At 60.5% G+C, this 113,758-nt stretch carries 107 protein-coding genes and 9 pseudogenes (1 of these 116 cut by a window edge); 62 read left to right on the forward strand and 54 right to left on the reverse strand.

Annotated features, from left to right (window positions below):
- From AC3FKH_RS20975 to AC3FKH_RS20990, 4 genes and pseudogenes are all read right to left on the reverse strand, one after another.
- The coding region (locus tag AC3FKH_RS20975; RefSeq protein WP_488677745.1) for a TniB family NTP-binding protein at positions 1-519 on the reverse strand (519 nt) is incomplete at its 3' end.
- A 7-nt stretch (positions 520-526) separates the two neighbouring features.
- On the reverse strand, positions 527-1,756 hold the full coding sequence (locus AC3FKH_RS20980; RefSeq protein ID WP_488677934.1) for a transposase: 1,230 nt from the start codon (positions 1,754-1,756) through the stop codon (positions 527-529).
- 156 nt (positions 1,757-1,912) lie between these two features.
- Positions 1,913-2,137: pseudogene (locus AC3FKH_RS20985) on the reverse strand (helix-turn-helix domain-containing protein); the annotation flags it as partial.
- A 190-nt stretch (positions 2,138-2,327) separates the two neighbouring features.
- Entirely contained in the window at positions 2,328-2,639 is a 312-nt protein-coding gene (locus AC3FKH_RS20990; protein ID WP_488677746.1) for a hypothetical protein, read from the reverse strand.
- A 204-nt stretch (positions 2,640-2,843) separates the two neighbouring features.
- On the opposite strand from AC3FKH_RS20990, the gene AC3FKH_RS20995 reads away from it, so the two are divergent.
- Positions 2,844-3,521: a TetR family transcriptional regulator gene (locus AC3FKH_RS20995; protein ID WP_488677747.1), complete on the forward strand. Its 678-nt coding sequence runs from the start codon at positions 2,844-2,846 to the stop codon at positions 3,519-3,521.
- Positions 3,522-3,525: 4 nt separating this feature from the next.
- On the opposite strand, the gene AC3FKH_RS21000 is transcribed toward AC3FKH_RS20995, so the two are convergent.
- From AC3FKH_RS21000 to AC3FKH_RS21010, 3 genes and pseudogenes are all read right to left on the reverse strand, one after another.
- The gene (locus AC3FKH_RS21000) at positions 3,526-4,161 is read right to left on the reverse strand and encodes a TetR family transcriptional regulator C-terminal domain-containing protein (protein ID WP_488677748.1); all 636 of its coding nucleotides are present in this window, start codon (positions 4,159-4,161) and stop codon (positions 3,526-3,528) included.
- A gap of 177 nt (positions 4,162-4,338) precedes the next feature.
- Positions 4,339-4,941 (reverse strand): annotated as a pseudogene (locus AC3FKH_RS21005) (ISL3 family transposase); the annotation flags it as partial.
- 370 nt (positions 4,942-5,311) lie between these two features.
- A complete protein-coding gene (locus AC3FKH_RS21010) occupies positions 5,312-6,445 on the reverse strand; it encodes an IS701 family transposase (protein ID WP_488677749.1) in 1,134 nt (377 codons plus the stop codon).
- A 122-nt stretch (positions 6,446-6,567) separates the two neighbouring features.
- On the opposite strand from AC3FKH_RS21010, the pseudogene AC3FKH_RS21015 reads away from it, so the two are divergent.
- Positions 6,568-7,325, forward strand: a pseudogene (locus AC3FKH_RS21015) (IS5 family transposase).
- A 69-nt stretch (positions 7,326-7,394) separates the two neighbouring features.
- On the opposite strand, the gene AC3FKH_RS21020 reads toward AC3FKH_RS21015, so the two are convergent.
- The 9 genes from AC3FKH_RS21020 to AC3FKH_RS21060 form a co-directional block, all read right to left on the reverse strand.
- On the reverse strand, positions 7,395-9,056 hold the full coding sequence (locus tag AC3FKH_RS21020) for a cation acetate symporter (RefSeq protein ID WP_488677750.1): 1,662 nt from the start codon (positions 9,054-9,056) through the stop codon (positions 7,395-7,397).
- On the reverse strand, positions 9,053-9,358 hold the full coding sequence (locus tag AC3FKH_RS21025) for a DUF485 domain-containing protein (RefSeq protein ID WP_488677751.1): 306 nt from the start codon (positions 9,356-9,358) through the stop codon (positions 9,053-9,055). The genes AC3FKH_RS21020 and AC3FKH_RS21025 overlap by 4 nt, the downstream gene beginning before the upstream one ends.
- A 68-nt stretch (positions 9,359-9,426) precedes the next feature.
- The gene (locus AC3FKH_RS21030; protein ID WP_488677752.1) at positions 9,427-10,953 is read right to left on the reverse strand and encodes a class I adenylate-forming enzyme family protein; all 1,527 of its coding nucleotides are present in this window, start codon (positions 10,951-10,953) and stop codon (positions 9,427-9,429) included.
- Positions 10,954-11,051: 98 nt separating this feature from the next.
- Positions 11,052-12,182, reverse strand: a complete 1,131-nt coding sequence (locus AC3FKH_RS21035) for an LLM class flavin-dependent oxidoreductase (RefSeq protein WP_488677753.1) — start codon at positions 12,180-12,182, stop codon at positions 11,052-11,054.
- Positions 12,183-12,257: 75 nt separating this feature from the next.
- Positions 12,258-13,406: an acetyl-CoA acetyltransferase gene (locus tag AC3FKH_RS21040; protein ID WP_488677754.1), complete on the reverse strand. Its 1,149-nt coding sequence runs from the start codon at positions 13,404-13,406 to the stop codon at positions 12,258-12,260.
- The gene (locus tag AC3FKH_RS21045) at positions 13,403-13,813 is read right to left on the reverse strand and encodes a Zn-ribbon domain-containing OB-fold protein (RefSeq protein WP_488677756.1); all 411 of its coding nucleotides are present in this window, start codon (positions 13,811-13,813) and stop codon (positions 13,403-13,405) included. The genes AC3FKH_RS21040 and AC3FKH_RS21045 overlap by 4 nt, the downstream gene beginning before the upstream one ends.
- Before the next feature lie 42 nt (positions 13,814-13,855).
- Positions 13,856-14,407: a flavin reductase family protein gene (locus AC3FKH_RS21050; protein ID WP_488677757.1), complete on the reverse strand. Its 552-nt coding sequence runs from the start codon at positions 14,405-14,407 to the stop codon at positions 13,856-13,858.
- Positions 14,408-14,451: 44 nt separating this feature from the next.
- Complete coding sequence (locus AC3FKH_RS21055) at positions 14,452-15,843, reverse strand: amidase (RefSeq protein WP_488677758.1); 1,392 nt, start codon at positions 15,841-15,843, stop codon at positions 14,452-14,454.
- Positions 15,844-15,858: 15 nt separating this feature from the next.
- On the reverse strand, positions 15,859-16,245 hold the full coding sequence (locus tag AC3FKH_RS21060; RefSeq protein ID WP_488677760.1) for a nuclear transport factor 2 family protein: 387 nt from the start codon (positions 16,243-16,245) through the stop codon (positions 15,859-15,861).
- A gap of 212 nt (positions 16,246-16,457) precedes the next feature.
- Between AC3FKH_RS21060 and AC3FKH_RS21065 the strand changes: the two genes are divergently transcribed.
- Complete coding sequence (locus tag AC3FKH_RS21065; RefSeq protein WP_488677762.1) at positions 16,458-16,958, forward strand: 6,7-dimethyl-8-ribityllumazine synthase; 501 nt, start codon at positions 16,458-16,460, stop codon at positions 16,956-16,958.
- Positions 16,959-17,224: 266 nt separating this feature from the next.
- Positions 17,225-18,598 carry an NAD-dependent succinate-semialdehyde dehydrogenase gene (locus tag AC3FKH_RS21070; RefSeq protein WP_488677935.1) on the forward strand — a complete coding sequence of 458 codons (1,374 nt, stop codon included), beginning with the start codon at positions 17,225-17,227 and terminating at the stop codon, positions 18,596-18,598.
- 777 nt (positions 18,599-19,375) lie between these two features.
- Here AC3FKH_RS21070 and AC3FKH_RS21075 read toward each other — a convergent pair.
- From AC3FKH_RS21075 to AC3FKH_RS21085, 3 genes and pseudogenes are all read right to left on the reverse strand, one after another.
- Positions 19,376-19,573 (reverse strand): annotated as a pseudogene (locus tag AC3FKH_RS21075) (transposase); the annotation flags it as partial.
- A gap of 47 nt (positions 19,574-19,620) precedes the next feature.
- A pseudogene (locus tag AC3FKH_RS21080) lies at positions 19,621-21,931 on the reverse strand (molybdopterin guanine dinucleotide-containing S/N-oxide reductase).
- Between the two features lie 184 nt (positions 21,932-22,115).
- Entirely contained in the window at positions 22,116-23,096 is a 981-nt protein-coding gene (locus AC3FKH_RS21085; protein WP_488677763.1) for a Bug family tripartite tricarboxylate transporter substrate binding protein, read from the reverse strand.
- Positions 23,097-23,842: 746 nt separating this feature from the next.
- On the opposite strand from AC3FKH_RS21085, the pseudogene AC3FKH_RS21090 reads away from it, so the two are divergent.
- From AC3FKH_RS21090 to AC3FKH_RS21100, 3 genes and pseudogenes are all read left to right on the forward strand, one after another.
- Positions 23,843-24,427 (forward strand): annotated as a pseudogene (locus AC3FKH_RS21090) (thiolase family protein); the annotation flags it as partial.
- A gap of 79 nt (positions 24,428-24,506) precedes the next feature.
- Positions 24,507-25,148: pseudogene (locus AC3FKH_RS21095) on the forward strand (tyrosine-type recombinase/integrase); the annotation flags it as partial.
- Between the two features lie 166 nt (positions 25,149-25,314).
- On the forward strand, positions 25,315-25,674 hold the full coding sequence (locus AC3FKH_RS21100) for an SDR family NAD(P)-dependent oxidoreductase (protein WP_488677765.1): 360 nt from the start codon (positions 25,315-25,317) through the stop codon (positions 25,672-25,674).
- Positions 25,675-25,678: 4 nt separating this feature from the next.
- Here AC3FKH_RS21100 and AC3FKH_RS21105 read toward each other — a convergent pair whose 3' ends face one another.
- Genes AC3FKH_RS21105 through AC3FKH_RS21115 form a run of 3 tightly spaced genes read right to left on the reverse strand, consistent with a single transcriptional unit; the run spans position 25,679 to position 28,656 of the window.
- Positions 25,679-26,215 (reverse strand): TniQ family protein, encoded by a 537-nt coding sequence (locus AC3FKH_RS21105; RefSeq protein WP_488677767.1) that lies wholly within the window; start codon positions 26,213-26,215, stop codon positions 25,679-25,681.
- Positions 26,175-27,041, reverse strand: a complete 867-nt coding sequence (locus tag AC3FKH_RS21110) for a TniB family NTP-binding protein (protein ID WP_488677769.1) — start codon at positions 27,039-27,041, stop codon at positions 26,175-26,177. The genes AC3FKH_RS21105 and AC3FKH_RS21110 overlap by 41 nt, the downstream gene beginning before the upstream one ends.
- 7 nt (positions 27,042-27,048) lie before the next feature.
- Positions 27,049-28,656, reverse strand: coding sequence for a transposase (locus AC3FKH_RS21115; protein WP_488677770.1), 1,608 nt, complete (start codon positions 28,654-28,656; stop codon positions 27,049-27,051).
- A 223-nt stretch (positions 28,657-28,879) separates the two neighbouring features.
- Here AC3FKH_RS21115 and AC3FKH_RS21120 point away from each other — a divergent pair.
- Positions 28,880-29,725: pseudogene (locus AC3FKH_RS21120) on the forward strand (ISKra4-like element ISBusp5 family transposase); the annotation flags it as partial.
- Between the two features lie 719 nt (positions 29,726-30,444).
- Here the strand turns inward: AC3FKH_RS21120 and AC3FKH_RS21125 are convergent.
- The 19 genes from AC3FKH_RS21125 to AC3FKH_RS21215 form a co-directional block, all read right to left on the reverse strand.
- Positions 30,445-31,527 carry a ParB/RepB/Spo0J family partition protein gene (locus AC3FKH_RS21125; RefSeq protein WP_488677771.1) on the reverse strand — a complete coding sequence of 361 codons (1,083 nt, stop codon included), beginning with the start codon at positions 31,525-31,527 and terminating at the stop codon, positions 30,445-30,447.
- A complete protein-coding gene (locus tag AC3FKH_RS21130) occupies positions 31,527-32,237 on the reverse strand; it encodes an AAA family ATPase (protein ID WP_224000019.1) in 711 nt (236 codons plus the stop codon). The genes AC3FKH_RS21125 and AC3FKH_RS21130 overlap by 1 nt, the downstream gene beginning before the upstream one ends.
- A 985-nt stretch (positions 32,238-33,222) precedes the next feature.
- On the reverse strand, positions 33,223-33,615 hold the full coding sequence (locus tag AC3FKH_RS21135) for a hypothetical protein (protein ID WP_488677772.1): 393 nt from the start codon (positions 33,613-33,615) through the stop codon (positions 33,223-33,225).
- A gap of 368 nt (positions 33,616-33,983) precedes the next feature.
- Positions 33,984-34,868 carry a plasmid replication initiator TrfA gene (trfA, locus tag AC3FKH_RS21140; protein WP_224000017.1) on the reverse strand — a complete coding sequence of 295 codons (885 nt, stop codon included), beginning with the start codon at positions 34,866-34,868 and terminating at the stop codon, positions 33,984-33,986.
- A gap of 1,982 nt (positions 34,869-36,850) precedes the next feature.
- A complete protein-coding gene (locus AC3FKH_RS21145) occupies positions 36,851-37,861 on the reverse strand; it encodes a helix-turn-helix domain-containing protein (RefSeq protein ID WP_224000015.1) in 1,011 nt (336 codons plus the stop codon).
- A gap of 756 nt (positions 37,862-38,617) precedes the next feature.
- On the reverse strand, positions 38,618-40,324 hold the full coding sequence (locus AC3FKH_RS21150; RefSeq protein WP_224000013.1) for an ATP-dependent helicase: 1,707 nt from the start codon (positions 40,322-40,324) through the stop codon (positions 38,618-38,620).
- The gene (locus AC3FKH_RS21155; RefSeq protein ID WP_488677774.1) at positions 40,314-40,484 is read right to left on the reverse strand and encodes a hypothetical protein; all 171 of its coding nucleotides are present in this window, start codon (positions 40,482-40,484) and stop codon (positions 40,314-40,316) included. The genes AC3FKH_RS21150 and AC3FKH_RS21155 overlap by 11 nt, the downstream gene beginning before the upstream one ends.
- An 84-nt stretch (positions 40,485-40,568) precedes the next feature.
- Complete coding sequence (locus tag AC3FKH_RS21160; RefSeq protein ID WP_488677775.1) at positions 40,569-41,435, reverse strand: ATPase; 867 nt, start codon at positions 41,433-41,435, stop codon at positions 40,569-40,571.
- A gap of 79 nt (positions 41,436-41,514) precedes the next feature.
- The gene (locus tag AC3FKH_RS21165; protein WP_488677776.1) at positions 41,515-42,105 is read right to left on the reverse strand and encodes an IncC plasmid conjugative DNA transfer DtrJ family protein; all 591 of its coding nucleotides are present in this window, start codon (positions 42,103-42,105) and stop codon (positions 41,515-41,517) included.
- Between the two features lie 28 nt (positions 42,106-42,133).
- A complete protein-coding gene (locus AC3FKH_RS21170; RefSeq protein ID WP_488677777.1) occupies positions 42,134-42,373 on the reverse strand; it encodes a hypothetical protein in 240 nt (79 codons plus the stop codon).
- Positions 42,351-42,857, reverse strand: coding sequence for a hypothetical protein (locus AC3FKH_RS21175; protein ID WP_488677779.1), 507 nt, complete (start codon positions 42,855-42,857; stop codon positions 42,351-42,353). Before AC3FKH_RS21175 ends, AC3FKH_RS21170 begins: the two co-directional genes overlap by 23 nt.
- 6 nt (positions 42,858-42,863) lie before the next feature.
- Positions 42,864-44,720 (reverse strand): conjugative transfer system coupling protein TraD, encoded by a 1,857-nt coding sequence (traD, locus tag AC3FKH_RS21180; RefSeq protein WP_488677781.1) that lies wholly within the window; start codon positions 44,718-44,720, stop codon positions 42,864-42,866.
- A gap of 4 nt (positions 44,721-44,724) precedes the next feature.
- Positions 44,725-46,002: a TraI domain-containing protein gene (locus AC3FKH_RS21185; protein WP_488677936.1), complete on the reverse strand. Its 1,278-nt coding sequence runs from the start codon at positions 46,000-46,002 to the stop codon at positions 44,725-44,727.
- Positions 46,002-46,985, reverse strand: a complete 984-nt coding sequence (locus AC3FKH_RS21190; protein WP_488677782.1) for a type IV secretion system protein — start codon at positions 46,983-46,985, stop codon at positions 46,002-46,004. The genes AC3FKH_RS21185 and AC3FKH_RS21190 overlap by 1 nt, the downstream gene beginning before the upstream one ends.
- Before the next feature lie 16 nt (positions 46,986-47,001).
- Positions 47,002-47,748 (reverse strand): conjugal transfer protein TrbJ, encoded by a 747-nt coding sequence (locus AC3FKH_RS21195; protein ID WP_488677784.1) that lies wholly within the window; start codon positions 47,746-47,748, stop codon positions 47,002-47,004.
- 31 nt (positions 47,749-47,779) lie between these two features.
- Positions 47,780-50,224 (reverse strand): VirB4 family type IV secretion system protein, encoded by a 2,445-nt coding sequence (locus tag AC3FKH_RS21200; RefSeq protein WP_488677786.1) that lies wholly within the window; start codon positions 50,222-50,224, stop codon positions 47,780-47,782.
- The gene (locus AC3FKH_RS21205) at positions 50,218-50,547 is read right to left on the reverse strand and encodes a conjugal transfer protein (RefSeq protein WP_488677787.1); all 330 of its coding nucleotides are present in this window, start codon (positions 50,545-50,547) and stop codon (positions 50,218-50,220) included. The genes AC3FKH_RS21200 and AC3FKH_RS21205 overlap by 7 nt, the downstream gene beginning before the upstream one ends.
- A gap of 2 nt (positions 50,548-50,549) precedes the next feature.
- Complete coding sequence (locus AC3FKH_RS21210; RefSeq protein ID WP_223999989.1) at positions 50,550-50,900, reverse strand: TrbC/VirB2 family protein; 351 nt, start codon at positions 50,898-50,900, stop codon at positions 50,550-50,552.
- Positions 50,901-50,918: 18 nt separating this feature from the next.
- Complete coding sequence (locus AC3FKH_RS21215; RefSeq protein WP_488677788.1) at positions 50,919-51,968, reverse strand: TadA family conjugal transfer-associated ATPase; 1,050 nt, start codon at positions 51,966-51,968, stop codon at positions 50,919-50,921.
- A 426-nt stretch (positions 51,969-52,394) separates the two neighbouring features.
- On the opposite strand from AC3FKH_RS21215, the gene AC3FKH_RS21220 reads away from it, so the two are divergent.
- The 15 genes from AC3FKH_RS21220 (at position 52,395) to pilV (ending at position 67,127) form a co-directional block, all read left to right on the forward strand.
- A complete protein-coding gene (locus AC3FKH_RS21220; protein ID WP_488677790.1) occupies positions 52,395-53,102 on the forward strand; it encodes a VirB8 family type IV secretion system protein in 708 nt (235 codons plus the stop codon).
- 2 nt (positions 53,103-53,104) lie between these two features.
- On the forward strand, positions 53,105-53,995 hold the full coding sequence (locus tag AC3FKH_RS21225; protein WP_488677791.1) for a TrbG/VirB9 family P-type conjugative transfer protein: 891 nt from the start codon (positions 53,105-53,107) through the stop codon (positions 53,993-53,995).
- 12 nt (positions 53,996-54,007) lie between these two features.
- The gene (locus AC3FKH_RS21230) at positions 54,008-55,279 is read left to right on the forward strand and encodes a TraB/TrbI/VirB10 family type IV secretion system protein (protein ID WP_488677793.1); all 1,272 of its coding nucleotides are present in this window, start codon (positions 54,008-54,010) and stop codon (positions 55,277-55,279) included.
- Positions 55,272-56,069, forward strand: coding sequence for a lysozyme family protein (locus AC3FKH_RS21235; RefSeq protein WP_488677794.1), 798 nt, complete (start codon positions 55,272-55,274; stop codon positions 56,067-56,069). The genes AC3FKH_RS21230 and AC3FKH_RS21235 overlap by 8 nt, the downstream gene beginning before the upstream one ends.
- Positions 56,066-57,382: a TrbG/VirB9 family P-type conjugative transfer protein gene (locus AC3FKH_RS21240; protein ID WP_488677795.1), complete on the forward strand. Its 1,317-nt coding sequence runs from the start codon at positions 56,066-56,068 to the stop codon at positions 57,380-57,382. Before AC3FKH_RS21235 ends, AC3FKH_RS21240 begins: the two co-directional genes overlap by 4 nt.
- The gene (locus AC3FKH_RS21245; RefSeq protein ID WP_488677796.1) at positions 57,379-57,816 is read left to right on the forward strand and encodes a lytic transglycosylase domain-containing protein; all 438 of its coding nucleotides are present in this window, start codon (positions 57,379-57,381) and stop codon (positions 57,814-57,816) included. The genes AC3FKH_RS21240 and AC3FKH_RS21245 overlap by 4 nt, the downstream gene beginning before the upstream one ends.
- Before the next feature lie 28 nt (positions 57,817-57,844).
- Entirely contained in the window at positions 57,845-58,378 is a 534-nt protein-coding gene (locus tag AC3FKH_RS21250; protein ID WP_488677797.1) for a toxin co-regulated pilus biosynthesis Q family protein, read from the forward strand.
- The gene (locus tag AC3FKH_RS21255; protein ID WP_488677798.1) at positions 58,375-60,054 is read left to right on the forward strand and encodes a type II secretion system protein GspD; all 1,680 of its coding nucleotides are present in this window, start codon (positions 58,375-58,377) and stop codon (positions 60,052-60,054) included. Before AC3FKH_RS21250 ends, AC3FKH_RS21255 begins: the two co-directional genes overlap by 4 nt.
- 15 nt (positions 60,055-60,069) lie before the next feature.
- On the forward strand, positions 60,070-60,744 hold the full coding sequence (gene pilP, locus AC3FKH_RS21260; RefSeq protein WP_488677799.1) for a type IV pilus biogenesis protein PilP: 675 nt from the start codon (positions 60,070-60,072) through the stop codon (positions 60,742-60,744).
- Positions 60,745-60,747: 3 nt separating this feature from the next.
- Entirely contained in the window at positions 60,748-61,986 is a 1,239-nt protein-coding gene (gene pilO2, locus AC3FKH_RS21265) for a type 4b pilus protein PilO2 (RefSeq protein WP_488677800.1), read from the forward strand.
- A complete protein-coding gene (locus tag AC3FKH_RS21270) occupies positions 61,983-63,785 on the forward strand; it encodes a GspE/PulE family protein (RefSeq protein ID WP_488677801.1) in 1,803 nt (600 codons plus the stop codon). The genes pilO2 and AC3FKH_RS21270 overlap by 4 nt, the downstream gene beginning before the upstream one ends.
- Positions 63,782-64,822: a type II secretion system F family protein gene (locus AC3FKH_RS21275; RefSeq protein WP_488677802.1), complete on the forward strand. Its 1,041-nt coding sequence runs from the start codon at positions 63,782-63,784 to the stop codon at positions 64,820-64,822. The genes AC3FKH_RS21270 and AC3FKH_RS21275 overlap by 4 nt, the downstream gene beginning before the upstream one ends.
- A gap of 33 nt (positions 64,823-64,855) precedes the next feature.
- Positions 64,856-65,356 carry a prepilin type IV pili gene (locus tag AC3FKH_RS21280; RefSeq protein WP_224081680.1) on the forward strand — a complete coding sequence of 167 codons (501 nt, stop codon included), beginning with the start codon at positions 64,856-64,858 and terminating at the stop codon, positions 65,354-65,356.
- Positions 65,357-65,500: 144 nt separating this feature from the next.
- Positions 65,501-65,872: a hypothetical protein gene (locus AC3FKH_RS21285; RefSeq protein WP_488677803.1), complete on the forward strand. Its 372-nt coding sequence runs from the start codon at positions 65,501-65,503 to the stop codon at positions 65,870-65,872.
- Between the two features lie 7 nt (positions 65,873-65,879).
- Positions 65,880-67,127 carry a shufflon system plasmid conjugative transfer pilus tip adhesin PilV gene (pilV, locus tag AC3FKH_RS21290; RefSeq protein WP_488677805.1) on the forward strand — a complete coding sequence of 416 codons (1,248 nt, stop codon included), beginning with the start codon at positions 65,880-65,882 and terminating at the stop codon, positions 67,125-67,127.
- Positions 67,128-67,684: 557 nt separating this feature from the next.
- Here pilV and AC3FKH_RS21295 read toward each other — a convergent pair.
- The 3 genes from AC3FKH_RS21295 to AC3FKH_RS21305 form a co-directional block, all read right to left on the reverse strand.
- Positions 67,685-68,710, reverse strand: a complete 1,026-nt coding sequence (locus AC3FKH_RS21295) for a CAP domain-containing protein (protein WP_488677806.1) — start codon at positions 68,708-68,710, stop codon at positions 67,685-67,687.
- Between the two features lie 620 nt (positions 68,711-69,330).
- Positions 69,331-70,518 carry a FlhC family transcriptional regulator gene (locus AC3FKH_RS21300; RefSeq protein ID WP_488677807.1) on the reverse strand — a complete coding sequence of 396 codons (1,188 nt, stop codon included), beginning with the start codon at positions 70,516-70,518 and terminating at the stop codon, positions 69,331-69,333.
- Between the two features lie 71 nt (positions 70,519-70,589).
- Positions 70,590-71,756, reverse strand: coding sequence for a hypothetical protein (locus AC3FKH_RS21305; protein WP_488677808.1), 1,167 nt, complete (start codon positions 71,754-71,756; stop codon positions 70,590-70,592).
- 766 nt (positions 71,757-72,522) lie between these two features.
- Here AC3FKH_RS21305 and AC3FKH_RS21310 point away from each other — a divergent pair.
- The 6 genes from AC3FKH_RS21310 (at position 72,523) to AC3FKH_RS21335 (ending at position 76,271) form a co-directional block, all read left to right on the forward strand.
- Positions 72,523-72,828 (forward strand): hypothetical protein, encoded by a 306-nt coding sequence (locus AC3FKH_RS21310; protein WP_488677809.1) that lies wholly within the window; start codon positions 72,523-72,525, stop codon positions 72,826-72,828.
- Between the two features lie 100 nt (positions 72,829-72,928).
- The gene (locus AC3FKH_RS21315; protein ID WP_488677810.1) at positions 72,929-73,357 is read left to right on the forward strand and encodes a hypothetical protein; all 429 of its coding nucleotides are present in this window, start codon (positions 72,929-72,931) and stop codon (positions 73,355-73,357) included.
- Between the two features lie 8 nt (positions 73,358-73,365).
- Complete coding sequence (locus AC3FKH_RS21320; protein ID WP_488677811.1) at positions 73,366-74,127, forward strand: hypothetical protein; 762 nt, start codon at positions 73,366-73,368, stop codon at positions 74,125-74,127.
- Between the two features lie 19 nt (positions 74,128-74,146).
- Positions 74,147-74,635, forward strand: coding sequence for a single-stranded DNA-binding protein (locus AC3FKH_RS21325; protein WP_488677812.1), 489 nt, complete (start codon positions 74,147-74,149; stop codon positions 74,633-74,635).
- Positions 74,636-74,898: 263 nt separating this feature from the next.
- Positions 74,899-75,942, forward strand: a complete 1,044-nt coding sequence (locus AC3FKH_RS21330) for a primase-helicase zinc-binding domain-containing protein (protein WP_488677813.1) — start codon at positions 74,899-74,901, stop codon at positions 75,940-75,942.
- 110 nt (positions 75,943-76,052) lie between these two features.
- Positions 76,053-76,271 (forward strand): hypothetical protein, encoded by a 219-nt coding sequence (locus AC3FKH_RS21335; protein ID WP_483714568.1) that lies wholly within the window; start codon positions 76,053-76,055, stop codon positions 76,269-76,271.
- 691 nt (positions 76,272-76,962) lie between these two features.
- On the opposite strand, the gene AC3FKH_RS21340 is transcribed toward AC3FKH_RS21335, so the two are convergent.
- Entirely contained in the window at positions 76,963-77,985 is a 1,023-nt protein-coding gene (locus tag AC3FKH_RS21340; protein WP_488677816.1) for a PRTRC system protein D, read from the reverse strand.
- A gap of 1,133 nt (positions 77,986-79,118) precedes the next feature.
- On the opposite strand from AC3FKH_RS21340, the gene AC3FKH_RS21345 reads away from it, so the two are divergent.
- Positions 79,119-80,300: an integrase domain-containing protein gene (locus AC3FKH_RS21345; protein ID WP_488677818.1), complete on the forward strand. Its 1,182-nt coding sequence runs from the start codon at positions 79,119-79,121 to the stop codon at positions 80,298-80,300.
- Positions 80,287-81,150, forward strand: coding sequence for a hypothetical protein (locus AC3FKH_RS21350; RefSeq protein WP_488677820.1), 864 nt, complete (start codon positions 80,287-80,289; stop codon positions 81,148-81,150). The genes AC3FKH_RS21345 and AC3FKH_RS21350 overlap by 14 nt, the downstream gene beginning before the upstream one ends.
- Positions 81,151-81,203: 53 nt before the next feature.
- Here the strand turns inward: AC3FKH_RS21350 and AC3FKH_RS21355 are convergent, their stop codons facing one another.
- The 6 genes and pseudogenes from AC3FKH_RS21355 to AC3FKH_RS21380 all read right to left on the reverse strand — a co-directional run bounded on the left by AC3FKH_RS21355 (position 81,204) and on the right by AC3FKH_RS21380 (position 85,643).
- Positions 81,204-81,359, reverse strand: a complete 156-nt coding sequence (locus tag AC3FKH_RS21355; protein WP_488677822.1) for a hypothetical protein — start codon at positions 81,357-81,359, stop codon at positions 81,204-81,206.
- A 13-nt stretch (positions 81,360-81,372) separates the two neighbouring features.
- Complete coding sequence (locus AC3FKH_RS21360) at positions 81,373-82,323, reverse strand: DNA/RNA non-specific endonuclease (RefSeq protein ID WP_488677823.1); 951 nt, start codon at positions 82,321-82,323, stop codon at positions 81,373-81,375.
- A gap of 51 nt (positions 82,324-82,374) precedes the next feature.
- Complete coding sequence (locus AC3FKH_RS21365) at positions 82,375-82,983, reverse strand: hypothetical protein (protein ID WP_488677824.1); 609 nt, start codon at positions 82,981-82,983, stop codon at positions 82,375-82,377.
- 550 nt (positions 82,984-83,533) lie between these two features.
- Positions 83,534-84,553: pseudogene (locus AC3FKH_RS21370) on the reverse strand (phage Gp37/Gp68 family protein).
- A complete protein-coding gene (locus AC3FKH_RS21375; RefSeq protein WP_488677826.1) occupies positions 84,550-84,711 on the reverse strand; it encodes a hypothetical protein in 162 nt (53 codons plus the stop codon). The pseudogene AC3FKH_RS21370 and the gene AC3FKH_RS21375 overlap by 4 nt, the downstream one beginning before the upstream one ends.
- Positions 84,712-85,013: 302 nt before the next feature.
- Positions 85,014-85,643: a hypothetical protein gene (locus AC3FKH_RS21380; RefSeq protein ID WP_488677827.1), complete on the reverse strand. Its 630-nt coding sequence runs from the start codon at positions 85,641-85,643 to the stop codon at positions 85,014-85,016.
- Between the two features lie 149 nt (positions 85,644-85,792).
- Here AC3FKH_RS21380 and AC3FKH_RS21385 point away from each other — a divergent pair, with 149 nt between their 5' ends.
- The 28 genes from AC3FKH_RS21385 (at position 85,793) to AC3FKH_RS21520 (ending at position 109,405) form a co-directional block, all read left to right on the forward strand.
- Complete coding sequence (locus tag AC3FKH_RS21385; RefSeq protein WP_488677828.1) at positions 85,793-86,272, forward strand: hypothetical protein; 480 nt, start codon at positions 85,793-85,795, stop codon at positions 86,270-86,272.
- Between the two features lie 156 nt (positions 86,273-86,428).
- Positions 86,429-86,629 carry a hypothetical protein gene (locus AC3FKH_RS21390; RefSeq protein ID WP_488677830.1) on the forward strand — a complete coding sequence of 67 codons (201 nt, stop codon included), beginning with the start codon at positions 86,429-86,431 and terminating at the stop codon, positions 86,627-86,629.
- An 84-nt stretch (positions 86,630-86,713) separates the two neighbouring features.
- Complete coding sequence (locus AC3FKH_RS21395) at positions 86,714-87,133, forward strand: hypothetical protein (RefSeq protein WP_488677831.1); 420 nt, start codon at positions 86,714-86,716, stop codon at positions 87,131-87,133.
- Positions 87,134-87,268: 135 nt separating this feature from the next.
- Positions 87,269-87,754, forward strand: a complete 486-nt coding sequence (locus AC3FKH_RS21400) for a hypothetical protein (RefSeq protein ID WP_488677833.1) — start codon at positions 87,269-87,271, stop codon at positions 87,752-87,754.
- 74 nt (positions 87,755-87,828) lie between these two features.
- Positions 87,829-88,614 carry a hypothetical protein gene (locus AC3FKH_RS21405; protein WP_488677835.1) on the forward strand — a complete coding sequence of 262 codons (786 nt, stop codon included), beginning with the start codon at positions 87,829-87,831 and terminating at the stop codon, positions 88,612-88,614.
- Entirely contained in the window at positions 88,614-89,264 is a 651-nt protein-coding gene (locus AC3FKH_RS21410; protein ID WP_488677837.1) for a hypothetical protein, read from the forward strand. Before AC3FKH_RS21405 ends, AC3FKH_RS21410 begins: the two co-directional genes overlap by 1 nt.
- 106 nt (positions 89,265-89,370) lie before the next feature.
- Positions 89,371-92,481 (forward strand): SNF2-related protein, encoded by a 3,111-nt coding sequence (locus tag AC3FKH_RS21415; RefSeq protein ID WP_488677839.1) that lies wholly within the window; start codon positions 89,371-89,373, stop codon positions 92,479-92,481.
- A complete protein-coding gene (locus AC3FKH_RS21420; protein ID WP_488677840.1) occupies positions 92,478-92,720 on the forward strand; it encodes a hypothetical protein in 243 nt (80 codons plus the stop codon). The genes AC3FKH_RS21415 and AC3FKH_RS21420 overlap by 4 nt, the downstream gene beginning before the upstream one ends.
- Positions 92,721-93,165: 445 nt before the next feature.
- Complete coding sequence (locus tag AC3FKH_RS21425; RefSeq protein WP_488677842.1) at positions 93,166-94,830, forward strand: PRTRC system ParB family protein; 1,665 nt, start codon at positions 93,166-93,168, stop codon at positions 94,828-94,830.
- 58 nt (positions 94,831-94,888) lie between these two features.
- Entirely contained in the window at positions 94,889-95,344 is a 456-nt protein-coding gene (locus AC3FKH_RS21430) for a PRTRC system protein E (RefSeq protein WP_488677844.1), read from the forward strand.
- Between the two features lie 11 nt (positions 95,345-95,355).
- A complete protein-coding gene (locus AC3FKH_RS21435) occupies positions 95,356-95,580 on the forward strand; it encodes a PRTRC system protein C (protein ID WP_223999906.1) in 225 nt (74 codons plus the stop codon).
- 93 nt (positions 95,581-95,673) lie between these two features.
- The gene (locus tag AC3FKH_RS21440) at positions 95,674-96,813 is read left to right on the forward strand and encodes a PRTRC system protein F (protein ID WP_488677845.1); all 1,140 of its coding nucleotides are present in this window, start codon (positions 95,674-95,676) and stop codon (positions 96,811-96,813) included.
- An 8-nt stretch (positions 96,814-96,821) separates the two neighbouring features.
- Entirely contained in the window at positions 96,822-97,541 is a 720-nt protein-coding gene (locus AC3FKH_RS21445; RefSeq protein ID WP_488677846.1) for a PRTRC system protein B, read from the forward strand.
- A 2-nt stretch (positions 97,542-97,543) separates the two neighbouring features.
- A complete protein-coding gene (locus AC3FKH_RS21450; RefSeq protein ID WP_488677937.1) occupies positions 97,544-98,188 on the forward strand; it encodes a PRTRC system protein A in 645 nt (214 codons plus the stop codon).
- Entirely contained in the window at positions 98,185-98,979 is a 795-nt protein-coding gene (locus AC3FKH_RS21455) for a PRTRC system ThiF family protein (RefSeq protein WP_488677847.1), read from the forward strand. Before AC3FKH_RS21450 ends, AC3FKH_RS21455 begins: the two co-directional genes overlap by 4 nt.
- Before the next feature lie 110 nt (positions 98,980-99,089).
- Positions 99,090-99,587, forward strand: a complete 498-nt coding sequence (locus AC3FKH_RS21460) for a restriction endonuclease PLD domain-containing protein (RefSeq protein ID WP_488677849.1) — start codon at positions 99,090-99,092, stop codon at positions 99,585-99,587.
- A 147-nt stretch (positions 99,588-99,734) separates the two neighbouring features.
- On the forward strand, positions 99,735-100,373 hold the full coding sequence (locus tag AC3FKH_RS21465) for a hypothetical protein (RefSeq protein WP_488677850.1): 639 nt from the start codon (positions 99,735-99,737) through the stop codon (positions 100,371-100,373).
- Positions 100,351-100,878: a hypothetical protein gene (locus tag AC3FKH_RS21470; RefSeq protein ID WP_488677851.1), complete on the forward strand. Its 528-nt coding sequence runs from the start codon at positions 100,351-100,353 to the stop codon at positions 100,876-100,878. The genes AC3FKH_RS21465 and AC3FKH_RS21470 overlap by 23 nt, the downstream gene beginning before the upstream one ends.
- Positions 100,879-100,980: 102 nt before the next feature.
- Entirely contained in the window at positions 100,981-101,319 is a 339-nt protein-coding gene (locus AC3FKH_RS21475; RefSeq protein WP_488677852.1) for a DUF3085 domain-containing protein, read from the forward strand.
- Positions 101,320-101,475: 156 nt separating this feature from the next.
- A complete protein-coding gene (locus AC3FKH_RS21480) occupies positions 101,476-101,943 on the forward strand; it encodes an outer membrane lipoprotein (RefSeq protein ID WP_488677853.1) in 468 nt (155 codons plus the stop codon).
- A 189-nt stretch (positions 101,944-102,132) separates the two neighbouring features.
- A complete protein-coding gene (locus AC3FKH_RS21485; protein ID WP_488677854.1) occupies positions 102,133-102,513 on the forward strand; it encodes a hypothetical protein in 381 nt (126 codons plus the stop codon).
- Between the two features lie 197 nt (positions 102,514-102,710).
- The gene (locus tag AC3FKH_RS21490; protein ID WP_488677855.1) at positions 102,711-103,091 is read left to right on the forward strand and encodes a hypothetical protein; all 381 of its coding nucleotides are present in this window, start codon (positions 102,711-102,713) and stop codon (positions 103,089-103,091) included.
- A gap of 10 nt (positions 103,092-103,101) precedes the next feature.
- Positions 103,102-103,575, forward strand: a complete 474-nt coding sequence (locus AC3FKH_RS21495) for a hypothetical protein (protein WP_488677856.1) — start codon at positions 103,102-103,104, stop codon at positions 103,573-103,575.
- Between the two features lie 226 nt (positions 103,576-103,801).
- Positions 103,802-104,191, forward strand: a complete 390-nt coding sequence (locus tag AC3FKH_RS21500) for a hypothetical protein (RefSeq protein WP_488677857.1) — start codon at positions 103,802-103,804, stop codon at positions 104,189-104,191.
- Positions 104,192-104,269: 78 nt separating this feature from the next.
- Positions 104,270-105,835, forward strand: a complete 1,566-nt coding sequence (locus tag AC3FKH_RS21505; RefSeq protein ID WP_488677858.1) for a hypothetical protein — start codon at positions 104,270-104,272, stop codon at positions 105,833-105,835.
- Positions 105,836-106,117: 282 nt separating this feature from the next.
- Positions 106,118-107,143: an ATP-binding protein gene (locus tag AC3FKH_RS21510; protein ID WP_488677859.1), complete on the forward strand. Its 1,026-nt coding sequence runs from the start codon at positions 106,118-106,120 to the stop codon at positions 107,141-107,143.
- 101 nt (positions 107,144-107,244) lie between these two features.
- Positions 107,245-108,168, forward strand: a complete 924-nt coding sequence (locus tag AC3FKH_RS21515) for a hypothetical protein (RefSeq protein WP_488677860.1) — start codon at positions 107,245-107,247, stop codon at positions 108,166-108,168.
- Positions 108,169-108,175: 7 nt separating this feature from the next.
- On the forward strand, positions 108,176-109,405 hold the full coding sequence (locus AC3FKH_RS21520; RefSeq protein WP_488677861.1) for a vWA domain-containing protein: 1,230 nt from the start codon (positions 108,176-108,178) through the stop codon (positions 109,403-109,405).
- Between the two features lie 297 nt (positions 109,406-109,702).
- Here the strand turns inward: AC3FKH_RS21520 and AC3FKH_RS21525 are convergent, their stop codons facing one another.
- Genes AC3FKH_RS21525 through AC3FKH_RS21535 form a run of 3 tightly spaced genes read right to left on the reverse strand, consistent with a single transcriptional unit; the run spans position 109,703 to position 111,380 of the window.
- Complete coding sequence (locus tag AC3FKH_RS21525) at positions 109,703-110,113, reverse strand: bactofilin family protein (RefSeq protein ID WP_488677862.1); 411 nt, start codon at positions 110,111-110,113, stop codon at positions 109,703-109,705.
- A gap of 11 nt (positions 110,114-110,124) precedes the next feature.
- On the reverse strand, positions 110,125-110,748 hold the full coding sequence (locus tag AC3FKH_RS21530) for a hypothetical protein (protein ID WP_488677863.1): 624 nt from the start codon (positions 110,746-110,748) through the stop codon (positions 110,125-110,127).
- 35 nt (positions 110,749-110,783) lie between these two features.
- The gene (locus tag AC3FKH_RS21535) at positions 110,784-111,380 is read right to left on the reverse strand and encodes a hypothetical protein (protein WP_488677864.1); all 597 of its coding nucleotides are present in this window, start codon (positions 111,378-111,380) and stop codon (positions 110,784-110,786) included.
- A gap of 720 nt (positions 111,381-112,100) precedes the next feature.
- Between AC3FKH_RS21535 and AC3FKH_RS21540 the strand changes: the two genes are divergently transcribed.
- From AC3FKH_RS21540 to AC3FKH_RS21550, 3 genes are all read left to right on the forward strand, one after another.
- A complete protein-coding gene (locus tag AC3FKH_RS21540) occupies positions 112,101-112,340 on the forward strand; it encodes a DUF7696 family protein (RefSeq protein ID WP_488677938.1) in 240 nt (79 codons plus the stop codon).
- Positions 112,289-113,605: a recombination directionality factor gene (locus AC3FKH_RS21545; protein ID WP_488677865.1), complete on the forward strand. Its 1,317-nt coding sequence runs from the start codon at positions 112,289-112,291 to the stop codon at positions 113,603-113,605. The genes AC3FKH_RS21540 and AC3FKH_RS21545 overlap by 52 nt, the downstream gene beginning before the upstream one ends.
- Positions 113,606-113,742: 137 nt before the next feature.
- Positions 113,743-113,758, forward strand: the 5' end (the start) of a protein-coding gene (locus tag AC3FKH_RS21550) for a metallophosphoesterase family protein (protein WP_488677867.1). Its footprint extends 1,424 nt past the window's final position; only the first 16 of its 1,440 coding nucleotides appear in the window; it begins with the start codon at positions 113,743-113,745; its stop codon lies off the right edge, out of view.

Genomic DNA, 113,758 nt, shown 5'->3' on the forward strand with positions numbered 1-113,758 from the left:
CAAAAACTTGAGCAGGTTTAGTGAGGCGCGCTGCTCGCGATAGTTTCCGGACAAGAGGTGATGAACTTCATCGACCACCAGCATGCGCGCCGAAACTTTCCGCAGCAACTCGCGACTCAGATGCTCGAGTACGTTTAGCCTCGCTGATGCGTTGAACGGCGCTCCGAGCTCAAACAGCAGCGAAGTGTAGAAACGGATCTGGTCAGGCGTGGGTGGCATCTGCATAGACACCACCTTCCGGCGCTCCACGCCCGCCATTTCGTCGTATTCCAGAGGATGGCGCCGTTCAAATTTCGCGATGACCTGGGTCTTCCCAATGTTCGATTCGCCGTACAAGAGAACGCACGGCATACGCTGCCGTGGAGGAAGCTTCACCAACCGGTCCAAAAGCTCGAATGCCTGGGTTGCGCGGGGATAGTCGATCCATCGATCGCGAGCCAAGGCGAGAATGCGAACTTTGTCGTCGCTCTTGGCTAAAGAACGAACCTCCGGCAGAAGGTGTGTCAAGGAAGCACCCATTGCCTGTTCACAGTTGCTCTACGTGATAAATTGGCGCCGGCTTGCTGTAGTCGACGTCCGGCGTGGGCGATGACGCATCGGGGGATTTCGTCTGCTGACTGGACCGCCCGCTCGCCGGGAAAGGTGAAGTCTCCCCTGCCCTTCCGCGTCTGTCTGCAGATCTCCGCTTCGTTGTCGCCCCCTCTATGATGCTGCGTTGCGCGGCTATCGCGTTGAATATCGCAGATTCCGTGACGTGGGATTCCCCCTGCGACCGGAGATACTTCAGTGCTGCCTTTTGCTCCCACAGGGAGATGCGGCTACGCCGCAAGTCGGCAAAGTTTGCCTCAACGTATTCCTTGCCGTCGGCACTGACGAAGATTCTCGACAGGTCCTCTGGATGGTATCGCACCACGACGCGACGTTTAGCTGCCCGCCAGGCGGTGAAGATTGGATGCCAATAGTGCAGATAGAACAGCGTCAAGCCGTCAGCCTGGATGGTGCGACCGCTCATCGGCAGGAACTGAATGAGGAAGCGAAGTTCTTCGGCAGCCGAGTCAGGGAGAAGCCGGGGCTTGGATGCTTCAGACAACGCCAACCATGCGGAGTATGGTGTCGCGCCACCGAGGCCTCGATGGGCGCTGTGGTGGTAGGTCTGTCCGATTTCATACATCAACCATCGCTCGAACTCTGGGAGGGTTAATGCGGCCTCCGCTTCTGGCTTGCGAGCTTTTCGTCCTTTCGTCGACGATCCAGTCGAGCCTGGCAGACTGTGCACCTTCTCCATCATGGTACGGTTCAGTCTTTCTATATGTCCCCCGAAGTAGGGTCGGCCTGGTGGGCGATACATTAGCTCGATTCCGTACTGAACGCAGCCCGCTCGCAGTGCCTTACTTTTGAACTCGGCAGCGTTGTCCAGATGCAAGACCTTCGGCACGCCATGCATCGGCCAATCTACCGTGACGTCCCGGCTCGCCAGCCACGGCGCCTTGGGCAGGACCATCCGCGTGAGAAGCAGAGCCACAGTTGCCGCGTTGGGGCGGTCGAAGCCGACATAGATTGCCACGACCGACCGTGTGGCGACGTCGATTGCCAAAGTCAGCCATGGTCTGCCGATCGTGCGGCGAAAGACCTCATCGACCAGCATGACGTCGGCAAGTGTGTGGTCGATCTGCACAATATCCAAAGGGTGCCGTGCCACAAAGTGGCCCGGCGCTGGGCCCGAAAGCTTCATGCTTTCTTTGTCACGGTATTCCACCCACCGACGGGATATCGTTGCGCGCGATGGTGGCGTGGCCCTTGCCGCGTTGCACCGCATGCGGATCTCTCGGCAAATGGCATGGAGGGGATGCGCTAGATGCTTCTGCCGCGGAAGCCAATCGGATAGGACGTCCTGGACGATTGCCTCTAGTTGATCCGATAACAGGTGTCGACCTCGGGGTGGTCCGGGTCGGCACCGGACCAGTGACGCAGTCACCGGATCTTCCAGATAGCGTCGGCGCAGCCGGTAAACTGAAGAACGGTGTACGCCTAATAGCTGCGCTGCACGCAGTGCCTGCTTGCGCGTGAGCGGCGCCTCGCCAAGCGGGCGGAAGATTTTCGCCGCTTTCTGTTCGCGTGTGTCGGGCTCCTCTTTCATCGAAGGCCCCGGAGGATTTTTCCTCGTCTTACATTAGGCGATTTTGGCCGCTTCGACGTAGTCTTATAACCCTGAGACAGGACGTCGCTTTGAAGCAACTGTCGAAAAGTGCACTTGCGCGCGGAATAGCTATACGAATCAGAGGATAGCGCCCGTGTAGCCTGTCGCGCATACGTGAGCACTGGTCCCACTATCCTCGATCCTCAACACCGGCGGAGGTCACCAAAATGTCGATGCCGCCGAGTCCTGCCACCGGTTCATCCACCGCGCGTGCAGCCTCGGCGACCTTGGTCAGATCGGCTGGTACCGCGACCACGTCCTTGGCAAATTCGCCCTGTGGCCTTCGGCCTGCTTGGCGCAGGCCTTCGTCAAGGTTTCGGCGCTGCGCGAAACGATGGCCACGCGCGCGCCCTCGCTGATGCCGCAACTGCCGCCGGTGATGAATACCCGTTGATTGCGGAGTTCGATATCCGAACTGCTCTTGAAGGGTGCCTCCTTTCAAAGACAGGGCTGATCCGGCGCAAGACAATCCGCCCCGATCAGCAGAAACTCCCGCCCTCGTCTCAGCCACATTGAATTCGTTGTGACGGGAAGGATTGGTTATGCACGACATCCCTCGCCAGGAAACGCATCGCACGCTTATGATTTTGGGAATACATACGGATCCTTGGCTTACAATATGCCTGATTCATTGTGGAGACCATGGATGCCGACCCAACCTTCTCAAACGCGACGCAAGCCAGGCCCATCCCGCGTAGCAACTGAGCGACGACGCGATCTCATCGAAGCGGCAATCCGAGACATCGCACGTAATGGCTACGCAGCTGTGACAGTCGAGTCGATTTGCGCTGAGGCCGGTTTTTCGCGGGGTCTTATTGGCCACTATTTTTCGAGTAAGGAGGACCTCCTACTTGAAGCCGTAAAGGAAGTCGCTGTGGAGTTGGGGAGTGCGATCCGCAATGCAGCAAATGCCGCAAAGCCTGATCCCGCGCAAATGCTGCACGCGCTGATTCACGCTAGCTTCACACCACCCGGCCTCACAGATGAAAAGATTGCCGTTTGGGTAGCACTCGCAACGTCGGCGCGCTGGTCTGAGCGACTGGCGGCCATTTACCGCCAGATTTGGATCGACTATCGCAGCGGCGTAAGTCGATTATTCTCCCGCGCGGCCCAAGCGCGGGGAATTGCGATCAATGCACCGGATGTCGCCTTAGCCTTCTCTCAACTAGTAGAAGGCCTGTGGGTCGGCATAGCAGCAGATTGCACCAGCATTAACTCGCGCCAAGCAGAGTTATGCTGTCACAACTACGTCGATCTAATTTTGCACGAAAGCAAAAAGAGGAGCAGCGTCGCAGCTCAAGCTCATCCCAGAGCCACAGTGTAGGCCACTACAAAACATCCTTCTCATTTTCCTTTCCGAAGATGGCGTCAAGATAAGTCGCACAGGCTGCTTCTGCGCGCTGCCGGCTGATCTCCGCGGAATCGGCGGCCCATCCGACCCATAGTCCCTCCAGTAGATTTGTGAAAGTTATTGCCGCAAGTGTTGAATCGAGGTCGATGGCGCGCTCTTTCGCCGCTCGCTCAAAAAGTCGCGCTAGCGCTTGACGGTAGCCTCCCCATAACTCTCGATAGAGGGTAGAGAGTTCTGGCGACCACCGTGCGTTGCCAGCGAGTGCGACCCACACGCATGCGTTTCTTTCAGTCAGTGCCGGGGTACTAAAACTCGCGTGAACCGTTGCATACAAACGCTTCACAGCATCGTCGCCAGCAGCTGAAGATGCCGCGCGAGTGGCCGCAGCAATTTCAGCGGCGACGTACTTGACCGCCTCAAGCAATAGTGCGTCCTTACCCTTGAAGTAGTGCCGGATCATGCCACGTGACATACCAGCTACCTCGCAGATCGTGCCGACAGTTACTTCGTTATAGCCGATTTCAGAGATCGACTGAATGGCAGCGTTGATCAGTTCGCGCTTGCGCAATTCCGAATTTCTCTGCCGTATGTTTTCGCCGGATTTGACTGCCATGACTAAAGATCCGCGACCTCGCGGCCTATTCATCGAATAATCAATACTATCACATGGGTCGACGGCTTCACGACCACTCGAGTCAGCGCCGCTCGCATTTCCGCTCGTAACGCGCGGTTCGCTGCCCGCCGCCGAGAATCCCGACGGCACCCAGTCGCGCTACCCCAAAAAATGGACTCAACGAGGAATTCCGGGGCCGCCCGCCCGGATTTTGAGGAAGAAGTATTCCTCATCGCGTAGCCGTAAAGCATGGCGCTTGATGACCTTGATTGCCTTGTTGATTCCCTCGACCACGCTCGTATTCAACGGGTGCCGGCAGCGGGCAACGATGCCGTGCCAGTAGGCGTTCAGGCGCTGGGCGATCAGTTCGGCTGGAATGCGGCTTTGCCGTGCCTGTGTGCACCGCTGCTTCCAGGCTTTCTGCGCCCATCCCGGTCGGCGGTAGATCCACAACCGCTTGGGTTCGTCTCGCAGGATGTAGACGGTCATCAACGGCTGATTGGTGTGCAGCACCTCATCCTGTTGCACCGCCTGAGGCGTGCTCAAATTCAGCCGGTTCCGCAGCAGTAGCCAGCGCTTGGACTTGAGCACCCGGCTGGCTGTGAGGTCGTGCCACAGGCAGTTGGCTTGATCGACGCGAACCCGGTCGATGACCTCGCGCCCGCGCCTAGCCACGTCGTGGAACAGCTAGTAGACCACCTCGGCTTGCGGGCAATGTTCCCGAATCCCCAGCTCGTATGCGGTCGTCATGTCGATGGTGACTGCCTGGATGCGTTTGGCCGCGTCTGGTTTTGCCAGGCAACGGATTGCGGACCAGTCCGGCTCGAGCACCGTCTCGCCCTTGTCGATGGGGAGAAAACCCATCGACGTAAAATTCGAATGCGAATCTGTCCGATGAAACGGGGTAACCCCAATCTGACAAAACGCGGCGCGTTCATATAAGAACCAAAAAACGCCCTAGTACTACAGCCGTAGATTGCAAAGGGACTGGAGACACCCGCGCCTTCTATAGTGGCAGAGCTGAGCACGAAGCTGATGCCTACGCCGCCATGCTGACCAGTCCAAGATATGCTGAATCGAATGGACACCATGCCATAGCAGTCTTGACAGCAGACGGCGCAACTCGGGCACGCTCAGCGGGATCATGTCCTCAGGAGTTTTTTTTGACCTTGGTCCGAAGCACCACAAGAACCGCGTGAGCCAGCAGCGATAGGGTGATGTGTCTATACCATCCGTGCCATTTACGCACTTCATAGTGGTCCAGGCCGCATTCCCCCTTGGCGGCCTCGAATCCGATTTCTATTTCCCATCGTCGGCCCGCAACCTGAACCAAAGTCTGCCGCGTTGCCTTTCGGCGCGGGGCATACACGACGTAATAGGCGTGCTCAGGCGTTTCGTCAAGCGAACGCCGAACCAATAGGTAATGGCCCCAGCGCTTTTCCTCGGCGGTCATCTGCAAGCGCCACAAGGGTACAAGTGCCCAGTCATACAAGCGCTCACCTTTGGCCCCTTGACCTGCAGACAATCGCTTCCAGGCTCGGGGCGGCTGCGCCTGAGCAATGGCGTCGGCACGTACGTACGTGGGCCCTTGCCACCAAAGCGGTTCATCTTTTGCCACCGCAAGTACAAACGCCTGATCACGGGATTCCAGCCATACCCGCAGGCGACGATCTCCCCCGTAGACAGCGTCCCCGGTCACCCAACTACACGGCAGGCCAGCATCCAAGGCACGTTCGATCATGCGCCGTGCAATTTGCGGCTTGGTTGCAAACTCAACCGATGCCGGAATTCCTGCGGCCCGCCTGCGTGCTGAATCCTCTGCCCATTCCTGAGGAAGATACAACTCCCGGTCGATAAACGCCGAGCCTCCATGACCCGCGTAATTCAGGAATACCCCAATCTGACTGTTCTCAATTCGGCCGGCAGTGCCGCTGTACTGTCGCTTCACCCCGGCCGAATGCTGCCCCTTCTTGATAAAGCCGGTTTCATCAACGATCAACACGGCGTCTCGATCGCCAATATGCTCAATTACATATTCACGTAGAACCTCTCTGGCTTCATCGGCATCCCATTGAGCCCGCTCAAGCAGATGCTGCACGCCATCTGGCGTCGCTTCTCCAATGAACTCCGCCAACTGCCACCCATTCTTTCGTTCCACGCTGCTCAGCAACCCCTTCAGATACGCCAACGATCGCGCTCTTGGTTCTGGCCGCTTGAATAGGGTTTCGAGTCGACTGTGGGCACTCTCCAATTCTCGCTGCCACTGCCTTGCCTTCGAAGCCATCTCGTCTATGAATTATTTTTGGTGACGAAATTCTACCTTAAGGAACTACGGCTGTAGTACTAGGGCTTGTTTACATTTGAGCAGATGTGTTTACATCTTGCCTTTTGTGCGAGCGAGGCAAGATGGTCCGGACGCTGTTGAGCGACGATGTATGGAACAAGATCAAGGACATCCTGCCTGGCAAGGAAGGCGATCGCGGAAGAACGGCTGCCGACAATCGCTGGTTTTTCGAAGCGGTGCTATGGATCGGCCGCACGGGCAGTCCATGGCGCGATCTTCCCGCGGAGTTCGGCCGCTGGCACACCGTGTACATGCGCTTCGCGCGATGGCGGCGCAATGGCGTCTGGCAGCGAGTCGCACACGCGGTGGCCGGCGAGGGGGAGATCGAACACATCTTGATCGATTCGACCATCGTGAGAGCGCACCAACATTCGGCGGGCGCGTTAAAAAAAGTGGCCCGCAAGCGATCGGACGTTCGCGCGGCGGACTGAGTACCAAGCTGCATCTGGCGATCGACGCCATTGGCCGGCCGCTGCGGCTGATTCTCACCGAAGGTCAGGCTGCTGACATCACGTGTGCAACTGAGTTGATCGAGGGCCTGCGCGCACAAGTAGTCATCGCGGACAAGGGCTACGACGCCAACGCCTTCGTGCAGGCGATTCGAGCCGCAGGGGCCAAGGCAGTCATTCCGCCACGCTCGAACCGGATCAGCAAGCGACGCTACAGCCGGGCCCTGTATCGCACTCGCAATCTGGTCGAACGCTTTTTCAACCGCATCAAGCATTTTCGCCGTGTCTCCACTCGGTATGACAAGCGAGCTGACAGCTATCTCGTCTTCGCATCGCTTGCCTGTGCCTTCGGACCATTAGTTCAATTGTGAACAGACCCTAGGCAAAACCGCCGCACGACCCTTCAGTCGTGCGGCCAGCATCCGAAACCCTCCCAAAACTCAATGCTTGGTAGTAGCTCCTGCTGATCCAATGCCGGTCATCGACCGGATGAATTGCCCTGTGAAGAGTAGCTGCTCGCGCTTCGCCTGCGCTGAAGAATCCAGAACTGAGCACAACCAGGCGCTCGCGAAAGCTAGTGTCATGGAGAACAGAGCTGGATTCGAGTAGGGAAAGATAGGGCTTCCATGCTTAAGAATCCCCACCCAGACCGTAGGTCCGAGTACTAGAAGGACAACCGCCGACATTAAGCCGCAGAGGGATCCCGCAACGGCACCACGTGTCGTGAGCCCCTTCCAAAACATAGAAAGGAACAATACCGGGAAGTTAGCCGAGGCCGCGATTGCTAGGACGAGACCGGACAGGAACGCGATATTTTGGTTCTCGAAGATTAGGCCAAGCAGAATGGCTAGCACACCAATCACGAGAGTGGCGATACGCGACACGCGAATTTCCTGTGTTCCTGTTGCCTTACCTTGGCGCAGTACGACCGCATAGAGGTCATGTGAGACTGCCGACGCACCGGACAGAGCAAGTCCCGCCACGACAGCGAGGACGGTCGCAAACGCCACTGCCGAGATGAAGCCGAGGAACAGGTTTCCACCCACCGCGCCTGCCAAGTGGACCATCACCATGTTGCTGCCACCAATGATCTTGCTACCATCGTGGAAATCTGCATTGGTGCCCACGATGACAATTGCTCCGAAGCCCAGTATTAGGATCAGCAGGTAAAAGTAGCCAATAAAGCCCGTCGCGTAGACGACGGATTTCCGTGCCTCTTTCGCGTCAGCAACGGTGAAGAAGCGCATGAGAATGTGCGGCAGTCCGGCCGTTCCGAACATCATGCCGACACCAAGCGACACAGCATCGACGGGATTTGACACTAGCCCGCCGGGTGACATGATGGACTTACCTTTCGCATGCACGTTGACGGCGCTGGCGAATAGGACTTCCAGATCGAAGCCAAAATGCGCAAGCACCATGACCGCCATGAACGTTGCGCCAGCAAGGAGTAGGACGGCCTTGATGATTTGCACCCAAGTGGTGGCGAGCATTCCACCAAACGTCACATAGAGCACCATAAGGCACCCCACCACCATAACCGCAGAGAAATAGCTCGTGCCGAAAAGGAGTTGGATCAGTTTGCCAGCACCCACCATCTGTGCGACGAGATACATGATCGCGACCGTCAGTGTGCCGCATGCCGCAACAATACGGACCGGCCTTTGCGAGAGGCGGTAGGAGACGACATCTGCAAACGTGTACTTACCTAGGTTGCGCAAGCGTTCAGCGATCAGAAAAAGTATGACCGGCCAGCCCGCAACAATCCCGAGCGCGTACATCATTCCATCGTAGCCCAGGTCAAAAATGACAGCGGAAATACCGAGGAAGGAAGCTGCGGAAACCATGTCCCCCGCAATCGCGAGACCATTCTGGAATCCGGTCAAGCCTCCCCCTGCCGCGTAGAAGTCCGACGCCGAACGAGTTCGCTTTGCCGCCCAAGCCGTGATACACAGCGTGAGCAGCACGAACGCGACGAACATTGTGATCGCTACTACATTGAGCGGGCGGGCCGTCACCGGGCCTTGAAGAGTGCCAGCCGCGAACGCAGGATGCGTCGTTGTCGCAACAAACGCGCCTAGAAAGATTGGAGCTATTTTCATGCGTGACACACCTTCAGCTTTTCGATGATCGCCTCAATATCACCATTTGCCTTGCACACGTAGACAGCTGTCAGTACGAAGGAAAGCACGATGAAGCCAACTGCCACAGGAATGCCGACCGTGATCGTGCTTGCTCCGATGGGAAGCGCGAGAGTCCCGGGGGAAAAAGCAAGGAACAGGATGAAGGCGAAGTATGCTGTGAGCACTACCGCGGTCAGAGACCATGCGAGGCGGGTCTTCTTCTGGACCAACCTTCTAAAGTCCGGGTGGAGCCATACTGCCTCCAGTTTCTGCTCGTCCATGGATTGTCTCCTAGAGAGGACGGAAGTTACAATAAAGTAACAATTTTAGATCGAAGTGGTTCTGCGGATTACCGGTAATAATCGATCACTGCACGCTTCTGTATTTTTCCAGTAGATCCTTTTGGAATTTCGTTCCAGATCTCCACGGTTTTCGGAATCTTAAAATTCGCAATTTTTCCCGCGCAAAAATCTCGAATTTCTTCAGGCGTAAGATGGTGACCGGGACGCAGAGCAACGACCGCGTGAATCCTCTCTCCCCACTTCTCATCGGGCAAGCCGACAACGCAAACTTCGCTAATAGCATCGTGTTCGGCGATCACATTCTCGATCTCCGTAGGAAAGACGTTGTACCCGCCAGTCTTGATCCGAAACTTGGCGCGGTCGCTCAGATAGAGGAAGCCATCGTCGTCCTGACGAGCCATATCGCCGGTGCACAACCAACCGTCCTTGACTGCTTCGGCGTACTTGTCCGGAGCCTTCCAGTATCCGGGGGTTACGAATTCTGTGCGCAGTAGTAGCTCGCCAACATCGCCCAGCGCGACGTCCTGCATGTTTTCATCAACAACACGCACATCAACATATGGCAGAGCCCTCCCTGCCGACGACAGCCATTCAGGATGTTCGCTCATCCCGCGACGATGCTCGGACGGATAAAGCATCATCGACATGCCCATCAGCTCGGTGGTACCGTACATTTGTAGAAGATCTCCGCCAAGCACTTTGGCAGCTTCGCGTACCATTGCCGGTGGGAGTGGCGATGCGCCATAGCCCCACTGCCGCATCGAGGTAAGGTTATAGCGTGGCGCAAGCCCCGACGTGACTAGCGACGCCAGCATGGTCGGTACGAGCACCGTGATTGTCGTCTTTTCGCGTTCAATTAGCGACAAGGCTGCCTCCGGATCCCAATCGCCAAGTATGACCGTCTTGGAGCCATGCACAAGGTTACGTACCATATGCATAATCGGCACCCCGCTAGCGGGCATTGCGTGCAACCAAACGTCATCGTGATTTGCGCCCTCGGCAAGCGCTACAGCTTGGATCGAGCGCAGCATCGCCTCATGCCGGTAGATAGCGCCCTTTGGCAAGCCGGTCGATCCCGTTGTGTAGCAGATCATGAGATCATCGCTCGGCGTTTGAAGCAAGGGCTCAGTCCTATCGAATCTTGCAATCTGCTCAAAGTAGTCGAGCTCGAAGCCGTGACCGTCTTGCATTCCGATCACAGCCGGCCGACGCTCCGTTTCTCGGAAAGCGTCGTTGATCAATGCCGCATAACGCGAATGAACGAAGAGAATTGACGGTTCCGAGTCTTCAATGAGTTGAGCGATCTCCCGCGGCGCAAGCCTTCCATTTAATCCAACGCGCACAGCGCCGATCTTTGCGCATGCGATGAAAACCTCGGCAACTTCGACGCAATCGGGCGAGACGATGCCGACCCTATCGCCAGGCGATACCCCAAGTTCACGCATGCAAGAACCGAGTGCGTCAGTGCTGTAATCAAATTGGCGCCACGTGACGCTACGTCGGCTATCTGCGTAAGCTGGTGCGGTTCCTCGCGAGCGAGCATGGCGATTTACAACCTGTCCAAACGTATTCATGGACGTCTTCCTTCTGTAATTGTCTTACCCGATTTCTAGTATGCTGCGCCGTCTTCTGCTTCAGAACCTTGATGTTCAAGAACGGCGCAGGTAACGCTTTAGCGGTCGCCGACCTTGGAGATAACCGCATCAGCGAATGCCTGTAGCGCACCACGCTCCAGGTCGTCGCCGAAGTAGTTAATGTGATGCCAGACAAAGAACTCGTCTACTCCATACTTCTCGTGCAAGCCCATGACTTCGTCGAGCACCTTCTGCGGCGAACCAGCCCACAACCGGCCCATCGGCACATGATACGGCGGCGCATCGTACGCATAATTGAACAGTTCGTCGAAGCCCTCGCGCAGCATGCGCTCCTCTGCCTCATTGCGCCCCATTAGCAGGTGCCCGCCGATAGCCAGCACGTCGCTCGGCTTACTGTCCCGCCCTGCTTCGTGCGCTGCCTTCAGGCATGCGTCGAGCACAATCGGCATGAACTCTTCCTTGTCCGGATGCACGAAAGAGACCATCTTCGCGCCTTCCGCTCCCCAAAAGCGTGCGGTCTCAACGGAGTAGCTGAACGGGGCATATACCGGAGGATGTGGGGTCTGTAGCGGACGGGGGGTAATGCCGACCTTACGCAGAATGCCGTTTTCGTCGACCGCGTCACCGCCCCAATCCTTGGTCGGATTGAACTCCCAGGGTACCGGCTTCGGCACCTTCCAGAACTCTCCGTCAAACGAAGTAAGATCGTCCGTCCATAGCGACTTCACGAGTTTCCAGTTTTCATACAGCGCACGACGGTTGCGCTGGTCGGCTTCCGAGCGATCCGATTCGGCCGACAGGATATTCAGATGCTGGCCCATCGTCGCCGTCCAACGTGCGGTGTTGCCGCGGGAAAATCCGGCAAATGCGCGGCCCCCTGTCATTTGATCAAGCATTGCAATGTCTTCGGCGACCTTGATGGGATTCATAGCCGTGAGGTTCATCCCAAGCTGACCGACTCGCATCTTCTTTGTGTGCTGAGCCACGTACAGATTCCACATGAGGGGATTGGTTGTCGCCTCCACACCCTCAACCTGCATGTGATGTTCCGTCATGCAGAAGCCGTCGTATCCGAGCGACTCGGCAAATACCATTTGATCCCGAACCTTATCCATCATCTGCTGGAAGCGAGCCGGATCGCGGCCCGCCAGAGCAACAGTTTCGCCCCGCTGGCGCATGAAAGGAATGACGAGCAAAGTGAATTTCATTGTGATCTCCGTTTAAACATTTGTGTAGTGGATCGCCCCATTACCTTTTCAATCGATTGACTTCGATATTCTTTCTCATAGCGTCGCTTCTGAGCCGAGAATTGTCGTGCACTGATGCGACAATGTGCCACCATTGCCGTGCGCGACAGCCAGATTTGTATTACTAATCTGGCGCCCATCCGCGTCACCGCGGATTTGTCTCGCAGCCTCCACCAGACAGAAGAGCCCATACATGCCGGGGTGAACACAAGACAATCCTCCACCGTTCGTGTTGACCGGCAGTTCGCCGCCTGGCCCGATACGTCCGTTTGCGACAAACGCGCCCCCTTCGCCCTTTTTGCAGAAGCCAAGGTCTTCGAGGAATAGCAGCGTGTTGATCGTGAATGCGTCGTATAGCTCTACTACGTCAATGTCACTCGCTGTGACGCCAGCCATAGCGTAGGCTCGCGCACCGCTTTCTGCTGCGGCGGTCACAGTCAAGTCTGGCATCTGCGAAATCTCGCGATGCCAGTGAGCACCGGCAATCCCAAGCACGTATGCCGGTTTCTGCCGAAGACCACGAGCTCGCGCGGCCGACGTTAGAATCAGGGCGGCCCCGCCGTCAGACACCAGACAGCAATCATATCGGCTCAGAGGATCGCACAGTGTTGGAGCACTGACCACGGTTTCAATCGATAACTCGGCGCGCATCGTCGCTTCGGGATTGCGCTGTGCCCAGCGTCGTGCCGCCACGGCGACTTCTGCGAGCTGCTCACGCGTCGTCCCGTACTGATACATGTGCCTGGCGGCCGCCATCGCGTAACCGGCCATGGGTACCGGCAGGTCATACAGTGCTTCGAAACGCGGTGTCTCGATCAAGCCATTGAGATCGCCGCTCGACCGAGCGTTGCTGCCATACGCGATTAGCACAGTTTCGCAAAGCCCCGCTTCGATTGCTAATGCAGCTTGCAGAACGTGCGACATGAAGGACGAGCCTCCCACCGAATCTGCGCTAGACCACTTTGGCCGAATGCCCAAATACTCGGCAACGGAAAGTGACGGCAGGAAGTGATACAGTGTGCTCGCACATACGCCGTCGATATCGCTAAGGGTGAGTCCAGCATCTTTCAACGCAGCGGAAGTTGCCTCAGCCATCAATTCCATCGGGTTCCAGCCGGGAACTTTGCCGAGCCGCGAAGTACCAACGCCCGCGATCGCTGTTTTTCCTCGCAATGATTTAGTCATGCCACGTTCTCCTTCTCAGCGAGAACATGAAAAACCACGGCGGGCGTTCCCGCGTCCACTGAAGACCAGTTATTCGGCATGATGCTCGCTTTGACTCGCATACCGATCTTCGCGCATTGCGCGTCGTCATCCACGATGCGAGACAGCATGCGCGGCCCTTCAGCGAGATCGATCAGCGCCATCATGTAGTTGCCTCCACGCTCGGGCGGACGAAATACACGAGTGCAGGAATAGATCACGCCGTCTCCCGACGCCTCAATCCAATCGAAGTCATCGATGTGACCTTCGACGTGAAGCACACGCGGGTAGAACAAGCACTTTCCCGTCTGCCTATGGCGTTGCAGCATGAATCTGCCCTGCTGGAGGTACGCCACAAAGCGCCCCTCGGGTCCGAGATTAGTATCCATAGTCTCTTGTAATAACATTGCCTTTGAATCTACGACGCCTTTTCATCGTGCGATGGATTTTCCAATCTCCTTGCTCAACGGCGTTCCCTTTAAATGAAATTCGCGGAAGCCGTAGAGCAATGGATTCCCGTCGGACAGGAGCCGGAGATCGCTTACTTCTCCGATGAAGACGGTATGCGACGCCACGTCGATTTCCTGGATCACGCGGCACGATACGTTTGCCAGTGCGTCGGCTAGCCATGGCAGGTCATCACACTCGCGCCAATGGCCACCATCAAGAAATTTCTGTTCCGCTTCCTCCACACTTTTCGCCGAACGTGAGAACACTTTAGCGACATCAAGCTGTTCGTCGGAAAGCATATTTACCGAGAACGCCTTACTCGCCCTGATGAGTTCACATGCGCGTGCGTTACGGTTGATAGAGATCAGCATAGATGGTGGCGAGTCGCTAAGCGAACAAACTGCTGTAGCTGCGAGCCCAGCCCTGACGCCGTTGTGCTGCGATGTCACAATCGTGACAGTAGTCATGTGTCGCTGAAAGCATGCACGGAACTCGTCTTGCATGCTGCTTTTCCCTTGGTACTCGTTACTCATCTTAAGTCTCCTTCACACCTGCTGCTACTTCCTAAGGCCCCATCTCAGAGTGCCGGCCATGTCCTGGTACGCCCTGTAATTCGTTCGTGTAACCACGCGAGTTGCAAAACACCAAGATCGTCATATCGACGTCCAACAATTTGCATACCGACTGGCAAGCCATCCGCTGTTCTTCCGCACGGCACAGAAATCGCGGGCTGCTCCGTAAGATTGAACAAGAATGTGTTGCACCACGGATCAAAAATCCTTGTTTCGTCCGGTGCCGCAAGCTCGGCCGAAAATGGGCCGGTAGGAAACGTTGGAAGAATCACAAAATCAAAACCGTGAATTAGCTCCATCGCTTTCTCGCGCAACGTCAGCAGAGCTTGCATCGCGTCCATCACCGATTCCGCTGACTGGCTCTTTGTCGCCCGAGTCCAGCGGTACAGCAGTTGGGACTTTTGCTGGCGCTCCGAATCGGCCTTGTTCAACTCCGAAAAGCAGCGTGCCCGATAGAAGTCTTCGGCTGCGTCAAGCAGCTGCGATGGAAAGGTAACCCTACCCTCTTCGACCGAAACGCCTGCCTGTTCTAGTCGCTTTGCCGCCTGGGTAACGCACTCAATCACGTTCGCGTCTGGCGTCAAGCCGAATCCAAGTTCGCGAATTAATCTTACGCGTGGTCTTTTCGGAAGCTCGTGTAGTCTCGTCGAGTATGGACTCTTCGCCGGAGGCAACGCTGTGAAATCGCGAGTATCAGGGCGCGCCACACAATCGAGCATCAACGCGACATCCTCGGTGTTTCGCGCCATCGGCCCGACGGCGAGCGCCGGGCTGACTGGTGGATAGAATGGCACCCGCCCATACGACGGCTTCAAGCCAACCAGTCCACAAAACGAAGCTGGTATGCGGATCGAACCGACAATGTCGGTGCCAAGCGCTATGGGATGAAAGCCCGCCGCGACAGCTGCGCCTGCGCCTGAACTCGACGCGCCCGCCGACTTTGACAAATTCCACGGATTGCGCGTCACCCCAAAGCGGGAACTCACACTGCCAGCGATAATTCCGTAGTCGCACATCGCATTCTTGCCTAGCAGTACCACGCCGCTTTCTCGTAGGCGCGCTACCGCTGGCGCGTCGAAGCTTGCGACAACTCCTTCGTCCTGTGTCACCGCCGAGCCCCGATAGCTCGGCATACCTTCGGTAAGAAGTGCATCCTTGACTGTGGTAGGCACTCCGTCGAGCGCACTCAGAGGGGCACCGCGCATCCAGCGCGCCTCTGACGCCTGAGCGGCTTCAAGCGCAGGTTCCGGTTCAAGCCAGTACACCGCATTAACACGCGGATTCAAATCCTCGATTCGTCTGAGGAGGTGGCGCGTTACTTCGACCGGCGAGAGGGTCTTCGCGCCGTAGGCACGAACCAGCTCAGCGGCTGAGCAATAGGCGAGGTCGTCATTCATATCGAGGGCTTCGACTTATGCTGAAACGACGTTCTTCCGATAGGAGTCCTTGACACGAATTCGGCCTCCTTCAAATTGGAATAGATCGCAGCCATTTGCTTCAACTCGCGTTCCGTCCTTCTTGGTCCCAGTGAAGGTCCAAAACGACACTCCTCGGTCGCCATTGACGAAGTGCTTCGCGTTGTTCCATTGCGCATCGGGGAATGTTCGCCAGATAGCTTCATAGGCATGTCGAACGTCGTTGCGCCCTTGAAAGCGTTGTCCGAACGGATAGGGGCCCGCTGAGGCGTCGAATACGCAGTCATCGGTCATAAAGCGCATCAGTGTGTCTGCGTCGTGAGCATTCCATGCCGCCGCAAAGGCGGTCAGCATTTCCACCGTTACTGTTTGTTGCACAGCCATCAAAGTTCTCCGTTGTCGCACTTGCTGCCAAGGCACATCAGCCAAAAGAGGAAAGCAGCTTGCGCAAAAGTTTTGTTGAACGTATAACAAGCATAGGTGTACGATCTGTCCTTGTCAAACGAAACAGCGTTACGAGGCCAACGGAGCGCCCGGCTACCAATGGGCGCATAACCCACCACTTCTGATGAGACCCTTACTGCCTTCGTACAATCATGGACACGTTTTCAGCCCCAACTGACCCATCAACCGCCCTCCCTCGGCCCAGGCGTATCGCCTTCATTCAGGCCTGCTGGCACCGCGAGATAGTCGACAACTGCAAGCACGGGTTTCGCTCTAGCATGCAGGCCCTCGGATACAAAAGTGCACAACTCGACTTTTTTGAGGTGCCGGGCGTATTCGAAATTCCGCTCGCCGCTAAGCGGCTGATCGAAACGCACGGCTATGACGCAATCGTCGCAGCCGGGCTAGTTGTCGATGGTGGCATCTATCGTCATGACTTCGTTTCGAGCGCCGTCATTGACGGATTGATGCGCGTGCAGCTTGATACAGGGGTTCCGGTGTTTTCGGCCGTGCTGACGCCGCATCAGTTCCAGGCGACGAAAGAACACGAGTCGTTCTTCATAGCTCATCTCAAGGTCAAGGGCGACGAGGCCGCCCACGCCTGCCACCAGACTCTCACGACACAGTGGCAGCACGCGACCTCGCCGTCTTGACAAAAACCGCTCTCATGTCCGCCGATACTTGCGATGCGGCGAGTAGATGAAACGCTCTCAGTGCTCGAGAGAGTTAGACGCCATTTGGGAAGGCGACCGGGTTCATTCGTAGCCGCGGGAACTTTTTATACTTAAGCGGCTTTGCGGGATACAACAAGTAAGGAGCATCAAAATCCTCGCGCAAGGTGCCCTGCTTCCCAACAAAGCCATCTTCGACGGATTCAGCACTATCCGTTAGTCGATTTATAAGCAACAGAGTGATAACCATGAATTGTTTGGCAGCAATCTCCCGCAATCCAGCCAATGGAGTAGCGATCGCCGAGTATCCATATGAGTCGGACGCTCGGCTTCGGCAACATCTGACTGACGCCCAAGCGGCCTACCAGTCCTGGTCCGCTTCAACGGTGGAGGCGCGCGTCGCTATTCTCCTCCGGATGGCATCGGCTTTACGTTCGGAGGTAGGCAGCCTCTCTCTGCTTATTTGCCGGGAAATGGGTAAACCAATCTCGCAGGCTCGTGCCGAGATCGAAAAGTGTGCATTGCTTTGCGAATGGTATGCGGAACACGGTCTGCAGTTTTTGCACGACGACGAAACATCCATTGGCCAGCAAGCTTACATCTCATATCTGCCGATTGGACCGATCTTGGCGATAATGCCGTGGAACTTTCCGTTTTGGCAGGTCATGCGGGGAGCTGTGCCTATCCTTCTTGGTGGCAATACCTATGTCCTTAAACACGCACCGAACGTAATGGGCTGCGCCTATGCTCTGGAGCGCCTCTGGCGGCAGGCTGGGCTGCCATGTGGCGCATTTACAGTCATCAACATCACACCCGACCTGGTCGGTAGTGCGATCCAGGATTCAGCAATAGCGGCCGTGACACTTACGGGAAGCGTTCGAGCAGGGAGCGCAGTTGCCGGACTGGCGGGTGCAGCCTTAAAGAAGTCGGTGCTAGAGCTCGGCGGATCGGACCCATTCGTTGTCCTCGCCGACGCCGACATCGATGCTGCGGTGGCAGCCGCGGTTGCTAGCCGGTTTCAAAACGCAGGGCAAGTCTGCATCGCAGCGAAGCGGATTATTCTTGAAGAGCCAATTGCAAAGTCCTTTATCAGCCAGTTCAATGCCGCTGTGGCGGCAATAAAGATCGGCGACCCCGAGGCAGAAGACACCTATCTAGGTCCCATGGCTCGGGAAGACCTGCGGGAGGAACTTGACATGCAAGTCAGACAATCGCTCAGCGAGGGAGCGAAACTACACACAGGAGGGCATAAACTCGACGGGCCGGGACATTTTTTCGCACCGACAGTCCTTGAGGTACGCCCCGGCATGACTGCCTTCACTCAGGAGACATTTGGTCCGGTTGCTGCACTCACCGTAGCGAAAGACGCTGAACATGCCATTTCCCTGGCCAACGAAAGCGAGTTCGGATTGAGCGGCGCCATTTGGACCGCAGATCGGATGCGAGCCAAGGCGTTTGCGCGGCGCATGGAAACAGGCGGAGTGTTCGTAAACGGCTACTCGGCATCAGATCCAAGGGTACCTATCGGTGGCGTCAAGAAGAGTGGATACGGCCGAGAACTCTCGCACTTCGGCGTGCGTGAGTTCATGAATGCGCAAACGGTCTGGATCGATAGAAAGTGACCAGTTTTCGGTACACTTCATCGCCGTTATTCAGGCCCGATCGTCAACGTCGCATAGTCCAAGGACCTTGTGCCGTTGTTTAAGGATGGCTAGACCAAGAACTATCGATCGGCGATGTTTGCCGGTTGATGGGGCTTGGTGGGTCGGCCGCTCGGCGCGGGGTGACGGACTACGACGCGGAATGCGCCTGCGGGCTTTGCCCGGTAACCCGCCGGTGGCGGAACATCAGCATCTCTGGCAATTGGAATCGGCAGCCGCCCGAGGAAAATGCCTTCTTAAAAAGGAGCATTGGCCCTCTTTGCAGCTACCTTGTGGTAGCCCCCTTGCAACAGGAGGCTTATCGGTCTGTAGGAAACACATGTCAAGAGCAACGCTCGCCGCCAGCGACGTGGGCTGAGCCAGCCGGCGTGCAGGATAGCAGTGCTGGCACAAGGGTGCGTCTTGGTCGCCGGACTCGTACGCTGATGCGTGAAACGGGATGCGTGGGATCTGGAAGCGTATGTTCGTGCCGACGACCGAAAGCAAGCCCGCTCTGCCGGTTGTAGGAGAACGTGCTGGATCGGCGATTTGACGTGGGAGAGCCGAATCGGCCCCGTGTATCGGATATTAGTCGCCGCAGCAAGCCGACTAGAGCTAGGGCTATGCCCATCGCCATCGGCTTGGAGGAGCGGGTGGCAAAGCCACCATGAGCGGCTGGGGTCAAAAGTCGCGGTCGTGAGCGTCCTGGGACCGCGCCGTCTATGCCGTCTTCGCTCATCTTGACCCGCAGCGCGTGCCCATCGCTGCATCGGTCACGGAACTCACGAACTCCGGCAACTCCTCAATGCGATACCGCTCGGCGAGGAAGTCTGGATCTCCACCGTCATGTCCCGGGCATACTTTGTGATGATCTTGTCATCGAACCCGGTGAAGCGCCGCGCGTGCTTGGGAATCAGGTTCGGATCGAAGATGCCGTCGGTCACGCGGGACGTGTATCGGCAGTTGGAAGCTTTCGCTCGCACCGAGGCGTTTAATAGAGCGGTTCACGAGTCACTCGAAGGCGGGTCGAATGCGCGCATTGGCGGCGGCGTCTCGTCAAAGCGCTCTACGTTCACCGCAGTCAGTTGTCCGGTGCAGCCTTGTGCCAGTGACGACGTGCCCTTGTCGCGCGTCAGCACATTCGGATTGCCGTGGGCGCACAGTTCGCGGTTTTGGGCATCGGTGGCTGGGTCGAACCACGCCCCTGTCGGCAACTGAACGATGCCAGGCATCACGTCAGCGGACAATGTCGCGCTCGCCAGGCAGGCACCGCGCCCATTGTATAGCCGCACGAGGTCCCCTTCTGCAATGCCACGCGCGGCCGCATCGACCGGATTGAGGCAGCAGACCTCGCGGCCATTGCGCTTGCTGCTCACGCTGTGTGCTCCGAAATCGAGCTGGCTGTGCAACCGCGTGGCAGGCTGGCTCGAGATCAATGTAAGCGGGTGTGCCGCGCTCGGGCCGTCGGACGGGGCCAGCCACGTTGGATGCTGCGGGCAGTCGGCATACCCGAATCCGCCGATCGTGGACGAACTGATCTGGATCTTGCCGCTCGGCGTGGGCAGCGGATGGCCCTCAGGGTCATCGCGGAACGCTCGCAGAATGCCGCCGTCGTCCGCTTGCTGTGGCAAGGTCAATTCACCTCGCGCCCAGAAGCAGTCAAAGTCTGGCGCCTCTAGCGCTTTCTCGGCGAGGGCATTGCGCGTGCGCTCGTAAAGGTGGCGCAGCCACTCGACGCTGGTGCGGCCTTCGGTGAATGCCTCTCGTTTGCCGAGGCGCTCGGCGAGGTCGGTGAAAATATCGTAGTCGTCGCGGGCCAAGCCGTAGGGCTCGGCGATGCGGTGCATGGCAACCATCAACGGGTCGGTTAGCGCGGCGCCGATATCTTCCCGTTCCATCGTCATTGTGCAAGGCAGCACAATATCGGCATGTCGCGCGGTGGCAGTCCAGCCGATCTCGTGAACGATGAAGGTGTCGAGCCTCCGGAACGCCTGACGCAGTCGGTATAGGTCCTGATGGTGGTGGAACGGATTGCCGCCGGCCCAGTAGGCCAGCCGGATATGTGGATAGCTGCGACGCTGACCGTTATAGTCGAACGGCTCGCCCGGATGTAGCAGCATGTCGGCGATGCGCGCGACCGGAATGAGGTCTTTGACGCTATTGGTACCCTGTGACAATGCTGCCACCGGCACCGCGTTCATCCGCTTGCCGTAGTGCCCCCAGCGCGTAGTTGTAGCCACCGCCTGGTACGCCAATCTGGCCGAGTACCGCGGCCAGCACGGCACCCATCCAGACCGGCTGCTCGCCGTATTCGGCGCGCTGCAGCGAATGAGCCACCACGACCAGCACGCGCTTGCCGGCCAACGAAATCGCCAACTCGACGATGACCTGTTCGGACAGGCCACAGATGTCTGCCGCCCAAGCCGCCGTCTTTGGCGCGCCGTCGCAGTGTCCCATCAGGTAGGCCTCGAACGTTTCCCAGCCTTCGCAGAAGCGAGCAAGGAACGGCTGATCGTGCAGGTCTCGCCGCACCAGTTCATAGACCAGTCCGAGCATCAGTGCGGTATCGGTTCCGGGCCGGACCGGAAGCCACTCCGCCTGCGCCTCGGCGGGCATGTCGGTGCGCAGCGGACTGACGCATACAAAGCGGCAGCCTCGCCTCGCGGCCCGGCGCATCGAATCCCGCTCGATGTGCTGGCTGATCCCGCCGCTCGCCACTTGCGAGTTTTTCAGCGCCATACCGCCAAACGCCAGGACCACGTCGCTGTGTTCGACAATCTGCTCCCACGTCACGTTGCGCCGCGCTACGTCCTCCATACTGCAGAGGATGTGAGGCAGGATCACGGCCGATGCACCGGCGCTGTAGCTGTTGACGGAGCGCACGTAGCCGCCGATAGCCATATTGAGGAATCGGTGCACCTGGCTTTGGGCGTGATGGAATCGACCCGCACTCGACCAGCCGTAGGAGCCACCAAGTACCGCCTCCGACCCATGCGCCGCCGTCACGCGCTGCAGTTCGGATGCGATCCGGTCCAGCACTTCGTCCCATGCCATCGGTACGAAGGGATCGTTTCCGCGCCGATCGTCGGGGCCCGGACCGTCCTTTAGCCAACCACGCCGCACCATCGGCGTGGTCACGCGCACCTGATGGCGCAGCGCATTGGTAAAATTGCCGATCAAAAGATTGGGGTCCGGATCGCCTGGGTGCGGCTGCACCATCAGTTGGCCGTCCGCCCAGCGGGCAAAGAAGACGCCCCAGTGGGCGCTGTGCGGCTTGGATCCGGAGTCGCGAATGGAAGGTGCGGATTGGGCCATTAACTAAGTGCTGTAAATGAATCGATGAACGACCTACTGGAAGGCGGAATCTCGGGGAGCCTCAATTCACATCGTCCGCGTGATGAAATTGCGCGTTTTTCGGGTGCCAGCTTGTCCGCACTTTGCGCTCGATCATGATGGAAGGCACACTTTGCAACGCGCTGGCAGGTTGCTTGGCGCAGGGTCAATCAAGCACGATCTTGTTGTCGTCAATGACGCGGCGAAGTCGCGCGGCATCTTGGTCGACAAGGGTCTTGAAACGAACAGGCGAACCGCTTAATGGCTCAGCGCCGCGCTCCAGCACCTGTTTTTTGAACTCTGGCTTGTTTGTGGCTTTCTGCAGGGCTGTGGCAATGCGGCCGAGGATGCTCGGTTCGACGCCTTTCGGCAAGATGACCCCTGCCCAGGTATAGAGATCGAAACCTTTGACACCTGCCTCCTGTAGAGTGGGCAGATCCGGCAACATCGGGCTCCGCTCCTTCGTTGTCATAGCGTACGCCTTGATATAGCCTGCTTTGACCTGGGGCAGAGCTGTCGTTAAATCCATCAGCATGAGCGAAACCTCGCCCGACAGGAGACCCTGTAGCGCAGGCGCTGATCCCTTGTATGCGACGTGTGTCATTGAGACGCCGAGCTGCTTAGACAGTAACTCCATACCGAGGTGTGACATGGTCCCCACGCCAAAGCTGGCGTAGTTAAGTTCCTTCGCTGTGCGCAGACTGCTAAGTAGGGCCACAGCACCTTCCGGCCCGAAATTCTTGTTTGAGACAAGGATCATCGGATAACGCACGTAGAGTCCGGCGAACTCAAAGTCCTTGTTTACATCATATGGAAGGTTCTTATAGAGATAGGGATTAGCGGCGAGGGTGTCCATGTTGGCCGCCATCCACGTGTAGCCGTCCGGTGGCGAGGCCATGAGGGCCTTGGCTCCCACAATGGTCGATGCACCGGGCCTGTTGTCGACAACAATGGATTGTCCGAGTTCCGGTTCCAACTCCTTCGCGAGCAATCGCACAATTACGTCCATACCGCCTCCAGCGGCAAATGGCACGATCCAACGGATAGGTCTTGTCGGGTAAGGTCGAGTGCCGGGCTGCGCCAAGGCGGTGGCCGCGCTGCACACAGCTACAGCGCAGGCAATCTGGAGAAGGGAACGTCGTTTCATAGTGGGCTCCTTAAGGCTTATGCCATTTAATGGTTGGGGAAAGTATCGAGTAGCGCTCAAGCGCTATCACGCCAGACGCAGAACTCAAAGATCGTCTTATTGATGTGAGGTCGCCATTCATATCGAGGGCTTTGACTGCTGAAACGACGTTCTTGCGTTGGGAGTTCTTGAAACGAATGCCGCCCCCTTGAGGTCCACCCCATTTTTACGCCCCCTGTGACAATTTGTTGTACGTATGACAAGAGTATGTGTACGTTTCCACCTTGTCAAACAAAACAGCGTTACGCTGCTAACGGATGGCCGCGCCCCAATCGCGTGCATAACGCACCACTTCTGACTACTTTCTCCTCCGTGTCAGGATAATTGTCGCCTCGCCGCCTTTCGATGAAGGACATTGGAGGCTGAAGCGGTTGGAGGACGTGAACGAGAGCGTGCAAATGTTGGGGAGGCGAAATTCGTCAGGCACCCTGCCTTGCGGTGAGGGCGTCACGGTTAATTCTGTTCAGGGGGCGATGCCAGTTCGACGATGCTGGCCCAATGGATTGGCTGTGACGCGAGGCAGCAAGCTCGAGCGCCGAGATGCGGTTGGGTGAGAGTTCTCGGTTCAAAACCGCGACCCTGACCTGCACCAGGCAATGCGCTCCTTGGTCCGTCCAGCGCATCTGTCGCTTCTTAGCCATGCGATGGCTCACGACTTGGTTCACCGCAGACTCCGCGATGCTACTGCTGATTGGCAGGCCCCTCAGACCGACAAGGAGAGCGGTCAGGTCAGCCTGCGTGAGGTGACGGTCGACCATGACACCTGCAACCGTCCCGGCACCACGTACGAGTCGCTGGCCAAGCTGGCACCAGTGAAGGGAACGGGAAAATTCGTCACCGCCGGTAATGCTTCGCAGCTTTCCGATGGTGCCAGCGCTTGCGTGCTGATGGAGGCGAAGGAAGCCGAACGCCTGGGCCTGCAGGCGCTCGGTGCCTTCCGTGGGCTGGCCGTGGCCGGCTGTGAGCCCGACGAGATGGGCATCGGCCCGGTCTTCGCGGTACCAAAGCTGTTGGAACGTTTTTGCCTCAAGGTCGAGGACATTGACCTTTGGGAGCTTAACGAGGCCTTCGCCTCCCAAGCCGTCTACTGCCAGCGGAAGCTCGGCATTCCGACAGAGCGCCTGAACGTTAACGGTGGCGCCATTTCGCTCGGACACCCATTTGGCATGACGGGTGCCCGGCTGGCGGGGCACATCCTGCTGGAGGGCCGCCGGCGCAAGGCCAAATGGGGCGTCGTGACTATGTGCATCGCCGGTGGCATGGGTGCGGCAGGCCTCTTTGAAATCTTCTGAAGGCCCCCGAGAAGCATGACTTGAGCTCGGCCAAGCGTTGCCGCTCTTGTCAGAAGAGTTGCCGGGGGCCAGCTCTACGACCGTCGAGGCGATGCCAACCGTCACCGAGCGCGAGCGCCTCCATGCGGCGCGCTGCCGGTGGGTACTGACCGTGCTCTATCTGGGTGGCTTGCGTGCGTCCGAATTGACAGCCACTACCATGGGCGCTTTCTTCTGCCGGCGCGATGCCCAGGGCATCGAGCGCTGGTGGCTGGAGGTGACCGGCAAAGGCAACCAGACCCGGCTGGTACCGGCCACCGACGAGCTGATCGCCGAACTGGCGCGCTACCGCCGCGCCAACGGACTGCCGGCGACGCCGCAGCCCGGGGAGACACGCCCGCTGGTGCTGCCGGTCATCGGCCGCGAGACGGGCCGCGACAAGGCCCTGTCACGCGGGGCGCTGCACCTGATCCTGAAAGAGGTATTCGGCATGGCCGCGGAACGCCTGCGGGCGCGCGGGCCCGAGTGGGAAGCGCAGGCCGCGGTGCTGGCCAGCGCCTCGGCGCACTGGCTGCGGCACACCGCCGGCTCGCACATGACCGACCAGCAGGTCGACCTGCGCTTTGTGCGCGACAACTTCGGGCACAGCTCGCTGTCGACGACGAGCGGCTACCTGCACAGCGAAGAGGATGCGCGGCATGAAGCCACGCAGGAGCGGCATCGGATCGGCTTGGGGCACTAAAAATTAGCTGGTCGACGGGTTATTTCACCATCGTGAAACTGTGGTGGGCACCAACACGCGCGCTATGATGCCCCCTGTCACCGGCGTTGCAACCGGCCCACCACACATGGGGATTCGCCATTTATCGAACGACGCCCGCGCTCCCCACCAGCCAAGACACACCATCATGGATCTCGAACTCCGCAATCAACGGGTGCTCATCACCGGTGGCAGCCGCGGCATCGGCCTCGCTTGCGCGGCCGGCTTTCTGCGTGAGGGCGCGCGCGTGGCCATCGTTTCGCGCAGCGCCGAAAACTTGGCGAAGGCCTGCGCCAAGCTGGCCGAAGGCCACGGCGAATTTGCCAAGAACGTGGTCCCGGTATCCGCCGATCTGACCAGTATCGCCGAGGCCGCACGCGCGGTGGAAGAAACAATGGCAGGACTTGGTGGCATCGACATTTTGGTGTTGAAGAAAGTCTTTCGTGCGAGCCGCGCAAATCTTTCATGCGAGCGTGGCTTTTTCCGCCCATCATTGATGCGACTGTAGCTTTTCAGTGCCAACCAATATCCCGGTGGGGCGTTGCGTAGACTCGTCGAAGCAGCTGATTAAAGTTGTCGAGCTTAAGGTAGTGCCAGTACCAGGTCGTCGATTCGAGCTTGCCGGGATGTTGCACGCACGTTGAAAAGGTCGGATCGAGCCACTCGCGTTTCCAGAATGGCGAACAGACGTCGGCAGGATTCAGGATCAAACAAGGATAGCAATACTGTAAGTGACGTCGTTCATAGACCCAACCGATTGGAGTCTGCATGGCTGTCAGGCGATCCACTCTTACGTGGGTTAGCTGTGAGAGACGCTCCAAGCTCTCGAGCGGCACTGGCGGAAACAGAAGCCATTTCCACCGTGTTAAAGCTGGCATCGGACCGAGATCGGCGTGCATCCAAAGCTGCTCGACCGTCATGGAATACTTGCCAGCGAGTCGTCCAAGCCAGCTCCCAAACGCCTCCCCATCAAAGGGACGTGGGGCCACTGGCCACGGCCTCGTCTGGTTAAAGCACGCTGTTCCGGGCGTGTTCGATGTGAGAGACATCGATCATCTCCCTTCCATCGCGAATCGCCAGCTCGGTGGCAGCATTCAAAAGCCGCGAGACCTCACCGGTCAGACCTCCGCTCGCCGCCAAAATCGCCGCGACAACTTCTCGCCTCGACAGGTTCGACGGCCGTCGCAAAGGAAGAATGCGTTCGAATGCCCCCAGAAGTCCCCGGAAGGCTTCCGATTCCTGCCATCGAGGCATCTCGAAGCGCGCAAAGCGACTGCTCATTTGGGCATCGGTTTGCAGTGCGATCTCAGCATCGTGCGTCCCCACAAGGACAATCGTCATCTGGAGATCGTTGGCGAGGAACTTGAGCAGGTTCAGTGAGGCGCGCTGCTCGCGATAACTTCCCGACAAGAGGTGATGAACTTCATCTACCACCAGCATGCGAGGTGAAACTTTCCGTAGCACCTCGCGACTCAGATTCTCGAGCACGGTTAGCCTCGCTGATGCGTTGAACGGCGCTCCAAGCTCGAACAGGAGCGATGTGTAGAAGCGGTTCTGGTCGGGCGTGGGTGGCATCTGCATAGACACAACCTTTCGGCGCTCCACGCCTGCTACTTCGTCGTATTCCGGAGGATGGCGCCGTTCGAATTTCGCGATGACCTGGGTCTTTCCGATGTTCGATTCACCATACAGCAGAACGCACGGCATACGCTGCCGCGGAGGGATCTTCACCAACCGGTCCAGGAGCTCGAACGCCTGAGTTGCGCGGGGATAGTCGATCCATCGATCGCGGGCCAAGGCGAGAATGCGAACATTGTCGTCGCTCCTCGCTAAAGACCGGACATCCGGCAGAAGGTGTGTCAAGGAAGCACCCATTGCCAATTCACAGTTGCTCTACATGATAAATTGGCGCCGGCTTGCTGTAGTCGACATCCGGCGGTGGCGATGACGCATCGGGGGATTTCGTCTGCTGACTGGCTCTCCCCCTTGCCGGAAAAGGTGAATCCCCTGCCCTTCCGCGTCTGTCTGCAGACCGCCGCTTCGTTGTTGCCCCTTCTATGATGCGGCGTTGCGCAGCTATTGCGTTGAATATCGCAGACTCCGTGACGTGGGATTCCCCCTGCGACCGGAGATGCTTGAGTGCTGCCTTTTGTTCCCACAGGGAGATTCGGCCACGACGCAAGTCGGCAAAGCTCGCCTCGATGTATTCCTTGCCATCAGCACTGACGAAGATTCTCGATAGGTCCTCTGGATGGTATCGCACCACGACGCGACGATTGGCCGCCCGCCAGGCGGTGAAGATCGGATGCCAATAGTGCAAATAGAACAGCGACAAGCCGTCAGCCTGGATGGTGCGCCGGCTCATCGGCAGGAACTGAATGAGGAAGCGAAGTTCTTCGGCAGCCGAGTCGGGGAGTAGCCGGGGCTTCGATGCTTCAGACAACGTCAACCACGCGGAGTATGGTGTCGCGCCGCCAAGGCCTCGATGGGCACTGTGATGGTAGGTCTGTCCGATTTCATACATCAACCATTGCTCGAACTCTGGGAGGGTTAATGCGGCCTCCGCCTCTGGCTTGCGAGCTTTTCGTCCTTTCGTCGACGACCCGGTCGAGCCTGGCAGACTATGTACCTTTTCCATGATGGTACGGTTCAGTCTCTCTATATGGCCCCCGAAGTACGGTCGGCCAGGCGGGCGATACATCAGCTCGATTCCGTACTGATTGCATCCCGCTCGCAGTGCCTTACTTTTGAACTCGGCAGCGTTGTCGAGGTGCAATGCCTTCGGCACGCCATGCATCGGCCAGTCTACCGTGATGTCCCGGCTCGCCAACCAGGGCGCCTTAGGTAGGACCATCCGCGTAAGAAGCAGCGCGACAGTCGCCGCGTTGGGGCGGTCGAAACCGACGTAGATTGCCACGACCGACCGCGTGGCGACGTCGATTGCCAAAGTAAGCCATGGTCTGCCGATCGTGCGGCGAAACACCTCATCGACCAGCAGGATGTCGGCAAGTGTGTGGTCGATCTGCACAATGTCCAAAGGGTGCCGTGCCGCAAAGTGGCCCGGCGCTGCGCCCGAAAGCTTCATGCTTTCTTTGTCACGGTGGTCGGCCCACCGACGGGATATCGTAGGCCGGGAAGGCGGTGTTGCGCCTGCGGCGGCGCACCGCAGGCGAACCTCTCGGCAAATCTCATTATGGGGATGAGCCAGATGCTTCTGCCGCGGAAGCCAATCAGATAGGACGTCCTGAATGATTGCCTCGACTTCATCCGAGAGCATGTATTGCCCTCGACGTGGACCAGACGGGGACGGCAGCAATGACTCTGTCACCGGGTCTTCTAGAAAACGTCGGCGCAACCGGTACACTGAAGAAGGGTGCAAGCGTAATAGCTTTCCTGCAAGAACTGCCTGCTTGCGAGTGAGGGGCGCCTGGCCAAGCGGGCGGAAGATTTGCGCCGCTGCCAGTTCGCGATTTTCGGGCTCCTTTTTCATGGAAGGCCCCGGAGGATTTTTCCTCGTCCTACATTAGGGTCATTTCGGCGCATTCTCAAGGATGTTGAACATCCACGCGCTGACGTTGCTTTTTGGTAACTGCCGTGCAGCGTACTTTAGGACGAATTTCGCTTACGAATCAAAGGGCTTTGGCAACCTGCAGCGATGTGCTTGCTCTTACGCATGGTTTGCATGGCTCGGACGGACCTCGTTCCTCAACAGCTACGTTAAGCGAGCACGAAACAATCACAAGGGCGCCGGCAAGGACAATCGCGCAGAAGCATACAAAAGCTCTTCGTCGATAGCCGTCGTCGTTGCGGCATTAGGCCAGAGCGGCAAACAACCCCGGGTCTGGGCGTCCGCCATGCCGCGCATCAAACGACTGCACGAAGAAATGACCAATTTTTTGGAGGACAGCGGATACGACGATCCTCATGAAATCTGTGTCGTGACTGACGGCGCCCGCGATCTTGCCGGGGTTGCTGACAACCTTCCGTTCGATACCGAATGGGTACTCGACTGGGCTCATATTGGCCGAATGATGCGGCACGTCGATCAAGCTATCTCGCCTCTGGCCTATGGGCGCCTTACACCCGATGGATCAGAGTTCGAGCTTTGGGAGACTTTTGTCCGCTTCCGCAGTGACGTCTGGACCGGTCAGTCGGTACGTTGGCAGAAACGCGCTGAAACCTTGTTTCGTCTGCTTGAGTTGCGTAAGGAGATTGAACCGAAATGGAGCTGCAAAGCCGAGCAAGCCCGCAACAAGCTTCTTAATCTCGTTTGCTATCTCAACAGTAACCTTGATTCATTGATCGACTATCGAACCCGGCAGCGCGTTGGCCTACGAATCTCAACCGGCTTTGTCGAATCATCTATCAATCGAATCATTGGTTGCCGCATGTGCAAAGGGCAACATATGCGGTGGACGCCTGCGGGAGCGCATAGTGTCGCGCAAGTGCGGGTTGCCCTCTTGAATGAGGAGTTTCAGGATTTCGCTCAGCGGCACGTCCCGTGGATTGGGCGACGACGTGTGTCTTGGCCCTGGCAAACACCGTCCCGGGCTTTTTAACGGCTTCCCTCAACACTTGCTGCCGAAGACGGAACGCTGCGCTGCGTTGAACTGCATGGCGATGTGGAACCAATCGAGAATCCTGCCGCGAGCGAGTCGACTACCCTGTACGGTCTTCTCAAACTCACCGGCGTCGTCGCCAGACGGCTGGCCTAAACTTTAGACAGTACATTCCAGGAGCCTCGCCATGCCCTGCCGCCAAGCGCTTCGCACTTGCCACGCCTTGGCCGCCGCGTCGGTTGGTCCCACGATTCTTATCGGGTTGGTGCTAGCCCTCGGAGGCTGCGAGGGGGTCCCGCGAAATACCGCGGCGACACCGCCTCCGCCCCGCCAGCCAATCGCGACCGGCGATGACCAGTATCCGGCTCCGCGGTCCGAGCGCGACACGCGCCCCCCGTCGGCCCCGGCACGCTAGGCAATTGGTCAGCAGTGACTATGCCATACACAATTTTCCCGAGCGCTCCTACCTTGGGCATCTTCCAACTATTGCGTGCTATCAATCAGAGTAGCTCATGAAGCAAGCGCGACGCCCAGATGTATGAGCGCTCCTCACTCTGAGCCGCCAAAAATAATTTACATTACATTTGGGTGCCCATTTTTCACCGGCGTCAAACTGCGCCAAGATCTTTTTGTTGCAATTCAAGCACTTAGCGCAGATCCGTGGCGGCCCACGTTTCGATTTGCTGTTCGCCCCTTCTGGCATGGCGAGTACTAGCTTCTTATGCGCCGTCTGAAGCGGCTGGCGGCGCGAACCTCGCCTTGAGTTCTTCGACGAGCGCCTGACGCTGAGCAGCATCCGGCAAGGTAATCTCGAATGAAACCTTTCCGGAGTCCCAGTCCTTTAGAACACCGAGCGGCGAGCCATCGGAACCCACCAAGCGGTGCTGACGGGAAGTCTCCTTTTGCTTGCGAACAGTCTTGTTCTCGTATCGAGCCCTCGCCTCCTCCACATCCCGACATACGGCGACCTCGTCACGCACTTTGATTGCCATGACTCCCGCTACTGCCGCGCCAGCCGCGCGTTCGAGTAAGGTCAGCTGGTACAGCGTGGATAGTGCGAACGGCTCGGGCCGTTCCTTCACCGTGTCGAGAACGCTCTCCGAGAGCTTTAGGATGGCCAGCGTCTTGTTGACGTTTGGCAGGGACATGCCTGTGACCTCCGCGATAGCGGATTCATTCGGATAAATGCCCTCGTCAATGAGCGCGCGCCAGGCAAGTGCATTGTCCAGTGGTGACTGGGCTTCGCGCTCAGCATTTTCCTTGTAGGAGAGCTGATACAGCTGCTGGTCCGTCAGGCTCGGGTGGATCAGCAGCTTCATGCGGGAAATGCCCGCCACCTTTAGTGCCTTGAAGCGGTAGTGGCCTCCGGCAAGGACGCGGCGGCCATCGCGGATGGTCGCGATACCAGGAACAAGTTGGCCGTCCGCCCGCATGCTCCCGGCGAGCTCATGCACGCGCTCCGGACGATATAGACGTCGGGCGTTAAACGGATTCTCGTCGATCAGCCCAACGTCCGTCTCCTCGTAGAACGGCTCATTGGCAAGCTGGGCGGCTCCTGACGAAGCACCCTCGGCCCGGCTCGGCTTCAGGTGCATGCTTGGGGGGCCTTCGTGGGTGAAATCTCCGCGAAGAATTTCGGCAGTAGGCTGGCTAACATTTGCCGGTTCGGGCTGCTTTTCGGAAAAACCTGTTGGCTGACGTTCCATCAGCGCTTGCGCCCGGGCAAACCGGTCAGGGGGCGGCGCCGCATTGAGGGCCTTGTTTGCTTGCTCCCTCATTTGTTCCAGTCGACTCTTAGCCATTATGCCGCCTCCTTCTGCTTAACCGGCTTGGCCTTGGCCGGCTTCTTCGCCGTGTTGATGCCAAGTTTAGACAGCACGACCTTCGCGAGTTCTTCGACTTCCTTCGTCGCAGCGGAAGATCCGGACAGTCCATGAACACTAAGACCATACATCTGGGACTCGCCGTAGGCGTTTCGCTGTTGAAGGCCCGTGTCCAGCAACGGGATGTCCTTGTCTTCCGCAAGAATCTCCGTGCAGGCTTTGAAAACATTCCCACGGCGGGACATCGAGGGGATGCAATAGGTCTGGAGCTCCGGGTTCTCTTCGCGCGCACGACGCGCAAGTTCCTTCGCTTCCCGGCTCGCCCAGACGTTGTCCATCAAGGGAATAACTGGAATCAACGCCAGGTCCGAGATATTGAGCGCTGCCCACGGGATGGATGACTCGATTGCCGGCGGACAGTCGATAACGACAACGTCATAGTTCTCGGCATGCTTTGCAACCTCTCCAATTAGCTTGTCCCTGAGCGGGGCGAGGCTGATGACGGTAGCAGGAAAGGGCGTGTCAACGCTGCCCTGCCCTGCCCAAATTGTACTGGTGCCCTGCTTGTCCATATCGATCAGCAAGGTGCGGAGACCGCGCAACGCAAAGCTGGCCGCGAGCTGCATGGAGACCATCGTCTTCCCACAGCCGCCCTTTTGATTGAAGACCGTAACAACCTTCGCGGACATATATTTCCCCAAAAGATATTGAAAATTATGAAAATATGAACCCATCCATTACTGTAGTCGGCATCAGGTCGTATTAGGCGCTTTCAAGCATGAAAGCAAAGAAAACAACCTACTCGCGTTGCACCGTAACCACAGGCGCAGTTGTAATGTGAGCGATAGACACTTTCATGCTTGAAAGCCTCCATGCGATCGCAAATCGATCTCCAAGGAGAACTTGGGTTGCACGTGTAGATCTGGAACCCCGCCTCCCTTCAAACGCCAAGCGCTTCGTCTTGCGGTCCGTCAACTTTCAAGCGTGAAAGGCGCACGTTGGCCACGTGTTGTGTGCCTCTGGGTCTCACACCTAAGAACTGACCAAACAGGGAATCAAAGCGTCATTCTTCTTTGCCCCGCATCGGAGCGGGTCTTCAAGCTTTCAAGCTTGAAAGCCGCAGCCGCCCGATAAGGAGGCACCAGGGTTCCCACGCTCGTTTTCACCCATGAAATCACTCGCCGCTAGAGACAACTTTCCAGCTTGAATGTGCTGATCTTCGACTGCAGCTCGTCTGTGGCCGAAGATCATGCGAACGACTTTCACGCTTGAAAGTGACACCATTGCACGGCATCTCCAGCAACCAACTTTCACGCGTGAAAATTCAACCGGCTGGCCGTCGCACCTCGTTAGGTAGGTCGACTTTCAAGCGTGAAAGTTGGGACAACTCGCCCTGACATGATCCACATCTGCAAACTCCACTTTCGCGCTTGAAAGCAGCCGCCTGCTAGCGATCATCAGCGGCGAGTCTCAGCCAGCGCATCTGGTACAACATTGCGAGGACAACTTTCACGTGTGAAAGTCAGGTTGCCCCGAGAGATTCGGCATCAACCGACTTTCATACGTGAAAGTGCAGGCCTGTGTGCGGTCGGAAACCTTACGGCGTTTGGGCTTTCATGCATGAAAGCTGGATTCTGGAAGGGGACCCCTGTGAAGCCTTTCAGGCATGAAGGTTTACTGCCGGGCGGCGGGAACACCGAGAGTGCGAGCTTTCACACTTGAAAGCGGCGCTCGCTTCCGTTGAATGCCGATGCCAGAGCCCGCTTCGTTGTGCGCTGGCAGACGGTCAGAAGGACTTTCAAGCTTGAAAGTGGCTGCTGCGAGGTCGCGACAGATCAATTGGGGAGGAGCCGTGATCGTCTCGGCGATCTGCGCCAAAACATTTTTAATATTAATAATTTTATTTGCGAAGAATGATGATTGGCGAAGACACAAACTGAAGTGGTACTTGAAGGCTATTCGAAAACGGCGATGCTCTGATTCGACGTGGCGAGCGAAAGCAAGTGCCCGCGGTTCTGCTAACTTGAATCGACCAAACTTAGGAAGCTTATCGAAGCGAGGAGTCATCCGGGTATCGACGTCTGCACCAGCGTAAGCATGGAATTCTATTTTGGGCGGAGTACTGGAGCCATGGGTCGCGTCATTGGCCGACCTCTTTAATGAAACTGACTTTCTCGAGCGGTAGCACAGTCCCCGTGAGGACGACTTCCGACCGAAGTAGGGCTTGAGCCGTCGGAGCTTGGCTGATATCACCTGGCTCGTCGAACCTTCTCAATTTAGTTAGTGCACGAAAGATCGGATCCTAGATTCCAAGGAAAGCCACCAGACAAGGAAGCGGTCCAACCGGCTGGAGCGATTCTCATCGATCCGGGTGCTGGACGTTGCTCGCTGAAGAGGCTGTCGTAGCGGGAAAGGTTCCTCGGGAAGTCGACGCTTCAAGCTAGTTTCAGTCGCCCGCCTTTTGACCGGTACTTCGGATCCTTTTCTACATGCACCAGGTCTTCAGCAATTCGGAAGCTCTTGAGGAAACCCACGTCGATAAGTTTCTGCAGTGCTGCCTTGAGACGGCGGCGGAAGTCGTCCAGGTTCTTGGATTTGCTGCCGCTCAGTTCGTGATACTTGCCAACCGAAATGGGTATCGGCTCGTCATGCGAGCCGAGGAAGAAGTGCAGCCACTGTGCGAGAGGCGAGCGACCGCCGATTTTCTTACGTACCGACCATGACTGGAGGGTGTAGGTCTCGGGGCCGAACATGGCCGCGATCGTAGGCGCCAGAACGACGTACCACTCGTCTAACTTGTTGCCGGAATCGTCTTTCCAGTGAAACTCTGCAATCAGGGAACCGGCGTAGCCGCCTGCGCCCTTGTTCGTGGTGATCTTCAAGGAGGTGAATTGCAGCCGTTCACAGCATTCTCGCAGGTGCGCGTATTCGTCGGAGTTGATCGACCAGCCGAGCTCTTTGAGCATGCTGTAGGCGGTGAAGCGTACGGGATGGCCGAGTTTCGTCTGGCGCGCAAGGTGGAGCAGTGTGGAAAAGACCGTCAGGTCGTCCTGGCGTAACTCAGCACCTTGGTAGGTGACAACGTAGTTGCTCAGCGAAGCGAGAACCTTGGGTTGCTTGTAGAACTCTCGTGGGTGAGGGCCAGTTACTGCAGCGAAGATGGCTGAGCGCGCCATACTGTTCGGAAAGGCCCGATCATCCTCCGGCCACATTGGAAGCTGTTCCTGGTGGACTAGATGCACCCGGTCGAAGTCGAGCGTGCCGGCATCACTGCGCATCGCTGCGAGCGGATCCTTCTTTGTGGTTGGTGTGCCGGCCATGTTTGTGTCGGGATGTTTACGCTGCTGGCAATTATGGTTGGCGTGGTGAGTCCGTCAAGGCACCTGCGCCTTGATCTATTAGTGATCGACCCCGAATGCCTAGTGATTGACCCCGATTTTTGCATACGAGCGGTTTTTTGCGTCGGTTTACGACAACGACGCGGGGTCAGCCTACCGAAGGTAGGCCATGGGAAACATGGGTAGGAGGCACGTGGATCCGTTGGTTCGGGTTCGTATTGACTAAAGGAAAGACTAAGAAAAGACTAAGGACAGAAAAAACGTATTAAAATCAACTTGTTACAAGATTTTTTCTGACGCTGAGACTAATAGTGACAGGCCCCGTCGACTAATAGTGTTCGGGCCCGATACCTAATGGGACCGGGGCCGATCGCTAAGGGGACGCGGGGTCGAACACTAGGCTCCCGGGTTCACGAGCGGCGCCGGGCCGAAAACTAAGCCCGGCATAGCTTTCCGGGCGATTGAGGTGCCGGTTACACCGGCCCATATTCATAAAGTGTGGATAACTCGGGCCATGACTTAGTGATCGACCCGGCTGTTGGGTCGGAACCGATGACGGTGGTGGATCGCATCCAATCCGGCCATATCCAAAACTTCCATTTAAAAATCATAACGTTACGATGACAACCTCAAGTCGATTGGCGGTGAGCGAGGGCTAGTGATTGACCCTGCCGCTGGCTGTGGATGGCCGTTCGACAAGGCCCTGAGTCCGGTTGCAGAGCGGCTCCGGGCCGATTGTCATCTTGGCAGACCTAGTGATTGACCCCGCTCCAGCGGTAAGTTTCAACCACCTGGGCGACGGGTCCACTGGTTTAGCTTATTGACCCCGCTCGTCTATCGCCTTTGACTTCGCAAAGGGCATAGTGATCGCCCCTGATTCAGGGTCATTCACTATGAGTGGTGTGAGTACTCGCATACCCAGGCTTCCAGGGATAATGGAAGTGCCACTGCGACAGTGCTTAAAAGACCACTAGAAGTCTGTAAGGGTTAGTGATTGACCCTGAATAGGGGGAATCGGTACTAGTTTTCGACCCTGATGGGCGCTTTGCCGCCGTGCTTTAAGCTGGCTCCGGCCTGTGGATACCCTTAGTGATTGACCCCGCATCTAGCGTTGGTGTCAGCAGCCCAGACCGAGGCTCTAAGCCATAGTGCTGCAATATGCACATGTGCAGACGGTTTGCTCTCGCGATTACAGGTTCTGCTGATGGGCGATAGTCGCTGTCATACTGATCCACCCTGCCAATGAGTTCGCCATTAAGCAATACGGGGCGGGCGACTACTAGTGATTGACCCTGATGGGCTGCCTCAAGGGTTAATGACTGACCCTGATGGGGGCATCTCCCGCCATAGTGATCGAGCCCGATTGGCTCGCCTCCCGCCATAGTGATCGAGCCCGATTGGCTCGCCTCCCGCCATAGTGATCGAGCCCGATTGGCTCGCCTCCCGCCATAGTGATCGAGCCCGATTGGCTCGCCTCCCGCCATAGTGATTGAGCCCGATTGGCTCGCCTCCCGCCATAGTGATCGAGCCCGATTGGCTCGCCTCCCGCCTTAGTGATCGACCCGGTAGGGCGCCTATCGGCCATAGTGATCGAACCCGACAGGCGCGCCTCCCACCTTAGTGATTGACCCCGATAGAGATGCCTCAACCTTAGTGATCGACCTCTAACGTAGGCGAACCGCTAATAGTGATTGGCCCTGGCGATGCTATTAGTGTTCGACCCCGGAAAGGGCTGGTTGCCAGCAAATACTTTCTGCGCGGCAGGTGGAAAGCGAACATAAGGATTCCCCGTCCTCTGCGATATGCGACTGATAGTCGGGCCGCGCGTGCACGGGACAGAAGCGCTCTCGGGGGGGCCGAGCAGGGCCCCCCCAACCCAGGCCAGACTCGCACTTGCCACCATTGCATTCAAGCGCGCCGGGGCGCATCCAGGTGCGTTGGAGCGCGTAACTGGGTACCGGCGATCACGCGCTCCAAACGAATTGAGGCACTGGTCTGCGGAGTACCAGCTGGCGGAGATGTTCGATAGCCGCGCGCGCCTTCGCCGAGGATGGCCGGGGAGCCTCGGGCATCGGCTGGGCACGGACAGGGGAGAGCTTGGCTGCAACCCTGTCCATCTCAATGAGCCATGCGTGCGCCCGAGCGTGCCCCAAAGAACTTCGAAGTCCGTTGGTCTCGGTGATCACAATGGATGCCGAGTCGACCTCGTAAATCCGCCCGCCCGGCGCTGACACCCGCTTGCCGCGGTACCTCTCCACGAGTTGAGCGACCTGCTGCTGCTCCAGAGCCGCTCTAGCCGTGGCCGCTCGCTCCTCTTCCTCTCGAGCCTTCTGCACTCGGGCGACATGACCAAAGTCGATGGGCCTTTCGAGCAGCGACTTAAGGTATGCGAACAGCTCTCGCCCACGGAGTGGCCTCAGAGCATGGCCGGCCACCGACACGATGTCAGAGAGCCGGTGGCCACCGTTCCGAGCAAGCCGCATGAGTAGAAACAGTCCAGATGCTTTGAGCTCTTGATCTTGCACGAGCGGCGCCAGATCGAATGGCACTGCCTGATTGTTGATTCGCACAAAGGATCCCGTCCCGGGATGTTTCTTCGTAGAAGACTGCTTGGGGTTGTTTACGCCGCTCACTCGTGCGAGAGATGCAGAGGAGAGCCCCGACTCCACTGGGGCAATCTCGTGGTGCATCGCGGCGCTAAATTGCTGACTCGCCATCCCGATGTGTTGGAGCAACCTTCCGGTGAACGCTATTCGCCCAACCACACGGAGGTTTGCTCTTGTGCGTTGTTGACGTTCACGCTCAATCAAGCCGGCCCGCTCAAGCGCGCCAAGCGCCCGATAGACGGTGGCCTCGCTGATCGCAAGGTGCCCTGCAATCGTCGCCTTCTTCAAGAAGGCGAGTGCCGTGGGGTCCGACTTGTTCAGTGCAAAGCGTATTAGCGTGGCCAGTACCTGCCGGGTCGTGATGTGCAATGCCCGAAACTCTTCGGACTCATAAGCCAATGCAATCGCTCTAAGGATACGTTCGGGTAGCCGGTCGGCGTCACACCTCGCAGCTTTGGGTCGCCTAGTATTTGTGTCGCACGCGGCCAGAGAATGCGGCGCACTGCCGCATGACGACTGTTTTCGGGCGAACGAGTGCCCTTCGAAGCCTGAATACATCTTCGCTCAAATCAAACATGTGGGAACGAGCGTTGACAGCGACGAGAGAGCTCCATACACTCGAGCCGTCGCTGGTCGAGAGGGTTGTTGAAGCTAAGTCTTCGCTTACACGCCTTCTTTTCAAGCAAGAGCCTGGAGCGCCAACTCCAGGCTTTTGTTTTTTCAGAGCTACTTATGGGATCAAGACTTGCCTCCAAAGATTGCTAGGACGTCGGCATAAGCGCAGTGGATTGATGACCGCGAATACGAGCGGCGTTCTGGGGCGATGCTCACGGGCAACCCGATTCGAGGGGCACGAGCGAAAATCTGAAGTGAGATCCTGGGGCACATGTTCACGCCGTTAGCAGTCAGCCCCGACCAAGTCGTTGTGTGCCGTCGATAGAACAGCGTGCGGCGTGAAATGACGGAAGTCCACCATGCAGGAAGTCACAGCGTTTGCGCGATCGTCTGAAAGGTCATCAGGTCGCTAGTGAAACGCCGATTCGAGTGCTGCGTGACTGAAGGCCTGCGCCACATTCGCGGCGTTACCACAATCTGGAGACCATCGCTGGTCAGATAGTTTGAGCATCATTCCAGCCGCGCCTCAAGGACGAAGCGTGAAGTCGGATTCTTCTTTGCCGTGCTGATCCGCAACTGTGCGCGAGCGCGTGTCACCGCTACATAGAACAGCCGCCGCTCTTCAGACTCGGTGCTTTTTTCATCCGGCACCACCGTTTCTTCGGCCCGGATGATCCATACCCGATCCCATTCAAGTCCCTTGGAACTGTGCATGGTGGTGAGAATGAGCGCGTCCGGTGCGGGTTCGTTGTTGTCGCGGTGTAAGAAATCCAGCCGCTCCGAGAATGGTCCGTTGAGCCGCGTGAGAACGTCGTAGGTCGTGGTAATGGCGCGCTTGGCCTGATCCACATCGGTGTGTTTCAGCATCCACTCTCGCACCCCTTCGAGCACCAGCGAGTAGAACTGCCGGTCACAGAGAGATCGCCATTCCGCGAGCCGCTTCATCAGCTCGCGGTACCGGTCAGCGGAATTCTCTGACAGGCCCATCTCGAGCAACTCCTTCTTCTGCCTTTGGTCCGTACTTGCGCGGCCCTTCCGGTGGATGAGCTTGAGCTCTTGCGTGCCGATCCCGGCAAAGGAGAGTAGGGCGTCGACCCCGGCCGTCTTGGTCTTCTGCACCAGTTCCAGGAGGTTGCACATCAGCGCTGCCTCGGGCCGGCTCAGAATCGACTTGCCGGACGCACGGTAGTACTTGATGCCGTGGGATCGGCAGACGGCTTCTACGGGATCGAGAATCCGGTTCGTCCGGGCGAGTATCGCGGTGGACTGACCTTCGCGCAGCGCCGGCCCGAGGTATTCCATGGCCGCCACGGCTTCGGCATATTCATCCGGGTACCGCTGGAACAACACCTCGCCTCCTGGCCCCTTGTGCGCGACCAACTCCTTGGGAATCCGGTCGCGGTTGTTTCGGATGATCCTGTCGGCCGCGCCAAGGATTTCCGCGTGGCAGCGGTAATTGTTTCCCAACACCACCGGCTGAGCTTCGAACTGTCGAATGAACGATTCCATGCCGCGGAAGCCCAGCGCCGAGCGAAAGCCGTAGATGCTCTGGTCGTCGTCCCCGACCACGGTCACGATCGACCCGGCCTGGGCGTGCAACGCAATCCACTGATACTGCAGAGGATCCGTGTCCTGAAACTCGTCGACCAGCAGATAGGTCAGCGGATAGGGCGCGATGGTCCCGCGCTGCATGCCGTCGACCGCAAGACGCAGCATGTCCTGGAAGTCGATCTTCCCATTTCGTTCCAGCGCATCCTGGTAGCTTTGGTACAACAGCGCCTCAGGGGTATCAGCCTGTACCTGGCCGAAATTGGTCTTGATTGCCTCGATGGCGGCAATGGCGTCCTCCACCTTCCAATCCAGTCCCGCGTCGGAGAGGACCTGGATGAGCAAGCCTGTGCGGTCGCCATCGGTCGCAATGTCTGGTGCGCTCTCGCTCCCTCCACCCAACTGCTTGTACGCAAGCGAGTGGAAGGTACCCGCAAGCAGCCGCTTCTTGGCGCCTGGGCCGGACAGCGCCAGGATACGTTCGCGCAGCTCCAACGCCGCATCCTTGCTGAACGTCACCGCACCAACCGTTGCGCCGGGCTCGCCGAGGAGCATTGCCGCTTTGGTGGCGATGGTCTTGGTCTTCCCCGCGCCCGGGCAGGCCACCGCGACGCAATGCCGCCGCAGTTCCACCACTTCGCGCTGCGCCGGATTCAGTTCATCCAGCATGAGCCACCTGTTCGTTGGGAGAGAGGATCACCACGATATGATCCTCGGCACCGCGCCAGTGGATTCCCTCGTCGTCGCGAATTACGAGCGTGCCGGCCTCTTCATCGTGGGCAATGACCACGCCCTCCCCGAAGGAGGCGAGATCGGTCTGGAATTCCACGGTAGCGTTCACAAGGCTCATGTTGGAACAATAGGTATTGAAGAAGTGTGCCGCCCATCGCGAAGAAGGGCGGCCAGGCATCACTCAGACGCCGCGAACCGTCGTCATCAGCTTCAGGTGAGTCATGTAGCTGCGCAGGCCAAGCGGATGGAAGGTGCGCAGGAAACGCGCGACTTCGTCGTTGATATCGGACTGGTCGCGAATGCCGTTCCACACCATGAAGTCGAACTGGTCCATGGCGCGGTCGAACTTTGCAAGGAGGCCCAGCACCCGCATGGAGAAGCGCGAGTATGCTTCCACGGTCAGGTTCAACGAGGGCAGGGTGACGGTCGGCTCAAACACGATATCGTTTTTCGCGCGCATCTCCGCCTCCCGTTGTGTGCGCAGTGCCTCGGCGACGCGCAACTGCTCGTCGACATAGTCCTCCAGCCTGGACAGCGTGCGCTCGAAGTAGTCTTCCAGGGTTGCCAGCTCACCCTTCGCAAACGTGCTGCTGCCGAAGCGTTGCAGGTTGATGCTCATGCGGTTCATGAACGGCCACCACTGTTCGAACAGCGGGCGCAGACGCGTGTGATTGAGCTTGATGGCGACGGGCACGACGGCCGCGCCGGCCAGTTGCCGCGTCAAGATCTGGCTGCCGATCTCGCGGCGACGACGAATGATCGCAGCGCGGTCTTCCGGTTTCAGATCGCGAAAGCGCTTGCGCGTATTGGCGACCTCGGCCTTCTTTTCCTCGGCTTCCGCCGAAGTGATCAGGCCTTCCTTACGCAGCGTGTCGGCCGCGGCGTCCATCTCCAGCAGCTCGCGCTCGAGCGAGCCATCGTCAGCGCCATCAGTAGTGGAGGCAGCCGCGCCTATTGCGGCATTGGCCTGAGCCAGGGTGTCGGCCGCGGCGGTGTGCAGGGCTTCGTCCTGCGGAGTGACAACGGCGGTGTCGGTGATGGTGGTCATGCGGTTTCTCCTGAAAGGACCCCCAAAATGGGCGATCCGCGTTGAATGTATGAAAGTGCGGTAGAGCAGGTGAGTACGGCTATCGGTTCACGTGAAACGAGGCGGCGAGGCGCCAGGACAGGCTCCCTACGCCCGCGACGGCAAGGGTCCATACCGATGCAGGCAGCGAGATCGGCAGGAGCATTGCCACGGCACTGAGGCCCATTGCAGCCAGGAGGCCGTGTGCGGCCAGGTGGAAGCCAACAGGGCTTGCAACGCCGGCGGCAGCCGCCCGGATGCGTCGCTGGACCGCGCCGTCGTTGAGCATGACGGCGGCAAAGATCAGCGCGCCCCATCCCCAGTTGCCGGCAATCGTGGCCCGATACACGGCGCGGTACAGCTCCATCCAGAAGCGTTGCATCCACCCCGCGGCAAAGCCGGCCGAGCCACCGTCGCCGACCACAGACTGGTTGGTGGAACCCGCAAAGGAGCGTCGGATCAAGCCCGAGTCGACAAACCATTCGCGAAAGCGCTGGTTCGCGCGATCGGCAAGCGCAGCGGCCCGATCCTCCCCAAAGACCGATTCGACAGACGCCTGTTCGGCCGCGTCAACTTCGAACCTTGCGCTGTCGGGCAGGAGGGGCACGAGTGTCGCCATCAATACTGGCGTGACGACCAGCCACAGCCGCATGTGGGAAACGAAACGACTATTGGACATATCAGCGCAGCAGGGAATGAAGCACGAGACACGGAATCGCGAGCAAGGCGAACAGGCCGCCCCAGAACAGCACAGGGCGCGACTGCTCGACTTTCAGCAGTGCCAAGGCGAACGCATGGCGACCGTTGGCGAACATCTCCGGAACCACGGCATTCGGGTCGCTTGAGCGAACCCAGGCGCGCATGTCGTCCACCTCGACGCGCGTCACGCGGGCGAGCCTAGCGATGAGCGAGTTGGCCACAGGCATCGTATTCCTCGAAATAGCGGCGGAAGGTCGGTCCCTTGAGTACGCGCGCGGCCAGCTGGAAGGCGGCGCTGCGCGGTGTGATTGGCTCAGGGCAGGGCTCATCGACCATACGGCAGACATAGCCTGGCGCCTGGCGCGCCTCGAACAGCGGGATCGGCTCCAGGAACGGCGCCCAGACCACGTATTTCTCGCCTTTGAAGGCGGCGTAGCGCTTGGCATACAAGTCGTGCGAACGGCCGAATAGGCCGCGCATGAAGGCGATATTGCCGGAGCCCTCCTTGCGCTCGGCCTTGTAGCCGGCCAGCGCATCTACCAGCATTTCCTTCACCAGCGGCTCGTCGCGCACGATGAAGTTCAGGCCGATGAAGTCGACGAGACGGGTGCAGACGTCGTCCAGCTCCGGGAAGCAAATGAACACGGGCGACAGCTTGGCCGAGAGCTTGTGCTCTTTGACGATCTGGCGAAACAGGCTGGTCATGCGAACTTATCCTTCGATGATGGGAATGCGACCCTGGTAGACGGCGCCACCGGAGACCCGCAGGAAGTACTGGAGATTGGGCAACTGCGTAATCAGGCGCACGGGAATCAGCGGAACCTTCTCAAGCTGCCGGGAACGCGACACCGACCCACTGAACTCGCCCACGTGGGCCTCACTGCCGGTGCTCGTCGTGCTCGACTGGACGATATTGGTGATGGCGGTTTCGCCGACCTTGTCCGAGAACCACTGCGCCGTGTCGGTGTCTTCCAATCGTAAGATGATCTGGTTGTTGAGGTTCGCCAAAACCTGCAGCATTTTTGCTGCGTTTCCGAGTTTGGCCTCCAGATCGGACCGGCTCTGGAAGGCGACGAAGGCCTTGAAGCCCGCGCCGCGCCCCTTGTTGAGAATCTGGATCACCTGCTCGTTGATCGCCTCGGCCACCTCGTCGATGATGAGCACCACGCCCGGCGGCTTGTCGTAGAAGTTGTAGATGGTGCCGGCGACCGATGCGATGTCGGACAGGATCATCGACGCGATAGCCTTGGCAACGATGCTGTTGGACATGGAGTCGAGTCCCACACACAACACCGCCTTCTGCTTGATGATCTTGTCGATGTCCCAGATTTCCCGGTCGTCCTCGAAGTCATCGGCCTTGGGCGCGAGCATCAGTCCGGTCTCGCCGGTCGCCAGCATCTGCAGCAGCGGCAGCGCCGATGCGATGATGCGCATGTAGTGCTCGCGGTCGTGTGTGAAGGTCGAGACTAGGCCATCGATCGACTCGTGTCCTTGCCCGACATTGGCGAACCGCTGGAGGTAGAGCTGCACCATGCCGTCGAGCACCGTTGCGCCGCTCTTCTGGCCGAGCTTCTGCATGAAGCCGTTGACCTCTTCCTCCCAGTCGGCCAGTCCGTGTTCGGGGAAGAAACGCTTGAGGCAGCGTTCCAGCAAGTTGTTGATGCCGGACTGCGCGTAATTGAGGATGGAGCGCAGGTTGGGCTTGTCGCCGACGTACAGCTCACCCTTGACGGCCCGGTCGATGAAGAGAAACGCGAAATCCCGGAACGGGCCTTCCTCCATCAGCTGCGCGATCCGACTGGGGATCTCCGAAGGCTGCGACCAGTTCTCCAGTGGATTCAGGCGAATTGACTCAGAAGGCGCGGCCTGCTTCCAGTACAGGAACTTGCGTCCGGTCCGCTCGCATTCGCGCTTTACGCGGTCCTTCAGGTCCCGGTCGTTCTTTGGATCAATGATAATAATCACGTCCTCGGCGTTGTGGATCACCTGCGTTGCAATGAGCTCGTAGGTACGAGTTTTGCCCGCGCCGGTGGTCCCGCCGACCGCAGTATGTCCGCCCAGTGCCTTGTAGTGCAAGGGCACCGGAGCCTTGTTCGGCTCCATACCGTGGATCCAGGACTGCCCTTGTGGCGTATGGTCACGGATGCTCTGGGCAGGGCCGAAACGGGCCTCGATCGCACTGCTGACTTTTGGTGGCAACCACCGCGGCAGGCCGGGGATTTCGGAGGATGGCATACGCAGGATGTCGTGCGCGATCTGGCAATGCTTCTGCGTCCACTCGAAGCCCGTTCCGAGATACATGGCATCGTCGCTCTTGCGTAGCTTGGCGCTTTTAGAGAGCAGTTGGTCGATGTTCACCTTGGCGAGCCATTTGGTCGAGATGGCCATGCGAAATGACAGTGCTCGCCAAACCTGGGTGCTTCGCCAAAGCAGCATCGCTCCGCATGCGGCGGCGAAGTACCCTGCGTGGGGCATGCCGGACGCAGCAATCAGAGGAACACTGCCGGCCCATCCGGCAGCGGCGCGCGCCTCGAACATCGGGCGAAAGTGGTTGATGTACTTGGTCATGGACTCAGGCAGGTGTGTTGGGGCGCGGCAGGATCAGCGTGCCGATGCGTTCGTGCAGAATCAGATCCGTCCCCTGCAGGGCGTACAGCAAGGACAGCTTGCGCAAGTTCTCGATCAGCGTGTCGCTGGCGATTCCGTAATTGCCGACCATCTTCTTGGGCAGAACGAGTCCCTTCTCGGCCCACAGGACTTTTACCTTTCCGGCGGTGACGTCCTGGGCAAGGGCGCGGAAGAATTCGCTCATCATGCGCGAGCCGCCAAGGAGCGCGGCGAACGGGTCCGGTGCATCGCGGCGCGTACGCCCCAGAGACGCCGCATCGATGGCGGGCGCCGCGGGTGCGCTTGGTGCCGGGAGTGGTTCGGATGCCGGGGCGGCTGGCGCCACCGGAGCGTTGGTCGCGCCGGGGAGCGGAGCAGGATCGGCGGCTGGCGGCTGGAACAATGCAGCTGCGGCCGCTGCCGCGCTAGGTGCAGGAGGAACCGGCTCATGGACGCTGGCCGGCGCGAGGGCCGTGGCACTGGCTACAGGCGAAGCGGGCGTGACGGCAGACGCCATTTGGTCGGCCGAGGGCGGCACGGTGGTATCGGGAGCGAACACCGCGCGCCGTGCCTTCTGTTCATAGTCCCGAACGGCGGCGACGGCCTGACGTACGATCTTGTGCAACTGGGCTTCGAGGCCATTCGGCATCGGCGCGGGATTGATGGCACCGAACAGTTCGGACAGCACGGGACCCTCAAGCCATGACAGGGCATCGGCGCCCAAGATCGAGCGCGCGAGTAAAGCGCTGCGCATACGTTCCACCGGCAGCGCCCCTTCGAGGCGGATGACACGGTATGGGTTCCCGTCGAGCCATGGGTGAAACGCACCGTGCGCGGCGGGCATCCACTGCTCGCCGGTATCCTCGCGTACAAAATGAAAGTGTCGGCAGGGCTCATCCAGCCACGTGCAGCACGCTGCCAGAAAGAGCGCGTACAGGTACTGCGGCTCCAGCCGGCGACGACGCTCCGATGGTTGGTCGGCGGCGAACTTCTGCCCGCCCGACAGACGCATGGCAAAGTAGGCCGTCTCCACCGTGGCGCGGAAGGCGCCGCCCGGTTCCGCGTGCTGCGCGGGCTGCAATGGCATGGTGGAGAACCAGTTGGCGCAGGCGTGCAGGACCGATAGCCACCTGGCATCGAAATCGGCCGGGTTGGCCTCGTTGGCATACTGCCGGATCAGGGCAATGCGCTTGTCGTGCGAGGCAAGCAGGGCGGCGGCGTCCTGGGGAAGGTGCTGGTTCATCATCCGCCTGCCATTTTCTTGCCAATGTTCCACCCGCCGCGCGCGATGCCGCTCATGGCCGAGCCACCGGTTGCGCCAGATCCGCTACCGAACACTGCTCCCGCAAACTTCGGAATCTCAAGCGAGACGAGTAGCAGCATGATGGCCATCCCCAACGCGTAGGCCGCTGCCGCGACGGTATCGGTCCCGATTTGATTGACCTTGCCCAGGTCCGGTTCCATGGTGCCTCCGATCAGATTGGAGAGAACCGCCGCGATCACGGTGTACATGCATCCGCCAATCATGAAATCTAGCCACGACATGAAATAGCGACGCGTGTAGTCGGAGAGGGCGAGTGCGACAGCAAGGGGGCCGAGCACGATGCCAACAGCCACTTGAATTTCACCGAGAATCATAAAAAAGGCGTAGACGAAGGAAGTCAGCGCCACAACGATGAATGCGAAGAACAACAACAGGGCACTGACAATCCCTTGCAGAAGGTCACCGGACTTGATGACGCGCCAGACGGAATCCCAGAGCTTGCCGGCGGTCACGGCCAGCGTTGTCGCGGCGCTCAGCTTGTCGCTGCCGCTGAGGCCTGCGGCCAGGGTTTTGAACCACTCATACAGGCCCTGGGAGAAGCCGTCATAGGCTAGATAGATGGCGGCGAAGATGCCCACCACCGTGATCGTCTCAATGAGGCCGACCCATGCGCCGACGGGGTGCATGGCGCCCATGAAGCGGAAGCTCGCGAGTGTGAGGGTGATAACTGCCAGGGCGAAGGCCAGCTTGTCGGCCTCGGGAGATACCTTGTGGCTCAAACCGAGGGCCGACGCGATCAGGCCACTGGTAATGTTAGTCGCCTGTCCGACGGCCTGCTTCAGGCCCTTTTCAGCACTGTTGGTTGCAGGAGCAGCGGGGTTACCGGCTTGGGCGAACGCGCCGTGCGTGATCAGCCAGCAGGCGAACAGGCACGCCAACAGTGCTCGAAGAATCTGTTTCATGGTCACGCCGTCGGCCTTACTTCCGGAACACACGCGACTCCAGCTCGCGCAACTGGGCATCTCGGTCGCGCTGCAACTGGTCGGCGTTGTTCGTGCGCTCGGTTTGCTCGGCATTCGTCTTCTGGTCCTTGACGGCGTCCGCCTGCGTTTTGGCGCCGATCAGTTGCAGCAGGTCGGCATTCTGGCCAGCCATCACGTCCAGCATCTGGTTGGTCAACTGAGCCGTGGCCTGGGCGGTCGTGTTCAGGTTCAGGTCAGACTGCAGGTCTCGCCGGCGCTCGGCGAGCTTCTTGTTGTTGGTTGTCACATCCTGACCAAGATCGAACAGGCGCTTGGCGGTCTTGTCGCCGGTGGCAAGCAAGGTGCGCTGGTCTCGGAACCATTGGTCGGGGGTCTTGCCTGAGGCCGCGACCAGACCCTGCACGTTGGAGAGGAAATCCGCGGTCTGGGTGACGCTGCCATAGAGGTCCTTGACGGCGCTGCCATAAGCCTGGTAACGCGTGATGTCCTCTTGGATGCCCTTGGCCTGGGTGGCCATCGCGATGGGATCGAGGCCGACCGCCTGTTGCAACTGGTTGAGCATCATCTTGCTCTGATAGACGATGTTCGTGTTCTCGTAGATCTCGGTCTTGAGCGCTTGGGCGGCGGTCATCGTGTTCTTGATGAAGTTGGCCGCATCGAATACTGGCCAGCCGCTGGCGTGGGCGAGCGGCGACATCATGAGCGTTGCCGTGACCAGCGCGGCGGAGAGAGCCTTTTTCATGGGTGGGTTCCTGATTGAGGAGGGGAGTTCACTAGCCGCGGGCCAGCACTTCGCGCACATACCGCTCCTGCCAGTCGGGCAGGCCGCTTGCGTAGTGGCGATCGAGCACTTCCTGCGCGTAGCCGTCGGAGCGCAGCATGGCCACCATCTCCTTGCTGAACGCGGTCTGAAGCATTCGACTCTGGCTTCTGGTGGTCCAGTAGTAGTCCCTGTTCGGCACGGCCTCGGCAATCAGCTTGGTCTGATCCAGCGTGAGCCCAAACACATCGCAGTAGAGATCCTTGCTCGTCACAGCCTGACTGTTGGGCAGGTAGATAATGTTGGCGATGTTGTCCTTGAGAATCTCAAAGTCGGCCACGCGGGCAATCTGCTGCAGCGACTGCGTCGCCATCCAGATTGCGCCGTTGAGCTTGCGGATCGTGACGATCCAGGTTTCCAGCCGCGCGTAGAAGCGGGGGTTGGTGAAGAAGAACCCGGCTTCCTCCACTTCGATGATGGTGTAGCGCGTGCCCATCGACTGGCTGATGCGGTAGAACGCATAGTCCATAAACAGGGCCGCGGCGCGCGGGAAGTTCGAGAACAGGTCGCCCATCTCGATCGAGAGATCGTCGCTGACCTCGAAGGCGTCCTCGACGTGATCGAAGAAGTGACCGTACTGCCCACCCTTCACCCAGATCTGCAGGCGCTCACGCAGCGTGGCGTGTAGCTGCGTGCACAGATTCGAGAGCGTCCAACGCTCACGGGGGAAACGCGAAAGAATCTGGACAGCCTGGTAGAGATCGGTGCGCTGTTGCGGCGTGCAGCGGAAGTCCTCGTCCTCGATGGCAAGCGCCAGCCAGTCGGCGAGGTAGGCGTGATTGGCGGCGTCACCGAGCAGGGACAGCGGATTGGTTTGGGTAGCGGCCTGGAAGCGGCCGGTAACGTCAACGAATTTACCGCCGGCCAGCAGGGTCGGGATGCGGGTCGAACGGTCCTTGTCGAAGCGGATACGGCGGGCGCCCTGGCGGCCGGCCTGCGTGACAAGGAAATTGAGGAAGACGGACTTGCCAGCGCCGATGGGGCCAAGCACAAGTAGGTGACCGTTTCCGCCCGGTTGGTGCATGTCCACCCGTTGGGACGTCCGGTGGCGCGTGGGCAAACAGGTCAGCGGGGGCGTCTCCCGCCCCGACAGGTTGGAAAGCCAGTTGTTCCGGGTTGGGCCGGGCCGCACGGAGCGGAGGGGCGCAATGTCGGAGACCGCCGGAGTCTCTACGAACTGGAGCCGGCGCTGCTTGTCCCAACGACCGGGCAGGGTGCTGTTCCAGGCTGGCAGCAGATTGGCCTTCTCACGAATCGGGGCGAACCCGGCATTGGTGATAGTGCCCACCACCTCGCTCACGGCATCCTCGCATTCCGCCTCGGTGTCGCCGTAGACGATCACGGAGATATTGACGAAGCCATGCTGCTGGCCTTCGGCGGTCAGGCGGCGCAGCGCGTCGCCTGCCTCCGCGGCCAGCTGCTTGCGTCCCTCGTCGTTCTCCGCCTCTTCCTTGGCGGCCATCTGCTTGATGATTGACCAGAGATTGAAGCTGGCCATCTTGTAGAAGCGGCGAATCTTCTCAATGTGGCCGGTCGCCTTATGGGTATCGAGGAAGCGATAGAGAATGCAGACGTCAAGTTCGACATCGAGCTGCGTGAGCGCATCGAGCGCTGCCTCCTGAAAGCCCATCCATTCTTTGATGGCGACGATGGCGGCGTAGCGCTTGCCGTGGGCCGAATCGAAGTAGAGCTTGTCCGCGCCACAGGTGACTTCGGATTCCGTCAGGTGGGTATCCAGCAGCGTGACGGGGAAGCGCACCGGGCGAGGGGGCACGGTGGGGTTGGCCGTCTGGTGCAATGCGGCCAGGCCTTCCTGCATCGACAGGCGAGAGAGTCCGAGCTTGGTTGCGCCTCCGGTGAAGGCGTCGAGCATGGACTCGAAGCGTTTGGCGTCGGCCTCGGTCCGCTCCAGGTCGAAGGCAAAGGCGTTTCGCGCCAGCAGCACGTCTTTGGCCGTCTCGAAGGCGGCGACCGCCACGTTCTTCCCCCCCTCGGTCATGTGGTACGCCATGCGCTCGAAGATCTTGTCGATCCCGTTCTCGGGCGTGTAGGCCAGTGCCAGCGAGTGCGAGTTGTGGAAATACCGGCCGCTCGCCATGTTCTCGCGGTTCAGCGCGTCGAGCCGAGCGTCGGAGGCGGCAGGAAAGGTGCCGCCAATGTACTCGCGAGTGCGGCGGTGGCGTAGACGCCACCATGCGGTGATGCGACTGTCGAAGCTGCGGCAAGCCTGGTCCAGCTGGTCGCGCGCGCCCGACCCGTCGTTGCTGTTGGGGCTGTCCGCATCGATGCCGTGAAACTCATAGGTCGCAAGCAGCGAGCCATCCTTGTTGAGCACCAGATCTGGGGTGACGAGTGTCATCCACGGTGCGATCTCTTGCATGGGGCGATGCTTCAGCATGGCAGGTCGCTATCGAAGCCGTACGGGCGGCGAAATCGGGGGCTGAACTTGCCATGCCACGGCACCGGCATATACACGTCGCCGTAGTGGTTGTAGGCGTTCAGCACGAGGTTCCACCATGGGTCGCGGGTGGTAAGCCAGCGCAAGAAAAGGTGCACGCACAGCCCGAGCAGGAAGAACCCGCCCATGGTGACCACGCCGCCCGAGTAGGTGGCGTAGCACAGCAAGGCTGTAATGGTGCCGTTGGCGATGGCGAGGCCCCGAACCGCGCCGCCCATCATGCGGGGCAGGGAGAGGGAGCGGCTGACGGTATGCTGGCGCATGATCAGCAGTACGCGGTGAGGCCCATGTTCTTGGCGATCGGGATCGCGGCCGCGGCAATGCCTACGCCGACAATTGCCGTCATGACAATCTTGACGATGGTCGATTCGGAATTGGCGATGCCGATTGCGCCAAGAATGATGACGACGACGCCGATCACGAAGAGTACCGGGCCGCTCACCAAAGCCATGATTGCGCAGATCATGTTTGTGAGGCCGCTGAACATCCCAAGGTCGGCTGCAAAGGCGCTTTGCGCGCTCAAAAGCAGCGCGGCCCCTAGCAAAAGGGCTGCTTGTTGCGAACGGATGCGGTTGGCTCTGGCTTGTAGGCCGGGCAGCGATTTGGGTCGGAACATGGGTTGTTGCACTCCTAGTTAGAAAACACGTTTGACGACATAGTCGTTTTGGTCGAAGCCTTGGATCTCCAGGATTTCCGATACGTGCCGCATCTCGCCCGTGCGGCGCATGTGCAGGACGTATTGAAAGCACTCGGCGATGAGCTTGCGCATATCATTGAGCTCCCAGCGGGAGCCGGCTGGGATGCCTAGCATCGCCATACCTTCGAGGCGCGACAAGGCAGAGCGGGCGTTGTTCGCGTGCAGCGATGCCATGCCGCCGTCGTGGCCGGTGTTGAGCGCTTGCAGCAGGTCGTAGGCTTCGCCGCTACGGACTTCGCCCACGAGGATGCGATCGGGGCGAAAGCGCAGGGATAGGGCCACCAGTTGCTGGGTGGTCACGCGAGTGTCTGTGTTTGAGAGCAGGCGCACCTTGTTGGGCACGGACATCTTGAGTTCCATCGTGTCTTCGATGGAGAGCACGCGCTCGCTGTGGGGAATCTCGGCCACCAACGCGTTGAGCAGCGTCGTTTTGCCCGACGAGGTCCCGCCCGCGACCAGAATGTTCTTGCGCTGCCTGACCAATTCGGTGAGGGCGTCCTTGAGCGCATCGTCTTCCAGCGCCCCGTTGAAGATGGGCTTGTCGTTGGCAGTGCTGCGCGCCACTCGCGAGGAGAAGGCGCCCATCTCGACGTAGTCGGCGAGCGACAGGTTCTTCTCGCGATGGCGACGGATGCTGAGGGCGTTGCCGTCGATGGCGGTCGGCTGCATGACAGCGGCAATCCGCATGCCCTGATAGCCGGCGTTGATGATGCCCTGGTCGGTGCCGCGTACGGCGGACTTCTGCACTGAGGCGGCGAGTGCGCGGATCGCGCCTTCGATCATCGCTGGATCGAGCCGGATATCCAGTTGCTGGAGTTCACCGTGCCGCTCGATCCAGACGCTGTCGGCATGATTGATCATGACCTCCGCAATGTCGGGCGCTTCGACATAGCTCTTAATGGGACCAAGCGCCTCGAAGAACATCGCGACCGCGCTCGCTTCGAGCTGGTCGAACTGGAGGGGGGAATGTGCGGTCGTTTCGGACATGCCGCTATTGTTCTTGTTCGGCGTGCGCGTGTGCGGCCAAAAGCTATGCGATTTTGGTGAGCTTTCTGCGGATAGGGATGGCCGGCGCGCGAGCGAGTTCTGTGGATCCTACTCATTCGAGGGTAAGCCGACTTCGTCATTGGCTTGGTGGTCAGCGCAGGCAGGGCTTATCAGTCCAACAGGTTGGACTGAGTTTCTGGGAAAGGCGACAGAAAAATGTGAGCTTTCGGGGAATCAGGCTGCTGCATTGCGTTGCGCAGCGAGTGATGCGCATGAGTTGGTCTTGTGTCCCAAGTGAGAGAAATGCTGCCTTTGTGGCAGGTCTAAATCCCCATCGGCAGAAAGCTGTCAAAAATCGCATAGCTTTTGGGGCGCGTTAGGTCGCGATTCACTGGTCCAATTAGCGGCATCCAAACGGGGTGCCGCATGCCACTGTTCTCACGTAGCAATCAAGCCAAGAAGGATCTCTCGCCCGCTCCCGGCATGTACGCCGGTGACGATGTCACGCAGTTCCTGTTCGATCGGACTGCGCGTGTCGTGGTGGAGCGCAATCACTGGAAGCTGGCGGCGCTGGTTGCAGCGTTGGTCGCCATAGCAGCGGTGATGACGCGCCAGCCGCCGGAGCCGGTGGTGCGGGTGGTCGGCGTGTCGGGCGATGCCAATGGCAAGCCGGTCGCACGTGAGTTGGACGCCTACCAGCCGAAGGCGCTGGAGATTCAGGTCGCGTTTCGTGATCTGGTCACGCGCATGTTCACCATCGAACCCGTGCTCACGGCGCAGATCGAAGACTCCCGCATCTTCCAGAACATCAATAGCGCGAAGAAGCAGATGGTGGGCGCGGCGCGCGAGCAGTTCGAAAAATGGTTGTCCGAGGACGCGCCATTCCGAGCCATCGCCCAAAGCCCGACTCTGGTGCGTGAGGTTCAGGTCACCAATATTGCCTTGCTGCCCGACAACACGGTGGCCGTGGAATTCGTCACTTCCACCCGCGAGGAGGGATCGAAGCCGCACAAGCAACGCTACGCGATGACCTTCCGTTACCAGATCGACCCTCCGAAGAGCGACGCGGCCCTCACTGCCAATCCGTTCGGCATCTACCCCGTCTTCTTCAGCATCCAGAAGTCCGCTGCCTGACCATGTCCAAGTCCCTGCGCTCTACGCTCACCGTTGCCGGCCTCACCTTAGCCATCTGCTTGACGCTTTCGGCCGGGCCGGGATTCTCTGCCCAGAAGCCCTCGCGCAAGGCGCCGCCGCCGCTGCCCACCCTTGGCATCGGCGACATGGCCGACGCGATGAATCCGATGAACCCGTTCAACGGTGGGGCAGAACCGGTGGCCTTACCCGGCGATTCTCGGCTGGTCGTATTTCCGTACAGCGCCGATCAGATCTTTCGTGTACTGACCGCGCCGCTGAAGGTGACGACGATCGAGTTTGCTGCCGACGAACAGATCCTTGGCGACCCGGCCTGGGGCGAGAACATTCGCTGGAGCTTCGATACCGACGGGGCGAATCACCTCTACGTGAAGCCGCACGCCGCGGGGCTGGTGAATACGCTGTCCGTCAACACGAACAAGCGCAGCTACGAGTTCACGCTGGTCTCCTCGCCGCTGGGCGGGATCTTCTACCAGAAGGTGAGGTTTCGTGTGCAGATGCCGTTCGGCGCCAAGACCAAGGCGCGCAACGACGTGGAGGGCCAGGAGAGCGAACGTGGAAGCGGCGGTGCGGCTCCCGATGCTGTCGCCGTGTCGCCGGACAAGCTGAACTTCGACTATGGCGTGTCGGGCGACGCGAGCTTCAAGCCGGAGACCGTCTTTGACGACGGCAAATCGATCTGGATGCGCATGCCGAAGGCGACCGAATGGCCGGTTGCGCTGGTGAAGGATGGTAGCGACTACGTCGTGGCCAACTTCATCCGGCGTGGCGACTTCCTCGTGCTGCAACGCCTGGCCAATGAGGTTGCCCTGCGCTCAGGCGACACGGAAGTGATCGTGCAGCGCGGCAAGCGTCGCTTCCTGGGTCTCTTCTGAGCGAGGCGCACCGTGAAGCCGCAATCCGTGACGGACGTCTCCGACGCGCAAGAACGCCTGACCAAAGGGAAGGTGCCGCGCAACATCGTGATCTCGCTTGGCGTGGTGGCTGCCGTGCTGGTGGGCTCGCTTGGCTACTACTACCAGAGCGGCATGGAGTCGGAGCTGGCCAAGCAAGCCGAAGAAAAGAAGGCCAAGAAGCTGCAGGAACGCACCAGCAGCCCGGACAACGGCGGCCTGGACCAACTGATCCGCCAGCAGCAGGAAGAGGCCCGCAAGCAAGCCGAGAAGCAAGCTGCCGAGGCGGGCAAGCCCGAGGCGCCGGGCAAGGCACCGGTCATGACTGCCAAAGATTTCGTCCAGTCGTCGACCGGCGCGTCTGCCCCAGTTGGCGACTTGGCGAAAGCCAACGACCTGGATGCGGTCATGACCTCGCCCATTTTTAAGGCGGATGGCAAAGCGTTGCGGCGGGATGCCGGCAAACGTCAGCCGGACCTGACTGGCGTGGTCGATCCGGCCATGATGCGCGTGCAGCAGCAGGCTGCGGTGGCGAACATGGATGGCGTGGGCGGCGCCGGTTACCCGGGCGGCATGGGCGGCATTGGGGCGGCAGCCCAAGGCGCAGCACCGGCCGGCCCGACCTCGAGCGACAAGGAGTTCTTGCGCGGCGCGGCGGCCACGGGCTTTACCCGCACCGGGTTCGCCGGAACGTTGGCGCCTTGCACGGTGAGCCAGGGCTTCATCATTCCCGCCACCTTCGTTGGCGGTTTGAATTCCGACAAGCCGGGGGAGTTCCGTGCGGTCGTATCGCAGGACGTGTACGACACGGTCCGTGGCAACTGCAAGGCGATCCCGGCGGGCTCCACGCTGGTCGGCACATACAGCAGTGACATTGCCATCGGGCAGGAGCGCATCCTGGCCGCTTTTGTCCGCATGCAGCTGCCGAATGGGAAATGGGCGCCGCTGCTCGGCATGGGCGGCGCCGACCCGAATGGCCACGCGGGCATCAGTGGCGACGTCAACAATCACTTCTTCAAGATCTTCGCCGGTGCGTTGATCATCGGCGTACTGGAACAGCACTTTAACGATTCCAACACGGCAACAACCGTCGGCCCCAATGGACTGACCACCTACGGGAACACGGCCGGGCAGGTGGCCGCTCAGACGGCGCAGACGATCCTGAACCGGAACCAGAACATCCGCCCCACGATTACCACCAAGCCGGGCCAGAAGCTGCTTGTGCAGGTCAGGCACGACATCGTCCTGGAGCCGTACCGTGACTAAGTTTGGTGTCACTGCCCTCCTGGCTCTGGCCGCGTCAGGCGCCGCTGCTCAGACCATCGAGGCCATGGTGAGTCCGACTGCACTGGTGCTGCGTGAGGGCACCACCGCCAGCGTCGTCACGCTTCCAGGCAAGCCGGTCCTCTACTGCGGGCTGAATCCGTTCCTCGGCTGGTCGGCGCGGCTGATCGGCGCGAGCCTGCGCACGGCGCCGGGGGGCGAACCCATTGTCGAGGCTAATGGCCTGTCACTGCCGATAATGGCGCTGCTGGCCCGCGACGGCTGGCTGCGTCCGGAGCAGCTGGACGACGGCGCACAGGTTGCGCTGGTCGAGCGTCGCGGCGGATGGGCATGCGCGCCTAAGACCGAGCCCTTCGCGCAGATGAGCGCCAAGGTTGACCCGCGGATTCTGGCCGGTATCGCCATGAATGAGTCGGCCTATCGCGGTCGCCCGTGGCCGTGGACGCTCAACGTGGCCGGGCGCGGCATGTACTTCGCTACCCGCCAGGACGCCCATGCGGCTATCGAGCAGTTGCTCGCGGCCAAGCGCTGTGACTTTGACGTCGGAATCATGCAGATCAACTGGTGCTACCACGGCAAGCGGTTCGCCTCGGCGTGGGACGCCCTGAGCCCCGCCACCAATATTCGTGTCGCCGAGACGCTTCTTGTCGACAACCTGCAGCGCAGCGGCTCCGCGATGAAGGCGGTGGCCTGGTACCACAGCGCCGACCCGGCACGTGGCGGACCGTACTTCAGCCGATTCATGAATCACTTCCAGCAATTGCAACGATGATGAAGCCGCTACTGATCTCCGTGCTGGCCTTGGCGGCGAGCGGCGCTGCCGTCGCAGCGGATACCGATCCGCTCGATTTCGACTACCAAGTGGTGGCGCGGGCGAGCGATCGTCCGGCGCTCATCTTCAATGACGGGGTCTCAACGTATGTGCAGCCACGGGCCGGGCAGGCGGTATCGGCAGACGGCGCGCAGCAGAATGGACCGTACTGGGTGATCGACGGAGTGCCAGACGTGGTTCGTTACAGCGTGAACGGCCAGCCGGTCGTGGCCCGCCTGAAGCGCGCGAATGGGTTCACGTCTGAGCAGTCCAATTCGTTCGCCGATTTGTCTGGCAGCCGTGCTGCCATCTCGGGGCGAATTGCGTTGATTGGCAGCTATACGACGTTGCCTCTGGTTCGTGCAGGACGCTGGTCCATGCCTCTCGCGCAAACGGTCAAAACTATCGCACCGGCCGGCTGGTCTGGCACGGCGCAGAAGGATATTCCGCTGACCGATGAAGTCTCGCTTGAACTGCATGGTGGCGAGAACTGGCTCCAGGCCCTATCGCGGCTGCTGGAGCGGCGCAATCTCTACGCGGAGGTGGACTTCGGTCGCCGAAATATTGGCCTGCGTGCCTCGCCGCCCAAGGGGTTCGCGGTAGCCGGCGAGGCGCCCAGTGACGCGGCGCCGGGCCGGGCGCTACAAGCTGCCGCTGGCAGCCTCGCTGCAGGGGCCCCAGCGGCCGCAACGGCCGAAGCATCTGTGGCGGCTCCAGCATCCTCCGGCACCACGCTTGCGTCGGTACCTGTCGCTGCGAACCCGTTGCCAGAAGGACCGACTCTGGCCTCCGCGTTTGGCGCGGTAGCGATTCGCGACAACAAGCAGGGCAGCATCGAGATCCGGTTCGACCGCGAGCCCAAGGACCTGGTCCTGCGCGATGGGTCTGATAGCAAGATTTGGACGAAGTGGGATGAAACCCAGCGCGTTTTGTCGTTCTCCACGGTGGACCGGTTCACGGCGACCGCGGAGGGAAATTCCGTGGAGGTTACACGCTCGCCCGAGATCGACTACGAGTTCCCGCGCGAAAACAGCGCTGGCCTGGACATGATCTTTGAAAAGGACGGGGCCACCTATCTAAGTTTCGCGAAGTCTCTGGTCAGCGTCTCCGTCTTCGGCGATGACCACCAGCGCAACGGCGAACAGAAGGACCGCTACTACAAATTCAACGGCATCGCCGCGCGCCTGACCATCATCGCAGACGGCAGCGTGGTCTACGTGGACCGGGTGCCGCAGGTGCGCTTCAAGGAGCGGCCCGGGAAGGTGGCGTCGTGAAGCTCGGCACGATCGCGTCCCTCATAGCTTTAGTCCTGCTGGCCGATGCTGCTCACGCTGACTGCCTGGATGATGCCGCGGTGTTTCACGGCATCAGCCCGCCCTTGCTGCGCAGCATCGCCATGCAGGAATCTGGCATGCGGTCATGGGTCACCAACCGGAACACAAACGGCTCCGAGGATATTGGCCTCATGCAGATTAACTCGATCCACCTCCCGCGGCTGGCCCAATATGGCCTCACGCGTGACCACCTCTTCAATGGGTGCGTCAATGCCTACGTCGGTGCGTGGATTCTGCGCGAGAACATCCAACGCTTCGGCCCGACGTGGAAGGCAGTCGGTGCCTACAACGCGTCCTCGCCCGACAAGCAACTGCGATACGCCAACCAGATTCATGCGCGGTGGCAGGCGCTACAACGCGCCGCCTTGCGGTAGTTCCAACCGTTCACTCGAAAGCAACGCTATGTGCCATTCCTCACGAACCATCCGCATTGCCATCGCCGCTGCGTCGCTTATGAGCTGCGTCGTCCTCGCACCGACAGCACACGCCGCTCAGCTGTCGACTGACGGCTGGCAGGCGTTACAGCCCGCACGAGCCAGCAAGGCTGCCATCGAGACTACGTTGCTGGCCGCCAATCACCCCTCGCTCGCGGCGTCGGGTCAAGTCAATGTGCAGGCAGCCGCTAACCCCGGCCCAACGGTCGCGCTTGCAGCCGCCCCAGCCGGCGCGCCGGTCGTTGGAGATGTCTTCCGTCTCGTGAAAGGCGAGCCGCTGCAACAGCAGCTTCAGAAGTGGGCCGCCCGCGCTGGTTGGACGGTGGCCTGGAATGTCCCCGATGGCTGGATCGTGCCGGGCGACAAGGACTATGGCAGCGACTTTGAGGGCGCGGTCCAGCGCGTGGTGGAGGAGCTCGCCAGCAATGGCGCCGACGTGGTCGGCGACAGCTGGCGCGGCAACCGCACAGTGATCATCAGCCAGAACGGAATGGTGCAATGAATATGCAAAGCCAACGCTTTACCGCCGCCGCCGTGGCGGCAGCCACCTTGCTGTCGGGTTGCGGCGTGATGCAGACCCTGGAAGTGCAGAGCGCCATCTCGGCCGACGCGCAGGCACGCTACGCCGATGCGCCGCGCAGCCGCCCCGTGTTCCGAGTTCATGAGGGCGCGTGGTTGCTCGGCGAGAAGATCCGTGCCAGCAAGCCTCAGCCCGACATTTACGGCAAGCATGTGGTGTTCAAGGGCACCATTGGCTCGTTGAATGAGGCCGCCAACTGGATCGCGCAGAGCGTAGGCGTGCGCGCGACCGTGGAGCCATCGACCGTCGGGTCGATGGCTGGCGGGTCAGTACCCGGCGCGGCATCCGCGCTGGCGGCGGGTTCTGCCCGGCCGGGCGGACCGATCCCGACTGGCGGCATGCAGCGCGTGGACCTGGCCGCCCCGTTGGCCGGGGCACCCGTGCCTGGCGTGGGCGCCGGTGCCGCGGCGGCATTGCCTCTGACTCTCCGCTACGAAGGCAACTTCAAGGGCTTTCTAGATGCGGTCGAGGCGCATTTTGGTGTCTGGTCACGCTACAACGACGGCACGGTGACGTTCTTTAAGACGGAAACCCGGACGTTCATGTTGCCGAGTCTTGCCGATTCGTCGTCCATGAACGGATCGATCACCACGGCGGACAGCGGCTCCGGCATGGCGGGCGGCGCAGGGGCAACGGGCGGCAACGGCGGTGCTGGTGGCAGTGCCGGCCGGACCGGTCAGACGATGAACATGTTCATCGAGATGAAGCCTTGGGAAACCCTCCGGGCCACCGCGAAAGCCGTTGCAGGCGCGAGCGCTGAAGTCGTCGTCGACAAGAATCTCGGCACGCTGACGGTCACGGGCGACCCCGTGCAGTGCGATCGCATCGAACAGTTCGTGAAGAGCTTGGCAGCCATGTATGGCAAGCAGGTTGCCATCGACGTTCAGGTCTACGAAGTCCGCGTCACGCGCGAGGACAACTATGGGCTGAACCTCTCGCTCGCCTACCAGAGCTCCAGCGGCCAGCCTGGCGTCTCGTTCAGTTCGGCCAGCACGCCGGCGGTCTCGGGCAGTGCTTCGCCTGCGACGCTGGGCGCAACGATCATGAGTGGCCCGTTTGCCGGCAGCAAGGCCGTGGTTCAGGCGCTTTCGACGCTGGGCAACGTATCCCAAGTGGTGTCGCGATCGGGCGTGACGCAGAACGGCAAGGTGCTGGCGCTGCAGACCGCGACGCTGCAGGACTACGTCGCCCAGGCGCAGACAACGCTGGCCGCGAACGTGGGGTCGACCAGTTCGATCCAGACCGGCACGGTCACCTACGGCTTTACCAGCAACTTCCTGCCGAAGGTGGTCGACGGTCGGATTCTGATGAACTTCGACATGACGCTGTCGGACCTCCTCCCGCTGCAGCCGTTCAAGTCCGGCGGCGAGGCGAATCAGAGCACGGTGCAGCTTCGCACGATGCCCACCAATCGGTTCACCCAGTCGATCACGCTGAAGCCCGGCGAATCGCTGGTCCTCACGGGCCTGCGTAATCAGAAGGCGACGACAACCAACAATGGGATCGGCGAGCCGTGGATGGCCGCGCTCGGCGGTGGTGTTGGCGCCACCAGGGGCGATACGGTCATCGCCATCATGATCTCGGCCCGCTTGCTGTAACACAGAGACAATCCCATGCAGAATCGCGCATTCATTCATCGTTGGGCGCCGGTGACGCTGGCCGCCGCCGCCATCGTGTGCCAGGCAGCAGCCTTTCCGGCTAACGCGGCGTCGGCCATGTCCAATCCGGCCGCCGCCGCGATCGCGGCGGCTGGAGCCGGTCCGGTGACAGCACAACCGGCTTCCATTGCAGCGGCACAGCCGCCCGCTACATCCGGGGCGACCAATCTGCCTTCGGCCACCAGTGGCGGATCTGCCGGCGATGCGGCTCAGGCACCGCGCCACACCGATGCGCCGGAGTTAGCAGCGCTGCAGGCTCAGATCGCCTTGTGGAAGGCCCGAGCGGAGATCGCCAAGTACAAGGCGGAGGTCAAGCGCGCCGAGGACTCCCTGACTGCGACGGCTGCAGGCGGCGCGCCGTCTCCGGGCGTCGGCGCCATCTCGCTGGCCGCGCCGATGCCGGTGGGCAGCGCCACTGGCGACCGTGCGAAGGGCTTCTCATCGGAAGCGCTGCGTGTCGTGTCGCTGCGCGCGTTTGATGGGAATTTCAACGCGATTGTCGATGTCAACGGGCGCATGGTACCCGTCCAGCCGGGTGATGCGCTGGAAGGTGGCTGGAAGGTCGTGGCCATTGACGAAGGCGGCGTGAAACTCGCCAATGGCAAGCGCGTGCGCACGCTGAGGCCGTAAGCCATGGCCGAAGTCCTGTCATTTCCGGGGCTGAAGGGCGGCTTTGCTGTCGGGCTGTCCTGGCAGCATGAGGAAACCCAGCCGAGCCAGAGTGCCTTGCGCGTGCGAGCGCTGGACCTTGGCCGCAATGGTCGTTGGTGCGTCGTGCACGAAAGCACGGAGGGCGCCGTTCAGACCGGATTCTGCGAGGCTATCGCGGGCACCAAACCGGCTCGCCTGAAGCCGCTGGCTGCGATTGTCGCGGGTCAGCATCGCCAGCCCTGGATGGGGCTGTTCCACCTCCGGGGCAATGTCTACTGGTATGTCGCGGTGCGACAGGGGCACGCAGTCATCGCCGGCGGCGATCGGGTCGGCACGCTGGAAGAGATCAATCCGATCCGCGAACGGCATCGCGCCCTTGGCGAGTGGACCGAAATCGAAGGCACCTTGCGCGACCTCGCCACGATGGCGCGTGCCTCGAAGGGCGTTTCCGTCATGCGTGACGCGCTAACTGGTCGCTGGAAGTCGCAAGCCTACACGATGGCTGCAGTGTCGGGCGTGATGGCTCTAATCGGAGGCGGCTGGTACTGGTACGACCAGCAGCAGGAGGCGGAGCGTGAAGCCCAGCGGATGCAACAGCGTGCCATCGCGGCTGCGCGGCTCGCCAACGAGGCAGCCCGCCAGCAAGCCGCGCCGTGGGTGGAGATTGCGGCGCCCAAGGAAATCATGCTGGCGTGCCGCCGTGCGTGGGATCGGCAGCCCCTTGCACAGGGCGGTTGGACGCTGGCCGGCTGGCGCTGCAAGCCGGCGACGCCGACGGCACTGACGATCGAGACCACGTGGAAGCGAGAAGGCGGCGTGGCGGACACCGCGCCAGGCGTGCTAACCGCAGATGGGAACCTTGCCACCGAGACGGCAAGCGTCCCGGCCGAATTCCTGCCTTCCTCGCGCGAGATCAGCTCTTCGGCCGAAGCGCAGCGTGCGATGTGGACCTATGCCCAAAGGAATGGCGTGAGTTTGCAGTTGACGATGCCGCCCGCGTTGCTGCCAACGGACGAAAAGACACCTGTCGACCCGTGGTTGGCGATGACGGCTGATATCGGCTTCGGCGCGCCGCCGTGGCTGGGAGCGGGCGAGGGAATTGAGGCCGTGGCAGGTGTCCGGCTGACCGAGATCAGCTATGAGGCCGCCAACCAGACCTGGAAAGGGACCGCGAAGCTCTACGCGACGCGGAACGGCAGCTCGCTACGGAGTGAAAGATGATGGGAACGATCACGCGACTCTGGCGAGGCCAGGGCAAGGCGTCGCGACGCGTCGGCAGTGGTGCGGCAAGGGTAGAGCCATCCGTCAAGGCGGATGTTCTGGTGTTGTCGCCGCCTCCGGAGGTTCTTGAACCCCACCTCATCTACCCGCGAAACGTCGCCGCGCCCTTTGATCGCGTTGCCTTGAACCTCAACTACCTGACGGCCGAGCAGGCTGGCGCCCTTCGTCAGCGTGCGGCGGATAGCGGACTCTACGTCGAGGACGTTGCAAGGGAGTTCGGCCTGTCCGAGGAGAACGTGCAACAGGTCCTGGCGGTGCATGGCTGCGAGATTTACGTGGACGCCCGGCATTTCGGCACGCCGCGGCTCCTGACGTGGGAATCCAAGTTGCGACGCGGCGGCGTTGCCCCGCAGATCCGAAAGGTCTCGGCGCAGGAACTCGCCGAGCTTCGGCAGCAACGCGGCTCGGGGCAACTGCTGGATACCGACCTGCAGACCTTGACGCTCGCGCGCCGATTGATCGCCGATTGCGCGGCCATGATCGCATCGGATATTCACATCCTGGTGCGCGATGACCATACCGAGATTCAGGTACGGATCAAGGGCGATTTGCGAACGGTGTCGGCGCTGTCGATGCGACGCGAGGAGGGCGAGCGCCTGATCCGCGCAATCTACACGGGCCTGGCGACGGTAAAGGCAGCGACATACAACCCGCTCGATGTTCAGGATGCACAGATTGCCGGAGACGCGCTGCCCGGAACAGGGCTGTCGAGCGTGCGGATCATCCGCGGGCCGGCATATCCCGTTGAAGCCGGCGGCGGCTTTCTGGTCGCTCGACTGCAGTACCGCGAGCATCACGAGGGGACACTGAAGGCGGACGCGGTCGATGCGGCAAAGAGACTGGATCTGCGGACTCCCAAGGCGCCGGGCGGTGACTTCAAGCTCGGGCAGATGGGATACACGCCGCTTCAGGTCGAACTGATTTCCCAACTGCTGCGCCGGCCGATGGGGGTAATTGTGGTGACGGGGCCAACCGGGAGCGGCAAGACCACGACGCTGTTCGAATGCACGCGGCACCAGGCGCGGCTCTTTCCGGAAAAGCGGCTCATCACCATCGAGAATCCGACCGAGTACCCGATGGACTGGGCTGTCCAACTCACGACGGAAAGTGAGCGGTTCCCCGAAATGCTGCGCATGACGCTGCGGATGGATCCGGACGCGGTGTTGCTTGGCGAAATCCGCGGTGTCGAGGAGGCCATCGCAACGTTGCAGGCTGCGGCCACTGGCCACCTTGTGCTGACGACCCTGCACGTGACCGATCCGTTTGAAACGTTCTCGCGGCTGATGATGCTGGACCACGTTCGACTCGCCATGGAGGTGATCGCGAACCACAACCAGATCATCGGGCTGATCGCCCAGCGCATCGTGCCGCTGCTTTGTCCGGAGTGCTCGGTGCCGCTTGAGCATGCCTCACAGGCACTTCCGGACTACATGCTGAGAGCACTGCAGTCCTGGGGCGACTTGTCGGAAGTCCGGGTGCGTGGCGCGGGTTGCTCCCATTGCCACGGCGAAGCGATTGTCGGCCAGCAGGCGGTCGCCGAGGTGGTCGTTGCTAGCGAAGCGCTGATGCAGGACTGCATCAAGGACGGCGTATTGGTTGCGCGGCGCGAGCATAGGAAGCGTGAGGGGTCTGACAAGCCCATGATTGCCCATGCGATGGATCTTGTGCTGGCCGGACGTCTAAGTCCGATCGACGCCGAGCGAAATGTTGATGCCATTCCCATGTGGGAGGAACAATGAGCGAGATGGCTTGGGCAATGCGCCGACGCCTGTACCAACAGGCTTCGAGCCAATTGGAGAACGGGCTGACCCTGGCGCAGGTTATCGACGACTTCCGCGAGCGGCAAGCCCGACGGGGCCGCAAACGCGCGGCCGAGGCGGCGAACGAGGTCGGACGTCAGGTACGGGATGGCAAGACCCTGATGGCGGCAATGGGGCCGGGCCTCAGCGATCTCGAGCGCAGCGCCCTCGATGCCGGCGAGAAGGCCGGTCAATTGCCGGACGCCATGCGCCTCGTACTGGAAGTGCGGGATCTGACCGCCCGCCTGCGCCAGAAGCTCCAGGCCAGCTTCTTTGCGCCGGCGGTGTATCTGGTGACCCTGTACGCGGTGCTGCTGCTCATCGGTGGCTACATCGTTCCTCAGTTTCTGGGCGTTCTGCCGATCGACCGTTGGACGGATTGGGCCTACGCCATGTACTTGTCGGGAGAACTGGCCGTGGGCTGGCCAGCGCCGTTGCTGTTCGGGACGCTTGCCGGGTACGCAATCTGGAGCTGGTGGGCGCTTGCCAGGTGGACCGGTCCAGGCCGGCGCTACTGCGACAAGCACATTTTCCCGTTCACGGTGTACCGCGAAATCACCGGCTTCACCTGGTTGCTGTCGTTCGTTGCCCTGTTGCGCGCCGGAGTGCCAGATATCGCTGCGCTGGAGAGCCAGATTGCGACAGCGTCGCCGTGGCTTGCATCGCGCTTGCGGCCGATTCGGCTGGGTCTTGCTGACGGGCTGGATCTGGCAGAGGCCATGCGGCAAGCCGGAAACGCGTTCCCCTCCCTGGATCTGATTGACGAGATCGGCGCCTATGCCGGCTTCGATGACTTCACGGAAAAAATCACTGTCGCCGTTCGACAGCACGCGGAGGTCATTGAGCGGCAACTGCTTGCGAAAGGGATGGTGATGTCCGCCATCTTTACTGGCTTCATGTTCCTCGCTTTTATTGTGCTCCAGCTCGGAGCCAACTCTCTCTCATCGATTCTCACGTCATCGATGGGGCAGCTCTAACGTCGACGTGCTCAAACCTGATAGGAGTGTCAAATGGATGGAATTCTTGGGCGCGTCGTCGCTACTGTGTTGGGCTTGCTTGCACTGGTTGGGATCGCGTACGCCAGCTATAACGGCTTCCAGAATCACAAAGCCAGCGTGGTTGCAACGAACATCACGCAGATCATCACGAACGCACGGGGCGGGTTCTCCCAGGGCAATAACGGTTACACCAACTTCACGACCGCGAATGTGCCAGCCCTGATTACTGGCGGGATGTTCCCGACGGACATGGTGCGCGGCACGGCGCTGGTTGACACGTGGGGTAACACCGTCACACTCGCGTCGGCCAACAACGGCTCGCAAGGCGTCATCACGTTCGGTGGTGGCAACGCGCAGACTGCAAAGCAATGCGTCAGTGCCGCGTTGAGCCTGAAGGACTATGTCACGTTGGTGGTCGGTACGACGACTTTTACGCAGACCACGCTGCCCGATCAGGCAACCGCTGGTGCTGCCTGCAGCGCGACCGCCACATTTACGCTCACCTTCCAGTGAGAATCCGGCCGGGCACAACGGCCTAAGGGGACAAGCATGGGATACCTAGTGTTACCGATCGCAGCGGTGCTTTTTTGCGCGGGAATCATGGCGCAGGGTTGGCAGCTTGCGCAGGCTATGCCCGGAGCGGGGTTGCCGGGCCGCATGGATTCCGTGGCTACGGTGACGGCCCAGCAGGCGCAGGCGTACGGCGCAGCGTGCGTGACCACCGCCGGCGCCACGCCGGGGCTTGTCGGTGCCAGTGTAGTGCCCGTGCTGCCATCGGGTATGACCGTGCCAGCCGGAGCAGGATGCATGGCTGTAGCCAAACCTGGAGGTGGACGGGATGTGTACGGATACGTGCCCGTGTCCTCCGGTGCCAGCGCGGCGCTGCTTGGCAGCACAGGCGGAAGTCTCGGCTGGTTCCGTGTCCGCAGCCAGGGCACGGCCGTCAATATCTCGACGGGCACCGCGTATAGCGTGCCCGCGAGCATTCCAGTCGGCGCGCTGGTCCATTGGATCCAGTTGAATACCTGAGTAACGCATGGAATCGATCGTTGGATATCTCATCGCGCTGATGCTCTCGATGCTAAGCCTTGCAGGCTTCGCGACGTGGGCAAAGGCCGGGGTGACGAATGTGCAGACCGCGGCCGCTGCCAGCCAGATGCTGGTGTTTGACAAGGCTGCATTGCAGTTCGTGCAGGACCAGGCCGCCACTCTCGTGATCCAGGCGACAGCTACCGTGCCCGTCTCAGTCACACCAGCGGTGCTTGTGAATGGCGGCTATCTGCCGGCGGGCTTTTCGGCCACCAATGTCTTCGGGCAAAGCTGGCTACTACAGGTGCTGCAGCCGACGCCCAACAATCTTCAGGCGCTTGTTACCTCGCAGGGCGGCCGCGCCATTACCGACACTCGTCAGCTCGTGCAGATCGCCGCTCAAGCTGGCGCGCAGGGCGGCTTTGTGCCATACGCCGGCCAGAACGGTGATCCAACGATGGTGCCGACCAACGCGTACGGCGCATATGGTGCGTGGCAGGTACCGCTTGCCAACTTTACGAATCCCGGTAGTGGCCGGCTTGCATCGTTGCTCGCCTTCACCGGCGCGCAGGCCAACAACGGTTACCTGTATCGGGTGCAGGTTCCTGGCCACCCGGAGCTGAACAAGATGCAAACCTCCATAGACATGGGAGGCAACGATCTCAACAGCGCTGGGCGGGTGACGGCAAACACTGCGTTGACAAGCGGCGGCGACACCTACCTGACCAGCACGGGCACACCGAACACGGCTTGCGGGGTGGATACGTCCGTCCGTAGAAGTTCGACTGGGACTGGGCTTGTGATCTGCTCCGCCGGTATTTGGCAGCCCGTTGGGACTGCCGTCGCGAATGTGTCAGATGGCATGTGGTGTGAAAACAATGGTCAGTTCGCAACAAGCGGGAACAACGTTGGCTACGTCTGCAAAGGAAATCGCTATGTGTCTCTGAGCAACGCACTCGGCAACATCGTCATAACGCGAAAGATCGACAACGTGACCGATGGCATGGCTTTCGTGAAGGACAACTGTCCCGGCGGCGCGCCATGGGCCATTTACACCCCCAAGCAGCAGATGGTGAACGTGACTGGAAGCGTCATGCCGCCGATTGAGGGCACCTACTTTGCAATGAATGACGGTGGATGGCAGTGGGGTGCCCAGGCTAGTGCGATATCCCCATCTGCTTGGTATAGCGGTAATGACATCGGTGCGATCGGGGGACAACTTGTCGGGACGGTCACCACCGGCTGTTCATACTAAATTAAGAACAAGGAAAAGTGATGAAGGATGTTCTCAGGGTGCTTGTCGCGGTAATTCTTGTTGCGAGCGCAACATGGAATAGTACGGCAAATGCGGAGCTAATAACTCTTCCTGCGCCGGCTATGACCGTTGCCGACTGTTGGCCCGGTACTCATTGGGACCGGCGTCCGGGGACTGGTATTGCGTACTGTGCGATTAACTCCCCGCCGCCCCCTCCGCCGCCACCGCCGCCACCGCCGCCACCGCCGCCGACCTGCCCTGATCCTGCTGCAACAACGTCATTTCTTGCGCTCGCGTTGAATCGGGACGCGAGCGACAATCTGTTTTGGGACTCCTATCTCTACTGGTACGGGTCTACACGTTTTCATGGCGCTGACCTACCCGACGTAGATCCGAACTGGCTGATCGATAAGATCATCTCGAATCAGGGATTCATTCGTGGGGCGACGTATGTGAATATCGACAACGTCTACTTCCGGGTTGCCTTGTGCCAGTAGTCATATCGTAAAAAAAATGCCCGCGGTTGCGGGCATTTCTCCATGCAGTTCCTGGCCGGCTCAAAAGGCGTTGAAGCTCCACGACTTCGTGATAGGCACACCGTTTCGCGCCCCGGCAAAGGTGGCCGTGTAATTCCCTGCGGACAGTGGCTGGGTCGGCAACATAAATACAACGCCTGCAAACAAGTTTGCATCGGCAACGGCGCTTGCGGTTGAACCCGACTTAGCTGCCGCAGGAACCAATACACGCACGGGCACGGACGCGCCATTAGGGCCTGTCAGCGTAAAGCTGGTGACCGTCAAAACGTCCGACGCCGCGGGCGCAGGCACTCGGAACATGATCGGTGTGCCCGCCGTAGAAAGATCCGACGCAGGGTTGGGGGATTCGGCCGCTGGCGTGAAAGAGCCGAGGACGGAGTCGTTGTCCAGCGGGTAATACGCGAAAGCACCGGCCGGCAGCTGCTGGCCGCCATACTGCGGCAAGCCATATCCGCCGCCATTGGCGCCGGTCGACACTGAGAAATTGATAACGCAAATATTGTCGTGAAATGCGATGCCGGTCGCTTCTTGGTTACTGGTTACGCCCTGCAAGTGATAGACACTATGAAGGAAGCCAGCAACGCATTCCGCGCCATCAACGTATCCGGCCTTGCCCAGCACTTGCCCGATCCATTGGTTCTTGCTACCGCCAGCGGCGACAACCTGATCATACGGTGTCGCGCCAGTGAAGCTCGGCAGCCCTGGCGTCTCAGTATGACTAATGGTGCTATTCGCTTTCGAGTAGATAAGATGGTTTTCGGCGGCAGCATCGAGGAGTGGATCCTGCTTGAGCTGACCGACACCCATCTTCTGACGAAGCGTGTTCAGTGCGTTAAAGGCGCTCAGGCGGCTGTCCGCATATGTTGGCGCCGGGACACTCGTCGCCGGAACAACGGAAGTTGGTGCTTGAGGGGCCGGTTGGCTGGTATTGCTATTTCCGGTGGAAGGCGGGTTGGAGCTACCGCTGTCGCCACCGCCACCGCAAGCGGCGAGGGAGAGGGCGGCTGCCGTTGCAAAAACGCTGAGAAGAGTCGTACTGTTTTTCATCTTGTTTTCCTTTTTGCTGGAATCTTGTGGATCGCCTCTCGAACCACTTGATTCCAGCTTACCGAAGCCAGCGCGAAGTCAAGTCGCGCTAGCAGCCCGACGAAAACGCAGCCGAGGATCGGCTGCATGGCTTCCTAGTCGGCAGATCGGAGGCGAATTTTAGCCCCCATTGCGAGGGGTAGGGCCGGCCGTTGCGGAGTCCTCGCCTCGTTGTCTCAACTATCGTATAGGTACGATCCGCAATGGTTGCAGAGGTGCTGGTCTCGATTCGACAGCAATCCGGCGTTGCGCCAGAGACGGATGCTGCTCGAATTGCAATGGGCGCAAGCCATTCCGCGCTTGGTCCGGCAGTGGGGGTACTGGGCCAAATATTCCTTAAGTGTTACCCGCTTTCGGCGGGAAACAAAGAGAAGTAGGAGAGGCGTTGCCACGGTCAGTACATACGCCAGCGCTCCCCAGAGTACTGCGCTCCTGCCGCGCCGGTGGGCAAGATACGCAGTGACGGCCATGCAAAGCGCCTGGAATGGTAGGAGTCCGATATGCATGCGACAGGGTCCTGACGACGGCGCGATTACTCGCGTCGCCTCCGTTGGGAATAGTTCTGTGACCGACTTGGCTGCCTACTGCGTGTCTCCGCTGCGCCGACGACGCCGCCAGGGTGCCGCGCTAAGCGTGCCGGAGCACACCGGGCAGGCGTAGGACCGGCTGAGCTCAATCCGCGCACCGCTGTTCGCGATCAGGTAGTCGGTGCCGCAGGACCTGCACGCGGCGAGTGAGACTTCCGATTCCTCAGCCATCGTGCGTGCAAGATAGCTGGCGCGATCGGCAGTAAGCCGTAGGTCCGAGGCGAACGCCTGCGCCGTAACGTTATAGGCGGCGATCAAAGCCTCGGGCACTTTTGAGTCTTGGCTGATGCAGATTCGGTATAGCCAGAGAAAGACTGTGGACTGCACGCGCGCATTCGAGGATTCGAAATGCCAAGCGACGGAGCTGGGCATTTGGCCGCAAGGAGACGATTCACCGTGGTACTCGAGGTAGACCTTTCTGGCTTTCGCGGAGTTGATGGAAAGTAGCGATGCAACGCTTGAGGCCCGGCATCCCATGGCGGTGAGCATCATGCTATAGACATCGGTTTGCAAGCGTTCGAGGCGAAGATGTGTCCACCCTTGCTTGCCTTCCGGCTTCTCGACACGGAGTTGGGAGAATCGCATGAAGTAGTGACCCAACAGATCGTACGACACGCGGTCGGCCGAATGTTCAATGAAGAAGACCGGGTCCGAGATGCGCCATCGGAAAAGGGGGAACTGTATTCGGTTCACTGCGAGGTCGAGCTGATGCTGCGGCAATCCACGTAGGTAGTGAGCAAGCTCCAAGCTGATGCCGAGCAGAGGCGCGGCGAGAATGCTGGCATGCAGCAGTTCAACCATGAGCCACACGTAGGCACGGTTGTTGTGATAGAGAAGGATCTTGTCCACACTGTCGAGGACAGGCATTTGCATTTGCACCTTGTCTACCGCCAAGGTTGTCGTGCGTCCGGCGACCAGCGCCTTCCAGTCCTCCGCCGATGTAATCGATGGGACCACGGTCATAAATGGCGTGCCCATCAGCTTGCGAAAGCCAGCCTCGTTCTTGCGCAGCGCAGCGATCTCTTCCTTTCGGATGCCAAACGTCTGAGCAAGCGTGGCGTGCCGGATCAAAGCCTCCTCCATATAATCGGTGAGGTGATAGTTGGTTGAGCGAACGCGTTCGGCTGACAGTTTCGACAGTCCAAGCTTGTCGAAATCGCCGCGCAAGATATCAAGCTTCATTACAGTTTCCTCGTGCAGTATTTATTTTTTTTAAATGTTTGAGTTTAGAAATCCTCACTTGGCAGGTGGGGTTACTTTGTATGGTTGAGTGCCGCGACCAACTCCCCGTGATAGCGAGAGACGACGGCCGCCATCGTTTCAAGTAGAGGGCGGAACCGGGCGGAATCTTGGTTCATTAAGACTCGCAGTTGAGTCTGAGAAAATTTCGTTGCCATGACTTCGAAGTGTTCCTGGAGGTCGGCCAGCAGCGCGCGAGTATCCGCGTCGTTAGACTCTGCCGCACTGGCGGTCTCCAGCCGGTGCAAAGTGTCTTGGAGTTCCTGCTTAGCGGCGGCCAGCCGCTGATTGACGGCTTCGATGGCCGCTTCAACGGAGATGTAACCTTCAGGTGGCACTTCGCGGACGACTTCTTTCGTTTCGATCCGAGACTTGGCATTGACGGCTTGATCAAGGAGGCGGTCGCGCTCGTGAGTCAAATCGTCAATAGCGATCTGAAGCTTGCTCACAGCATTGTTACTTCTGGCGAGGTCGACTTGCGCGTCCGAAAGCGCCGCGCGATGTGTGTCACGTTCAGTGGAAGCCTGGTGGGCTTGCGCACGGAGGTGCTTGATCTCGAACTCCATGTCCCGTTGGTGGGTGACCGCGTGGGCGAGCTCTTCCCTCACGCCTTCGAGTTTTGCCGACGCTTCCAATAATTGTTCGTCGGACTGGCGGGTCTTGAGCATCAGCTTGCGGACGTCGTCACGGGTCAGTTCATTGTTCTTCTCCTTTGCCTCCATGATTACCAGTAGGTCATCGTCTGACACCTTTTCACGGACCAGCATGGCCAATTCTCCAAAGGTGAAGAGGTTGACCGCCCTGTTGTTATCCAGGAAGCGTCTGTACGTCTGCATGTGAACGTACATGGACGACCTTCCCAGGCTCAGGACTTGCTTGCAGTAATCCAACAGGAGGGCGGCTGCATGCCTGCGGGCGAGTCGCCGGTTATCCGAAGAGGCCTCGAAATTGCTGAGCATTGTCGAGTGGATCTGAGCAAGTCTTGCTCCGACAGCAAGCTGTTCCGTCTGAATGCGCTCTTGGCTCAGCAAGATTTCTCGGCTGGCTTGGACAATGCGTCCAACCTCGGCGGAGTCGAAGCGGTCGGTGAGGACTGCGCGCGCGAGCTGCACAAGCTGAGCCCCCTTGTCCTCAAGTGGGTCGTCCGAGAGGATGGATGGAAGGTTGTTAGATTGATCCATAGATTTTTCTTTTTCGTGGTCTTGTCGCCGGCGAAGCCGGTTGTTCCAACCGTACATGCACCGTCAGCTTGTCAAGGGCGCGACGGGCGGGCCGAAGGGCGAGTCGGAACCCGGTGCGTTCCCACTTGGGCAGGGAACATGTCGAGCTTATGCGCGTCTTTCCGGGGCAATGGTCTGGAAAGACGACGAATGGGGCATAGCTTTCGCCGCTCGTGCTCGGACTATCGGCAAAATTCGGAAGGGGTGTAGGTGTTTACCCCTATAGTGGGGGGGTGTCGGGGAGCGGCTGTTTGGCAGTTTACGTATTCACAATTAAGCAAAGCGGGGGCCGAATACTGCTAGCTTTCCGGAACTTCTGATTACCCCCGGACTCGCTGCCAATCGGTGGCGCACAGATTGCGCAGTAGGCCCAGCGCCCACGTCTGAGCGTCAGTTTTTGTGCTCAGTCCAACAGGTTGGACTGACTTTCCCGGAAAGACGCATAGTTTTGGTGAGCTTTCCGGGGATTCGATGGGCCAAAGATGGATTACCGTTCTATGAACACACGCGTCCCAGGCGCATCGACATGACAGGGCAAAGCGCCACGCTTGCTTCGTCCCATGACTTCCCTTCAGTTTGCGAATCCCTGAGCAGCGTCCTTGCCCGATGCCGTGTGCATTCGGCAAGCGCGTTGCCGCTTCAAGGATTCCTTGCTCTTCTGAGCATCGAATAATCGCCCGACATTTCTGTCGGGAAATCCTAGTTTCAGTTTTCAAGAGAGAAAACCATGGAATCCTTGTCCAATCTGCTGCGCTCGCCTATCCGCCTGTTCTTTTCGCTGATGGCGATCTATGTGGCAACACAATCAGCGGTTTGCGCGTTGTTTCTCGCAATCGTCGGGGTATCTTGGGTCTATCACAATGTCTTCGGTCGCTCGCACATCGTGCCGACGCCCCGAGACGTTACGATGCCCAAGCCGCAAGCTGCACCTGTTGACCAGAGCGATTCGCAAGCGCCTCAAGCTCGTGCGTATGCGAAGTCCCCTGTCGTCGTTCCGTTGAAGCGCCAGGAAGCTGCTTGTCGCAGCGCCTGACCTGATCCGCCCTCGTTCTAGAGGGCGGCTCTATCCACCTGTCGTGGGAACCTTGTTCCCACCGGCAGGTGGGCAATAGGGTTCCCATTCGGAGAACCCTATGGAAATGAAACCCGCCGCCTGGCAACTCGATTTCTTCGGGGACGCGGCACCTGTCAAAATCATCCCGCCAAAGCGCGACCCGTTGCCCGATCCAATTCACTGGAGCGACGGCGTACGTGAACAAATGGTTGACGCGCTGATCAGCCTCGCCTGCGATAGCCGTCGCGGCGACAATCTTCCCGAGTCCCTGGCCGATTGCGCCGATATGCTCCGTGCTCGCATGGAAGGAAGGGCCGTCGAGAAGGAAGACTATGACATGACGCTGGGCTGGATCTTTGGCTATTGGGACGGGGCGTTGCCCTATGCCTATGTCTGCGCCGTAACCGGCGTGAGTCCCGAGGTCCTGCAAGACATCATTCTCAACAACTCCCGTCTCAGGCGCGACCTGGCCGAAGTCCGCGGGATGCGTTGCGGGTCTCTGCTCTAGGAGTTGTCATGGCATTTCTTCAGAGACTGCTTGGCGCACTCCAGGATGCTCTCCAGCCGAGCACAGTCACACAAGAGCCCGTCCATTCGCCAATCGTTGGCACGGGGTCGAGCAACGAAGCCCACATCGAGATCAGCGGCGTCCCGAATCTCTTTCGCGACGAAGGCGGGCGCATCGTTCACTTCGTGGCAGCCTTCGAGCCCCGACCGACAGCGACCCGCTTTGGTCAGAAGCTCTTGCCAGACCCGGTCCCGTACTGGTGCATGGCTGGAGAATATCCGGGTGCAAAATTGGCTGATGTCATCGCTGGAGCGATTCGCGCAAATGCGACCCCGGCAGCGAGCATTGCGGCGACTAGCAACAACGGCGCAAGCATCCTATCGCGTAAGCCCTCCAGTGATGTCCTAGATGCCGTACCTGCGACGGTCAGCGCTCCCGCGCGCCGCGCGTCGAGCGGATCTGCGCATCGCGGCAAAATCACGTTCTGGGGCGAAGCCGAGTTCCCTGATCGCAAGCGCATCGGCCGGACCTACCAATCGTTTGCCCTGAAGCTAGAGACAGCGACAGGCTCCGAGACGCTGCAGGGCGAGGGCCTCAAAGACGCTATCTCCGAATCCGGGTGCCAACTTGGCGACTGGGTGGAAGTGCGGCGGCTGGAAAAGGTTAAGGTCCAGGCGTTCCACCAGAGGTCTGGAAAGCCAAAGCTGGACGATAACGGTCAACCCGTCCTGTGGGATAAGTGGCTGTGGTCGATCACGCGTTCACATTAATTTGAAAGGAAATCTCCATATGGCATCAGTCAACAAAGTCATCCTCGTCGGCAACCTGGGCGCGGACCCTGAAGTCCGCTACATGCCGAGTGGTGATGCTGTCGCCAACCTTCGCCTTGCTACCGCCGATCGCTACAAGGACAAGCAATCCGGCGAGATGAAGGAAGCCACCGAATGGCACCGTATCTCGATGTTCGGAAAGCTTGCCGAGATCGCGGGCCAGTACCTGAAGAAGGGGTCCTCGGTGTATATCGAGGGCAGGATTCGTACTCGAAAATGGCAGGACCAGTCCGGCCAGGACAAGTACAGCACCGAGATTGTTGCCGACCAGATGCAGATGCTGGGCGGTCGACAGGGCGGCGCAAATGATGGCGATGGCTACGGCCAGCAACCTTCCCGCCAGCAGCAGGCCCAGCAAGGTGGCCAACAGGGGCGGGGTACGTCGGCGCGTCAGCAATCGGCGCCGTCGAATGGCTTTGAGGACATGGATGATGACATCCCGTTCTAGCCAAGGTAGGTCGCTAACCTGATCCGCAATTCGCTGATCATCTCAGGCATCCTCCCATTTCCCCCCGTTGCAATTTCCTAGTTGCCGTCGGCTTTCGCCGGCGGCACTAGGCAACCATCTCCTTCCGCCCGATTCCGGGCAGTTCCCCCAACGTTCTCGCGATTGTTGAAAAGACCCCCTGGCTCGGCCGGGGTGTCCTTTGAGCAAGCGTTTCCCCGCCTGTCTCAGGCATCGACCAACCATCATTCCGAACAGGAGTGCAAATGAACTTGAACTGGAGTCCGGCCCAGTGGTTGTCCGTACTGCTCAAGTACGGCATCCCTGAGTCGTCCCTATCCGGGCGCCCCTCGGCGTGCCCGGTTTGTGGTGGCAAGGATCGCTTCACTTATGACAACAAACGTGGCCGCGGTGACTGGGTCTGCCGGCATTGCAACGACGGCAGTCCGATGGCCGGCGATGGGCTCCAGCTCATCTGCCGGTTCACAGGCTTGTCGTTTGCTGCGTTGGCTAGCGAGATCGAGGGTGGCAAGCCGGTGTGCCTGGCGCCCCGGGCCTTGCGCCTTGCCCAGCCAAAGCCCGCAATGTCGGACGAGGCCAAGGCAAAGCGCATCGAGCGGGTCTGGTCCCGTGCCTCGGCGCTGGCGCCGGGCGACGCTGCCATGCGATATCTCGCCGCTCGAGTACCAGGGCTAGTTGCCCCGCGTCCTACCGCGTTGCGGCTTGCCGCGATGGACTATCGCCATGAGGGTGTCGTCTACGGACGCTACCCGACGATCGTCGCGCAGTTCACGCTACCAGACGGTCGGATGGCGACGGTGCACAGGACCGCACTGGATCCGGCCAAGCCGGCGAAGGCTTTGATTGTGACGGCTGACGGAGAAGTTCTGCCGGCCAAGCGCAATGATGTGACGGCGCATCCGCTGGCTGGCGGCGCAGTGCGGCTCATGCCTCCGCGCGATGGCGTACTGGGTGTGGCCGAAGGGCTGGAAAATGCCTACGCCGCCTACATGCTCTTTGGCGTGCCGACGTGGCCCTGCCTCAACCGGGTGCTGCTCAGCCGCTTTGTGGTGCCCGAAGGATTGGGCATCCACACGTTGCATATCTTCGCCGACTTCGATGAGGTTGATCCGAAGACGGGCAAATCGCCCGGAATGGCGGATGCGCTGGCCCTGGCCAAGCGGGTTCGCGGTGAAGGTCTTACCGTTCACGTACACCGACCCATGGTGCGTAGCACGGATTTTTGTGACCAATGGCTGACCGCCAGCCGGTTGCAGGACATTGCCGGCAAGCAGGCTGTCTGCGCGTAGCCGGTCGTTGCAAGCGCCGCACTTCGGGGCGGCATCCTCTTCTCTATCTGCCCTGCGGGTTCTGCCCGCACGGGAGAACCCTTTCGGCAGCTCACTTCTTGGAGCTTTCCATGTCGTTCAAAGGGTTCAACGTGATCGTCGGTCGTCTGCAAATCCGCGCCATGCGTCAAGTGCCATCGGGGACAGTCCCGGCGCGCCAGTCCGAAGCCGACACTTACCATGTCTACCGTCGCAATGACGACGGATCCTCACAGCTTCAGCATACCGAAGCCGACTTCGATTCTGCCTTTACGTACTGCGCAGGCCGGCAACGGCCGACGCGCCACTAGGCGACCATCCATGAACAAAAAAGCCCGGCAATTCGCCGGGCTTTTTTGCTTTCTGCGGCTCACTTCGTGCGAACCGCCCACCACAGTCGAAGGGCGCATTCCCACAGCGCGAAGCCGATGCCGAACGTCAACAGAAACTTGAAAAAGCGGATGATTTCATATTCGACCGACATGGTGGTTTGCCTTTGTTGTTCGTTGGTATGGATTCTACTTTAGCGGCTATCTCGCAAAGTCAAGTCGGGTCCAGATGGGCTCAGTACCGCGCCATTGCGTCGTTAAGGGCGGCGAGATCAATGCCCGCCAAGAGGTCTGGGGTGCCAGGATCGGTAGCCTCCTGCACGTTTGTAATCACGTTGGGAGGGGAAGGCGGAGTCGTTACCGGACCCCGCGCCTGCGCCTGGGGCTGTGCAGGGTCCTGTGCCGGCATGGCTGGCTCAGGCAAAACCTGCTCGTAAAGTGGTCGGTGCGGGGCGACCTGAGGCGCAGGTTCAGGACTGGTTTGCACTGGCGTGCCCGCCATCGGGGGCCAAAGGAGATTAGAACCACCTGGACTCCCCGACTGGAGGCCGCGCAAAGCCAGCATTCGCAACATGAAGGATCGCTCACGTGCACCCGAGAAGTGCCGCAAATAGGCAAGCAACTCGGGCTCGGACAGCGTCACGGTTATCTGCAACTTGTCCATGGTGTTGTCTTATGCGGTGCGGGTTGCTTGCCTTGCGGCGCCGATCGTATAGAAGCCGCGCACGTTTGCAAAGCAGGGCACATCGATCATGTGGATGACGTTCTGGGGGAAGGCCGCGCGAATGGCCGGTGCATACAGTTGCGCGCCACCGCCCGTCAGAATGATCGACCTAAGGTCATCGGGGCGGCCAACCCGTGTCTGGATTTCCTTGACCGATTGCTGGGTGATCGCCATCGCTTCCTTCAGGTACGGACCCACATCGAGATCTTTCCCGAAGTACACGAGGGGCTTGGACTCGCGGATGGCCTTGTCGATCCGCTCGATACCTTCGATCGGCTGGACTTGATCGGCGGTGATCAGGCTCGCTACCTGTTGGTACACATGTGCCGCACCGCCAAGAACGCCGCCGCTGCGGGTGTCGTCGACGGTGTACCCGTGAGCGACAACCCAGTCGGTGGTGAAGTAGCCGATGTCGATCACGAGGTACGCATTCTCCGGGTCGTACTTCTTGCCGCTCTGCTGAATGTAGCTGATGAGGGTCCCGAGCGGTTGGGGCAGCGGCAGTACGCTGCCAATGTGAATTTCCCCCCAACCGAAGTTGTGGCTGCCGGAAAAGCGGTCCTTCAGATGCTCGGCGTACTTCTGCGTGTTGTGGACCGGTAAGCCGAGAACCAGCCGATCCACCTCACGCGCACCTGCGTAATGCAGGGCGCCGCCGAGCAGCGCCGCATAGTTTGGCGTTGCCGCAAAGTCCTCCGACAACGCCCGCCCTGTGTGCACATGGGCGCCGCTGATCGAAACGTCCGGGCCGACCTCATAACGTGCGCCGTCCACTTCGACGGTAACAACATTGCGGGACTTGAACAGGCCGCCACCAAAATTGTTCAGGGCGGTGTTCGCCGCCAGCGGGGCCAGCGACGGAAACATGTTCATAGTGATGTCGGAACCAAGAGCCCAGGCGGACTTGGTGTTGCCGTAGCCGACGTCGATGGCGATGGTCGAGTGTTTGATATGTTCAATGTGTTGTTTCATGGCTTCCTCTCAGATAGTTTGGGCTTCTCGGTTCGTGAGCCAGGGGCGGAATTGGAAGGCCCAAGTCGGTCGAAGTGCCACTTGATGCCTTCATGTGGCACTTTGAAGGCCGCTTCATCTTGGTTCACGTGGCACGATGTGGCACTTGGTGGGACGTGGGCCTTCGATGTGCCACCAAGGCCTACTTGGTGGCACATCGTCATGACCCACTTTACCGTTGGAAATGCGATGTCAAGGGATCGAAAGCTCGGGAATATGAGATACGTTTCGAGGCAAGCCGGGGTTGCACGTCGACGCGTGGCTCGCTATCCTTGACACACTTCTCGCGTCCCCGACGCATCGACCTCGCCGCCAGTTTGGCGGCCATCCCAAGCACTGACACTGCCCAAAATGGGTCGTCAGTCGCGTCTATGTACGAGCCGGATATTGATCCGGTTTTTTTTCAATTAAATCAAGTGGACAGTGTCGGATAGTGAGGACACCGGACACCGCGATACCAAGCCGATTTGCGGTCTGTTTGTGAAAGTGGACCGTAGTGTGGACGATTCCGTAGCCGGACACCGGACAGTGTTCGAAGAGTCGCCAAACGAATGAGATACGTCCCTACAGCCTGAGGCTGGGCACGGATCACGAAGCCCGACACACCGCGGCGGAGATGATCTGGCTTCGGGGCGGGGAGCTGGTTGCGAGCCACGACTGTGGCTGACGCAGGCTTCTGAGAGCATGACGATCCGGGGGGCGCTACCGGTACCAGAACGGCGCATCAGGAATCACCCACCACGGCGGAGGCCGCGAACGCAAGGACGACAATCCTGGCGAGCGAGGGCCGGCATCGAAACGATGCACCGGGTGGATGGCCGCGCAGCGGCACACGAGGCAAAGGCCTGTGTGTTCGCGTAGCGGACAGTCACGACGCATTGCTTCCATGCTCAGGGCTGATCGGTTGGCATCGCTAAAGGACAGGAAGAAGTGGACTCCGGCATGGTGGCCGGTTAGCTGGATGTGGTAGTCCGGCGCGCCACGTGGTTAGTGTCGTTCGGGGCGGCAGTAACACCTGGCTTGGAAGCTCGCCCGTTGGGCGGGGCGGAAGCGTTCGCCTTGGCGAATTTGGCCGCCGATTGGAAGTAACGACGATGAGCAAGGGCATCAATCTCCGCGCGGTACTGGCCGCGTACAACCTCCCCGAAAACTTCAAGGCGGCTTTTGCAGTGTTGGCGTTAGAGCACCTGCACTTGCCGCAAAGCGGAACGCGTGTCAGTGGCCGGTCGCTGTCCCAGCTAACGCAGCGGCAACGGGCACAGGCGCTACTGAAAATGTTCGTGGATCTGCGCAAGGGTGGCTTCGCGCTGACGACGCCGTACAACCTCAGGCAAAAGCATGTCCAGTGGCTGGTGCAATCCTGGGTGGAGGGACAGAAGCTGGATGTTGGGTCGGTGGAACTGCGACTGACGCACTTGCGCGCGCTCGCCGCGTGGATGGGCAAGACAGCCATGATCGGGAAAATCGAGGACTACGTTGAGCGTCCGGCTGACTACAAGCGAAGCTACATCGCGCGAAAGGATCGATCCTGGGAAGGCAACGGGATCGATGCGCTGGCGAAGATCGAGGAGATTGCCGGGACGGACCGTCATGTCGCGATGCAATTGAAGTTGGAAGCTGGATTCGGCCTGAGGGCGAAGGAGAGCTGGTGTTTGCGACCGGTCCATGACGTGTTGCCGTCCGGACATTTGCACACGGTCGATGGAACGAAAGGTGGTCGGCCAAGGAAGGTCCCGATCGAGTTCATCTGGCAATACGACCTGTTAATCGAGGTTGCCGAATTGGCGGGACAGACGAACCCAACTCATGACACGCTGATTCCGCGGCACTACACCCTGAACCAATGGCGGCGGCATTTCTACGCTGTTCTGGAAAAACACGGTGTCACCAAGGACGGGTGTGGCGTGACAGCGCATGGCCTGCGGCATCAGTACTTTCACCAAATGTACGAGCGGATGGCTGGGCAGGCTGCGGCCATCAAGGGCGGCGGGAGGGTGATTGACCGCGAACGGCACGAGGAAGCGATGCGCAAGATTGTCGCGGCGGCTGGGCACAGCAGGCAGACGAAGGCAAACGCATATCTGTCGACCTACTCGGTTCAGGCTGCAGAGTCCCGCCCGGCGGTCACGCCGGAGATGGCTGCTCAGGCGGTGAGAGACGCCGACGGCGTGAAAGCCAAGGCGGCTATCGCGCTTGGAATCACGCGGCAAGCACTGTACCGAATTTTGGCAAAGCTTCAGACCACCCAAACGGGAGTAATCAATGAAGGACATTAAGCAGCACGAAGATCGCGTGTACGGAACGGACGAGGTGTGCGGCATTCTGGCGAGTGGCATTGGTCCGGACGAGTTGGAGAGCTGGCCCCTGGTGAGCCTGCCTGAGTATGTCATTGCTGTTGCGCGTGCGAGCGCTGCCGACCCGGGGCAGGCCGAGCTGGGCGAATTGGAAGAAGTGCAAAGGGCCCGACGAGGGTTGCGGACCGAGTGGGGAATTCTTGTGGTCGACTTGCGGCGAAGGGAGACAGATGGACACGTGCTGAGCGTTGAGGCGTTTCTGGCGGCAGATCCCTATCTAGAAGTACCGGATTTGCGACGGAAGGGAGGCGAGGCTGCGGGGGACTACCTCAGCGACCTGATGAACTGCGCCATCCAATTGGGGCCTGGAGGGGAGTTGGTGGAGGAATTGTCCGGGATGGGACTGGAGTGGGAAGACAACTGCCAGACCGGGCAAGTCTTCTTCTTTATCGGTTTTAGCGAACCAGGGCAGGAGCTGGATTTTGCTGAACTTGGCGTGTCGCTGGCATCCTGGCTCGGGGAGTCTGACTTCGACCAGATTGTGAATGATGTTGGAACGCCGGCAGCGTTACGGACAGAGACTGAAAGGAGCCTGCTTGCGATGACAAGGGATCGAGTGTCGCCGTGTTTTGCTGTGAACAGCGAGCATGGCGGCAGCCGTTTCGCGGCTCCGTGCATATTTCGGACCGGCATTGAAGGTGGCCGGTCGCCGGACTTCCGCGCGTTCAACCGGTTGAATGCGCCAGCACAGAGGCAAGCGCAGGAAAGGGTGCAATGCCCGGCTGCACGTTACATTGGCATTGCTGGACTGGATGTCACCACGTATCAATAGGGTGGTCGAAGCTGGACGGCGCGGTCAACCGGTTGAACGCGCTCGCCGAGTGATCAGCGCAGGAAGTTCGGAAGCCAGGGATCGTTATCGAAATGCCCGGTCGCGCCCCACCAGCAGATGAAGAGGACGGCGGCGACAACGCCCACGACTTGGAAGCGGGCCCGTGGGTCGGTGCGCAGGGTGTGGATGATCTGTTTGATGCGTTCCATTTTTGCTTTCTGGTTACTGAGGATTGAACACGGCGTGCACGAACGATATCGCGGAGGACTGTCGGAAGGCATAGTGATGCGGCTGGGCCTCGCGCGATGCTGACCGTTCGACGGCGGTGGCCGTGAGTGTGGCGAGACTGACCCTTCGACCCGTCTTTTCACCCGGATGGGGCGTCGGCGCAAGCAGTGTCATTGGCGTATCCCGATAGGCCTTATCAAGGCGAGGAAAAGGATCAACGCCAGCGAAGCCAGCCAGTTCGGCGATGCTCACGACCGCATACGAGGGCGTCGCGTCATTACGGGCCACGTAGGCGGCGGCCCCGACACCGGGCACATAGACCGCCTTCCACAGATAGGTCGGGATCGAGATCCGGCCATTGAGCCGCGCCGCCTGCTGGGCATCGAATGCCGGGCCGGTCACCACGAAGGCCTGACCGTACTCCCGCACCATGCGACGGGTCGACGTTTCGATGTGGCTCCACAGTCGGCGATTGCTGGTCGATGCCTGCGGTACGACGTTCGCAAGACTGAAGCTCTCGGCTTGCGATGCCTGGTCCGGGAAATCACCTGACGGTGCAAGGTGGCCACGATCCAGCCCGGTGCCGCGACCATAGTCCGACAGGCGAGCCCGGTCTGCGGCGGGAATCTCGGCCTCCTCGTAGAACTCACTGTCTCGGGGAACAGAGCGGGCGGCCAGTACGGCTTGGGCAGTCAGGTTCTCGGCCGACCAAAGAGCGGTGCGGGTGGTTGCGGACGTCTGCAAGGCATAGCCGCGGTAACAAATGAAATGCGTGCGGCTGGCATAGGTCGACGCCGTTAGACTCGGCTGGCCGTTGGTCCCGAAGACCTGTGGGCAGGTCGTGGTCGGGCCTTTGGCGTAGGCGGCGCTGCCAACGGTGTTGGTGACAGCCGCACTGATGGCGGTTGCAGCGATGGCCGCGGCAAGGAACAGAGGTTTGCGCATCGTTAGGAGCTGGAATGGCGATACCCCTATCTTGCCAAGCCGAGCGGGAAGTCAAGGGGCCGACTTCTTCCCCGAAGACAAAGAAATCGGCGGGCCGCTTTCGGGAGCGCAATCGAGGGCGCGTGCGAGAAATTCTTCCAGAATGATCGTGCCGCCAACCAGCTCTTCTGAGACCGTTGCCGGCAAGGCGTCGATAGGCTCGATGTGAACCCAGGGGCGACCGTCGATCTGGACGAGCTTCGCGCGGCGCATCAGTTTGCGATAGCGGTCGGCGTCCCGGAGCAGCGTTTCGGCGGGCACCAGGTCCTGGAGGAATGGCTCAGGCTGCAACAGCTTCTCCGCCAAGGCGGCAAACAGCGGCCCGCGCTCTTCCCAATTGTCTTCGTTGCGAGCGATAAGTGCGAGCACTGTGCCGAGGTCGGAACTGGATAGCTCCCTACGGACGATCCCTGACAGCTCGTGTTGCGCGGTCGGCCGCAGGTTCACGCGCGTATTCCAGATACCCCGGAGCACGGCGTGAGCTTGGTCATACCCGTCGTCGATGGATTGGGGTGGGGTGGACATGCCGCAGCCGGTGCAGACCATGACCGCCTCGAAGCGGTTGGCAATGAATCGAGGCTGGCTGTCGCAGTGGGCGCAGTTGAGAAGGTCGTCGGCCATTGTCGGGCGGATTGGCGGGAGTCAGGCGCGCATTATGCCAACTTCCGAAAGCCGACTGCCCATTCGAGGCTAGGTGGTGGGCGGCCGAAGGCCAAGATACCGCTCGCTGATGGCGAGCAGTTCAGTAATCGCTTGTTGCATGGATTGTTCCGGGATTGCTTGATTCTGTTGTGCTCCTGGTGTCGTTATCGGCAAGGGTGGGCTCAGGCTCAAGCCGGGCCGGGTACAAGCCATCGATGGCGCCGGCAGCGCGGGTAAGTGCGTTGAGGTGATTCTGCAGGTGGGCGGTGTCGTCGCCTACCAGTTGCTGGAATCCCGGAGCCGCCTCGTGCATCGCCTCGGCCGCGACGCGGGCGGTGTCGCCGATCTTCCAGAATTCAGCAAGCCACGAGCCATCCGCGGGCCTGGGTGCAGTCCAAGGGCAATGGCGCCACGGACGGCGAGTACCGTTGAGGGGCAGGGGAAATCGGGATCGAGCTGGTCAAGTTGCATGAAAAGAAGAGTTTCCAATACGTTCAAGTTAGTGGTCGTGTCGATGCCGCGGCGACGTTCAAGCTGCGCCACCGTCGACCTTGCCAGTCGTTGATGGGAACACGTCATGCTCCACACCGTCTAGGAGGCGGCCAGCGGCCTTCTTGCCAACTCGCCGCATAACGCACGGAATGTCGGCGTCCTGGTCCGTGGCCTGCGTTGACGAAATCGCGCCGCTGGCTTCTCCTGGCGCCCACTCCCCCCACTGCTTGAACAAGAACGGCACGCCTGCGGCCGCGCACTGATCGCGCAGGCTTCTGGCCCAGTCTGGATGCATTGGACGTGCGCTGGCACCGCTCTCACCGCCAACGATCACCCAGCCAATCGCGAAGTCCGCCCGCACGAACCCGTTGCAGTTCTCGCGTGTCGTTGCCACGCGTCCGTAGTTCGGACAACGTGTGAAACCGTGGCCTTTGCCACAGGCGGCACAGAGGCCTGGGTGGTCACCGGCCATCAGGTGCTGACGGATAGTCACGGGGCCCAGTAAAGGTTCCAGGCTGAGGAAGCGCACTGCGGCCGGCGTGGCCAGCAGCTTCGGTATGTCGCGGTCGGCTTCAGTCTGGTTGCAAATGGTGGCGCCCAGCCAGACATTCGGCCAAGGCACGCATGCTCAGCGCGTCAGGCCGTGCGAGAGTTCGGCGAGCGCCGAGTCCAGCATGGCATGCGCATTTCCGATACGCTTGGTCAGGAGAAGCCAATCCAACTGGGGCGTATCGGCGATCAGTTGCAGTAGGTCGAGGCGCCAGCCGGGATCAACGGCTTTATCGAACACGTCTGCCAGGCTGGCGCAAAACACGCGCTGCCGGCGTCCGTGCTGGGCAAAGAATTCTGCATGCGCCTTGTTCCACTGCAGCGGCTTTCGCCAGTTCGCAACTGATGTCCGGCGGCTCTCTGCACCAGGGCCCCATTGAACCTGATGCAGGCGCGTATCCATCATGGCCTCGGCGTAACAGTGATCGCAGCCAGGCGACACCTTTGTGCATCCAGACCATGGATTGAACGTGTGGTCGGTCCACTCAATCTTGCTGTTCTGGCTCAAGGGGCTTCCTTTTTGGCAGCGCCGCCGTCGATGGGGGCTTCATGTTCAGCGGCATCGATCGCAGCAATAGCGTCCGCCGCGCCCGTGTAGGCTCGTTCGCGTGCCTTCTCGTCGGCATACGCTCGGCCTGCTGCGTATGCAACGGGCATGTCGATCATGGCTTGCAGGGTCGGCCCTCGCTTGGGCCAATGCTGCCTGATGGAAACTCCGGGCGTCCTTCAAACTGGCAACCTCTGAGCGCAAGATCGCGCAGATTTGCATGGCTTCGACTGACCTTTGCATCTGTTCGCGCAGCAAGCCCCGGCCGTATTCGGCACTCGCGGCGTCAGCCGCCAGCGACTGCAGCACGTCCCGCGGCACATAGTCCAGCGCGCCGTCGCCGAAATAGAAGCGACTGCCATACGGCTGCTCCTGCCAGAAACTGTCGTGGCTGGCCCAGCGAAGCAGGCAATCGTGTTGCTTAAGGATGCCGCCGGCGGTGATTTCGAGGTCGTCGGGGCGTGCTGGCGTATCCGACGATGCGGGCGAGGCGCCGTCGGGGCTCTGATGGTTCGTGGGTAATCCGCGCCAAGTGGGCCACCTGGGTTGGCCCGACTACCTCCACATACTTCTCTTGGATGGTAGACGTGGAAAGCGGTAACCAGGCGCGCCGCGTCGCCGATTGCCAAGCCCGATACGCTGCCGCACGCGCGGCCCGCGCCGCCGCGATGCCGGTACAGGAAGCGCTGCCAGTCTGAGCATGAGGCCGACGATGGCCGGGAGACGCTGCCGGCCGACGAGAAGCGCCTGCCCGAACATCCTCGGGCTGCGCGAAGTAGATGCGGCGAGCGTCGCGCCAGCACTTTGCATTGAAGGCGCGCATGCTTTGCTCAAATACATCCCCGCGCGCGGTACGGCGCGCCAACTCCGCGTCCAAGGAATGCTGCTCGGCGGCGACGTGATCGGAAAACAGCGGGTAGCGGTCACGCTCGCGGGCCTGCTTGCGCGCAAAGGCTGCTTGCCGGCGGGCGTTGAAATCGATCGGATTGTGGCGTTCGTAGCGGGTGAAGCGCATGGTAGGGATCGGATGATGACGTAATGAATCCAGCATATCGGCCTTCCCGCAAAGTCAAGGCAGCCTCTGGACCCATCGCCGCAAGCACCATTTTGCGTGCGAAGAGGGGCGAATCGTCCGGCGAAAGGCGTATGATTTCGCACGTCTTTCGCCGGATAGCCGGCATATTTCGACAAAAAACTCCCATGAAGGAAATCGACCTCGGTAACCGGCCGCGCGACGAGCGGACCCAGATCGCCTCGGGCGAGCCGCTCTACCGCGAAGTGGCCACCATTGATGCGTTGACCTTCCGGCGTCTGCTGGATCGGGTCTTCTGGCACCCGCCCGCCGAAGTGCTGCGCTTCGAGGTGCGCGCCATCCCGTCGGAGCAAGGCAGTGAGTACACGGTTACAGCGATTCTGGGCGACCAGGGCGAGGTTTGGTTCGACGCCGATGCCGTTCCCGCTCGTTGGGATGCCATAGCCACGTTCGAGTTGTCGTGGGCACTGTCGCAACTGCACGCTGCACAGCACGGGTTGGATCTACGGGGCTTTGAGAAGCCCGGGGGCAGGCCGGGGAATGAGCGCATGCCCGACTACTCGTCGGTCCAGGACCCCGCCGAGGTCGCGCGTCATCGCTGCAATGTCGTGAACCGCCTGCGCAAGGCGGGAATCGCGTTGAAGTAGGGCAGGGGGCTTTATCGCGGGCTGGCTTTGCGCTATCCTGCGGGCTACTTCCGCGTCTCAGACGCATCGACCCGCCGATCCGTCGGCACATGTTTTTTTCACCCATTGGGGCTTTGTCCCGATGGGGCATGGCTCCGTCTTCCGTCTGGAGCCATCATGCCTGTCGTTCACGCTCGTGAAACTGCCATCGCCATCGCTGCGTTGGTTGTCATTCTGTTCGTTGCACTTTTCTTCACTGTCACCACGGTGAATCTCTCCCTGCTCGCCATGCAGCTTGTCTCATGCGTGACTATCGGCCTTGCCGTAGCCTCCGCATGGGTACTCACCAAGTTCGCACAGCTGTCTGATTTGGCCTGAAGGCCGCCATACCTTTACTTCACCCGCGCGGGAAAGCCTCCCGCACGGGAAGGGCTATTTCGCGCACTCTCTTGGGAGTACGCCATGCAAGCCGATTGGACTGCTGTCAATGTTGTGCGCGATATCCTCGGTGACGAGAATCTCGCTTTTGAGGTAGCTGCTTGCAGCCTCGATCAAACGCTCGTCAAGGCCGGAGACTTCCCGTGCTTCGGCAACGGGCAGCCTCAGCCTTGGCAGTATGCGTTGTACGCCGAACCGAAGGTATTCCCTCCGGAAATTGAACTGCCTGATCTTGGTGGAACGGATGCGATCAGCATTGCGGCCGCTGCTCACGAAGCGCACCATGCCCTTCTGTGGCAGCGCCATCGCGACGACACCTTCAGGGACGAAGGCCTCACGAACGAGCTCGCTGCAGCATGGTTGGGCCGGAATCTCACCGGCTTCAAGCTGCACGCTGCGAGCGAGTCGATTCTGCTCAGCAACATTAGTTACGGTCTGAACTGACCGCCATTCCCGCACGAAACTTTGGTTCGTGCGGCTTCCATTTTGCCCGGCCGGGAAGCATCCCGGTGGGGCGCTTCCCGGTCATTGGGGCCTTGTTCCCAATGGGGCATGGCTCCGCCTTTCAAAGGAAATGCCATGCGTTACCAAAAGACCATTAGCACCGAAGTTGGTCCTGTGCCTTGTGACGAGTCCTGTGCCCAGGTCGGGCAGGCGGATTACGAAGCCCAATCGCGTTTGGAGTGCGCTGTCTATATCCGGCAGCTCCAGCGTATCTTCGGCAACCCGGACCCTGCCATCCTGTCGTTCGTCCGCCAAGGCTTTCCGCATGACTTCGGCAGCTATCACGAAGTCGTCGCCGTGATGACGGCCGCCGGCGCCGAGGTGTTCGACGAGTCGATGCTACCGATGACCTGGGACCACATCGCGCGCGCGGAACTTACCTGGCTGCGGATGCAGGCTCAGTGGCGTGAGATGGTTGCGGCAGGGGCCGCTGAATTGATGGACGTGCCGCAATTGTTTCGTAGCAACGAGATTCCAGACTTCCCGGACCATCCGGTCGCGGGCTGGTGGGCTATGGGCTTTGCGCCCATGCCTAGCGGGCCGTCGCTCTGCCTCCATTAACGTCCATCTGGACCCAATCTGACCCCCGCGGGAGACTCCCGTGCGGGTGGTCTCCCAGTTCCAGGAGAGACCATATGTACAACGAAATCATCGAGCGCTTCATTGCCGCTCAGAAGGCTGCGCGCGCGGCGTACCTGTCCGTTGCCGCATTCGAACGCGAGGTACTGGGCGACGTCCCTGAGCACTATCGGACGGTCGAGCTGCGTACCGAGTACAAGACGCGGGACGAAATCCGCAAAATGTGCAGGACCCTCGCCGGAAACGTCGTAAATCGCGCCCGGCGCGATTTCGCCCCGCCCGGCAGCCGCCTCGACATCAAGGATCACGACGAGCACGAGATCGCTGGGTTGGATATCGAAGACGCCTTGAACAAGGGGCGCATTCCCGATATCGACCGTTTGTGGTCGTCCCTGCAAGCCAGGTATCAAGGGGATGGCGGGCGAGAAATGGCATACCGGCAGGCTGCCGGCCGCATCGTCAGGACATTCGGTTTGAACCGCAAGTCCGAAGTGAAGCGCACGGCGTCAGCGATCATCCTTCGCAAGACGGTACATTCGGAAGCCGTTATCAGATCCAGCAGCCGACGGGTCGGTCACTACAGCACGCAATTTACCGCGGACTGTCTCTCCGGTCTGGCGACCTTCGCAGGCAAGGCTGGCTTCCCCCAAATCCAGGCGCATCTCAGCCGCGTGAACCTCTATGACCTGACGTATGACTACAGGGAGAAATGGAGCATGCCGGGCCTGGACGTGGTGTTCTTCAAGGATGCGTGGGAGTTCAAGTTCTCGCACGAGGTCGGCAACGAGCTGATGCTGTTTGTCGGTGAGTTTGGCCAGGAAGCCCTGAGGGAGCGTGAGTGATGTACAACGCGCTGATTCAGAAGTTCCTCCGGGCCTCCCCGTCGAACGGGCCTGCCGAGACGAAGAAGTTTTGCCGACGGCTTGTGGCAAACATGATCGAGCGCGCCAGCATTCAGTTTGGTGTGCCGGACATGCCGCTGGCGATTGACGAGACGCGCATCGCTGTCGCGGGCTATCCGAACATCTGGGAAGCGATCGGGGCGGGCATCACCCCGGACCTTGATCGCTTCTGGGATCTCCTGAGCGAGATCTACGAGCCAACGGGCGTCGCCATGGCCTACCGACAAGCGGCAGCAACGCTGGTCGAAACGCTGCATCTGACCCATCCCTCATCGATCCGTCGTACGGCGAGAACGGCGCGCATGCGTCTCGCTGCCGAGTCCGAACCGGCTGCCACCGATGGTCGGCCATTCCGGCGCTTGACGCCGGTGTCGCTGGAGCCTGTCGGCGCAGTGGTTGCCTCGTTGGTGATCGCCGCGAGGCAGGCGGGCGCATGGCCTTTAGCCGGCTGCCTCCGGCAGTTCGACTATGGCGAGCCGTTCCTGGCGCAACGGCGCAGGACCTTCCCGGAGCTCGATGTCGTTCATACAACGAGTACTGGGAGTTGCGCTTTGACGTTGCACTCGCTGACCGGCTCATGCAGTTTGTGAGCCAGCATGCAGGCATTCCAGCCTGTCGTCTTTCCTCATAGCCACTTGCGGCTGCCCTTCAACTGCCCCGTCATCGACGGGGCTTTTTTATTATTGGAACCCCATCATGATCCATTGGTACGAGCCCTTGCGGGCCATTGCCAGTCTCGGTTCGCAGGCCGAGAAGATTGCCCACATGGGCGAATTGCACGCGGCGCGCCAGCGCCATCTTTCCCAGTTCTTCACCCCCGATGCGATCGCTCGTCTGATGTGGGGCGTGGTATCCGGCTGGTTGCCCGAGCGCAAGGTATCCATTCTCGACAACTCGGTCGGGTCTGGCCGCCTGCTGCAGTTCGCGGACCCGGCCAAGTACAGCCTCCACGGTGTGGATGTGCATGCCCCAACGATCGAAGCGGTCCAGCAGGCGGTGGAAGCCGCCGGCTTTGATGGCAGCTTTCGGCTCGCTGGAATGGAGGAAATCCACCCGAAGCGCTTCGATATTGCCCTCATCAACCCGCCGTTCTCGATCCACCTCGAGTCGCCACACCTGAAGCCCTATGAGTGCACGACGTGGGGCCGCTTCGGCGCCAACACGAGCGCCCTGAGTCATGAATATGCGCTGTCACAGGCGCTCGACGCGGCGCAGATCGTGGTCGCGCTGCTGCCGACGACCTTTGTCGACAAGTTCGCCGACCTGATAATCGCCCACGGCGAGCCGTTTAGTGATGCCGCGAGGCGCGTGGTCGGCGTATTTGACCTGCCCACGAGCGCGTTCCGGGAGGAAGGGGCAGAGGTGCGCACCTCCATTGCGGTGTTCGCGCGCTTCCGGATGCGTGCCAGTGATTTCGTGCGGCAATCCGTGTCGGATCTGAACCAACCGCTGCCCGCGCTGGCGCTGCAGGCCGACGATCGTCTCTATGGCGAGCCGCGACTGGCCCACCAGTTGCTCGACGACGAAGGGCCCGCCATCACGCGCCCGGTCACCTCGCAGAAACGGGTACGCATCGCGCATGACGGACGGCGCATCGTGTTCGGCTTCGAGTGTGGATTCACCGAGGCGATGGTGCTCAACCGGGTCCTGGAGAGTCGGATTGTGTCGCTGGAGGGCCAACGCCTGCCGCGTGGCTTTCGCTATGCGGGTACGGGACGGCTGGACCTCGAAGCCTACCTGGCGCAGGACGATCCAATCGGTGCGCTCGACCGGCTCGTCAAACTGGTGAAGGCTGCGGGCGGCGAGCCGGAATTTGCGCCGGGCTTCCTCGAGCACTTCCGTCGACGGCTGCGCCGCAGCGCGCGTCAGGCGTTGCCGCTGCGCCATGCCGTATGGACGACGGGCGCAGGTCAGGCCGACACAATGGTAGGGGCAGCGACAAAGTCTCATGTCGTGGATCCCACCTCGTGGGGCAGCCCGGTCATCAAGGCGAGCCAGGAAGTGCGCTTCGACCGGCTGCCCGATGGCATGTACGCCTACGAGTGCGCGGGCAAGCGCTATTCGATGTCCCTGGACGAACTCATGACGCGCTTCACCGTTGAGAAATCGGCCCAGGCATGGGAGGTTGTTCACGAGGGCCTGCAGCGCCGGTACCCTGACCAAGCAAAGCAGCTGCGTAAGCGGCTGCGTGCGATGGGGATCGACAAGTGGCTGGACTGGGAATTCCAACAGGAGGACCTGGTCGAGCTGCTGCTGAAGCCCAACGGAGCGGTGGCAGCGTGGGAGCAGGGGTGCGGCAAGTCGCGACTGGCCGCGGGGTTGATCCTGCTGTCCGGGGTACGGCATGGACTGATCGTGGTCGAGGCCCGGCTGGTGCCGGAGATGCGCGCCGAACTGGCGCAGATCCTGCCGCCAGGCGACGTCCACGTCATTCAGTCGCCGGAAGATCTCGGTACGCTCGGCCGAATCAACCTGATCGCCTATGAGCGCTTGCGCATGCCGGTATGCCGTGAGGCGTCTCGGCGCGTCACGTATGCCCACCGGTTGCGCCGTCGCATCGGCTTGCTGGTGGCGGACGAGGGCGAGCGGCTGTCGAACCCGGCCAGTGACCAGAGCCGTGCACTGTGGCAGCTGTCGGCCAGGCGTCGCTACATCCTGACGGGCAGCCCCATTGCCAACTACCCGCGCGACATCTTTGGGTTGATCGCCTTCACGGGCGGCGATGGCACGGCGGCCCAGCCCTATGGCTACCGGCGCGGTTACTTGGAAGCCAACTGGCTGGCATCCGTGCAGCACGCCGAACGCGGCATCGACCGCTTCCGCAATGACTTCGTGGTGCTGGAGTGGGTGACGTGGGAGTTCGCGGAGAGCCTGCAGGACGGGGCGAAGCGCGAAGTGCCAAAGATCGGCAACCTGCCGCGGTACCGGCAAATGTTGGCGCCGCATGTGAAGCGCCGACTGGTGTGCGAACCGGACGCGGCTCGATACATCCAGATTGACCCACCGGCAGTCGAGGTGGTCGAGACGGAATGGGATCCTGCGCACCTGTCGCTCTACCTGCGTACGGCAGATGAGTTTGCCGAGTGGTACCGGGACATGCGCAAGGTCGAGGGAAAATCCAACAACCTCATTGCAATCCTGGCACGCATCCGGGCCGTGCACTTCGCCGCCAACTACCCGCAGCATGGGGTCGATGGCGTCGGAGGACTGGGGCAGCTCACCAGCAAGCAACGTGCGGTGATCGAGCGAATGGAAGCGATTGCGGCCGAAGGCAAGCAGGCGATTCTGTTCGCGGAGAATCCAGGCGTGATCAATCTCATCGCCCGGGAGCTGAAGGCGAAGGGCGTCGACACCGTGCCATTCCATGGTGGGATTCCGATTGCGAAGCGCGTGGCCGACAAGGACAAGCGATTCGTGGGCGGTAACGCCACCGGGCTCCTGTGCACGAAAGCGTCCGGCCGGGCGGGCTACAACCTGCCCAATGCCGACTATGTGCTCTTCTACGACCGTTCGTGGACGTGGCGCATCGAGTACCAGGCGATGCGGCGCGCGCTGCGGTGGAACCGGAAGGGCCAGTTGAAGGTGGTGTACTTCCATTTGTCCGGAAGCATCGACGTCTACCAGGACCAGATGGTTGCGCACAAACGAGACGCCATGGAGGCGGGCTTGGACTTGGCGACCCCGGAACTGGATGACGAGGCATTCCTGCACATGGATACGCTCTTGGACGGCTTCGTAGACGATCTTGCGGTGCTGCACGGCCGCAAGACCTGGGATCAACGCAAACTTTTGAAGGAGGCCGCATGAAGGCTCAAGACTGCAACATCGCCGTTGGCGAAGGCGTGGTGACCGTGAAGCGCCGCGGCACCCGTGGGACCACCGTTGCTTCCATCCTTGGCACCGTTGAAGCGGACGGCGTCGAGGTGCTCTGCCTGGACCGACTGGTTCATGGCATCCATGAATCGGAGCTGGACGGCTGGCAAGTCGCCGGCGCCGTCACCACGCTTCTGTCGCGGCCGATTGGCCCACGCCAGCCGATGGGCTGATGGCCACGCTGGCGGATCGCAGTACGCGTTCCGCCAGTGGGTCATCGGCGCAAGGACCGCGCTGGACGCGGGCCTATTCGGCGAAAGAGGTAGCAAATTGGTGAGCTTTCGCCGGACGGATTCGACCCAGTACACGTTATGATGGACTTCAGTGGCGCTCCCGCTACTGACCCGACCCCGTAAGACTCGCCCTCCCGTGTGGAGGGCTTTTTTTGTCTATTGCATTCGCGCGCGCCCGGCGGAAACTGGCGCGGTCAGCACAATTGCGCTATTCTTGCGGCTACTTCCGCGTCTCTGACGCATCGACCTCGCACCACCCGGTGCACAGCTTTTTGCCATAACTTGGCTTCCCGCATTGCCGGGCCGCCTTGCCTTCCTTCTTATCCCATCGGGAACCTGTTCCCGGTGCGGCGACGGGTTCCCATTTCCGTTCTGGAGAACCCAAATGCAATCCCAAGTTACCGTCAAGCTCGGCAAGATCCGTCCTGGCCGCAATCCCCGTAAGTACTTCGATGCCGCCGAAATGGCGGAAATGGAAGCCTCGATCGCCGCCGTGGGGATCATCCAGCCTGTCGTCATTCGACCCATCGAAGGTGATGAGTTTGAACTCGTCGACGGCGAGCGGCGCTACCGCGGCGCGCAACCTCTCGGGCCTGACTACGACATGCCCGTTGTCATCAAGCATTTGACAGACGAGGAAGCCGACGAAATCGCACTGATCGCCAATATCCAGCGCGCTGACATGGCCCCTTCCGAGGAGGCTCTGGCGGCTGCCCGGATCGTTGGTCGTTACAAGGGCGATCGCGATGAAGCTGCCCGCGTACTCGGCTGGTCCCGCTCGACGCTGGACAAGCGCCTGGCGCTCATGAACTGCAGCGAAGCCGTGCTCGACGCGCTCAACACGCGCGCGCTCCAGCTTGGTCACGCTGAGCTCCTGGCCACCTTGGCAAAGGACAAGCAGGACAAGCTCCTGCCGGTCATCATCGCCGAGAAGAAGTCGGTTGCCGAACTGAAGAAGACCATCGAGGCCGCTGCGTGCAGTCTCGCCTCGGCTATCTTCGACAAGGCCGACTGCGCTGCCTGCCCGCACAATTCGTCGTTGCAGACGGAAATGTTCGGCGAGGCCATTGCCACCGGCAATTGCACCAACCGCACGTGCTACAGCCAGAAGACCGACAAGCAACTGGAAACGGTTGCCTACGGCCTGAGGGATGAGTACCCGGTGATCCGGATTGTGCGCGCGGGGGACAACCACACGCGCGTGCAACTGGTGGTGGACGGCCCGACGGGCGTTGGCGAGGAACAGGCGAAAGCCTGTCACGCCTGCGAGAATTTCGGGGCAGCCGTTAGCGCCTTGCCGGACAGCACCGGCAAGGTCTATCGCGGCCAGTGCTTCGATACTGCGTGCAACACCAAAAAGGTGGCGGCACGTTTAAAGGCGGAGCGCGATTCCAAGGCGGCCAAACAGGCGCCCGCGAAAGCTGCGGCGAGCACACAGGCTGCGTCGAAGGGCACCACCAAGGCTACGGCCGAGGAGAAGCCCATCACGCGGATCAGCGAATCCGAGAAGGTGAAAGCCTACCGGACCGCGCTGTGGCGCAAGGCCTTGCGCCGCGAGGCGGCGGCCAGCGCTGACACCGCCAACACCTATCTGCTGGCGATGGCACTGACGGGACTGTCCCGGCACATTGCAGGCGAGACGATGGGAAAGATCTTCGAAAAGCTGGTGGACGAGAAATCATCGGCCACGGATCTCAAGAAGAACTTGTCAGCAGTCCACGATCTGGACGCCGGCAAGCGCCAGAACCTGACCATTGCGCTCACTGTCGCTGCAATCGAAGGGATCGACGTCAGTGACCTGACAGCGTTGTGCCAGTACCACAAGCTTGATCTGCGCCAGCACTGGAATCTTCAGAAGTCGAAGGACTTCCTGGAGATGCTCACGAAGTCCGAGATGAAGGTGCTTGCCGACGAACTCGGCTTGCGCGCTGCGCTTGGTGACAACTTCGGCAAGGTGTTCAACAAATCCAAACCGGAACTGATCGAGGCACTTCTCAACGTGGAGGGCTTCGACTACAGCGGCAAGGTGCCCAAGGTCCTTTGCTTCTGATTCATCTTCCCTGAGGCGCCGTGTGCGCCTCTCTTTCTCTTTTCTCAAGGAATCTCCCATGTTTTCGGAACTTGTTCCGCTCGTTCGTGCGAGCGAAAAGGTCGTGCTCACCCTCACCATGCAGGGCGACACAATGTCTGTTGTCGTAGTGCCCGTTATCAAGAACCCGACCGACGGTGCGCTCACCACGCCTCTGGCGCTTTCCGCATTGCCGGCGGAGCTCGATGCTGGCTTTGCTGATGCTGTCTCCTCGGTCGCCGACGCTCGCCAGTCTCTGGCCGAGCAGGCCGAGGCGACTAAGTCGATTCTGGATGCGGCGAAGTCCACGCTGTCGGTCAAGGCGACGAAGGCGCTGGTCAAGGCCTCGCCCACGTCCGCTTCGTCATCGGCAGATGCTGACGATGAAGATAGCGAGGGCGGTGAAGGTGGTGCGAGCACGGGCACTGAGGCGAAAGCCGAGCCCGTGGAGTCCGCCGAACCGGCCGGCACCAACCTGGCCGATCTGCTCGGTTAAGGGGAATCGCAATGGCTATCGAAGTCAAGAAGCTCAAGCGCGAGTTCTCCTACAACGGCATGACGCTGATGGACCCGGGCCCGACGTTTTCCCCGGAGCAGGTGCGCGATGTGTATTCCGCTCAGTACCCGGAGCTGACCACCGCCGCGGTGGATGGCCCCGAGCACAAGGGCGATGTCGCGCACTACACGTTCGTTCGCGCCGCCGGCGCGAAGGGCGCCTATGCGCAAGTCTGATCTGATGAAGGCACTGTCCACCGGACAGTTCAGCCTTTCAAACAGGGAGCCGCCCGAAAGGGCGGTTTTTTTTCATTCTGAGGAGACTCAACAATGCTGTTCGATCCTCGGTCGTTTGTTTTTGAAGACGTTGGAGGACAACCCGCATGGTCGTCATCGCGACAGCATTCCGCTGCCCAACGTCGACCTGCCCATGATTTTCTGACGCTGCCGGTCATCGCAGCAGTGGTCCCCGGCAAGGCGGTTCTCGCCTACCGAGAGGAAGTGGACTTCACGGACCTGGTTCGTGCGCAGTTCGCGACTGGCGTGCTGCGCGCCCGGGATGTCGCGAATCCGACCAGCGCTGGCGATGCCTTCGCGCAAGCGATGTTCGCGTGGATCGGTGCCCGTATGCCGAAATGCCAGCGGTTGCAGTTCAGCCTGTCGCTCGTCGATCAATCGGCAGTAGCTGATCAAGTGAGCCAGTTCGGGTGGGACGAAGAGCTGAATAGTCCGTTGTACCTGGGCATTGACTTGCCCGGCGACGAGGTCTATGTCATCGGCATGGAACGTGCGCAGGCATTGCGTGCAGCGCACCCGTCATTGCTCTTCACGGCAATGGGCATCATCAATGCCGCGGCCGGCAAGTCGCTGTACCTCCGCACGCCGGATGAGTTGCTGGACCTGTTCGCTCGTTGGCATTGGGAGTTTGATTCCACCCTCACCAATGACGACGATGCCCGGAGCTTTTTGAAGGAGCGCTTCGGAGAAGACGATTCCGATATTGAGCGCTACCTGCCGTCCGTCGTGCGCCCTGAACTGGCACCCGACGATACGTTGCCGAGGTTCTGCCATACCAACTCTGCATCGGCCCACTTGCGCACGCTAAGCCGCCGCGTTCTGCGCACACTGTCGCGTTCGCAAAGCGGTTGGGTGGGCGAGCTGTGCGGCGCGCTTGCCGACCTGCAACTGCTGGTTGCTCGACAGGGCGATCGGTCGGCGCTTGAAGGGTCGCAGTGGGCTGAGCCAGCCTACTCGGCCGCCATCATCGCGTTCAGTGATTGCGACTACGTCACCGAGCTCCTGGACGACCACTATGACTGCCTGAACAACTCGGGTGATGCGACTCTTTTCCAATGCTTCATTCCGCTGGCGGGGGAGCCCGATGCCATTCGTCAGCAGTTCCGTGATTTGGACGGGATGCTGCGGATCATCGGTGCCCTTGATCGCGTTCTCACTCTCATTTCTTCATAGGAGGCCTCATGGCCGAAATTCTGACCGCCTCGCGGTCGCACGATGTGGCCCTGCAAGGGGCCATTTTGCTTTATGGACCTCGACCCGAGCAGTTCTCCTACGCAACCGCCCACGTCATCCAACAGGACAGCGGCGGGCGTCCGGTGATGGGTCCTGGCACGCCACTCAATCGGCAAGCGCTGATTCACGCCGTCCGGCAGGTAGCCAAGGAAACTTTGCCAAAAGGGGAGTTCCTGACGCCGAACGTTCTGTCGATCAGTCCTACCGCGGTGACGTGGTGGTGTCCGGCGGGCAAACGGCGCGTCTTCTTTGATTGCAAGGAGTTGGGCAAGCGCAACGCTGTGGTTCCGCATCCGGCGCTGGTCTTCCAGGCATCGCATGCGGGCTTCCGGGTCTTCGCGCTGCACGGCGAAGATCGCCCGGTGCCGACCACGGTCCTGCATGAGCCGCCGTACTTCAACACCTGGGATCAGGGAAAGATCTGCATCGGGAGCGCACACGTGCCCAAGCAGATCGACGTGGCTTCCATCACCGGGTGGGAAGAGAGCTTCTTCAACTCTGCATTCACCCACCCCAACGTGGGCGCCCAGCGCGTGAACTACGAGCGCGGCGCTTACGCCTTCTGGAAGGACATGCTCGAGGGGACGTTCCCCGTCTATCCCAAGAGCGTCCTCATCCCCATGAACCTTACGCTGGCCGATTTCATCGCCGGCAAACTCGACAAATGAACATGCATCCTGCTGATATTGCCCTGCAACAGTCCTTTCCGACCGTCATGGTCCCGCGCTTCGGCGATCTGCAACCGATGCAGACGTTCGGGGAACGGCTCCTGATTGGCCAGAACGGAATTTTCCTTGAAATCGCTCGTCCGTGGATACGCCTGGTACGTCGCCTGGCGTCCTACGTCTTCGAGACACCCATCCCGTACGGTGCTGTCCAGCCGACCACTGAGCTTCACTGCGGTCAGGTGCCGCTCGAGTTGATTGGGCAGTTTGCCCGCATGGCTCGCGACGCCCACCCGAACGAGACGGGCGCGTGGATCGTCTGGAGCAGCCAGACCCGCGCGTTTCGGCTCATTCCGGTGCGAATCCTGGAGCATGGCCCTGGCCACCTTCGCTATGACCGGCCGCGGCTGGAAGAGGCGGAGGTGCTGGTGATGGACTGCCATTCGCATGGGCGCCATCGAGCATGCTTCTCCTCGACCGACAATGCTGACGACCGTTTCGACGTGAAATTCGCATTGGTCGTTGGAGAGTGTGGCCGTCAGTATCCATCACTGGCATTGCGCCTGTGCGCGAAGGGGATCATGGAAGACGTCAAGCCGATCCCGGTCGCGTGGTTTCGTGCAACGGCAGCTTACGGGGAGGTCGCATGAGCCTCGTCCATCAGATTCCCGTTGCGATGACACAGCGGGCGTGGAGTGTCGCGGTTGTCGGCGCCGGCGGTACCGGCAGCGCCTTGCTGCCGAATCTCGCCCGCCTGCATCATGCGATGTTGGAGCTCGGCCATCCCGGTGGCATTGACTGCACGGTGTATGACGACGACACGGTGAGCGAAACCAACGTGGGCCGCCAGGGGTTCTATCCGGTGGACGTAGGCCAGTACAAGGCTACGTTGCTGGTGAACCGGTTGAATAACCTGATGGGCACCCGCTGGGAAGCGCAGACACGCCGGGTTGTCAGCAAGGACCGCTTCACGTGCGACATGGTTATCGGCTGTGTCGACACGCGGGCCGCCCGCAAGGCGATCCTCGGCGCGATGCAACGCGGCACCGGTGGCTACTACCTCGACTGCGGCAACGAATCGGACAGTGGTCAGGTCATTCTTGGTCAGGTCCGAGGCAAGGCCGCCGAGCGCCTGCCTCACGTGGGCGATCTGTTTCCGGAGCTGTTGAACCCGAAAGGGGACAAGGCTGATACGGCGCCGTCCTGCTCAATGGCCGATGCTCTGCGCAAGCAGTCATTGGTCATCAATCAGGCGATCGCCGTGCAAGCTTACAACCTGCTCTGGACGCTCTTTCGCACGGGCACGCTGCAATACTGCGGTGCCTTCGTGAATCTGGCCGCTGGCCGGACGAACCCACTGCCGGTCGATCCGGCAGCCTGGGAGCGCTTCGGCTACAAGTTGCCAACGAAGTCGCCACGTAAGCGCACGAAAGCCGCATGACCCAACATTGCATGCAACCACCCCCGACACTGTCGGGGTTTTTCTTTTTGATCCGTTACATTGGCACCTTTCACAAAAATGGGAGTGGCCTTCGCCGGCCTGGATCTAGAATGGTTGAGCTGATCTTCAACGAGACGAAGCGAAAGAACCACCTTGTACGTGTCCGCGAACTACTTGCGAGGGTTCGCCGGGTAGTGATCGTCTCGGGATGGCTAAAGGAAGAGGGGGTGATTGCGCTGGAACCGGACCTGCAGGCTGCCGTGGCCGCGGGCGCAATCATTACGGTCTACTCAAATCAGGGCGACCGGATGGTGGAGACTGAGCAGCGCGCGGTGCAGAGACTGGCAGCCCTCGATGTCTCGCACGTTCTCGTCCGAGATTTCTACCTTCACGCGAAGCTTTACCTTTTCGAGTATGACGAGCGATACACAGCGCTGATTGGTTCCGCCAACCTAACGAAAGGTGCCTTGAGTTCGAACGAGGAGCTATCCGTTGAGATCTTAGGGAGTATCGGCGACTCTCAACATGTCCAGATCGTGGCATATCTGGCGCGGCTGAAGGCTCGCGTCGCCAAGGGCGGAACAGGAACCTCCGCTGTGGCAGGGTAGTGGGAAGTCGGGGGCTGTGCTAGGATCCCTGCTACTTCTCGCGTCACCGACGCATCGACCTTTCGAGGCCTGAGTTCGTCAGGCGTTTATCACCCGCTGGGGCACTGTCCCCTGCGGCTGTGCTCCATCCTTTCCCGGAGCACAGAAGTGAAACAAATCATCCAGATTGACCCGCGGCAGCTCAAGGCTATTGCCTTACTTGCGCCCAAAGAAGACTGTCGTTACTGGCTCAATGGTGTCTACGTCGAGGCCTTGCCTCGCGAGACTCGCCTGGTTGCCATGGACGGCAAACGCATGGGCGTCTTTCGGGCCGAGAAAGCCAATCAGCTTGGCGACGCCGTCTGCGTCGGCTGTATTCTGCCTCACCGCGCCATTGAGAGCGTGAGGGCAGTGCGGGGCAAGTTCGGCTCGTTGGAACTCCGCCTCGATACCGAGCGGCCCGGCTGGGCCGAGTTGGTGCACGCCGGCACGCCTTGCGAGTTCATCGTCCCGGATGCCGGCTATCCCATCTATCGTCGTGCAATCGGACCCCATCGGGGTAGCGGTGAGCCGGGGCAGTACGACCCGCGCCACCTCTATGACTTTCACCGCGTCTTCCAGGCACTGGAGGGCAAGCTCGTCGCCTCCGACCGCGGCGGCGTCTATCTCCATCACAACGGTACCGACAATACGCGAGTCAGCCTCTACGGGCGCGAAGACTTTGTCGGCACTGTGCGACCACGCACGGCAGAGGGCCCCGCTCTGCTCTTCTGGGCGGATTCGCTTGAGCCTGTTCGCGCGTGCTAACCCTGTGGACGTTCCGACACCAACGGGCAATTGCCTGCAGCGTAACGGTTCGCTCGCTCACAACCCCTTGTTCTCCTTAAAAATCATCATGAACAACAAAGAAAAAACTCCCCAAGTCATCTCGCGCATTGTCGCCAACCTGCTTCTGTGGACCGCGTTTGGCGGTGTGGCTGCGCTCGCGCCGGTCATTACAGGCGGTCCGGCATCGGTGCGTCCCGCTCAAACCATCCTGAAATTTGTCGACCAGACGCTGTTTTGGTATCAGCTTGCGGCGGCCGTCATCGTGACGGGCATGTTCATCGGACTCTGGCTTCTGAGTAAGGACCAGGACGACGCAGGACGTGCGCGCTACTACGCCCGTCTGGGCGTTGAAGAGTGGGGCGGCGTGCTGATTAACTTCGGCTCGCTGTCGCTCATCGCCGGCTTCATCGCGAATCAGTTCTCCCTTTGGCCTGGCGCTGTCGCAGCCTATGCGGTCGGGTTCGTCCTGATTCGTCAGCGCTAACGCATCGCCCGGCGGCGTTTGCCGCCGACCATTTTCCACCCGAAGGGGCATTGCGTGCCCCGTAAGGGCGCAGGCGGTGCCCCTTCCTTTCAGGAGCAATCCATGCCTCAAATCACCCTCGTTCGTTCTCAGGTTGAGCGCCTTGTCGCATTCTGCGACGCTGCGAATTCCAATACGTTCTTCGTCGCCAAGGATCATGGCGCCTACGTTGGCTACAGCACGGGCCCCACACCAGAGCAGCAATGCCTTTTCTACTTTAAGGGGTGCGATCCGAGCAAGGATGCGGCGTTTTATGAGAACGCTCGCCGCGGCTTCGGTGGCGATGATTTCGGCGAGCGGCTGCCCCTCGCTGGGCTCAAGGATACGCTGGCCAATGCGCGGTGCAAGACCGTCCGGATTACCGTATCGCCTAGCTCCATTCGGATCGACGGTTACGTTTGAGAGCAGCACACAAGCTGTACTGGGCCTGCTAAGATACTGTCACTTCTCGCGTCCCAGACGCATCGACCTTGCCAGCATCGCTGGCACAGCTTCTCTCTTCCCCCTACGGGCCTTCCTGCCCGTGGGCATGTTGGCCCATTTGCATGTGAGGCCATCATGTTCAAGCGTTTCTTCCTGTTCGTCGCCATCGTTTGCCTGTTCACTGGCTGTGCTGCGCAATCCTCGCCGAACACCTATCGTGGATCCGACGCCATGCGCACCGGGTCTGTCGAGCAGGTGACCGTGCTGCGCGTGCGCAATGTCGTGATTGCTGGCGATTCGATGCTCTCCGCGAGCTCCGGTGTCCCTGCCATTCTCAGCACGGTGGTTGGTGCTGTGCTTGGCGCCCGCGTGATCGGCAGCGGCGATGGTCGTTACATCGCCGGCGCCCTTTCGGGTACCGCGGCCGGCGTCGTCGGCCAGCTCGCCGCAACACACCTGTCGCAACGCGACGGCGTGGAGGTCATTGTCCGTACGGACAATGGCCGCCAGCTTGTCGTCACGCAAGGCTCGGAGCAGCAGTTCGTCTCTGGCGAACGGCTCTACCTGGTTTCGTCGGGCAGCAACTACCGCCTGACGCGATGACTAGAGGGCCGTGCCGGCTCTCCCATCCCTTGCAAGCCCGAGAGGGCTTGCCCCAGCGTTCGCGCTTGGGCAAGCGCTTTTGATGGCGTCATGTGACGCATCGAAACCTGCGCCTGGTTTGTCCAGGACCATCCTTTGCACCCACGGGGCGCCGCCTCCGTGAGCGGCGTCCCCTTTCTGGAGCCGACTATGCAAACCGTTTCCCCGATCACTACCGAAGGCAAGACCGTTCAGGAAGTTTCCGACCTGCTCGCACTCACCCTACGTGCGATCGAACTCGAGCCGGAGTGGATCATCCCGACAAACTTCCTCGCTGACGCCAATGAGGCCCAGTATGGTCTTCGACCCACCGCGCCCTGGCCAGCTGAGCATGCCCGCCACCGCTTCGCAGTCTCTGTGGAGCGCGGTATGTCGGAAGGCTGGCGTGTCCACGTCGATCACATCGCAACGATCGTAGAGGGGCCCTCCAGTAGCACTACGCTACGCAAACTGGTCTCGGCCAAGATGTTCAATCGAGAACAGGCCTGGCAGACGGCGCGCGCCATCAATTGCGCGCTGGACCTCGACTGATCACTTCGCTGGCTTGCGCGGCGCCCTGGGCGTTTGCGCAGCCAGAGGAGGGCGTTTGCTCAATCGAGCGCCGATTCGGCAAGCACCCTTTGATCGCGTCTTCGACGCATCGAACCCTTGTCTGGCTTGCCCAGACCTTCACCCATTGCGGGACACTGTCCCGTGGGGATGGCTGTCCCGATTTACCAAAGACTGCCATGAAAATCCCAAAATCCTTTTCCCGACCGCACCAGCCCGGCAACGCCGCCGCTTGCGCCACCCTCAAGCGCGATGCCTCGCGCGTCATTCGCCGCCTGGCGAGCGACCTTGGACTGCGCCAGCGGGACTTCACCGTCCGCGAACGCCGCCATCGTCGCCATCAGGCTGACCTCTATGCGCTGCACACCGACACGCTGTATGTGCAGATTGCCCACGCGCCGCAGCAGACGGCCGCCAGCATGAGCTTTCGCACCTGCCGCGGCCGCGACGACCACACAGGCGGTCGCGACAATGCTGTCTGCCTGCAGTCGATTGGCTCCCCGGAAGGCTATGCGTCGCTCGTCGCCACGCTGCGCGTGGTGGCTGGCCGGCGCAGCTGAAGAGGCAGCGATGACCCAGATCGCCAAAGTCCTGTTGAAGTCGACGAGCGGGGATGAGTTCTCATGCTCGGTGCACTACGAGCGAAGTTCCGGGCTTGTCATGCTGCCGGCGCGCGTGGACAGTCTTGTGGACGCTTCCACCGCGCTGGGGGAGCGGCATGTCCTCTTGTTGCTCGAGAATGGCTTCCAATATCCGCTCATTCGCGAGGATGGCGCAAAGTATCGCGTTGACCGTTCCAAGGCAGCAAGGCAAGGATGGCTGCAGGAAGCCCGTATGGCCATGGAGGCGCCCACTAAGGACCAACGCCTGCAGTACGGGCGCTATCTCCATACGCTCTCGGCCGCCGCCGCGGTAGCGGCTGGTGGTTATATCGCCAGCAAGCCGGGTTGGTCCTGGCCGTCCGTTGCCAACAGCGCAAGTCTGATAGCCACTGCCGTAGTACTATTCGGCGTAGGCGCGATCCTTTCAAAAGGAGAAAAGTGATGTTTGGTCCCTATATTTTGCTGGCGGCTTTGGCACTGGCAGGCTACTTCCTGTGGGCCGACCGCAACGGCCGTCGCGTTCACAAGGACTGACCGCCATCGATCCTCTCAGGTTTCCGGGTTCGCCTGGACGTCTGCTCTGCGCATCCCCCGGGATGCGTTTTTTGTATCTACCACCCACGCGGGGCGCGCCCCGATGGGGCGCCCCTGTACTCAGGAGTCCCCCCATGGAAGACCGCATCCTTTGCGCTGGCGTACCCAGCTACCCGGCAGGCCTGCATCTGCGGGTTCATGTCTACCAAAGCAACAATCGCCCGGCGCTGTCCCTCATTTGCGCCGACGACTTCATGTCCTACGTCGATCTCACTTCCAATGTTCCCGGCCAGCAGCTGGCGGACGATGAGGTGTTCGTAGCGGCGTGGAATGTTCCAGATGACGTCCTGGCGGCATTGCTCGAGACAGACCTGTTCGTGCCGGTGCGCACGCTCGCCACGGGCTTCGCGCGTGGCCCGGTCTGGAGGATCCAGTCCGCCGAGCTGCTCGACTGGATTGCTGATGCCCGCGCGGACGCCGCCGCGGATGCTTCGGCAAGCGCCTACCTGCGCCCGCGAGTCTGATCTCGCACAGCCGTTACCTCTCAACCCATACGGGGCAATGCCCCGATGGGCTTGCTCCATTCGCTCACGGAGCAAGTCATGTATGTCATTTCGATCGGCCTGGAACGGGTCGAAAGCCGCACGACGCTCGCCGGCGTGTTGGCCCTTCTGAACCTCGAGCCTGGCCCGAAGCCCGGCATGCGCGCTGAGGATATCGCTGTGCGGCATGTCGAGCGCGGCGCCATTCCTGTGCTGCGACTCCCGTCGGGGCAATTCGCGGTGCGGCCAGCCGGAGAAGCGAAGGCCATTCTGGCTTCTATCCTGGATGAGGTAGACAGCTACATCGTCCGGCCGGACGGTAAGGTGCTGCGTCCGCATGAAATGAGCCGCACCTCCTGGCAAGCGGTGGCTGCGGCTGGACGGTTGGCGGTGTTCACCAACGAGGCAGTCGATCCGGACCAGGTTGGGAATCCCCAGTCTGCGAACCTCGACCTGTTTGCGGTGGCAGAGCCCTTCAACGCGAGCAGCTTCGTGCATGAAGAGTTCTATCGGCGCTTCGGCTACGGGACCACCGGACCGGAGTACTCGCAGGGTGCTGGCACGAACTGCCGCCATGAGGTCCACGTCGCCTATGCCCTGCAGCGCGGCGAACCTGTCCGGGACTGCATCTTGAACGCCTACCTCCGTGACGGCGATGCCGTGGATGCCGGGCGCCACGACCTGCACTGGCTGCCAACGTTGATCGAGGTACCAGCGCTACGGGGTGCACTGTCCGCCAACAAGCTGCAAGCGCTGTGCTCGGTGATGCGCCATGACAAGCTGGCGATCACGGCGCGCAACGCTGCACGCCTGATTGCCCTGGTGAAGCTGCTGCCTGATGACTGCACCCATGTCGACGTCGACAATGCCCTGTATGCCGCGCAAGTGGTCCCACCGCTCTCCGCCCCGTTGGGCAAGGCCCCGACCGGAGACGATGCCCAACCGGTGTCGCCGCTGGCCGCACGTTTGCACGCCTTGATCGGTGCAAAGCGATATGCGAAGCACGTTGAGCGAGTGGCAGCGGAGCGGACCAAGGGCAACCTCAGTGAGCGGCGCTTCCAGTCGGAAATGGCCATGGCCGCCGTAGAACGCGGCCATGCCAGCTTCAGCTGGCCCAACCGCTTCGCGCTCGCCGTGCTGCAGCGGGACATCGCGATGCTGCTGCAGATCCTGGATACGCCGAACGACCGCAACACGTCGTCCAAGCGTGCCCTGCGTGAGGTGTGTGGTGTCGCGCTGACGGGAGTCCCCGCGACAACGCGCCGTCGCCGCATCTTTGAGATGTGCGGCTTTTCCGAGTCGGAGCAGCACCAGTGGGAGCTTCAGGCCCTGGCCGCGAAATCTGAGCGCCTGCAGGAGCAAGACGCCGAATGTGCGCGCAAGCGTGCGGAGGCCTCGCGCTGGAACTTGAATGGCAAGCGGATGAACGGCCGGGAGTACGTGGATCTGTGCATCGATGAAGGCTTCAGCCAGATTCGGCACTTCCCGCGTGGGAGCGCTCGGGTCTACTACATTGAGCAGCCCGCGACACGCACCGCCCGGCGCCTGCGGGCCAAGGATGGCACGCTGGACTATGCCCGTGCCCGCCTGTCCGAGCCGGTCACCGCGCTAGCGATGGCGGCGTGAGCTTCCTTGCAAATTTCCCCCGGCCTTGCGCCGGGGGACCTCTCTCCCTCATAAGCCATACGCAATCTCTCGCCTTTCGGCATTCCGCTCGTGCCGCGTTGCCTGTAGTCTTGTCGATGAAGCGTTGTTCGCACTGATACGGATCAGTCCAAACAGCGTTTTACCCGCGTCTAGCGACGCATCGACCCAAGCCAGCACTGCTGGCGCATTCATTGAACCTTCCCACAGGGACACCTTCCCTGTGGGCAAGGTGGCTTTGTGGGATCCCCTTTAGGAATTCCCATGAAAGTCAATCCGCTCCAGCTGCAAACGCTTCTCGCAGCCTTCATTCCGGCACGCCTGCCTGTCCTCATTACCGGTGCCCCTGGCATCGGCAAGAGCGATATCGTCGCCAGTGCCGCCAAGGCCGCCGGCTACGACCTTCTGATTTCCCACCCGGTGGTGGAGGATCCAACCGACTCCAAGGGCCTGCCGTTTCCGGCAACAGACGGTGCCGGCGCCAAGTTCCTGCCTTTCGGGGACCTGGCCACGGCGCTCAACAGCACGCGCCCCATGGTCTGGTTTATCGACGACCTCGGACAGGCCTCCCCGGCCGTCCAGGCCGCCAAGATGCAGCTGCTGCTCGCACGGCGTATCGGTGAACACGTCCTGCCGGACCACGTCACCTTTGTCGCGGCGACCAACCGTCGCAGCGACAACGCGGCGGTGTCCAACATCCTCGATCCGTTGAAATCCCGCTTCAGCACCATCGTGGAGCTGGAACCGACGCTCGAGGACTGGACGCGCTGGGCCGTCACGAACGGCGTGCCGCCGGTGCTGATCGCGTTCCTGCGCTTCCGGCCCGACTTGCTGCTCTCTTCAAAGCGGAGCAAGGAGGTCGAGAACGAGCCGTCGCCGCGAGGCTGGGGGCACGTGGCGCGTCAATTGCCGCTGGTGCCGCCGGGCATGGAGATCATCGTCACGGCCGGCGCGGTAGGCGAGGGCGCAGCGCTCGAGTTTGAGTCCTTCCGCCAGATCTATCGCGAGCTGCCCAGCGTGGATTCGGTGCTGGCCGCGCCGGAATCCGCCAGGATCCCGGACAACGTGGCAGCGCAGTTCGCCATCTGCTCGGCGCTGGCATCGGTCGCCAACGAGAACAACTTCGATCGCGTGATGGTGTATGCCAATCGCCTGTTCGAAGCCCATCTCGGTGAGTTCGCTGTGATGCTGGCCACGGACGCAGCCCGCCGCGACTCGCGCATCTGCGCCACACCGGCGTGGATCAATGCGCAGGGCGGCAAGCTCGGCGAGCTGCTGCTCGGCAACTGATCCAGGCAACCAACCCCTTTTTCTTCTTCATCCCCTGACGGCGAGCCATGTGGCTCGCCGTTTCCTTTTCTGCCGTATCCATCCGATTTCCAGGACTCATCATGAACATTACCAACATCACCAAGCGCGTCATGCTCGCCACCTTCAACACGTCGGTGTGGCGCGCGCGCAAGTTCGACACCCGGGCCACCGAGGAGGTCGAAGCCAATCATGACGCCAAGGACATTGGCCGCTTCAACAAGAAGCTGCTGACCGAAGGCGCCACGTCCTACAAGGAGGTGTGCGCAATTGCCAACCGCGCGCGGGCCTACTTCGATGCACACTCGCTGGACTATGACCAACTGGGCGTACGGCTGCTGCCCACCGACATCTACATGGAGGTCGCCGACCGCCAGCGCCAGTTCCAGGACGAGTTCAATACCGCAACCGCGGTGTTTCTCGCGGACTATCCGCGCCTGAAGGAAGAGGCGCGGTCGGCGTTGAATGGCCTCTTCGACGAAGCGGACTATCCAACGCCGGCGGAGCTGGCCAAGAAGTTCGGCATGCGCCTGGCGGTCCTGCCGTTTCCGGATGCGAGCCAATTCGACATTGCGCTGCCGGCGAACGTGCTGGAAGGCCTGCGGTCCGACATGGACCAGCGCGTGCTCGGCGCGGTGAAGACGGCGAACGACGACCTGGTCGGGCGCCTCTTTGAAGCCGTGCAGCACTTCGCCAACCGCCTGTATGGGGCCACGAACGTGCGATTGGACGTGGCCGACAAGGTGCGCGAGTTGAGTGCGCTGCTGCCGAAGCTGAATTTCTCCGGGGACCCGGCGCTCACGCGCATCCTGGAGGAGACTCAGCAGCATCTGGCCCGGCATAGCGGTCTGGACCTGCGTAACTCGACCGACCTGCGCAAGCAGGTGGCTGAGAAGGCGATGGAAATCGAGGCACAGATGGCCGCCTTCATGGGCGGTCCGCCGCCGTCGGTCATGTCGGAGGCGCCGGCGCAGACCTCGCAGCTCTTTGAAATGCTGACTGCGTGAGGCCAGCATGCGCGATCGAATCTCGAAGCAGCGTTCCCAGCTCATCCTGTCGCAACCGTTCTTCGGAGCGTTGCTGATGCGGTTGCAGTTGGTCGAGGATCCGTCGTGCAAGACGTTCTGGGTGGATGGCGTTTCGCTGGGGTACAACCCAGCGTACGTCGCCACCCTGAGCGATCTTGAGCTGCGCGGCTGTCTGGCGCACGAGGTCTTGCATCCGGCCAACGGGCATTGCTGGCGCCGTGGCGTCCGCGATCCCGCCCGTTGGAATGAGGCATGTGACTATGCGATCAATCCATTGGTGCTCAATGCCGGCTTGCAGTTGCCGGCCGGCACGCTCATCGATGGGCGCTTCCTTGGCAAGTCCGCGGAGGAGATCTATGCCATGCTGCGCCAGGAAGCATCGAACCAGCCACAGCAACAGCAACAGCCGCAGCCACAGCCACAGCAGGACGGCAACGGCCAGGGTGAGAGCGGGTCGCCGCCTAAGCCCGATGCCCAAGACGGCAATGCAGATGGCAAGGCCGGTGACGATCCGTCGCAGGGCACGCCAGAGTTTTCGCCCGGCGAAGTTCGCCAGCAACCGCAAGCAGACCAGCAGACGCTGGCCAACGAGTGGAAGGTGGCGACCATGCAGGCGGCGAAGGCCGCGCAGATGCGTGGCAAGCTGCCCGGCGAGTTGAGTGCGATGGTGGAGTCAGCCACACGGGCTTCTGTGGACTGGCGTGCGGTGCTGCACCGCTTTGCCTTTGAGCAGACCCGCTCGGACTACAGCTGGGCGATGCCGAACCGGCGGTACACCCACATGGGGCTGTACCTGCCGGCTTTGCATGATCAGTCAGTCGGAGATGCGGTCTTCGTGCGCGACACCAGCGGTTCGGTGTTCGACGAGACGCAACGGCAGTTCGGGGCGGAAATCGAAGCGGTCTTCGCTTCGCTGCAGCCGCGCCGATTGTTCGTGGTGGACTGTGACACCCGCATCGCGCAGGTGCAATGCTTTGAACGGGGCGAGGCCATCGAGCTGGGCCCCATCCGGGGAGGTGGCGGCACGAGTTTCGTGGCGCCATTTGACTGGCTGGACGAACAGGGAATTGCTCCGGCGTTCCTGGTCTACCTGACGGACATGCACGGGAAGTTTCCGTCTGCGCCGCCGGCGTATCCCACTCTGTGGGCCTCGACCACGCCGCTCCATCGGATTGCTCCGCCGCCGTTTGGTGAGGCGCTGGAGGTGATCGTTTGAACCAACCCCGGGCTTGTCCCGGGGCTTTTTGTTGGGGGAGGGCGCTGCACCATAGGACGACTTAACGCAGAAATCTGCCAAAAAAACTATCTGAGGTACGGTCGAAGGACGAAGGAACGCAGGTGGGTCTCTGCGGCTGGCATGCCAGTCGCCTACCCTTGATGAGGGGGTTGCTTCCGTCAAAACACGACAGATTTATGTCGCCATTCTCCGAATCTCTGTCCAACGTGTTGGACTGGCCAGACCGCGCGCCACCTGACTCTCGGGAAGCCCGACATATTCGGAGAATTTGCCAGATCAAGCGGTCTGATCAGCGACCTCGGGTTGTTGCGTTGGGGCCGGACCGGTGTTGGTCTCCGTCGTCAGAGGCACTGCCGTCGGGAAAGCGGTGCGAGTGACGCGCCCCTCGAGGACCGCATTCGGTCCCAGGCGGATCGAGCCGGCGTAGATGATGTCGCCCTTTACCCGGCCGTTGATCTCGAGCGAAGCGCGGGCAGCGACACCACCTTCAACGGTGCCCTCGATCAAGACGTGCTCGCCTTCCGCGCGGCCCCGAATAACGGCCCCAGCTGCCACATGCAGCAGGCCTTGCGTTACCGTCATGTTGCCCTCAATCAGGCCGCCGCAGGAGATGCCGTGGTCTGCGACCACGTCTCCGTGCGTGCAGATGCCATAGTTGAGCAGGCTGATAGCAATAGGTTTTTCCATATGATCTCCCCTCAGAACATCTTCACTTCAGTCATGTGAGGTGCCGCCGCCTTCTGCGGACTAGTCGGGCTTCCCGTTGCTGGCGTCGACGTGGGGTGACGTTGCGGTGCTGCGGCGGGAGCGATACCGCGAGCCGATGATTCAGCACCAGTGACCGTGGCTCGCCGATTGGCGACAGATTGCGGAGGTGGTGGGTCTTCAGGTCTTGCCAGAGGCTTCGCCGATGCCGGCGCGAGGGCGTCTGCGGGCAGTGCGACATCGGGCGCACTGGAGGCTGTGTGCGCCTGGGTCTGGACTTGACTCGGAGCGGGCACCGGAGCGACCGTTGCGGCAGCAGGCTGACTGGTGTCAGCGACATCCGTAGCCGGGCGGGCGTCCGCAGCACCTGTCCATTGATGCTGCATCTTGGCGACAAAGATGCCACCAACCGCGGCAGCGCCGATGATGCCAAATACCAGCGCCAGCACTCTCGTTCGCTGCCCGAGCGCCGTCCATTGCTGACGTGCTGCCGTTCGGACCTGTGATGGCGAAGGGAGTGCCAACGGTTCGCTGATACCGTTGCGAACCGGCAAGTCAATCGTGATCGGCTGGCGGGCAAACTGCGCGTGCAGTTGCTGGATTTCGCGCAAATCCATGTTGTCGTCCTTCAGAGGTGGGATGGGTAGCGCGGCTAACGATTGAGTGCAGAGAGGCGGGTGCCTTCCCCTGCGAACTGATCGTTGTCAGGCAAACAAATGGAGTGAATCAGTGAAATGCGCCGCGATGCGTGTTCGATGGCGGCGTTGCGGTCTTGCGGCGAGATGCCGCCCGCGGTCATGGCACACAGCGACAGGGTAAAAATCCGGTCGTGCTGGTTGAGTAGACGTACCAGGCGGCCCGACAGTGGATGCTTGAGTTCGACGGCTTGCTTGTCCGTAAGCAGAGGAATATCCAGGCTAGGTCGACTTTCCAGCCAGCCAATCGCCTTAGCGAACCCTTCTTCTGCGTCGCGGAACGCTGTGTCCAGCGCCCTGAGCTTGCCGCCGCGGGACAAAGTGAACTTGGAAGCGCAGAAATTATAGTCTCGCGCCACGAAGTCACGGACGAATGTTGAACAATAGATGACGACGGCGTGGGAATCGGTCTCGGGCTGGATTCGGGCAAGGCGATGGTCGCTGCCGAGCCGCAAGATAGGGCGTAAGCCAGCCGCCTTGCGGCGGGTCGATTCGTCGTCTTCGCGTTCGTCCTCTGCTCCGGGGACGCTCCCATCTGTGTCGGGGTTGGCCATATCCTTTTCGGCGGGTTCTCTCTCGCTCGGAATTGTCCGCCAAGACAAGCACATGGTTCCCAGCAAAAGCTATACGATTTTCGTGAGCTTTCCGGGATTCACACGCCGCGCAATCGATGCATAATGATCTCACTTCTCGCGTCTCCGACGCATCGACCTGACTCCCTCGCGAGTCCATAGCATTTTCAAGTCGTGCCTTAGCGCATGCGCCGACCGGTTGGCTACCGGTGTGGACATTCTCTTGTGATGAGCATTTTCGCCATTTGCTCCCCATCTATCATCCGTAAAACGCGTCCTTCATCAGTGCTGCTTCTCGCATGCGCTGTGGACACCGTTCGAGCTCGGGACCCTGTGGGTCTCTCTCTCTTGGCCCCTCCTGGGCAGAACGGCCGTCGTCGGCTGATCCGTGATCCCTGCGGAAGAACTTCGGTTCTCAATGGGTTGTAGTGCAGCGTGACCATGCTGCACGAGGACGACTTTACGTCCTCACATAGAGCCTGCGCGTTGGCGCATGGCTCCCTGTTTGCCACGCCCCCGGAAGGGGCGTGGCAACGGGTTTTCCTGCGAACAAGCTCGCTTCCGCATCGCCGGAGCGGGCTTTTTTTGTTTGTAGGAACCCTCGAACAGGAGCTGATCATGCTGTCTGCCATCGACCAGAATTCCGAGATTCGCGCCGCGATTGCGGCCACGCTTGCCCGTAGGCGGCCCGACTATGTCGATATGCCGCACGCGTGGCGAAGTTTGTGCGAAGCGGCCCACGTGGCCGGTCTAGCGGAACCCGCGCGAGCGGCGTTCCTTTCCCAAGTAACGACCCAGCGCGGGGCCGACACAGCCCTGCGCCTTCGGGAGCATGCTGCGTCTATCCGCGTCGCCGTCGTTCAATTCCTTGAACGAAGGAGTAGCGCATCATGCAACGAGCCATTGGCTACAACGACTTCAGCAGTCCCCGCAGTCTCATAGAGGAACGGCCGGCCAGGCCCCCGATCATTGGCAAGATCCGCCCGGGCATCAAGGTGCTCACCAAGGCGGCGAAGGCCAACCCGGAGGCCGTCAAGATCCACGACGCGATGCTGGCGCTTGGCGAGTCGTTCGAATCCATCGGCAACGAAATCGAGCGCAAAACCAAGCTTCGCAATGCGCTGGTACCCAAGAACACCGGGTGGTTCACCTGCCGCGGTTCGGACTTCACCAACCCGGCCACCGCCGAGGAGATTCTCCAGAAGTACGGGGAAGATCGCGGCGACGGGCTCAAGCTGTGGCGTTTCCCGGTGATTTTCGCCTTCGACGACTGGCTTGCCAACATGCCCAACCAGCTGAAGGTGTGGGGCTCACGGGGCCTGCAGTATTTTTCGGACTATGGGCCGGACGGCAAGCGATACTGCAAGATGTACGCAGCGCCGGAAGTCGATCAGCGCGCGCAACGCGCAAAGCGTCTGTTCGGCGGGCGGACCATCATCCTGCGCCAGGACAATGCCATTCCCGACGGCATATGTGATCCGCATCAGTGTCCGCAGTACCAGGATCGCAAATGCAATCTCAGCGCGAGCTTCTTCTTTGCGATTCCGGACGTCCGCGGCCTTGGGCTGATCGAATTGCCCACTAACTCCATCTACGTCCTGCAAAAGGCGTATGCCGCCATGCAGACGGTGGCAATGGCACGCGGTGGACGCCTGGCCGGCATGCGGTTCTGGCTCTCGAAGAAGGCCGTCGAGATCACCCGCATCGGTGAGGATGGCCTGCCGATTCGGCAGGAACAGATGCTCACCATGCTAGATGCGGAGATCGACCTGGGCGCGCTGCTGGATGGTGCTGACCAGCTCGCCATCGAGGGGGCAAACCATGCGGTTGCGTTGCTCGAAGGCGGTTTGGCAGCGACGGACGATGTGCCGTTGGCGTCGGCCGGAGAGTTCGCGGACGCCGTTGCAGTCGCCGCGGTATCGGAACGCACGGCAGGAGAACCGGGCACGCCGCCCATGGCTGGCGCATCCGACCCCGAGGATCGCGAGAGCATGCTGGCCGACCTTGCCGCCCGCCTCGGCATGGCAGCGGGGCAGGAGAAGATGGACCTGCTGACCTTTGCCCGTATCGAGTATGGGCAAGGCTGGACCAAGCGGCCTAAGGACATCGACAGCCTGATCGGCGAGATGCAGACGGCGCTGGCCAACCCCATGGCCTTCCGCGAGCAAGTCCGCGCCCGCGTGCGCGAGGCGACTTTGCCGGTTTGACGGCATCGAGGGTGAACGGCGCAATAGCGTCGTTCACTCTTTGGAATTCCCCTTTCCCCTTCACCTGTGGCCACACCGGCCGCACCTTTCCATGCCTGCGCCATGCCGGCGCAACTTTCCCTTTGGAGAATCACATCATGCTCGACGCAAATG

Source organism: Cupriavidus sp. 21MJTG02-4 (genome assembly GCF_057798975.1).

Bases quoted from the DNA above. Each gene is read 5' to 3' on its own strand.
- AC3FKH_RS21040 (WP_488677754.1), bottom strand. From the start codon at position 13,406: ATGACTAAATCATTGCGAGGAAAAACAGCGATCGCGGGCGTTGGTACT.
- AC3FKH_RS21425 (WP_488677842.1), top strand. From the start codon at position 93,166: ATGCAATCCCAAGTTACCGTCAAGCTCGGCAAGATCCGTCCTGGCCGC.
- AC3FKH_RS21340 (WP_488677816.1), bottom strand. From the start codon at position 77,985: ATGAAACAACACATTGAACATATCAAACACTCGACCATCGCCATCGAC.
- AC3FKH_RS21535 (WP_488677864.1), bottom strand. From the start codon at position 111,380: ATGGCCAACCCCGACACAGATGGGAGCGTCCCCGGAGCAGAGGACGAA.
- AC3FKH_RS21280 (WP_224081680.1), top strand. From the start codon at position 64,856: ATGGATGGAATTCTTGGGCGCGTCGTCGCTACTGTGTTGGGCTTGCTT.
- AC3FKH_RS21250 (WP_488677797.1), top strand. From the start codon at position 57,845: ATGTGCCATTCCTCACGAACCATCCGCATTGCCATCGCCGCTGCGTCG.
- AC3FKH_RS21320 (WP_488677811.1), top strand. From the start codon at position 73,366: ATGGCATTTCTTCAGAGACTGCTTGGCGCACTCCAGGATGCTCTCCAG.
- AC3FKH_RS21475 (WP_488677852.1), top strand. From the start codon at position 100,981: ATGCCTCAAATCACCCTCGTTCGTTCTCAGGTTGAGCGCCTTGTCGCA.
- AC3FKH_RS21035 (WP_488677753.1), bottom strand. From the start codon at position 12,182: ATGAAATTCACTTTGCTCGTCATTCCTTTCATGCGCCAGCGGGGCGAA.
- AC3FKH_RS21025 (WP_488677751.1), bottom strand. From the start codon at position 9,358: ATGGACGAGCAGAAACTGGAGGCAGTATGGCTCCACCCGGACTTTAGA.
- AC3FKH_RS21195 (WP_488677784.1), bottom strand. From the start codon at position 47,748: ATGAAAAAGGCTCTCTCCGCCGCGCTGGTCACGGCAACGCTCATGATG.
- AC3FKH_RS21415 (WP_488677839.1), top strand. From the start codon at position 89,371: ATGATCCATTGGTACGAGCCCTTGCGGGCCATTGCCAGTCTCGGTTCG.
- AC3FKH_RS21530 (WP_488677863.1), bottom strand. From the start codon at position 110,748: ATGGATTTGCGCGAAATCCAGCAACTGCACGCGCAGTTTGCCCGCCAG.
- AC3FKH_RS21355 (WP_488677822.1), bottom strand. From the start codon at position 81,359: ATGGAACGCATCAAACAGATCATCCACACCCTGCGCACCGACCCACGG.
- AC3FKH_RS21360 (WP_488677823.1), bottom strand. From the start codon at position 82,323: ATGCGCAAACCTCTGTTCCTTGCCGCGGCCATCGCTGCAACCGCCATC.
- AC3FKH_RS21270 (WP_488677801.1), top strand. From the start codon at position 61,983: ATGATGGGAACGATCACGCGACTCTGGCGAGGCCAGGGCAAGGCGTCG.
- AC3FKH_RS21400 (WP_488677833.1), top strand. From the start codon at position 87,269: ATGCGTTACCAAAAGACCATTAGCACCGAAGTTGGTCCTGTGCCTTGT.
- AC3FKH_RS21515 (WP_488677860.1), top strand. From the start codon at position 107,245: ATGAACATTACCAACATCACCAAGCGCGTCATGCTCGCCACCTTCAAC.
- AC3FKH_RS21160 (WP_488677775.1), bottom strand. From the start codon at position 41,435: ATGACCACCATCACCGACACCGCCGTTGTCACTCCGCAGGACGAAGCC.
- AC3FKH_RS21010 (WP_488677749.1), bottom strand. From the start codon at position 6,445: ATGGCTTCGAAGGCAAGGCAGTGGCAGCGAGAATTGGAGAGTGCCCAC.
- AC3FKH_RS21100 (WP_488677765.1), top strand. From the start codon at position 25,315: ATGGATCTCGAACTCCGCAATCAACGGGTGCTCATCACCGGTGGCAGC.
- pilO2 (WP_488677800.1), top strand. From the start codon at position 60,748: ATGGCCGAAGTCCTGTCATTTCCGGGGCTGAAGGGCGGCTTTGCTGTC.
- AC3FKH_RS21315 (WP_488677810.1), top strand. From the start codon at position 72,929: ATGGAAATGAAACCCGCCGCCTGGCAACTCGATTTCTTCGGGGACGCG.
- AC3FKH_RS21495 (WP_488677856.1), top strand. From the start codon at position 103,102: ATGACCCAGATCGCCAAAGTCCTGTTGAAGTCGACGAGCGGGGATGAG.
- AC3FKH_RS21220 (WP_488677790.1), top strand. From the start codon at position 52,395: ATGCCACTGTTCTCACGTAGCAATCAAGCCAAGAAGGATCTCTCGCCC.
- AC3FKH_RS21350 (WP_488677820.1), top strand. From the start codon at position 80,287: ATGAAGGACATTAAGCAGCACGAAGATCGCGTGTACGGAACGGACGAG.
- AC3FKH_RS21500 (WP_488677857.1), top strand. From the start codon at position 103,802: ATGGAAGACCGCATCCTTTGCGCTGGCGTACCCAGCTACCCGGCAGGC.
- AC3FKH_RS21210 (WP_223999989.1), bottom strand. From the start codon at position 50,900: ATGTTCCGACCCAAATCGCTGCCCGGCCTACAAGCCAGAGCCAACCGC.
- AC3FKH_RS21380 (WP_488677827.1), bottom strand. From the start codon at position 85,643: ATGCTGGATTCATTACGTCATCATCCGATCCCTACCATGCGCTTCACC.
- AC3FKH_RS21525 (WP_488677862.1), bottom strand. From the start codon at position 110,113: ATGGAAAAACCTATTGCTATCAGCCTGCTCAACTATGGCATCTGCACG.
- AC3FKH_RS21185 (WP_488677936.1), bottom strand. From the start codon at position 46,002: ATGAACCAGCACCTTCCCCAGGACGCCGCCGCCCTGCTTGCCTCGCAC.
- AC3FKH_RS21175 (WP_488677779.1), bottom strand. From the start codon at position 42,857: ATGACCAGCCTGTTTCGCCAGATCGTCAAAGAGCACAAGCTCTCGGCC.
- AC3FKH_RS21115 (WP_488677770.1), bottom strand. From the start codon at position 28,656: ATGAAAAAGGAGCCCGAAAATCGCGAACTGGCAGCGGCGCAAATCTTC.
- AC3FKH_RS21385 (WP_488677828.1), top strand. From the start codon at position 85,793: ATGAAGGAAATCGACCTCGGTAACCGGCCGCGCGACGAGCGGACCCAG.
- AC3FKH_RS21085 (WP_488677763.1), bottom strand. From the start codon at position 23,096: ATGAAACGACGTTCCCTTCTCCAGATTGCCTGCGCTGTAGCTGTGTGC.
- AC3FKH_RS21135 (WP_488677772.1), bottom strand. From the start codon at position 33,615: ATGACTCCTCGCTTCGATAAGCTTCCTAAGTTTGGTCGATTCAAGTTA.
- AC3FKH_RS21055 (WP_488677758.1), bottom strand. From the start codon at position 15,843: ATGAATGACGACCTCGCCTATTGCTCAGCCGCTGAGCTGGTTCGTGCC.
- AC3FKH_RS21310 (WP_488677809.1), top strand. From the start codon at position 72,523: ATGGAATCCTTGTCCAATCTGCTGCGCTCGCCTATCCGCCTGTTCTTT.
- AC3FKH_RS21285 (WP_488677803.1), top strand. From the start codon at position 65,501: ATGGATTCCGTGGCTACGGTGACGGCCCAGCAGGCGCAGGCGTACGGC.
- AC3FKH_RS21300 (WP_488677807.1), bottom strand. From the start codon at position 70,518: ATGAAGCTTGATATCTTGCGCGGCGATTTCGACAAGCTTGGACTGTCG.
- pilV (WP_488677805.1), top strand. From the start codon at position 65,880: ATGGAATCGATCGTTGGATATCTCATCGCGCTGATGCTCTCGATGCTA.
- AC3FKH_RS21460 (WP_488677849.1), top strand. From the start codon at position 99,090: ATGGTTGAGCTGATCTTCAACGAGACGAAGCGAAAGAACCACCTTGTA.
- AC3FKH_RS21405 (WP_488677835.1), top strand. From the start codon at position 87,829: ATGTACAACGAAATCATCGAGCGCTTCATTGCCGCTCAGAAGGCTGCG.
- AC3FKH_RS21540 (WP_488677938.1), top strand. From the start codon at position 112,101: ATGCCGCACGCGTGGCGAAGTTTGTGCGAAGCGGCCCACGTGGCCGGT.
- AC3FKH_RS21205 (WP_488677787.1), bottom strand. From the start codon at position 50,547: ATGCGCCAGCATACCGTCAGCCGCTCCCTCTCCCTGCCCCGCATGATG.
- AC3FKH_RS21045 (WP_488677756.1), bottom strand. From the start codon at position 13,813: ATGGATACTAATCTCGGACCCGAGGGGCGCTTTGTGGCGTACCTCCAG.
- AC3FKH_RS21480 (WP_488677853.1), top strand. From the start codon at position 101,476: ATGTTCAAGCGTTTCTTCCTGTTCGTCGCCATCGTTTGCCTGTTCACT.
- AC3FKH_RS21110 (WP_488677769.1), bottom strand. From the start codon at position 27,041: ATGGGTGCTTCCTTGACACACCTTCTGCCGGATGTCCGGTCTTTAGCG.
- AC3FKH_RS21200 (WP_488677786.1), bottom strand. From the start codon at position 50,224: ATGCTGAAGCATCGCCCCATGCAAGAGATCGCACCGTGGATGACACTC.
- AC3FKH_RS21295 (WP_488677806.1), bottom strand. From the start codon at position 68,710: ATGAAAAACAGTACGACTCTTCTCAGCGTTTTTGCAACGGCAGCCGCC.
- AC3FKH_RS21390 (WP_488677830.1), top strand. From the start codon at position 86,429: ATGCCTGTCGTTCACGCTCGTGAAACTGCCATCGCCATCGCTGCGTTG.
- AC3FKH_RS21060 (WP_488677760.1), bottom strand. From the start codon at position 16,245: ATGGCTGTGCAACAAACAGTAACGGTGGAAATGCTGACCGCCTTTGCG.
- AC3FKH_RS21130 (WP_224000019.1), bottom strand. From the start codon at position 32,237: ATGTCCGCGAAGGTTGTTACGGTCTTCAATCAAAAGGGCGGCTGTGGG.
- AC3FKH_RS21335 (WP_483714568.1), top strand. From the start codon at position 76,053: ATGTCGTTCAAAGGGTTCAACGTGATCGTCGGTCGTCTGCAAATCCGC.
- pilP (WP_488677799.1), top strand. From the start codon at position 60,070: ATGCAGAATCGCGCATTCATTCATCGTTGGGCGCCGGTGACGCTGGCC.
- AC3FKH_RS21070 (WP_488677935.1), top strand. From the start codon at position 17,225: ATGAATTGTTTGGCAGCAATCTCCCGCAATCCAGCCAATGGAGTAGCG.
- AC3FKH_RS21325 (WP_488677812.1), top strand. From the start codon at position 74,147: ATGGCATCAGTCAACAAAGTCATCCTCGTCGGCAACCTGGGCGCGGAC.
- AC3FKH_RS21490 (WP_488677855.1), top strand. From the start codon at position 102,711: ATGAAAATCCCAAAATCCTTTTCCCGACCGCACCAGCCCGGCAACGCC.
- AC3FKH_RS21240 (WP_488677795.1), top strand. From the start codon at position 56,066: ATGATGAAGCCGCTACTGATCTCCGTGCTGGCCTTGGCGGCGAGCGGC.
- AC3FKH_RS21065 (WP_488677762.1), top strand. From the start codon at position 16,458: ATGGACACGTTTTCAGCCCCAACTGACCCATCAACCGCCCTCCCTCGG.
- AC3FKH_RS21030 (WP_488677752.1), bottom strand. From the start codon at position 10,953: ATGAATACGTTTGGACAGGTTGTAAATCGCCATGCTCGCTCGCGAGGA.
- AC3FKH_RS21105 (WP_488677767.1), bottom strand. From the start codon at position 26,215: ATGTCTCTCACATCGAACACGCCCGGAACAGCGTGCTTTAACCAGACG.
- AC3FKH_RS21430 (WP_488677844.1), top strand. From the start codon at position 94,889: ATGTTTTCGGAACTTGTTCCGCTCGTTCGTGCGAGCGAAAAGGTCGTG.
- trfA (WP_224000017.1), bottom strand. From the start codon at position 34,868: ATGGCCGGCACACCAACCACAAAGAAGGATCCGCTCGCAGCGATGCGC.
- AC3FKH_RS21545 (WP_488677865.1), top strand. From the start codon at position 112,289: ATGCAACGAGCCATTGGCTACAACGACTTCAGCAGTCCCCGCAGTCTC.
- AC3FKH_RS21225 (WP_488677791.1), top strand. From the start codon at position 53,105: ATGTCCAAGTCCCTGCGCTCTACGCTCACCGTTGCCGGCCTCACCTTA.
- AC3FKH_RS21375 (WP_488677826.1), bottom strand. From the start codon at position 84,711: ATGATCGACATGCCCGTTGCATACGCAGCAGGCCGAGCGTATGCCGAC.
- AC3FKH_RS21330 (WP_488677813.1), top strand. From the start codon at position 74,899: ATGAACTTGAACTGGAGTCCGGCCCAGTGGTTGTCCGTACTGCTCAAG.
- AC3FKH_RS21275 (WP_488677802.1), top strand. From the start codon at position 63,782: ATGAGCGAGATGGCTTGGGCAATGCGCCGACGCCTGTACCAACAGGCT.
- AC3FKH_RS21365 (WP_488677824.1), bottom strand. From the start codon at position 82,983: ATGGCCGACGACCTTCTCAACTGCGCCCACTGCGACAGCCAGCCTCGA.
- AC3FKH_RS21505 (WP_488677858.1), top strand. From the start codon at position 104,270: ATGTATGTCATTTCGATCGGCCTGGAACGGGTCGAAAGCCGCACGACG.
- AC3FKH_RS21305 (WP_488677808.1), bottom strand. From the start codon at position 71,756: ATGGATCAATCTAACAACCTTCCATCCATCCTCTCGGACGACCCACTT.
- AC3FKH_RS21455 (WP_488677847.1), top strand. From the start codon at position 98,185: ATGAGCCTCGTCCATCAGATTCCCGTTGCGATGACACAGCGGGCGTGG.
- AC3FKH_RS21050 (WP_488677757.1), bottom strand. From the start codon at position 14,407: ATGAGTAACGAGTACCAAGGGAAAAGCAGCATGCAAGACGAGTTCCGT.
- AC3FKH_RS21450 (WP_488677937.1), top strand. From the start codon at position 97,544: ATGCATCCTGCTGATATTGCCCTGCAACAGTCCTTTCCGACCGTCATG.
- AC3FKH_RS21520 (WP_488677861.1), top strand. From the start codon at position 108,176: ATGCGCGATCGAATCTCGAAGCAGCGTTCCCAGCTCATCCTGTCGCAA.
- AC3FKH_RS21395 (WP_488677831.1), top strand. From the start codon at position 86,714: ATGCAAGCCGATTGGACTGCTGTCAATGTTGTGCGCGATATCCTCGGT.
- AC3FKH_RS21410 (WP_488677837.1), top strand. From the start codon at position 88,614: ATGTACAACGCGCTGATTCAGAAGTTCCTCCGGGCCTCCCCGTCGAAC.
- AC3FKH_RS21150 (WP_224000013.1), bottom strand. From the start codon at position 40,324: ATGCTGGATGAACTGAATCCGGCGCAGCGCGAAGTGGTGGAACTGCGG.
- AC3FKH_RS21510 (WP_488677859.1), top strand. From the start codon at position 106,118: ATGAAAGTCAATCCGCTCCAGCTGCAAACGCTTCTCGCAGCCTTCATT.
- AC3FKH_RS21485 (WP_488677854.1), top strand. From the start codon at position 102,133: ATGCAAACCGTTTCCCCGATCACTACCGAAGGCAAGACCGTTCAGGAA.
- AC3FKH_RS21020 (WP_488677750.1), bottom strand. From the start codon at position 9,056: ATGAAAATAGCTCCAATCTTTCTAGGCGCGTTTGTTGCGACAACGACG.
- AC3FKH_RS21255 (WP_488677798.1), top strand. From the start codon at position 58,375: ATGAATATGCAAAGCCAACGCTTTACCGCCGCCGCCGTGGCGGCAGCC.
- AC3FKH_RS21215 (WP_488677788.1), bottom strand. From the start codon at position 51,968: ATGTCCGAAACGACCGCACATTCCCCCCTCCAGTTCGACCAGCTCGAA.
- AC3FKH_RS21445 (WP_488677846.1), top strand. From the start codon at position 96,822: ATGGCCGAAATTCTGACCGCCTCGCGGTCGCACGATGTGGCCCTGCAA.
- AC3FKH_RS21435 (WP_223999906.1), top strand. From the start codon at position 95,356: ATGGCTATCGAAGTCAAGAAGCTCAAGCGCGAGTTCTCCTACAACGGC.
- AC3FKH_RS21125 (WP_488677771.1), bottom strand. From the start codon at position 31,527: ATGGCTAAGAGTCGACTGGAACAAATGAGGGAGCAAGCAAACAAGGCC.
- AC3FKH_RS21345 (WP_488677818.1), top strand. From the start codon at position 79,119: ATGAGCAAGGGCATCAATCTCCGCGCGGTACTGGCCGCGTACAACCTC.
- AC3FKH_RS21440 (WP_488677845.1), top strand. From the start codon at position 95,674: ATGCTGTTCGATCCTCGGTCGTTTGTTTTTGAAGACGTTGGAGGACAA.
- AC3FKH_RS21000 (WP_488677748.1), bottom strand. From the start codon at position 4,161: ATGGCAGTCAAATCCGGCGAAAACATACGGCAGAGAAATTCGGAATTG.
- AC3FKH_RS21165 (WP_488677776.1), bottom strand. From the start codon at position 42,105: ATGCGGCTGTGGCTGGTCGTCACGCCAGTATTGATGGCGACACTCGTG.
- AC3FKH_RS21190 (WP_488677782.1), bottom strand. From the start codon at position 46,985: ATGAAACAGATTCTTCGAGCACTGTTGGCGTGCCTGTTCGCCTGCTGG.
- AC3FKH_RS21420 (WP_488677840.1), top strand. From the start codon at position 92,478: ATGAAGGCTCAAGACTGCAACATCGCCGTTGGCGAAGGCGTGGTGACC.
- traD (WP_488677781.1), bottom strand. From the start codon at position 44,720: ATGACCAAGTACATCAACCACTTTCGCCCGATGTTCGAGGCGCGCGCC.
- AC3FKH_RS20995 (WP_488677747.1), top strand. From the start codon at position 2,844: ATGCCGACCCAACCTTCTCAAACGCGACGCAAGCCAGGCCCATCCCGC.